This window comes from Pseudomonas sp. TWRC1-2 (assembly GCF_049896685.1).
Lineage (GTDB): Bacteria > Pseudomonadota > Gammaproteobacteria > Pseudomonadales > Pseudomonadaceae > Aquipseudomonas.
In genome coordinates, this window is the sequence record NZ_JAFCUU010000012.1 from 1 (window position 1) to 115,343 (window position 115,343).

At 62.0% G+C, this 115,343-nt stretch carries 74 protein-coding genes and 2 riboswitches (1 of these 76 running past the window's edge); of the genes, 31 read left to right on the forward strand and 43 right to left on the reverse strand.

What is annotated here, in order from left to right:
- The 5 genes from ACP7B3_RS26865 to ACP7B3_RS26885 form a co-directional block, all read left to right on the forward strand.
- Positions 1–2,868 (forward strand): RHS repeat-associated core domain-containing protein (locus tag ACP7B3_RS26865; protein WP_426182127.1); only part of this gene is annotated, 2,868 nt, incomplete at its 5' end.
- Positions 2,868–3,503 carry a hypothetical protein gene (locus tag ACP7B3_RS26870; protein ID WP_426182130.1) on the forward strand — a complete coding sequence of 212 codons (636 nt, stop codon included), beginning with the start codon at positions 2,868–2,870 and terminating at the stop codon, positions 3,501–3,503. The genes ACP7B3_RS26865 and ACP7B3_RS26870, both read left to right, overlap by 1 nt.
- 447 nt (positions 3,504–3,950) lie before the next feature.
- Positions 3,951–4,247 carry a hypothetical protein gene (locus ACP7B3_RS26875; protein WP_426182133.1) on the forward strand — a complete coding sequence of 99 codons (297 nt, stop codon included), beginning with the start codon at positions 3,951–3,953 and terminating at the stop codon, positions 4,245–4,247.
- 426 nt (positions 4,248–4,673) lie between these two features.
- Positions 4,674–4,985, forward strand: coding sequence for a hypothetical protein (locus tag ACP7B3_RS26880; protein WP_426182136.1), 312 nt, complete (start codon positions 4,674–4,676; stop codon positions 4,983–4,985).
- A 35-nt stretch (positions 4,986–5,020) separates the two neighbouring features.
- Positions 5,021–5,404 carry a hypothetical protein gene (locus tag ACP7B3_RS26885; RefSeq protein ID WP_369303266.1) on the forward strand — a complete coding sequence of 128 codons (384 nt, stop codon included), beginning with the start codon at positions 5,021–5,023 and terminating at the stop codon, positions 5,402–5,404.
- An 8-nt stretch (positions 5,405–5,412) separates the two neighbouring features.
- Here the strand turns inward: ACP7B3_RS26885 and ACP7B3_RS26890 are convergent, their stop codons facing one another.
- On the reverse strand, positions 5,413–5,850 hold the full coding sequence (locus tag ACP7B3_RS26890) for a DUF3995 domain-containing protein (protein WP_242197482.1): 438 nt from the start codon (positions 5,848–5,850) through the stop codon (positions 5,413–5,415).
- A 92-nt stretch (positions 5,851–5,942) separates the two neighbouring features.
- Between ACP7B3_RS26890 and ACP7B3_RS26895 the strand changes: the two genes are divergently transcribed.
- Together ACP7B3_RS26895 and ACP7B3_RS26900 are read left to right on the forward strand one after the other, a co-directional pair.
- A complete protein-coding gene (locus ACP7B3_RS26895) occupies positions 5,943–6,332 on the forward strand; it encodes a DUF2946 domain-containing protein (RefSeq protein WP_426182140.1) in 390 nt (129 codons plus the stop codon).
- Between the two features lie 95 nt (positions 6,333–6,427).
- Complete coding sequence (locus ACP7B3_RS26900; protein WP_426182143.1) at positions 6,428–8,554, forward strand: TonB-dependent receptor; 2,127 nt, start codon at positions 6,428–6,430, stop codon at positions 8,552–8,554.
- A 140-nt stretch (positions 8,555–8,694) separates the two neighbouring features.
- Here ACP7B3_RS26900 and ACP7B3_RS26905 read toward each other — a convergent pair whose 3' ends face one another.
- Positions 8,695–9,711: an ABC transporter substrate-binding protein gene (locus tag ACP7B3_RS26905; RefSeq protein ID WP_242197491.1), complete on the reverse strand. Its 1,017-nt coding sequence runs from the start codon at positions 9,709–9,711 to the stop codon at positions 8,695–8,697.
- A 133-nt stretch (positions 9,712–9,844) separates the two neighbouring features.
- On the reverse strand, positions 9,845–10,315 hold the full coding sequence (locus ACP7B3_RS26910; protein WP_426182146.1) for a hypothetical protein: 471 nt from the start codon (positions 10,313–10,315) through the stop codon (positions 9,845–9,847).
- A gap of 387 nt (positions 10,316–10,702) precedes the next feature.
- Here ACP7B3_RS26910 and ACP7B3_RS26915 point away from each other — a divergent pair, with 387 nt between their 5' ends.
- From ACP7B3_RS26915 to ACP7B3_RS26925, 3 genes are all read left to right on the forward strand, one after another.
- Positions 10,703–10,978, forward strand: coding sequence for a hypothetical protein (locus ACP7B3_RS26915; RefSeq protein WP_145164590.1), 276 nt, complete (start codon positions 10,703–10,705; stop codon positions 10,976–10,978).
- A 110-nt stretch (positions 10,979–11,088) separates the two neighbouring features.
- Complete coding sequence (locus tag ACP7B3_RS26920) at positions 11,089–11,319, forward strand: hypothetical protein (protein WP_119741687.1); 231 nt, start codon at positions 11,089–11,091, stop codon at positions 11,317–11,319.
- A 71-nt stretch (positions 11,320–11,390) separates the two neighbouring features.
- The gene (locus tag ACP7B3_RS26925) at positions 11,391–11,627 is read left to right on the forward strand and encodes a DUF2789 domain-containing protein (protein ID WP_106580278.1); all 237 of its coding nucleotides are present in this window, start codon (positions 11,391–11,393) and stop codon (positions 11,625–11,627) included.
- Between the two features lie 7 nt (positions 11,628–11,634).
- Here ACP7B3_RS26925 and ACP7B3_RS26930 read toward each other — a convergent pair whose 3' ends face one another.
- The 3 genes from ACP7B3_RS26930 to ACP7B3_RS26940 all read right to left on the reverse strand — a co-directional run bounded on the left by ACP7B3_RS26930 (position 11,635) and on the right by ACP7B3_RS26940 (position 14,136).
- A complete protein-coding gene (locus tag ACP7B3_RS26930; RefSeq protein WP_242197497.1) occupies positions 11,635–11,838 on the reverse strand; it encodes a hypothetical protein in 204 nt (67 codons plus the stop codon).
- 115 nt (positions 11,839–11,953) lie between these two features.
- A complete protein-coding gene (locus ACP7B3_RS26935) occupies positions 11,954–13,636 on the reverse strand; it encodes a methyl-accepting chemotaxis protein (RefSeq protein WP_426182151.1) in 1,683 nt (560 codons plus the stop codon).
- A gap of 95 nt (positions 13,637–13,731) precedes the next feature.
- Complete coding sequence (locus tag ACP7B3_RS26940) at positions 13,732–14,136, reverse strand: TraR/DksA family transcriptional regulator (RefSeq protein ID WP_010564800.1); 405 nt, start codon at positions 14,134–14,136, stop codon at positions 13,732–13,734.
- 624 nt (positions 14,137–14,760) lie between these two features.
- Here ACP7B3_RS26940 and ACP7B3_RS26945 point away from each other — a divergent pair.
- Positions 14,761–19,251, forward strand: coding sequence for a dermonecrotic toxin domain-containing protein (locus ACP7B3_RS26945; protein ID WP_426182154.1), 4,491 nt, complete (start codon positions 14,761–14,763; stop codon positions 19,249–19,251).
- Between the two features lie 101 nt (positions 19,252–19,352).
- Here ACP7B3_RS26945 and ACP7B3_RS26950 read toward each other — a convergent pair whose 3' ends face one another.
- From ACP7B3_RS26950 to ACP7B3_RS27005, 12 genes are all read right to left on the reverse strand, one after another.
- On the reverse strand, positions 19,353–20,375 hold the full coding sequence (locus ACP7B3_RS26950; RefSeq protein WP_026013640.1) for an ABC transporter permease: 1,023 nt from the start codon (positions 20,373–20,375) through the stop codon (positions 19,353–19,355).
- A gap of 58 nt (positions 20,376–20,433) precedes the next feature.
- Positions 20,434–21,987, reverse strand: a complete 1,554-nt coding sequence (locus ACP7B3_RS26955) for a sugar ABC transporter ATP-binding protein (RefSeq protein WP_426182158.1) — start codon at positions 21,985–21,987, stop codon at positions 20,434–20,436.
- Between the two features lie 63 nt (positions 21,988–22,050).
- On the reverse strand, positions 22,051–22,986 hold the full coding sequence (locus ACP7B3_RS26960; protein ID WP_145164600.1) for a sugar ABC transporter substrate-binding protein: 936 nt from the start codon (positions 22,984–22,986) through the stop codon (positions 22,051–22,053).
- Positions 22,987–23,034: 48 nt separating this feature from the next.
- Complete coding sequence (locus tag ACP7B3_RS26965; protein WP_145164602.1) at positions 23,035–23,217, reverse strand: hypothetical protein; 183 nt, start codon at positions 23,215–23,217, stop codon at positions 23,035–23,037.
- 128 nt (positions 23,218–23,345) lie between these two features.
- The gene (locus ACP7B3_RS26970) at positions 23,346–24,374 is read right to left on the reverse strand and encodes a Gfo/Idh/MocA family protein (protein WP_426182163.1); all 1,029 of its coding nucleotides are present in this window, start codon (positions 24,372–24,374) and stop codon (positions 23,346–23,348) included.
- A gap of 197 nt (positions 24,375–24,571) precedes the next feature.
- The gene (locus ACP7B3_RS26975; protein ID WP_426182166.1) at positions 24,572–25,432 is read right to left on the reverse strand and encodes a sugar phosphate isomerase/epimerase family protein; all 861 of its coding nucleotides are present in this window, start codon (positions 25,430–25,432) and stop codon (positions 24,572–24,574) included.
- Between the two features lie 158 nt (positions 25,433–25,590).
- Entirely contained in the window at positions 25,591–26,601 is a 1,011-nt protein-coding gene (locus tag ACP7B3_RS26980) for a Gfo/Idh/MocA family protein (RefSeq protein WP_242197517.1), read from the reverse strand.
- 19 nt (positions 26,602–26,620) lie between these two features.
- Entirely contained in the window at positions 26,621–28,552 is a 1,932-nt protein-coding gene (gene iolD / locus ACP7B3_RS26985) for a 3D-(3,5/4)-trihydroxycyclohexane-1,2-dione acylhydrolase (decyclizing) (RefSeq protein ID WP_426182169.1), read from the reverse strand.
- A 149-nt stretch (positions 28,553–28,701) separates the two neighbouring features.
- A complete protein-coding gene (locus ACP7B3_RS26990; RefSeq protein ID WP_426182171.1) occupies positions 28,702–29,523 on the reverse strand; it encodes a TIM barrel protein in 822 nt (273 codons plus the stop codon).
- Between the two features lie 25 nt (positions 29,524–29,548).
- Positions 29,549–30,337 (reverse strand): 5-deoxy-glucuronate isomerase, encoded by a 789-nt coding sequence (gene iolB / locus ACP7B3_RS26995; RefSeq protein WP_145164612.1) that lies wholly within the window; start codon positions 30,335–30,337, stop codon positions 29,549–29,551.
- Between the two features lie 3 nt (positions 30,338–30,340).
- Positions 30,341–31,228, reverse strand: coding sequence for a myo-inosose-2 dehydratase (iolE, locus tag ACP7B3_RS27000; RefSeq protein ID WP_369303251.1), 888 nt, complete (start codon positions 31,226–31,228; stop codon positions 30,341–30,343).
- Between the two features lie 148 nt (positions 31,229–31,376).
- Positions 31,377–33,314, reverse strand: a complete 1,938-nt coding sequence (locus ACP7B3_RS27005) for a bifunctional 5-dehydro-2-deoxygluconokinase/5-dehydro-2-deoxyphosphogluconate aldolase (protein ID WP_426182176.1) — start codon at positions 33,312–33,314, stop codon at positions 31,377–31,379.
- Between ACP7B3_RS27005 and ACP7B3_RS27010 the strand changes: the two genes are divergently transcribed.
- Positions 33,313–33,516: a hypothetical protein gene (locus ACP7B3_RS27010; RefSeq protein WP_416363715.1), complete on the forward strand. Its 204-nt coding sequence runs from the start codon at positions 33,313–33,315 to the stop codon at positions 33,514–33,516. The genes ACP7B3_RS27005 and ACP7B3_RS27010 overlap by 2 nt on opposite strands.
- Before the next feature lie 83 nt (positions 33,517–33,599).
- A complete protein-coding gene (locus tag ACP7B3_RS27015) occupies positions 33,600–34,508 on the forward strand; it encodes a MurR/RpiR family transcriptional regulator (protein ID WP_106580294.1) in 909 nt (302 codons plus the stop codon).
- Between the two features lie 124 nt (positions 34,509–34,632).
- Here ACP7B3_RS27015 and ACP7B3_RS27020 read toward each other — a convergent pair whose 3' ends face one another.
- Positions 34,633–34,833 (reverse strand): hypothetical protein, encoded by a 201-nt coding sequence (locus ACP7B3_RS27020; RefSeq protein ID WP_426182180.1) that lies wholly within the window; start codon positions 34,831–34,833, stop codon positions 34,633–34,635.
- Positions 34,834–34,878: 45 nt separating this feature from the next.
- Complete coding sequence (locus ACP7B3_RS27025) at positions 34,879–36,300, reverse strand: PLP-dependent aminotransferase family protein (RefSeq protein WP_426182183.1); 1,422 nt, start codon at positions 36,298–36,300, stop codon at positions 34,879–34,881.
- Between the two features lie 92 nt (positions 36,301–36,392).
- Here ACP7B3_RS27025 and ACP7B3_RS27030 point away from each other — a divergent pair, with 92 nt between their 5' ends.
- The gene (locus tag ACP7B3_RS27030; protein WP_426182186.1) at positions 36,393–37,604 is read left to right on the forward strand and encodes a multidrug effflux MFS transporter; all 1,212 of its coding nucleotides are present in this window, start codon (positions 36,393–36,395) and stop codon (positions 37,602–37,604) included.
- A 102-nt stretch (positions 37,605–37,706) separates the two neighbouring features.
- On the opposite strand, the gene ACP7B3_RS27035 is transcribed toward ACP7B3_RS27030, so the two are convergent.
- A complete protein-coding gene (locus ACP7B3_RS27035) occupies positions 37,707–38,612 on the reverse strand; it encodes a hypothetical protein (protein WP_426182189.1) in 906 nt (301 codons plus the stop codon).
- A 323-nt stretch (positions 38,613–38,935) separates the two neighbouring features.
- Between ACP7B3_RS27035 and ACP7B3_RS27040 the strand changes: the two genes are divergently transcribed.
- Together ACP7B3_RS27040 and ACP7B3_RS27045 are read left to right on the forward strand one after the other, a co-directional pair.
- Positions 38,936–39,619, forward strand: a complete 684-nt coding sequence (locus ACP7B3_RS27040; protein ID WP_003219726.1) for a response regulator transcription factor — start codon at positions 38,936–38,938, stop codon at positions 39,617–39,619.
- Positions 39,597–40,988, forward strand: a complete 1,392-nt coding sequence (locus ACP7B3_RS27045; RefSeq protein ID WP_145164627.1) for a sensor histidine kinase — start codon at positions 39,597–39,599, stop codon at positions 40,986–40,988. Before ACP7B3_RS27040 ends, ACP7B3_RS27045 begins: the two co-directional genes overlap by 23 nt.
- Positions 40,989–41,120: 132 nt before the next feature.
- Here ACP7B3_RS27045 and ACP7B3_RS27050 read toward each other — a convergent pair whose 3' ends face one another.
- The 3 genes from ACP7B3_RS27050 to ACP7B3_RS27060 are packed head-to-tail and all read right to left on the reverse strand — an operon-like array spanning position 41,121 to position 43,385.
- A complete protein-coding gene (locus ACP7B3_RS27050; RefSeq protein ID WP_426182192.1) occupies positions 41,121–41,537 on the reverse strand; it encodes an SRPBCC family protein in 417 nt (138 codons plus the stop codon).
- A 29-nt stretch (positions 41,538–41,566) separates the two neighbouring features.
- Positions 41,567–42,364, reverse strand: a complete 798-nt coding sequence (locus tag ACP7B3_RS27055; protein ID WP_426182195.1) for an SDR family NAD(P)-dependent oxidoreductase — start codon at positions 42,362–42,364, stop codon at positions 41,567–41,569.
- A gap of 16 nt (positions 42,365–42,380) precedes the next feature.
- Positions 42,381–43,385, reverse strand: coding sequence for an aldo/keto reductase (locus tag ACP7B3_RS27060; RefSeq protein ID WP_426182198.1), 1,005 nt, complete (start codon positions 43,383–43,385; stop codon positions 42,381–42,383).
- 113 nt (positions 43,386–43,498) lie between these two features.
- Here ACP7B3_RS27060 and ACP7B3_RS27065 point away from each other — a divergent pair, with 113 nt between their 5' ends.
- Positions 43,499–44,392 (forward strand): LysR substrate-binding domain-containing protein, encoded by an 894-nt coding sequence (locus tag ACP7B3_RS27065; RefSeq protein WP_426182201.1) that lies wholly within the window; start codon positions 43,499–43,501, stop codon positions 44,390–44,392.
- 118 nt (positions 44,393–44,510) lie between these two features.
- Here ACP7B3_RS27065 and ACP7B3_RS27070 read toward each other — a convergent pair whose 3' ends face one another.
- The 3 genes from ACP7B3_RS27070 to ACP7B3_RS27080 are packed head-to-tail and all read right to left on the reverse strand — an operon-like array spanning position 44,511 to position 48,273.
- Positions 44,511–45,806: an NAD(P)/FAD-dependent oxidoreductase gene (locus tag ACP7B3_RS27070; RefSeq protein ID WP_426182204.1), complete on the reverse strand. Its 1,296-nt coding sequence runs from the start codon at positions 45,804–45,806 to the stop codon at positions 44,511–44,513.
- Entirely contained in the window at positions 45,803–46,891 is a 1,089-nt protein-coding gene (locus tag ACP7B3_RS27075) for a polyamine ABC transporter substrate-binding protein (RefSeq protein WP_145164639.1), read from the reverse strand. Before ACP7B3_RS27075 ends, ACP7B3_RS27070 begins: the two co-directional genes overlap by 4 nt.
- Positions 46,892–46,914: 23 nt before the next feature.
- Positions 46,915–48,273 carry a glutamine synthetase family protein gene (locus tag ACP7B3_RS27080; RefSeq protein ID WP_426182208.1) on the reverse strand — a complete coding sequence of 453 codons (1,359 nt, stop codon included), beginning with the start codon at positions 48,271–48,273 and terminating at the stop codon, positions 46,915–46,917.
- 139 nt (positions 48,274–48,412) lie between these two features.
- On the opposite strand from ACP7B3_RS27080, the gene ACP7B3_RS27085 reads away from it, so the two are divergent.
- On the forward strand, positions 48,413–49,309 hold the full coding sequence (locus tag ACP7B3_RS27085; RefSeq protein ID WP_426182211.1) for a helix-turn-helix domain-containing protein: 897 nt from the start codon (positions 48,413–48,415) through the stop codon (positions 49,307–49,309).
- Positions 49,310–49,407: 98 nt separating this feature from the next.
- Positions 49,408–51,567 carry a TonB-dependent siderophore receptor gene (locus tag ACP7B3_RS27090; RefSeq protein WP_426182214.1) on the forward strand — a complete coding sequence of 720 codons (2,160 nt, stop codon included), beginning with the start codon at positions 49,408–49,410 and terminating at the stop codon, positions 51,565–51,567.
- Here the strand turns inward: ACP7B3_RS27090 and ACP7B3_RS27095 are convergent.
- Positions 51,557–52,687 carry an MFS transporter gene (locus tag ACP7B3_RS27095; protein WP_426182217.1) on the reverse strand — a complete coding sequence of 377 codons (1,131 nt, stop codon included), beginning with the start codon at positions 52,685–52,687 and terminating at the stop codon, positions 51,557–51,559. The two genes, ACP7B3_RS27090 and ACP7B3_RS27095, sit on opposite strands and share 11 nt — an antisense overlap.
- Before the next feature lie 97 nt (positions 52,688–52,784).
- Here ACP7B3_RS27095 and ACP7B3_RS27100 point away from each other — a divergent pair, with 97 nt between their 5' ends.
- Positions 52,785–53,555 (forward strand): AraC family transcriptional regulator, encoded by a 771-nt coding sequence (locus ACP7B3_RS27100; protein ID WP_369303240.1) that lies wholly within the window; start codon positions 52,785–52,787, stop codon positions 53,553–53,555.
- 4 nt (positions 53,556–53,559) lie between these two features.
- On the opposite strand, the gene ACP7B3_RS27105 is transcribed toward ACP7B3_RS27100, so the two are convergent.
- Complete coding sequence (locus ACP7B3_RS27105) at positions 53,560–53,997, reverse strand: carboxymuconolactone decarboxylase family protein (RefSeq protein WP_426182220.1); 438 nt, start codon at positions 53,995–53,997, stop codon at positions 53,560–53,562.
- A 122-nt stretch (positions 53,998–54,119) separates the two neighbouring features.
- On the reverse strand, positions 54,120–54,590 hold the full coding sequence (locus ACP7B3_RS27110) for an Lrp/AsnC family transcriptional regulator (protein WP_145164653.1): 471 nt from the start codon (positions 54,588–54,590) through the stop codon (positions 54,120–54,122).
- Between the two features lie 123 nt (positions 54,591–54,713).
- Here ACP7B3_RS27110 and ACP7B3_RS27115 point away from each other — a divergent pair, with 123 nt between their 5' ends.
- Both ACP7B3_RS27115 and ACP7B3_RS27120 read left to right on the forward strand, forming a co-directional pair.
- On the forward strand, positions 54,714–55,961 hold the full coding sequence (locus tag ACP7B3_RS27115) for a methionine gamma-lyase (protein WP_426182224.1): 1,248 nt from the start codon (positions 54,714–54,716) through the stop codon (positions 55,959–55,961).
- Positions 55,962–56,193: 232 nt separating this feature from the next.
- A complete protein-coding gene (locus ACP7B3_RS27120) occupies positions 56,194–56,871 on the forward strand; it encodes a response regulator transcription factor (protein ID WP_426182227.1) in 678 nt (225 codons plus the stop codon).
- Between the two features lie 54 nt (positions 56,872–56,925).
- Here the strand turns inward: ACP7B3_RS27120 and ACP7B3_RS27125 are convergent, their stop codons facing one another.
- The 8 genes from ACP7B3_RS27125 to cobW all read right to left on the reverse strand — a co-directional run bounded on the left by ACP7B3_RS27125 (position 56,926) and on the right by cobW (position 91,808).
- Entirely contained in the window at positions 56,926–58,884 is a 1,959-nt protein-coding gene (locus ACP7B3_RS27125; protein ID WP_426182230.1) for a MacB family efflux pump subunit, read from the reverse strand.
- Positions 58,885–58,887: 3 nt separating this feature from the next.
- Positions 58,888–60,039 carry a macrolide transporter subunit MacA gene (gene macA / locus ACP7B3_RS27130; protein ID WP_242197590.1) on the reverse strand — a complete coding sequence of 384 codons (1,152 nt, stop codon included), beginning with the start codon at positions 60,037–60,039 and terminating at the stop codon, positions 58,888–58,890.
- A 524-nt stretch (positions 60,040–60,563) separates the two neighbouring features.
- On the reverse strand, positions 60,564–71,888 hold the full coding sequence (locus tag ACP7B3_RS27135) for an amino acid adenylation domain-containing protein (protein ID WP_426182233.1): 11,325 nt from the start codon (positions 71,886–71,888) through the stop codon (positions 60,564–60,566).
- The gene (locus tag ACP7B3_RS27140; protein ID WP_426182236.1) at positions 71,885–84,790 is read right to left on the reverse strand and encodes an amino acid adenylation domain-containing protein; all 12,906 of its coding nucleotides are present in this window, start codon (positions 84,788–84,790) and stop codon (positions 71,885–71,887) included. The genes ACP7B3_RS27135 and ACP7B3_RS27140 overlap by 4 nt, the downstream gene beginning before the upstream one ends.
- Before the next feature lie 219 nt (positions 84,791–85,009).
- The gene (locus ACP7B3_RS27145) at positions 85,010–85,612 is read right to left on the reverse strand and encodes a vWA domain-containing protein (RefSeq protein ID WP_426182295.1); all 603 of its coding nucleotides are present in this window, start codon (positions 85,610–85,612) and stop codon (positions 85,010–85,012) included.
- Between the two features lie 53 nt (positions 85,613–85,665).
- The gene (locus ACP7B3_RS27150; protein WP_426182239.1) at positions 85,666–86,664 is read right to left on the reverse strand and encodes an ATP-binding protein; all 999 of its coding nucleotides are present in this window, start codon (positions 86,662–86,664) and stop codon (positions 85,666–85,668) included.
- Positions 86,665–86,975: 311 nt separating this feature from the next.
- Positions 86,976–90,737 carry a cobaltochelatase subunit CobN gene (cobN, locus tag ACP7B3_RS27155; protein ID WP_426182242.1) on the reverse strand — a complete coding sequence of 1,254 codons (3,762 nt, stop codon included), beginning with the start codon at positions 90,735–90,737 and terminating at the stop codon, positions 86,976–86,978.
- Between the two features lie 3 nt (positions 90,738–90,740).
- Complete coding sequence (cobW, locus tag ACP7B3_RS27160) at positions 90,741–91,808, reverse strand: cobalamin biosynthesis protein CobW (protein WP_315975621.1); 1,068 nt, start codon at positions 91,806–91,808, stop codon at positions 90,741–90,743.
- A gap of 90 nt (positions 91,809–91,898) precedes the next feature.
- A riboswitch (cobalamin riboswitch) is annotated at positions 91,899–92,102 on the reverse strand.
- 892 nt (positions 92,103–92,994) lie between these two features.
- Positions 92,995–93,200: riboswitch (cobalamin riboswitch) on the forward strand.
- Positions 93,201–93,298: 98 nt separating this feature from the next.
- On the opposite strand from cobW, the gene ACP7B3_RS27165 reads away from it, so the two are divergent.
- The 4 genes from ACP7B3_RS27165 to cobM all read left to right on the forward strand — a co-directional run bounded on the left by ACP7B3_RS27165 (position 93,299) and on the right by cobM (position 95,411).
- Positions 93,299–93,487: a CbtB domain-containing protein gene (locus ACP7B3_RS27165; RefSeq protein WP_032875937.1), complete on the forward strand. Its 189-nt coding sequence runs from the start codon at positions 93,299–93,301 to the stop codon at positions 93,485–93,487.
- 11 nt (positions 93,488–93,498) lie between these two features.
- Positions 93,499–94,206, forward strand: coding sequence for a CbtA family protein (locus tag ACP7B3_RS27170; RefSeq protein ID WP_426182246.1), 708 nt, complete (start codon positions 93,499–93,501; stop codon positions 94,204–94,206).
- The gene (locus ACP7B3_RS27175; RefSeq protein WP_262206479.1) at positions 94,203–94,595 is read left to right on the forward strand and encodes a cobalamin biosynthesis protein; all 393 of its coding nucleotides are present in this window, start codon (positions 94,203–94,205) and stop codon (positions 94,593–94,595) included. The genes ACP7B3_RS27170 and ACP7B3_RS27175 overlap by 4 nt, the downstream gene beginning before the upstream one ends.
- 69 nt (positions 94,596–94,664) lie before the next feature.
- On the forward strand, positions 94,665–95,411 hold the full coding sequence (gene cobM, locus ACP7B3_RS27180; RefSeq protein WP_426182250.1) for a precorrin-4 C(11)-methyltransferase: 747 nt from the start codon (positions 94,665–94,667) through the stop codon (positions 95,409–95,411).
- Positions 95,412–95,621: 210 nt separating this feature from the next.
- On the opposite strand, the gene nfuA is transcribed toward cobM, so the two are convergent.
- From nfuA to ACP7B3_RS27195, 3 genes are all read right to left on the reverse strand, one after another.
- The gene (gene nfuA / locus ACP7B3_RS27185) at positions 95,622–96,206 is read right to left on the reverse strand and encodes a Fe-S biogenesis protein NfuA (RefSeq protein ID WP_017136914.1); all 585 of its coding nucleotides are present in this window, start codon (positions 96,204–96,206) and stop codon (positions 95,622–95,624) included.
- Positions 96,207–96,265: 59 nt separating this feature from the next.
- On the reverse strand, positions 96,266–97,288 hold the full coding sequence (locus ACP7B3_RS27190; protein WP_426182254.1) for an acyltransferase family protein: 1,023 nt from the start codon (positions 97,286–97,288) through the stop codon (positions 96,266–96,268).
- Positions 97,289–97,352: 64 nt separating this feature from the next.
- Complete coding sequence (locus tag ACP7B3_RS27195; RefSeq protein ID WP_426182257.1) at positions 97,353–99,659, reverse strand: fatty acid cis/trans isomerase; 2,307 nt, start codon at positions 99,657–99,659, stop codon at positions 97,353–97,355.
- A gap of 164 nt (positions 99,660–99,823) precedes the next feature.
- On the opposite strand from ACP7B3_RS27195, the gene metH reads away from it, so the two are divergent.
- Entirely contained in the window at positions 99,824–103,534 is a 3,711-nt protein-coding gene (gene metH / locus ACP7B3_RS27200; RefSeq protein WP_145165981.1) for a methionine synthase, read from the forward strand.
- 4 nt (positions 103,535–103,538) lie between these two features.
- Here metH and ACP7B3_RS27205 read toward each other — a convergent pair whose 3' ends face one another.
- The gene (locus ACP7B3_RS27205) at positions 103,539–110,525 is read right to left on the reverse strand and encodes an NEL-type E3 ubiquitin ligase domain-containing protein (protein WP_426182261.1); all 6,987 of its coding nucleotides are present in this window, start codon (positions 110,523–110,525) and stop codon (positions 103,539–103,541) included.
- 141 nt (positions 110,526–110,666) lie between these two features.
- Here ACP7B3_RS27205 and ACP7B3_RS27210 point away from each other — a divergent pair, with 141 nt between their 5' ends.
- Positions 110,667–110,882, forward strand: coding sequence for a DUF2970 domain-containing protein (locus ACP7B3_RS27210; RefSeq protein WP_145165989.1), 216 nt, complete (start codon positions 110,667–110,669; stop codon positions 110,880–110,882).
- Between the two features lie 6 nt (positions 110,883–110,888).
- On the opposite strand, the gene ACP7B3_RS27215 is transcribed toward ACP7B3_RS27210, so the two are convergent.
- Positions 110,889–111,968 (reverse strand): ABC transporter substrate-binding protein, encoded by a 1,080-nt coding sequence (locus ACP7B3_RS27215; RefSeq protein WP_426182264.1) that lies wholly within the window; start codon positions 111,966–111,968, stop codon positions 110,889–110,891.
- A gap of 423 nt (positions 111,969–112,391) precedes the next feature.
- Here ACP7B3_RS27215 and ACP7B3_RS27220 point away from each other — a divergent pair, with 423 nt between their 5' ends.
- The 3 genes from ACP7B3_RS27220 to poxB form a co-directional block, all read left to right on the forward strand.
- Entirely contained in the window at positions 112,392–114,050 is a 1,659-nt protein-coding gene (locus tag ACP7B3_RS27220; RefSeq protein ID WP_017136919.1) for a nitrite/sulfite reductase, read from the forward strand.
- Positions 114,034–114,528 (forward strand): DUF934 domain-containing protein, encoded by a 495-nt coding sequence (locus tag ACP7B3_RS27225; protein WP_145165977.1) that lies wholly within the window; start codon positions 114,034–114,036, stop codon positions 114,526–114,528. The genes ACP7B3_RS27220 and ACP7B3_RS27225 overlap by 17 nt, the downstream gene beginning before the upstream one ends.
- Before the next feature lie 245 nt (positions 114,529–114,773).
- Positions 114,774–115,343: the 5' portion of a ubiquinone-dependent pyruvate dehydrogenase gene (gene poxB, locus ACP7B3_RS27230; RefSeq protein WP_106578724.1), read on the forward strand. It continues 1,155 nt past the right edge of the window; the window shows 570 of its 1,725 coding nt (coding positions 1–570); it begins with the start codon at positions 114,774–114,776; its stop codon lies off the right edge, out of view.

Genomic DNA, 115,343 nt, shown 5'->3' on the forward strand with positions numbered 1-115,343 from the left:
TACGCCTATGACGACGCTGGGCGACTGGTTTCCGCGACCAATGCTGTAGGTGAAAGTGAGGTTTATCGGTACGACGATCAGCACGTCATTCTTGAGCGGCAACTGGCCGGTGGGGCGAGTTTCTTTTGGGCGTGGGAACGGGCTGGCAAGGCCGCGCGCTGTGTTCGGCATTGGGCCAGTTTTTCGCAGATGGACACGCGCTATGCCTGGGATGATAACGGCAGGGTTACGGTTCACAACGTCGATGGCAGCCAGGAAGTGTATGTCCACGACCAGCGCGCGCGGCTGGTGCAGCGGATTGATCCGGACGGTGCGGAGCATTTCAAATCCTACGACGACAAGGGTCGGCTGACGGTTGAGCAAGACCCGCTGGGGGCGGTGACGGCGTATCAGTATGACGACGCCGGACGTTTGGTGGCGATGTTTCCTGGGGAGGATGAGCCGACTTCCTACGAGCATGACAACAGGTTCGTACGGGTTGTACGGCGGGGCGAGGCGGTTTGGAAGTATGAGCGTAACGAACAAGGCGACGTTACGCGTCAGACAGATCCTGACGGCCACATTACGGACTACACCTACGACAAACATGGGCAACTGATTGGGGTTTGGTATCCGGATAACGGGTGTCATCGGCTGGTTTGGAATGAGCGTGGGCAGCTCGTTGAGGAACAGCTGCCGAATGGCGGGGTTAAGCGTTATCGCTATGACGATCTAGGGCGGCAGGTTGCGCGCGAGGATGAGCATGGCGCGCTGACGCAGTATCAATGGGACGCCGCAGGGCGCTTGTTGAAACTCACCAAGCCCGATGGAGCGACGCGAGAATTCAGCTACAACCCCTACGGAAAAATCACCTCCGAACGTGACGAATTGGGGCATGTCACCCGCTACGAATATGCCGACGGTTTGCACCTGGTCAGCCGCCGCCTCAATGCCGATGGCACCCAGGTTAAATACCGCTACGACAACGCCCGGCTGCTGCTGACCGAGATAGAAAACGAGGTTGGCGAGACCTACCGGCTTGATTACCACCCCAACGGGCTGATCCAGCAGGAAATTGGTTTTGACGGTCAACGCACGGCCTATGCCTACGATCTCAACGGCAACCTGCTGGAAAAGACCGAGCACGGCGACGATGGCAGTCAGTTAGTCACCCGCTACGAGCGAGACTTTTCCGGCCGCCTCGTACGAAAAACCCTTCCAGACGGTAGAGTGGTCGATTACGCCTACGACCGCCAAGGCAACCTCCTCAGCGTCGACGACGGTCACTGGGCGCTAGCCTACGAGTACGACAGCCAAAACCGCCTCATCGCCGACCACCAAGGCTGGGGCACCTTACGCTACGGCTACGACGCCTGCGGCCAGTTGAAAAACCTGCGCCTGCCGGACAACAACCGCGTCACCTTCAACCACGACAAAAGCGGCCACCTCGCCACCGTCGAGCTGAACGGCAAAACCCTCACCTCTCACCTGTTCAACAACGGAAAAGAACGCCAGCGCCAACAAGGCCAACTGCTCAGCCATTACGACTACGACGACCAAAACCGTCTACACGCCCACGCGGTGAGTCAAGAGGAACACAAGCTCTACCGCCGCCACTACGACTACGACAAATCCGGCAACCTGACCCGCCTGCTAGATACGCGCAAAGGCGATCACCACTACCACTACGACCCCCTCGCCCGTCTGACCCGGGCCGATCACTCGCAAGACGTGCAAGAGCGCTTTGGCCACGACCCGGCGGGCAACCTGCTGATGCAGGACCGCCCCGGTCCGGACATCGTGGCGGGGAATCGGTTGGTGATGCAGGGCGATCATCATTACGACTATGACGCGTTCGGCAATCTGATCCGACAAAGGCGCGGTAAGGGTCAGCAACTCGTTACCGAGTACCGCTACGACTGCCAGCATCGGTTGATTGGTATCACTCAACCCAATGGCCAAACCGCGAGCTACTGCTACGACCCGTTTGGTCGGCGCATCAGCAAAACCGTCGACGACCTAACCACGGAGTTTTTCTGGCAAGGCGACAAGCTGGTTGCGGAACATTACGCGGATCGTCATCGCAGTTACCTCTACGAGCCGGACAGCTTTCGGCCGTTAGCATTGCTGGAAGGCTTCGGCCCAAAAGATACCCAGCCTTACCACTACCAACTTGACCACCTCGGCACCCCGCAGGAACTCACCGCCCCCGACGGAGAAATCGTCTGGTCCGCGCACTACCGCGCCTATGGCCAGATCAGCCGCCTAGACATCAACAAAATCGACAACCCGCTACGTTTCCAGGGTCAATACTTCGACCCGGAAAGCGGACTGCACTACAACCGCCATCGCTACTACAATCCAGATATTGGTCGCTACCTGACACCAGACCCGGTGAAGCTGGCGGGTGGGATCAACACATACCAGTACGTGCCCAATCCTATAGGGTGGGTAGATCCGCTAGGCTTAAACACCTGTCCCGGCGCCAATGTATGTAAACCCGAACATAAAGCCGAGAGCCCAACACGGAACGCAAAAGCTTCCGATGGCGAGCCAACGTTACCAGTTAACACATCAAACCAAGAAAAAACCGTAAGAGTACGACACTATACGAGCAGGGCTGGCTCAAAAGGCATTGAAAAAGAGGGAGCAATATTGGCTCAAGACAGCAATAGAGTTTATCTTGAATCCGCAAAAAGCAAAGTACTAAACCCGACAGAAGCGCAGGACAAATATCACATCAAAAAAAATAAAGGTCGAGATTACATTGAAACGGATGTAGAGGAATCACGATTGGAGTTGATAAAAAACCCCAGATATAACTCTACTGAGCTAACCGTAAAAGGAAACTTGACGTTAAAAAACCCAAAATTCACAAGGAGAAAGTAATGTTAGAAAACAATGAAAAAATAGTACTTCCCGGAAAAGAAGCACTTGACGCCCTTAAAGAAATCGAGTTTATATTGATATCCTTACACAAAATGGGCAGTTATTATGCTGAAAAGCCTGGCGCTCTAGAAGAGTATCGAAAAGCAACCACTGACTTCATCGACGATTGCGCCGTTACACAGCGCTTGGCAAAGGTCCGCAGGATCGTATCTATGCCCTTTGACGACTCTCTCGGTGATGACGAGATGGATGACATGGAAAGATATTTCTCCGATTTAAAATTCTGGGAGCACAGTCAACCGATGAATCGAACAAGCCCTAGTACAGAAAAGATTACTATCTCAAAGGGAATCATTGAACAAGTCACTTGCAAAAGAAATGAATTACTAGTTTTTTTTACGGACCAACAAGATCAATCACTGCTGATCACTTTTCATAACCCGGCCGCCTTTAAAAGTATAAATGCGATCACCTCTCAATGTGAGATATACGAGGAAAAGGATTCTAACCTTTCGCAAGAGGTAGCACGCATCGCTCCAGACAAATCAGGTAAAAATTATTGCTTCAAGGACAGCAGCAGCGGCGAAGTTATCTTTTCAGTGATAGCGGGTAGCTACAGCATTGAGAGGATATGAGATTGACTGAACACCTGTTTCGGATATATGGCCGACTTGGTAGCCAGCGACCCGGTAACGGATGGATGAGACGCTGTATCAGCCGGGGAGCACAGACAGTGGATAAATACTCTAAAACTGGAGGAGCCCTTATTTGAGTAAAAGCGTAGATTAATTTGCTGATAGTGATCCAATCGTGGCTACGACAGACGAAGACAAAAAGTCAGGAAACATCTCGAGAATATTAAGGTCGCAGAAGACCTCAACGGAGGCGACGTCAAAATCTACGACCTTTCATTACTGGGTACAAGACGTTATTTAAGCCTAGATGGCGTGGTTCCTAGTAACAAGACCTTCCCGACTGGAAAGCAAATGGGGTAGGAACCAAAGCGAATACAATGAAGTCACCCACTTCAATAAGACACCCAGAAAATGAAAATAATTTGCGTGCCACTCACGACAGAAGCAATGAAATTGCTGGACATAAACGACTGCCCGGTCGCTCTACTTGAGACTGTCTCGCTTACTGAAAAAGAACACCAACATTTTTTAAATTCTGGTGCATTAGAAAGCATAAATTATGCGACAGGGAAGATAATCGATGAGTATGAGGACGAAATCATAACCACTCCTGAAGAACTAGAAACAACCTTGCAAATATTGAAAGCCCACTTAAAACCTGAAAACTCAAAAACATTAACCAAATTAATCCAATTAAACGAATTAGCAATCAATAAAAGCACAGGGTTATTTTTCTTTTTTTAACCGTTCAATCTTAAACCCATCGCTAGTTTCATTCAGGACAATACAATCACAGGAAAACAATGCTAGTGCAAAATAAAAAAATAGCACTTAATGAAAAGGAAGCACTTGACACCCTTAAAGAGATCGAGTCCATACTGATATTTCTACACAAAATGGGCAGCTATTATGCTTATAATCCTGGCGCCGTGGAAGAGTATCTATCCTAGGCAACGAGTGTGATTTTTTGTTCGGCTTAGACACTCAGATTACGTCAACCAGAGCCGATAGACTGGATAGACAATACGATGAAAACCAAGCCATTAGAAAATTTTATAACTGAGTATTTGGCACAGGTAAAAAAAGTAACAAAGCTAATTGAGCGCTGATTCGGAGCCAGACATATTCTGAGCCTTTGGCGCTCCACCACCACACATAGATCCTGCGCGCATGACTGTTGACCGCACGTCCGTCACACTCATGCAAACACCCAAAAATAACTTCGAAAAAGTATGGCGCAGGCTAAGTTATCTTAGAGAGATTTCCACCACGGAAGATTTCAAAGTAATACTTTTCGACAAAATGTCTCTCTCCTTCAGATTTTATGACCCGGAAACGCGTGGAGCCGCGCAACTTATCTGCCTCTCTAAGCACGCAGAACTATTAAACGAAATTATTGCCACGATGAAAATAACAGAAATTCAACAAGGCGATGTATACACCTACATCCATCGCGAACAAAAACGCTATGATTGTCAATAGCACAACCGGCTAGAGTCGAACTAAGTAGAAGCAAAATGAAAATTCGAATTATCGATACATTTTCTGAGCTAGGCGTATTGCACGTGAGCTTCCAATCACCCGTCGGAAGTGGCACTGCCCTATGGAGCGACTCTGTGCCAAAAGCCGGTGAGATCGTTGATATGGAGTTCGATTTGGATGAGGTTTTTTCGTGGGGGAAAAATATGACGCACTCCTCTGAAAAAACACCGAAAATCAGTGCGATAGCCAACGTCACTTATATTACGGCTGAACTATCCCAAGGCGCAGATGAAAAATGCGCCGTATTAAAAATCAGCGACTCAATAATCCTCATCGAACTTGACGGACCGATCCCCCAAGAATCCGGATTTGTTGAGGTAAGAGCAGCCAGGATTCACCTCTACCCAACAAACATTTAACCCCCACCTCACCCCCACGCCACCACCAACAACCCCACCCCCAACACCAAACACAACGGCGAATAAAAATACGTATCCAGCCGCGCAAACCTCGACCCACCTACCTTCTTGAAAAACCCCACCAACTCCGAATCGCCTATCGCCCTGGCAAACATCACCACGGCAATCGCACTGATCCCCCACTGCAGCGCGCCATGGGACACCGGTGAGAAATACAAACCGGCCCGCAGGCACACGAGTAGCGCAATCGCCACCAACCCCAGCGCGACCAGGAATGTGCCCAGCGCAGAGGGTTTGAACGCTGGTCGGGGCCCGTGGGCGAATTCGCCGGGCAGTTGGGGGATGGCGGCAAGGCTGCCGAGTTTGCCGCCGGCGGCCCAGTACAAGTGCACCATGCTGATGCAGGTAAAAACCCCGACGATCCATCGCGCGATGACAAAGCTCATGGCGGGCGCTCCCTGAAATGTGGGAATGAGGATAGTCGCCCTGAGATTTTTTGTAGGCATTTCGTCGGCGGCTGATGGTAAAGTGCCGCCCCATGAAAATCGCCCGTGCCGACCGCTCGCTCATTGCCTGGATGCTCTATTGCTGCGTCCTGTTCAATGTGTTCGCGTGCAGTATTGGGCATGGGCAGATGCTGGGGATGCAGCTCAACGGCATCGGTGGTCAGTTCTGTACGGTGGACCCGCTTACCCAGGCGCCCAAGTCGACCAACTCCACGGATGAGAGCCTGCCGACGCTGTCAAAGGCGTTTAGTTGCCCGCTGTGTTCGACCGGCGGTATGGGCCCGGCACTGAGTTCCAGCCTGAATGTGGCGGTGTTGCCACAACCTCATGCGCCACCACCGGCGGTGGTGCTTGCCGCTGATATCCCTGCCCGCTTCACCTGGCCTGCGGCCAACCCGCGCGCGCCGCCCGCTTTCGCCTGATCCCTTCGCTTTCTGATTTGCACAGGCCACCGTCCCCATCGGGGAATACGCGCGGCTGTGCGTTGTTTTCAAGCCAAGTTTTTCAGGATTCAACCATGAAACATTTACCCCTGTTGGCGGGCCTGTTCGGCTGCCTGCCTGTCTGTGGCTGGGCGCTCGAGTTGGCGCCTACCACCATTGATGGTGAGCAAGCCGCGGAGCCCGGCCTGGCGCTCGACCAATCCAGCGGCATGGCGTCGCGGCTGGGCTTGAGCATGCGGGAAACCCCGGCATCGGTGGCCATTGCCACCCGCAACGACATTGAGCGCCATGGCGCCAAGACCTTCCGCGATGCGGCCAACACCTTGCCCGGCGTCAACGCCAGCGCGCCGCCGGGGTTTGGCGGGTTTGTGTCCTACCGTGGATTCACCAGCAGCCAGATCACCCAGATGTTCAACGGCATCAACGTCGCCACCGGCTTGGCCCGGCCGGTGGATGCGTGGATCTATGACCGCGTCGAACTGGTTGGCGGCCCCTCCTCCTTGATCAATGGTGCCGGCTCCGTGGGCGGTTCGCTGAACTATGTGACCAAGCTGGCGACCCGCGAGGAGCAAGCGGCAGAAGGCCAGCTCACCTACGGCAGCTACGACACCGCCGGCATGGCCTTTGGCGTCAACCATGCGCTGACGGAACCGGGTGCCGAGGTGCAGCATTACGCGCGTCTGGACGTGAGCCGCAACACCAACCACAGCTATATCGACCGCGACCAGAGGGATGCCTGGAGTGTGGCGTTTTCCCTGCTCAGCGACCTGACGCCCAACCTGTCCCATACCTTGGCGCTGGAATATCAGGATGAACATGAGGACAGCCCGTACTGGGGCACGCCGGTGCTCAACCCCAAGGCGGGTGAGTTGAAAATCGACCGGCACAACCGGTTCAACAACTACAACGTTGCCGATGGTCGTTACGAGCAGCGCACGATCTGGGCGCGTTCGATCATTGATTATCGGATCAACGACAGCACCACGCTGAAGAACACGCTCTATCACTTGGACAGCCAGCGCGACTACTGCAACCTGGAGACCTACCAATACAACGCCGACAACAGCGCGGTGAACCGTTCGACGGCCTACCAGGTACGTCATCAGGGCGAACAGAACGGCAACCAGTTCGAACTGCGCCACGACGATACGTTCTTCGGCTTGTCGACCACCTGGTCCGGCGGCTTCGAGTACAAGGTCAACAGCACCACCAACAACCCACTGAACGTGCCAGGTAACAGTAGCGTGGACCCGAACCACTACAACCCAGGGCACTTCTACGACATACCGGGCACCCGGCCGGGCTTCGTCAAGGACAAAACCAATGCGGTCACCACCCAGGCACTGTTCGCCGAAAACCGTCTGGGCCTCACCGACAAACTCTCGCTGCTGACCGGCTTGCGCTACGACGCGATCGACCTGGACGTTACCAACCACAGAACGGTGACAGCCACCAACCCACGTCACTTCAAGCGCAGCTGGGAGCCGGTGACCGGTCGCGTGGGCCTGACTTACCAGTTCATCCCGTCGGCCAATGTGTATGTGCAATACAGCACCGCGGCCGAGCAGCCGTCGACCACCACCCAAGTGTTCGACGTGTCGACCGGCAAACAGTGGGAAGTGGGCAGCAAGTTCGATTACCTGGACGGTCGCGGCTCGGCCAACGTCGCGGCCTACAAGATCGAACGCAAGGATTTCGCCGTTACCGACCCGCTGGACCCGAACAACAGCATTCCAGTGGGCGCGCAGTCCTCCAAGGGTCTTGAGTTGGCCAGCTCATTGCGCATCACGCCAAAGCTGCTGGCCGAGGGCAATTTCGCCTGGGTGGATGCCGAATACGATGATTTCAACGAAAAAATCGCCAGCGGCGCGGTGGTCTCACGCAAGGGCAATACGCCCACCAACGTACCCAAGCGCGTGGGCAACGTATGGCTGACTTATGACTTCACACAGGATTGGCAGGGGGGCGTGGATGCGCGGTATGTCGCGCAGGTGTATGCGGACAATGCCAATACCCTGACGGTACCGGCCTACACGCTGTTCGGGACTTTCCTGCGCTACAAGGTGGACTCACACACCTCGTTAACCGGCCGGGTGCGCAACCTGACGAATGAGGTGTATGCGGAGTTTGCGCACGTGTCGCCGGCTTACTATTTGGGGTCGCCACGGACATTTGAAGTGGCCATTCAAACCAAGTTCTAAGCCTGAAATACAATCAAAAATGTGGGAGCGGGCTTGCTCGCGAAGACGATGGATCAGTCACTCAACACATCGACTGACACACCGCCTTCGCGAGCAAGCCCGCTCCCACATTTGGATGCTCATCCATGTAAGGCCGTCGGCTACTTCAAACTCGCCTCAACTTTCTGCGCCACATCCTCCGTCAACCACGCCTTCCACACCTCAGGATGCTCCTTGAGAAACGCCTGGGCCACTTCGCGGGGCGCCGTATGGTTCTCGCTCATGGTCGCCAAGGCCTTGTTCAGCGGCTCGATGGGAAACTGAACCTTGGTAAAAAATTCGGCAATCTGCGGGTTTGCCTGTTGGAACGGCGTCGATACACCAATGCTCAACTTGGACGCCAACGAGCGGGTCGGCCTCGGGTTGGGGTTATCCGCATCGGTCAGTGTCTTCCACGCATCGGCGTCAAACGGTGGCTCTTCCAGCTGGATCAGCTTGTAACGCCCCATCAACGGCGTCGGCGACCAGTAGTAGAACAACACCGGTTTGCCACGACGGATCGATGACGCAATCTCGGCATCCAGGGCGGCGCCCGAACCACTGCGAAAATTCACGTAGCTATCTTCCAGGCCGTAAGCCTTGAGCTTTTGTTTGTTGACCACTTCCGAGGTCCAGCCGATGGGGCTGTTGAGAAAGCGCCCCTTGCCTGGCGATTCCGGGTCTTTGAACACATCCTTGTAACGCGCCAGGTCTGTGACGCTTTTGAGGTCCGGCGCCAGAGGCTTGAGGCCCTTTGCAGGGTCGCCCTTGACCACATACTCCGGCACCCACCAGCCTTCAGTGGCGCCCTTGACCGTATCGCCCAGGCCTACCACTTTGCCTTCGGCCTCAGCCTTGATCCACACCGGGCTGCGGCCGGCCCATTCCTCGCCAATCACCTGGATGTCGTTTTTCGCCAACGCGGTTTCCAGGGTGATGGTCGTGCCGGGCAAGGTATCGGTGGGCAGGTCGTAGCCCTTCTCAACAATAAAGCGCAGCACCTCGGTGATCAGGCTGCCACTTTCCCAGTTCAGGTCGGCAAAATGCACCGGAGCTTGGGCGGCCGATACCGGCAGTGAAGCCACCGACAGGCTCAAAGCCGTCAGGGACGCTGCCAACAGGGTTCTCAATCCTTTCATGCCTTGTGCACCTCGCGTTTTCGCAGCCATAGCGGACGGCTTTGCTGCCAATGCGCGAAGCCTCTGATTAGTTAAGTCAACTCAACTGTAGTAGAGGTTCCGGGAGAGCAGAAATACACGCGAGGTTTAACGACTATTCACTGGCCTTGAAGGTCACCAGTTCACCCTTGCGCCACTTGGCGGCCTTGCCGGTTACGGCTTTGAGCGTTTTGGTGAGGTTTTCCTGCAGCTGTTCGTGAGCGGCAAACACCAGCATTACGCTGTGGCCTTCCTTGAACACGATGCCCAGGCCTTCGGGCGAAGAAACATAGGCGTAATCGCCCAAGCCATACACCGTCAACTTGATATCGCGGAACTTCAATTCGAATTTGCCGCCTTCACGGCTCGGCAGCACCGCCGCGCGAAAATGGTCGCCGACCTTGAGCTCCAGGCGCGGCTTGTCATCCACCACCATCGCCGCTTCGGTGTCGATTTCGGCAATGTAGATGCCTTCCGGCGTCTGTTCGGTGATGTAAACAAAACGGGATTGAAACTGCTTGACCAACTTTGCGCGCAAATCACCCAGCACGAATAACGCGTGCATATCCAGATTACTGACTGCCAAGGAAACGCCCCCACATCGAAAAAGCACCGACCGCCGCAGCGGACAGCACAAAAAAACGGCCGTAACGGCTCGATCACACATTCATTAAAAAACTGAAGAGAACCCGCTGCTGCGCTGTAAGACTAGTACACAGATGCGCGATGGACCTTGTGCAAGTCATCAGGCGCCACAGGAAATCACAGGTTCAAGGACCTGAGAATACAGGCCGGTCAGCTTCAGAGAATAACCCAATTAAAAACGCAGTTTCCGACAGCATACACATCACAAAATACCTGGCCATGGAACCAGGCCAACGCTGTGGACGACAATACTAAAACAGCAACGCGGGTCAAAACCACCTGAAAACGCTGCGGGCAAGTCAACAAGATCGACCGACAGGAGCCGGCCATGCAAACACGTCAACTCAATGCTACGTCTTCCCGCACTCGTTCATCATGTCCAGACGAGCGTCAATACTACTGCCTGGACAGCCCCGACGGGTACTCCAATTCCGTTCTTTACCAAGTTGTACCGGCGGGCCGCAATTTCTTTCATATCCTGGAAGTGACCAGCGGCAGGATCAGAGGCTTTCGCAGCAACCACATCCGGGCCTGCGAATTGGCTAAAAAGCTTGAAGCCAACCCGCTGACCTTTCACCCAGGCATCGTTTCGTCATCTGGATGAGTTTACTGCGCCGCCGCCCCTCAACAACTGCCATACTGGCCCGTCCATTGAAGTTTGCCCCTATCGGGTCAGGTTTTATCAGTGCAGTTACCTTGAAGGGAAGGCTATACGTGACGGAATTTGATATTGGCGAATTTTTCATCCATGGCGATGCGAGGGAAGTTGACGGTGAGTTTCAAGCGGTGATCATCATGCGGGCCAAACCACCGCTGACCACGGTCACAACACACCAGGTAGAAAAAGATCGTTGGTTCAAAACTGTCGACGCCGCTGCAACAGCGGCAAAAGATGCTGCCAAGGCACTTAAATCCGCCGTGGATTCAGGTGCACTCAATTCCTGACAATCCGATAGAACTCTGCCGCCTCCTGCGCCTCACATGCACAACGACCATCACCTTGCATGGAGAACACTATGGACGCGCCAATCCCTACTCTCGAAACACTGTTTGAACAACTGGGCCTGGATTCAACCCCGGAGGCAATCGACGCATTCATCGATGCGCACCCGCTGGCTGAAGACGTGAAGCTGATCGATGCGCCTTTCTGGACGCCGCAACAAGCGGCGTTCCTGAAAGAAGAACTGCGTGAGGACGCCGAATGGGCTATCCCCGTGGACGAACTGAACCAGCGCCTGCATCAACCTCACTAACCTACCCTCAATGCAGGCTGTCGGATTGCTCCAGGCGCAATAACGCCTCCCAGGCAGCCTTGCACTCCTGCGCTTCGTCGCGACTGGCGAATGCCGTGCCGCGTTGCTCGCCATTGAGCAGCACGACCCAGCAGGCTTTCTGACCCAGCGAGCGCAGGGTTTCGGGAACACCACTGCCGATCATCACGGCGACATCGACTTTGTTTTGCATGGAGCTTCTCCGCCACATTAGTTAGCTACCTAACAATGTCGGCCATGCTACGGCTTTCTTCCCGTTGGAAAAAGCTATCCCCGGAATAGCTCCCTTGCATAAACAGCAACAATCGCTAGCGTGCCGGCTTCGTCGCCTGCGGTTTATAGCCCAGACGCAAGCCGCCCCAATGCCGCCCGTTAACCATGATCGGCACCGACAAGTCGTGCATCAACTCGCCGGTATCGCGGGTATAGGTCTGCAACAACACTGCCTGCTGATGGCTGCCGCAGCGGATGCCGGTACGGTCTTCGAACTTGCGCTTGGTGCGGTTCTGCACCGCATCGACGTGCGCGTCGCCGGTGAGCGCCTGGGAAAAAGCCTTGTTGTGTGTCGGCACATAACCCTGAGGCGTGCAGGCAATGGCGAATACCAATCCCTCATGGCGCGGCAGCAGCGCTTCCTGGATCGCCGGCAAAACCTCATCGGTGTAACGGTCAAAACGCGTGTGGTACTTGCTCGGGCTGGTATTCGGGATCGGCGTGTAACTGCGGTCGAACAAGTCCTGCAGGCTGATGCGGTTTTGCAATACATCGGCCTCGAACTGCTCGGCGATGCGGTGTGCGCCCTCGCGGGCCAAATCGTAGATGCGCTGGTGATAGTCATCCAGGCCGACTTCGGCCAAGCGCTCGCTGATGGTTTCGGCTTGCCCTTCCATTTGCACGGCGGCGTCGGCCAGTTGGCGGGTTTGCTGATCGCTCACGGTCAGATCGCTGCGCATCTGCTCCACCGCATGGAACAGGCTGTCGAGTTGCGCGCGGTTGGTATCGGTGCCCTGCGCAATTTCATTCACCTGCCCTTCCACATCCGCCGCCAGGCTGGCGATGCTCTCCAGTTGTTCGCCGGCGTGCTCCACCTGTTCAACGCCCGTGTGCAGGTCCGCCGACAACTGGCGAATCTGCTCCACCACCTGCGCCGTGCGTTGCTGGATATCAGCGACCATCACCCCAACCTCATCGGTCGCCGTGGCAGTACGCCCGGCCAGGCCGCGCACTTCATCGGCAACCACGGCAAACCCGCGCCCGTGCTCACCGGCCCGCGCCGCTTCAATGGCCGCGTTCAAAGCAAGCAGGTTGGTCTGGCTGGCGATCGATTGGATCACCAGCGTGACGCGCTGGATTTCTTCACTGCGCAGGCTTAAGGCTTCAATCAACTCGCGACTGGCGTCGGCACGCTGGCTGAGCTGGCGCATGCGCGTGATTGACTCGGCCAGCACTTCACGGCCCTGCGTACTGTGCTGATGCGCCTGGCTGGCCGCGCCCAAGGCTTGGCGGCTGAGTTGGGAGGTGACCTGCTCAGTGCCGATCATGACTTCGGCGCTGCTGACGATTTGCCTGGCTGCGCTTAATTGCGATTGCAACCGGGCCGCCAATTGCTTGACCGAATAGGCCACGCCGGCAGCGGACAGCGCGTTATGGCTGGTGGTGTAGGAAAGATCGCGAGTCAGCTCGCCCATCGTATCGGCGACGGGGACAGGCGCCACGCGGTGCGTTCGACTTTTAAGGGTGGGCAGCCATATCACCAGCAAGGCCAGCGGCAGGCACAGGTACAGCGGCAAGCCAGCAAACGCCAAGCCCAGCAGAACCAGCACCAGGGCGGTGCTCTGCAAGAGCGGCGTGAGCCAGCCGGGCAGCGCGCGCACCCGCGCGTGCACGGGCACTGCTGCGCCCATCAGAGATCCGTCTCCAGCCATCGTCGTTACCCCACTGCTTGTCGTTATTGTTTCTGCATTAAACGCCACTATCGGGCCATTATCCATGGGCCGTTAGTGGGAGGCTTGCAGCAGATCAATAGACAGGGGCGTAACCGGTATTTCTCTTGAGCGCCGCATCAGCAGCGCCCAACTTCAGCACATCAGGCTTGACGCTGGTGCTTGTCGATCTGCTCGTGGCGCTCTTGCGCTTCGATGCAGTACTTGGTGGTCGGGCTGATCAGCAGGCGCTTGAGGCCGATAGGCTCGCCGCTGTCGTCGCACCAGCCAAAGGAATCTTCCTTGATGCGTTCCAGTGCACGCTCAAGCTGCGGCAGCATGCGCTGGTCGCGATCGATGGCATTGACCAGCCAGGTGCGCTCTTCTTCAACGGACGCCGCGTCAGCCGGGTCAGCCGGGGTGTCCAGGCTTTCGATGGCGATACGGTTCTGTTCAATGCGCTCGTGGTGTTCCACTTTCATGTCTTGCAGCAGCTGCTCGAAAAAAGCGTGCTGTTCGGCATTCATGTAGTCATCCGCCGGCATGGCCAGCAACTTTTCCTTTGTCATTGATTTCTCTATAAAAAATACGTGCATTAAGGCGAATAAGGGAGCGTTCCGGCAGACCTCTGCAGGCCTCGGAAAGGCGCCGTCCATTTCAAGCGCCACCCGGCACTCAATTTACGAGGGGCGGCAGTCTAAGGCCGACTTGAGGGCTCAGCAACTGAAAAGACAGGCATTTTTTCCCAATTAACCCCCAAAGGCACCAGGACGGGCTTGGCGAATGGTCATCGGAGTGCGTTTATAGCAAGAAATTCAGTGTTGTGGAGCTATATAGAAGACAAACGGTTGAATAAGGCCACCAGGCCTATGCGCAAGGGCGATTCAACAGATCTCAGCACGCGGTGGCGGCAGTTACATACCTCCCGTCGAAAATTCGCCCCGGTATAGATAGAGGCTCCGAAGTTTCCCTACCGAACAGGACCTCTCATGCCCGCAATCCCCTCCGCCCATCGCGCGCTCCCCGCACAAGCCGTCAGCGCACAATTTGCTTCACGCCCGACGCTGGACACTGTTACCCGGCAACTGCTGACAGAGCTGATCCGGCAACACTATCCAACCTTGGTCGTTGATCTGTCCCGTACACAATTGGCCATACCCAGTCCCACCGGAGGCTGGACTCTGCATCCGCTCATGGCCCGCGTGCTCGAGTTTCTCGCCACCGGCACCGAGCTGGACTTAAGTGACCGGCACGGCGAGTCCTGCTACCTGACCGACGCTCCGCCTAGCCGTCTCAAGCTTGCAGCCCCGGCGACCTCCGCCCTCGACATGAACATCATCGAAAACATAATCAAGCAATTGCCCTTGACCCTGCCGACAGCCCTGCAAAACGCCCTGGCCACTTATTGGCGCGAAGAGGCCGACAACGGCCTGTCACGCTGGCGCTGGCTCAGCGATTGGCTGGCCGACAACCTCAGGGTCGCCGCCATCAGCCAGGCGGAGTTGGACGGCACTGAGCGTGAAATGCTTGAACAACTGATCAGCTACCCCGACCGCGACGAACGTATCCGTCGATTCGGGGCCAACGCCGTGCGCGCCTATTACCCGCGGGCGACGCTCAAGGAAGGTCAACAGACACTCCCCCTGCTCAGCCCGCACCTGTTGTTGACCCAGGCAACCCGGGTCCTGCTCTGCCAAACCACCGGTACCTGCGAACGTTTTTCGTCCATGGACGCCAGCCTCCAGGCCTGGACCCGACAGGTTGCGCAGCCCTACGTGGTCGAGCACATCACCACCCAACAATGGGAGCCCGACGGCAACGTTTTCGACATCCAGGCGGCACTGATGCTCAATCAGCAACTGGAAGACCTGAGCGCCCTCACCCTGCCCACCCGCCTGGAACTCGATACACTTCGCGCGCTGTGCCTGGAGATCGGCAACCCCGCCCACTCTTTTCTTGAGGCGCCGACCTCTGCCGCGAAGCTACAGACGACACTGCGCCAACAAACCCCGGCCTGGCTGCAACATGCCAGCGCGGCTGACCAGCTACGCTATGGACGCTATAGCCTGGCCTTGGCCAGCGCCAAAAAACGCAGCAACGGCCACACCTTTCTCAGCGATATTCCAGACATCTACACCTTCGCAACCAATGCCCTGTTGCAACAGCTGAAACACGATGAGATCACCTTCGACAAGGTGACGCCCGAACAGTCGAAGGCCACACAGTTCCACCCCGATGACCTGCAATTGACATTCAGCGTGGCCGTCGGATACCCGGGAGGCTCCGGCTTCGTCGAGCCCGTGCACATGAGCCTCACTGAGCTGGCCATCAGCAACCTGCAGGGCCAGCCCCGTGGGCAACTCACCGTACGACATCGCCGCTCGCTGCCCCTGCCAACCTGGCTGACGCCCGACTACATCAAAGGCCGCGGCGGGCTGATCGAGCAGGTCGATATTGGCAAGGCCTACCCCGAATTGCTCGACACCCAACTGCTCGGCGACAGTGACCAGGCGCGGCAACGCACAGAGCGCTTCGCACAACACACGGTCGCACAGCTGCCAATGCTGGCCCTGGAATGGGCGCTGAACAACCAGCACGGCATGACCCTGCGCGGGGCTCGCTACGTGGCCGCACTGATGGGCGAGCGCAGTGAGCAACGCCAGGTCGAAGGCCAGGCCATCGTCATTCGCCACCTCGCCCTGGTGCGCAAATCCCAAGCGACACCGGATGTTGTCACCAATATGTACATCATCGAATCCGAGAGCGCCCTCGCCGGCCCACACCTGCTGTACCGGCCCTTGTATGCCGATCCCCTTCGGGAGTTCGCCAGCCGCGAGGACTTGCTGCAGGCCATTGCCCACCCTGGTGAATTGCAGACCAGTGTGCTGACCTGGTTGTCCGACGGCGCAAGGCCGGTCTACGCCAACGGTGGATTCCAGGAACCTCATTACCCGCGATTTGGCATGGGCGATGAGTTCAGCGTCCCTGACGTACCGCAACCCGCCACCCTGGCGACTGATGGCAGCAACGACGAGCTGAGGCAGTTTCTGTCCAGCGGCCAACTGATGCAGTTCTTGTATGGCAGTAACGCACGGGCGCTGGTCGATCAGGCTGATCGCGCCTCGGTTTCCAACCACGAGAGCCGCTGGCGCGTGCTGCTTGAAGGCGCCGGCCTGCTGTTCAACACCCTGCTGCTGCCCCTGGCCCGAGGCCCTCTTATGCTCACGGGTTGGCTGCTCAGCCTGATGAGCAGTGCCAGCCATGATATTCCAGCCCTTGGCAGCGATGATCCGGTGACCCGGGAATTGGCGCTGGTCGACCTGTTGCTGAACATCGGCATGCTGATGCACCAATGGCTACCGCCGACGACATCGCCCTCGACACCGCTGACTAACGATGTCAGGCAACAAGCCCTTCGTTCACCGCTTACCAGGCTGGGCGACGAGCACTGGCCACCAGCACCCGCCCCTGCGGTGCACCAAGGTCCTACCGTACTGGAAAACGAAGGGCTAGCGAGGGACGCTACGGTGTTCGATTTCAGCTTTTCCAACGCCCACCACCGACTCACGCCCAGCCAACGCGAACGGCTGGCCGGGTTCAGGGCACCCAAGCCCGAGCCATTGCCCAAGCCCCAATTGGACGGGCCACGCAGAGGACTGTATTCGTACCTGGGAGACTGGTACGCCTTGCTGGATACCCAGTGGTACAAACTGAGCCCTGAACGCGACGCGGGCGTGGTGATTGTCGACCCCATCGACCCCACCCGGCTGGGGCCTTTCCTGCAAACCGACGGCTTGGGCAACTGGTCGCTGGACTTGCGTCTGCGCCTGCGCGGTGGGATGCCAGCCAAACGCATTGCCGCCGAACGAAAGCGCCAGGCCGAGCGCAAAATACAGCTCAACGCGCAATACGAGCAATTTTCCAACGACCAACAAGCTCAGCAAAAAAAAGCTGACGACGCAGAAATGCTCATGACCCTGGCGGCCGCCAACCCCAAATACTCCGACGCAGCAAAGGCCAGCACCCGCAGGGCCTTCGACAGGGCTTTATACGAACAGAGTGAGGGCTACCGCAAAATACTCGACAGTCGCAAAGAGCGTGAAGCGTTGCACATCCCCTTCCCGGCCCAGGTCAGTGCCACACTGCTGGAAAACATCATCAATAACGCACGCAAGTCAGTCGTGATCGCCGACATGGACCGCAAAGCGCTCTATGCCATGCACCAGGAGCTCATGGGTGGTGGGATCGAACGGACACCCGTCATGCTCGCCAACGTTGCCCATCACTTACAATTTCTCAATGAGATGAGTGAAATCAATGAGCGGCAGATAAAGGCCCTGGAACTCAAGGATCACTACCTGCTGGAGTTATTCAATCTGGGCCAGCCCGGCCTGGAAAGCTATAACCGCCTGACCATGAACCGCCCTGCAGAGCTTGGCGCATTGGCGATCAAGTACCAGCAACTCAATACCCTTAAATACCTGAGCGTCAAAACCTGGGACCATAGCGCCAACACCGAGTTGTATTCCGTGCTTGAGCCACTGCACCCCCAAGTGCGCACCCATGCTGAACTCAGCACCCTTAGCCTGACGCCGGATGAGCGCCTGAACGTACTGGACAGTCTCTTCCGGCACTACGGCCAGGCGCTGGACGCGCTGCAAAGCATGGCCATGGTTCATGCCGACAACTTGCACATGACGCCTTTCCAACACATACAAAAACTGCTGACAGAGCTGTACCAGGATGCCATGCAGCAGTTGGCCGCCGAGATCAAGCCTGAACCCCACGCGGTCAAGCACCCTCCCAAGCATCCTCGGCCTGCTGACGGCGGCCCGCAGAAAAAGGTGATCAAAACCCGCAGGCAAGGCGTGTTGATCGGCGACCTGAAGCCTGCCGACGCAGCGTTTCCAATCGATCGGGTCGAAGTGCGCTCCGTAGAGGGTGACCAACTGTTGGGCACTTACTCACAGCGCGAGCACCAATGGGACGAAATCATAGAGATACGCCCCAGCGCCCCGCCGCTGCCGCCAGGCACGCGGGCACTGAGTGTGGTCAAAGGTGAAGCGCGCAAATACCTGCAGGAGCTCACGCCGATCCTCAAGCGTGAGGCCGGCTATGCAAAGGTTTCCAAGTTTCCTGTCGAGATCCAGGAGAGTCTGCAGAAGGAGGCTCGCCGATTCACCGAGTTGGCCGACGAACTCTATCGATCCATCCAGGCCAAGCCGGAGGATTCAAGAGTGCTTACCGACCAGACCCTGCTGGACGAGATGCGAGCGGCGGTCACGACCTTGACCACCAAGGGCCAGGAACTGCGCGTCCAGTACTCACTGGAACTGCCGCCGAACGACGCTAACCTGGTGTACTTGCTGGACCAGGACCTCGTGCAACTGGCCAGGCTCGGCTCACGCATTGAGATGCGAGGCGTCCGGCAGGATTTCATCCAGGAGTACGCGGTCAACGACAAACGCGGCTATCCGCTGTGGTATGCACATTTTCATTACGCCAAAGCCGACACACCGAAGCACGACTACACCGTGGCCCACCTGAAAAAAAAGAATCAACGTAAGGACAGTTACTACTCGCTCCTGGCCAACGCCCGGGGCCCACAAAGCGTGGTGGATGTGCACCATGGCACAATCGGCCGTGAACTGGCAGAGCGCCGGTTCCTGCCTTTGGCCCCGTAAACCCTGGAGCGAGCGTGCTCGCCAGCATCGTCAACGCTGACATGGGGGTCTGGCACCGCGCAGCGCTCTCGGGTTCTTCGCGAGCCAACTCCCCCATCGACTCAGCGCTTGAGCTTGCGCTTATTGCGATACTGGTCGATCACCACCGCGATCACGATGATCAGCCCCTTGATGATGTCCTGGATGTACGCATCCACGCCGACAAAGGTAAACCCGCTGGCCATCACGCCCAGGATCAACGCGCCGATCACGGTGCCGGTGATGCGCCCCACCCCGCCCGCCAGGCTGGTGCCGCCGATCACCGCTGCGGCAATCGCATCCAGTTCATAGGACATGCCCATGCCGGCCTGGCCGGTCGCGGCACGTGCCGAGGCGACGACGCCCGCCAGGCCCGCGAGCAACCCGGCGATGCTGTAGACGATGATCAGATGGCGCTTGACGTTGATCCCCGACGTGCGCGCCGCCTGCATATTGCCGCCGATGGCGTAGGTGTACTTGCCGTACTTGGTGTAGCGCAGCGCGATATGGAAGATCACCGCCACCACCAGAAAGATGATCACCGGCATCGCGCCATGGCCGATCGCCGTGTACGAATCCGACAGCATGCTCACCGGCTGGCCTTCGGTGTAGTAACGCGCCAGGCCGCGGGCCGAGACCATCATGCCCAGTGTCGCGATAAATGGCGGGATCCCCGTGACGGCAATGATGCTGCCGTTGATCGCCCCTGCAAGCAGCCCGACCCCCAAGCCCATCGCCACCGGTATCCACACCGGCAAATCCGTCAGGCTGGGAAACACCGCGCGGGAAAAATCCGAAGTCTGCGCCAGGCTGGCGGCAATCATCGCCGACAGCGCCAGCACCGAGCCTGAGGACAAGTCGATGCCCGTGGTGATGATCACCTGCGTCACGCCAATCGCCAGCAGGCCGATGATCGACACTTGCAGGATCATCAGCACCAGACGTTGGGAATTCATCAGAAAGCTCTGGTCGCGCACGATCCAACCGAACAGTTCAAACACCAACCCGATGCCGATCAGCACCAGGAAGATGCTCAGCTCGGTGGGCAAGCGCCTGCGGTGCTTGACCGGTGCCGTGGCAGGCTTGTTGTCTGTTATTGCGTTCATAGCCAATCACCTTCTTGTTCTGTGGCACAGGCCAACCGCAGGCCTGCGCTGCTGTTCGTCAGTGGACTACGGTCATACCGGAAGCCAGCTGCATGACTTTTTCCTGGGTCGCCTCCGCACGGTCCAGGGTGCCCATCAGGTCGCCCTCGTGCATCACCATCACCCGGTCGCTCATGCCCAGCACTTCAGGCAGCTCGGACGAAATCATGATCACCGCCATGCCTTCGCTGGCGAGAAAAGCGATCAAGCGATAAATCTCAGCCTTGGCGCCGACGTCGATGCCACGGGTGGGCTCATCGAGAATCAGCAGGCGCGGGTTGGTCATCAGCCAGCGCGCCAGCAAGGCCTTTTGCTGGTTACCGCCGGACAAGGTGTCGATGCACTGCTCCAGAGACGGAGTCTTCACCCGCAGCTTCTTGCACATGTCTTCACACAACGCGCGCAGGGCCTTTTGCTGGATAAAACCGTTGCCCGAGTAATGCGGCAGCACCGCCATTTCCATGTTTTCCAGCACCGACAGGCACGGGAACAGGCCGCTGAGCTTGCGGTCCTCGGTCAACAGCGCAAAGCCTTTCTCGATGGCCATGTGCGGGTCACTGATGCGCACCGGCTTGCCGTCAAGGGTGATCTGCCCGCCAGAGCTTGGGGTAATGCCGAAAATGGTCTCCGCCACATTGGTGCGGCCCGAGCCCATCAACCCGGCGATGCCGAGGATCTCCCCGGCGTGCAGGTCGAACGACACCCCCTTGAACACGCCGTCCAGGCGCAAGTCGCGCACCGACAGCAGCAATTCGCCGATGGGCGCCTCACGCACCGGGAATAACTGGCTCAGTTCACGGCCGACCATCATCGAGATCAGGCTGTCGCTGTTCATGCTGTCGGCGCGCTGCAGGCCGATGTAGTGGCCGTCGCGAAACACCGCGACTTCATCGGCAATGGCGAACACTTCGTTCATTTTATGCGTGATATAGACGATGCCTTTGCCCTGGGACCTGAGGTCGGCAATGATCGAAAACAGGTGGGCCACTTCCTTTTCGGTAATGGCCGACGTCGGTTCATCCATGATCAGAATGTCGGAGTCGTAGGACACCGCCTTGGCAATCTCGACCATCTGCCGTTCGGCGATGCTCAGGTTGCCGACGTGTTCTTCAGGGTCCAGGTTGATGCGCAAACGCGCCAGCAACTCGGCGGTGCAGCGGTGCATTTCGCGGTGGTTGACCATGTGCAGGCTGTTGAGCTGCTCGCGGCCGATCCAGATGTTTTCGGCGATGCTCATGTGCGGCATCAGGTTGAGTTCCTGGTGGATCATCGCGATCCCGGCCTTCTGCGCCGCCAGCGGCGTTTCAAACACGATCGGCTTGCCGCGCAGACGTATTTCACCGGCGTCGGGCTGGTAGATGCCGGCGATAATCTTCATCAGCGTCGACTTGCCTGCACCGTTCTCGCCCATCAGCGCCAGCACCGAGCCAGGGCGAACGCGCAGTTGCACATCGGCCAGGGCCACGACGCCGGGAAAGCCTTTGCTGATGTTGAGGATTTCCAGCAGGTAGGGTTCTTCCGGCGCCAGGGGCTGGATGCCGGGAGGCTGCGAGGCAACCGCTTGAACAAGCATATCGGGTACTCCATCAGCAGGACGACCGTGGCCGCCCTGCTCGCTTATTGTTGTTATGAAGGGCTACTTGAAGTCTTTGACGTTGTCCGGCGTGATCAGCTTGAACGGAATGATCACGTTCTGCTCGACCGGCTCATGCTTGGCCATCTTGCGCGCCGCTTCCACCGAGCCGACGGCCTGCCCTTTCGCGTCCTGGAACGCCGACGCGGCCATGTCGCCCTTGGTAATCGCGTTCAAGCCATCCGGCGTACCGTCGACCCCGGCGATCAACACGCTGCCCGGTTTGGTGCCCGCCGATTTCAGCGCCATGGAGGCGCCGATGGCCATCTCATCGTTGTTGGCCAGCACCGCATTGAACTCACGCCCCTGGGTCAGCCAGTCGTTGACCAGCGTCATGCCGCGGTCACGCAGCCAGGTACCGGTCTGCTCCTGTTCGATGGTGATGCCGGGGTACTTGGCCAGAACCTCTTTCACGCCTTTGGTGCGGTTGGTGGTGGAGTTGTTGGCCAGGTCGCCCAACAGGATCACGATCTTGCCTTTGCCACCGAGTTTGTCGGCGATGTACTGCATTTGCAGGCGACCGGCCTCGACGTCATCGGAGGTCACGGCCACCACATCTTTAGGCAAGTCTTTCTGATCAGGCCGGCGGTTGACGAACACCAGCGGAATGCCCGCCTTGGTCGCCGCACTGATGATGTTCTTGGTCGACGCGGTATCCACCGGGTTGACGATAATCGCGTCGACTTTCTGGCTGATGAAGTTCTCGACCTGGCTCAGTTGCTTGACCACGTCGGCGCGGGCGTCTTCAAACTGCAGCTGCACGCCATCGCCCTTGGGGTAGGACTTGGCTTGCTTGTCCATGTCCTCGCGCAGGTAAGTCAGAAAGGTGTCGTCGAAGGCGGACATGCTCACGCCTACTTTGATATCGGCAGCCGAGGCAAAACCGCTGGCAAGCAGCATGGACAGGGCCAGCGCGGTGAAACGGATCGGGGTCTTCATGAACGGTCTGTCTCCAATTTCTTGTTGGTTTTGTGGACGTTGCGTTTTTCAGAGCGAGGAGGCCGGCAGCCGCACGATCGGTGCCCCCGGAATGCAGCACACCAGGGCGCCTTTGTTTTCGACGCACAGCACATTGAGGAAGGAGAAATAAAACGGCCGGGCGCGGGGCAGACCGCGTGGCGCTTGCTGTGCAGGGCGTAAAACTCGCAGTACAGCGTTGAAGATTTTCATCTGACGGTACCTGGTTGTTTTTGATCTTGTTTTTGTTGAGTCGCCCGGATCAAGCCCGAAGCGTACTTTTTGCAACCTGGAAAAGACTTTATTGGAAAATAATTTCCATATCAACCTGTTTTAGAATTTTATTCTATTTTTGTTGAAACCACCTGCTGGCGCTCGTTGCTAAGGCGCGCGGCGTCCAATATACGGGTGGTTTCCAGTGCGTCATAGGCGTTCACCGGCAGCGCTCCCTGCCCTTGCACGGCACTGTGCAACTGGCGATAGAACTGCGTCCAGCAGCCTTTCTCCGAGGGCACACGCTCGCGTTCCGCGCCTTGCTCAAACCAGCCCCAGCGTCGGTGCTCTTCAGCGCCCCAGTGCTCGCCTTCGGTTTTCGGCGTCTTGCCGGCCATCAGCGCTTCTTCCTGGCCATCAAGCCCGTCCACGGTGTAACAACCCAGGGTGCCGCTGACGCGAAAACGCGGGGCCTGACTGTTTTGCAGCGCACTGCCCCACAGGTGGGAAATCACGCCGTTGGCGTGGGTCAGCGAAACAAAAAAGCCGTGATCGAGAGTGGGGTGTTCCGGGCTGAACTGCAGTTGCGCGAACACCCGGTCCACCGGGCCGAACAGCTGCATCGCCTGGTCCACCAGGTGACTGCCGAGGTCGCGCAACCATCCGCCGCCGCTGGCATTGCCCACGGCTTGCGGATTGAAGCGCTCGACACGGGACTCAAAACGGGTGATCTGGCCCAGCGCACCGGCGTCGATCAGTTTGCGCAACGTGAGGAAGTCCGAGTCCCAACGCCGGTTCTGGTAAACGCTGAGCAACACGCCCTGGCGTTCGGCGGCGGTGATCAGTGCCTGGGCCTGTTCGGCGTTGCTGGCGAACGGTTTGTCGCTGACCACCGCAACCCCGTGTTCGATGGCTTCCAGTACCAGCGCCGGACGGCCCTTGAGCGTGGTGGAAATCACCAGGACGTCGACACCGGCCTCGACGATCTGGCCGATGGTGTCGTAGGCCTTGAGGCCGGGGTGGTCAGCCGCCAATTGCTGGCGCCGCTCGGGTGAGCGTGTCACCACGCCGACAAACGTTGCGCCGGGCAACGTTGCAATCAACGGTGCGTGAAAAAAACGGCCGCCGTGGCCGTAGCCAACTAGTCCGATTCGCATAGATGCGCTCCTTCATGAAGTGGAAACCCAGTTCAAATGTGGGAGCTGGCTTGCCTGCCAAAGCAGCGTGTCAGTCAATGAACCCGCCACTGAAAGACCGCTATCGCAGGCAAGCCAGCTCCCACACTGACTGCATTCCACCTGCCCGAAAATGATCGTTGATCGTTCCTGCGCAGAGCGTTGGAACGATCGGTTGCTTATTGGCACAGCTCGCGGGTCACCCGCTCCAGCATCATCCGGTTGGATTCATCCGGCCGGTCTTCCCAGGCAAACACCGAAACCGTGGCGATGCCGTCGAACTTGATCTCGCGCAAGGTGCCGAAAAACGCCTCCCAGTTGACCTCGCCCTGGCCGATGTCCAGGTGCTGATGCACCGTGGCGGTAACGCCCGGCGGGTTGACGATGTAGCGCAGGTTCGACGACGCGCGGTGGTTATAGGTGTCGGCAATGATCAAGTGGCTGAGCTTGGAACCGGCGTACTTGAGCATCGAGGCGATATCACCTTTGCCGTCGTCATAAAAGAAGGTGTGCGGCGCGGCGTAGAGGTAGTTGATCCAGTCGCGGTCGAGGCCGCGAATGATGTCCACCGACTCGTTGTTGCGCTCACAGAAGTCATACGGATGCGCCTGGATATCCAGCTTGATGCTTTCACGCTCGAACTCCGGGATCAGCTCGTCCATGGAGCGCATGAACTGGTTTTCGCACACCAGCGGGTTGTCGGACTGGCCGGTGAATTCGGTGTTGACCAGCTCGCAGTCCATTTCCACGGCGATCTGGATCGCACGCTTCCAGTTGCGTACGGCGGCGACGCGCAGGCCTTCGTCGGCCGCGGCCCAGTGGTACATCGGCAGCAGGGAAGACAGTTGCACACCGGCGTCGCTCAAGGCCTTGCGAAATTCCTTGATGCGCGCACGGTCAACGCGAGCGGCTTTGTAGAACGGCAGGAAGTCTTCGCGGGGTGAGAGTTCGATGTGCTGGTAGCCGAGTTCGGCGGCCTTGTCGACCATCTGGCCAAGGGGCAGATGGCGGTACATGTAGGGGTCTAAGGCGATACGCATAGGTGAAACTCCCGTATCTGAAATTGGAATCCGCTCGAATGTGGGAGCTGGCTTGCCTGCGATAGCGGTGCATCAGGCGGCATTTATATTGAATGTGCCGCCGTCTTCGCAGGCAAGCCAGCTCCCACACTGATCCGGTTCCTCCAGTGCAATAGGTGTCAGCCGTAAAAATGTGGGCGCTCTGGCAGGCCGACTTTCACAATCTGCTCACTGCGCTGCGCCTCAATGCACGCATCCGCCGCCACCGCCGCCGCAAACCCATCCCACGCCGACGGCCCGCCGACATGCCCGGCGCGTACGCCGTCGATGAACGCCTGCAATTCGACGTCGTAGGCGCCGATAAAGCGGTCCTTCCAGTCCATCAAAATCGCATTCGACAGCTTGGCCTCGCTGCGCAGTTGCACCTGCGAAGGCTCCGGCAGTTTGGCAATACCGGTCTCCCCCACCACTTCGCACTGAATGTCGTAGCCGTACTGGCAGTTCACGAACACTTCCACGTCGATGCGCGTGCCCTTGGCGGTTTCCAGCAGCACGATCTGCGGGTCACGCAAGTGGGCCAACGCCTTGCTCGATTTGCGCGGGAACACCACTTGCACCGACACGTAGTCGTCGTTGAGCAACCAGCGCAACACGTCCAGTTCATGGATCAAGGTGTCGGTGATCGCCATGTCGGTCTTGTAGTTTTCGCCCACCGTCGGGTTGCGGTGCGCGCAGTGCAGCATCAAAGGCTCGCCGATCTGGCCGCTGTCGATGACCGCCTTGAGGGCGCGATAACCTTCGTCGTACGGGCGCATGAAGCCCACCTGCACCAGGCGCTTGCCGAAGGCGATTTCGGCATCGACGATCTTGCGGCAGCCTTCTGCGGTGACGGCCAAGGGCTTTTCGCAGAACACCGGCTTGCCGGCGGCGATGGCAGCGAGCACGAATTCTTCGTGGCTCGGGCCCCAGGAAGTCACGAGAATTGCCTCGACCTGCGGCGAGTTGATCAACGCATGGCCGTCCGCGTACACCTCGGCGGTCAGCTGCAAATCAGCGACGACCCTGGCGGCTTGCTCAAGGTTGATGTCGGTCACCGCCACCACCTGGCTATTGAGCAGGGTCTGGCTGCACCGACGGATATGGTCCCGGCCAATGGCGCCCGTACCGATAACACCCAACTTCAAAGACATACAAACACTCCTCTTGTTATTAGTACTGCCGGGCCTTGGCCAGGCGTTCATTGAGTTGTTTGGCCACCGCGTCAGTGCGCGCGCTGGTCGAGACCTGCGCCACCCCGACCCGCCACCACGACAGGTATTTGTGGATCATGGTCTTGGGCAGAACCTTGATATCAATCAGCGTCGACACCGTTTGCGTACGTGCATCGGCCAACGCCGCCTGCAACTGTTCCACCGTGCTGACCTTGTAGGTCTTGCAGCCATAGGCCGCCGCACTCATGGCGAAATCCACCGGCACAAAACCGCCGTCGAGCTTGCCGGTCTCCGGGTTGCGAAAGCGAAACTCGGTGCCGAAGCTGTCCATGCCGTGTTCCATCTGCAGGTTGTTGATGCAGCCGAAGGTCATGTTGTCGAGCAGCACCACGTTGATCTTGCGCCGCTCCTGGATCGAGGTGGCCAGCTCCGAGTGCAGCATCATGTAGGAGCCGTCACCCACCAGCGCATAGACCTCGCGCGCCGGCTCGGCCAGCTTCACGCCCAGGGCCGCGTTGACCTCGTAGCCCATGCACGAATAGCCATACTCGACGTGGTAGGTGTTGACGCCCTTGCTGCGCCAGCTGCGCTGCAAGTCGCCCGGCAAGCTGCCGGCGGCGGCAACGATGATGGCGTCGTCGGCCAGGGTGTCGTTGAGCACGCCGAGCACGCGGCTTTGGGTCAGGCAGGAACCGGTCAGCTCGATAAACTCGCGCAGCACGGCCGGGTCCATGTGGTCGTTGATTTCCGGGACGAAATTGTCCGTCTGGTAGTCAGCCTGGTAGATGCGGTCCACCTCGGCATCCAACTGCGCCTTGGCGTCGCGTGGCTGGTCCGCCCAGTCGGAACGGTAGTCGCCCAAGGCATCCGCCAACGCCTCCAGGCCCACCCTGGCATCCGCCAGCAGTTGCACGCCGTCCAGTTTCAGAGCATCGCACGGACTGATATTGAGGTTGAGAAACTTCACGTCGGGGTGCTTGAACAGCGACTTCGACGCGGTGGTGAAGTCGGTGTAGCGCGTGCCGATACCGATGATCAGGTCCGCTTCCGGGGCCAGCAGGTTTGCCGCCAGGCAGCCGGTTTCACCGAGACCGCCCAGGTTCAGCGGATGGCTGGAGACCACTGCGCTTTTGCCTGCCTGGGTTTCGGCGAAGGGGATGTCAAAGCGTTCGGCAAACGCTTGCAGCGCGGCATTCGCGCCGGCGTATTTGACCCCGCCGCCGCAGATGATCAGCGGTTTGCGCTTGCCTCGAAAGGCGGCCAACGCATCGCCGATCATCGCTTCAGTCGGCGGACGGCGTTCGATACGGTGCACACGTTTTTGCAGGAAGTAGTCGGGATAGTCCCAGGCTTCAGCCTGTACATCCTGCGGCAGGGCCAACGTGACGGCGCCGGTTTCCGCGGGGTCAGTGAGCACGCGCATCGCATGGATCGCAGCGGTCATCAGTTGCTCGGGGCGGTTGATGCGGTCCCAGTACTTGCTCACAGAGCGGAAGGCATCGTTGGTGCTGATGCTCAAGTCATGAAACTGCTCGATCTGCTGCAGCACCGGGTCGGGCTGGCGGCTGGCATAGACATCGCCGGGCAACAGCAGCAACGGAATACGGTTGGCCGTGGCGGTGGCGGCGGCGGTAATCATATTTGCCGCGCCCGGCCCCACCGATGAGGTGCACGCGTAGATCTTGCGGCGCAGGTGTTGCTTGGCGAACCCGATGGCGGCGTGGGCCATGCCTTGCTCATTGCGGCCCTGATGCACCACCAGATCGCCGCTGTCCTGCTCCAGCGCCTGACCCAGCCCCAGCACGTTGCCGTGGCCGAAAATGGTAAAAACCCCGGCGACAAACTTGCTCTGCACGCCATCGACTTCGATGTACTGGTTATCCAGAAACTTCACCAGGGCCTGGGCCATGGTCAATCTTGTTGTGGTCATGTTCGCACCTTGTATGAACGCAAATCTGTCGATCAACTGTGAACCAATGTGGGAGCGGGCTTGCTCGCGAATGCGGTGTGTCAGTCACCCGATTTATTTACTGACCCACCGCATTCGCGAGCAAGCCCGCTCCCACAGTTTGGCCGGCGTCAGGTCCGGGAATTTTGTAGATGGGCGATGCTCGCCCCCAATGCCTGCTGGATATCCGCCAGCGCATGCACGCTTTCAGCAAACGGCTCGAACGACAGATAACCGCTGTAGCCGGTGCTGAGCAAAGTGTCGATCTGCGCGGCATTGCCGAGGATATCGCCCTCGCCCACCAGCACGCGGTGGCCGTCGCGAATGGCATTGAGCGGTGCGTCGCGATCCTCGACGCCGGAGATATGCACCAGGCCGGTCAGCTGCGGGAAGAATTCCTGTTCGCCAGCCAGGTGATGGTGAAAGGTGTCGTGCACCAGCCGGAACACATCCAGGCCGCCAATCGCCTGGATCGCATCCACGGCCACACGCTTGCGGCGCAGCGCGCATTCTTCAAAACCCAGCGGCTCGATGAAACCGAGAATCGCGTACTCGCGCAGGATCGGCGCCAACTCGCTCAACGCCGTGCGTAAACCGGCCGCGCGTTGGGCTTCGTTACGCGTATCGCCGCGCTCGTTCAGCGGGCACATCACCAGGCCTTGCGCACCGCACTCACGCGCATAGGTGGCGAGTTTGATCGCCTGGGCACGGCGCTCGTCATTCCACACATCAAACGGGTACAGCGCGTTAATCGACAGCACCGTGATGCCTTGCACCGCGCACAACTCACGCACGCGGCTGGCCGGGGTGCCGTATTCGATTTCATGACCTTCGAGGTCGTTGCGAATCTCGATGGCATCGCACTTGAGGGCCGCCGCCAACTGGATGAAATCCGGCAGGGACAGGTCGGGCGCGACCATGCGGTTAAGGGCAAAACGTAGCGGCGACTTCATTATTGTTGTTCTCCGTTCAAACCGGTCAGAGGTCCAGCAGCCAGCTGTGCTGCGGGTCGTTATGGAAATGCCAGGCGCGCTTGGGGCCGGCCATCACGTTCAAGTAATACGACTCGTAGCCATACGGCACGCTGACCGGGTGATACCCCTTGGGCACCACCACCAGGTCGCTGTTTTCCACGGCCATGGCCTGGTCGATGCTGCGATCGTCGGTGTACACGCGCTGGAACACGAAGCCCTGGGGCGGGTTGATCTGGTGGTAGTAGGTCTCTTCGAGAAAGCTCTGGTGCGGCAGGTCGTCGGTGTCGTGCTTGTGCGGCGGGTAACTGGACGAGTGCCCGGACGGCGTGCGCACTTCCACCACCAGCAGCGAATGGGCCGGCTCGCTGTCGGGCAGGATGTCGCACACATACCGGGTGTTGGCGCCCTTGCCGCGCACGCTGCGCTTGCACTGCTCGGGGCGAATCAGGCGCGGCTCAAAACCTGGGGCACCGGGTGCGGCGCACACGGCGATTTGCACATCGCTCAACGCGGTCACCTGCGCATCGGTGCCGGGCGGCAGGTAGGCGGCGAAGGGCGATTTGTCTTCGAACACGGACTGACGATCCCCCAGGTTCTGCCAGTTGAAGCCCTCGCCTTGGATATTCACCCGGCCGCTGAGCAGCACCAGGCACAGCTCCTGATCACCGGCGGTGACCGGCAACGTCTCACCCAGGCTCAGGCGGTAGGCGGCAAAGCCTACGTATTCCAGGCGCCCTTCTTCCAGGGCAACCATGGTTTGCCCGCGTTTGCTGCTCTTGACCAACAAGCTCATCACTTAAGTCCTCTCGCTGAGAAGCGTGCGCAACGTGTCGTAGCCCTTTTTCGCGTAGATATAGCTGGGCGCTACGGCCGGGTCCTGCTCGGCTTCTACCACCAGCCAGCCCTCGTACTTGGCCGCCAACAGCACGTCGAGCAACTCGGCAAAGTCGATATCGCCGTCACCGGGCACGGTGAAGGTGCCGTTGACGATGCAGTCAGGAAAGCTCCACATCTGGTTGCGCGCCAGTTGCACCACCGGTTTGCGCACGTCCTTGAAATGCACGTGACAGACGCGCTCGATGTGTTTGCGCAGCACCTCGACAGGCTCGCCGCCGCCCATGTAGCAGTGGCCCGAATCGAACAGCAGGCCGACTTCCGGGCCGGTGCGACGCATCAACTGGTCAATGTCGTCGGGGGATTCGACGTAGGCGCCCATGTGGTGGTGGTAGGCCAGGCGCACGCCTTGGGACAGGGTGAAACGCGCCAGTTCGGTAAGTTTGTCGGCGTATTCCTGCCAGGCGTGTTCACTGTGAAAACGCGGACGTTCGATCAGGCGCACCCTGGCGCCCTGGATCGAATCGGCGACTTCGCCGTAGACCAGCACCTTGGCGCCGTTGAGTTTGAGCAGCTCGACGTGACCGGCGATGGCCTCGATTTCTTGCGCCACCGAACGCCGTGCCAGGCGGCTGGAATACCAGCCGGAGACCAGCGCCAGGTCATAAGGGCGCAGCACGTCGCCGACGCCTTGGGCGTCCTTGGGGAATTTGCCGTTGAGTTCAAAACCCTCGTAGCCGATCTCTTTGCCTTCGCCCAGGGCAGTGCTCAAGGGCGTTTCACCGCCCAGGGCAGGCAGGTCGTCGTTGCTCCAGGAGATCGGGTTGATGCCAATTCGGATTGCGGGCATGGCTGCACCTTTTGTTTTTATCTGACTTAAGCCTGGTGAGGTTTGCTTTGTGTGGGAGCTGGCTTGCCTGCGATGGCATCAGCCCGGCGTATCTGATGGACCGAGTTGTCTGCATCGCAGGCAAGCCAGCTCCCACATTTGTGCGTGTTTAACTTCTAGCACTGCGCCAGGCGTTGATGAGCTGTTCGAAGGTGCCCTGCACCTGCTCGATCAGGGTTTGATCATCAATCTCCCCCGCCATCCATGCGCGGCTCGGTTCCTGGAAGATCGTACGGCCCACCGCAAATCCACGGCAGGTGCTGCTTTGGCTGGCTTGCCGGAAACCATCGGCGAGGCATTCGGCCGAAGCGTTCAGGCCCAGCAGCACCACGCCACGACAGTATGGGTCGCGCTCCTGGATCAGTTCGTCGAGTTTTTTCCAGTCCTGCGCCGACTGCGCCTCGATCTTCCACCACGCCGGGTAGATGCCCAGGTTGTACAGGCGCTTGAGGCTGCGATAGAGCACGTCGGGATAGGTGGACGGGTGATCCTTGGGCGGGATGACTTCCAGCAGCAGCTCATGGCCGCTGACCAGCGAAGCCTCGTACACCGCCTTCAGTTGCGCTTCCTGTTCCAGGCGCAGCATCGGCTCATCGTCGGGGTGGTATTGCACCAGGCACTTGATGATTTGCTCCTGGGGCCAGGCAATCAGGTTGCTGCCCACCGAGCGCCCGTGTTCAAACGCCAGCGGCCGCGAGTTCTGCACCTCCACCGGGCGCGCGATCCACCAGCCGCGACCGCTGGCGGCGTTGAGCGCGTCCTGGCCGAAACGCTGGTCGGCCAACAGGCCCACGTCGGCTTCGACGCCCTGCTCGCGCAGCTTGGCTTCGACGCGTTCGATCGCCTGGATAAACAGCTGCTTGATGGCGCTGATACGCGTCGGGTCCTGGCCGCCTTTTTGCGCCAGGTCCACCAGTTGCCAGCGATGGTCGAAGGCAAACACGAACAGCTGCTTCCAGGCTTTGCGCGGCACGGTGACGCGGTGCAGGCGCTGCAAGGTGACGTCTTGATCGGGCCGGGTGATGGGCACCGGGCTGTTGAACAGGTAATCCAGTTCGGCAGGCGTGGGCATGGCCGGCGCGCAGGCGTGGCGGGACACCACCAGGCCGCCACAGGCGTTGGCCAACTGGCTGCAACGCTCGTCGCTGGCGTCGTTGATCCAGCCGCTGAGAAAGCCCGACATGAACGCATCGCCGGCGCCCAGCACATTGAGCACCTCGACGCGCACGCCGGGGTAGATGGCGCCGTCTTCCAGCCGCGCGGGGATCGCGCCGTGGATCACCGTGCAGCCCTGCGGGCCGAGCTTGACCACCAGGGTGGCCGGGGTCAGGTCACGCACGGTGCGCAGCGCGGTGAGCAAATCTTCACTGCCGCCAGCGATCAGAAACTCTTCTTCGGTGCCGACGATCAGGTCAAAGCGCGGCAGGATTTTCTGCACATGCTGGCTGACGTTCTGGTCGGCGACAAACCGGGTTTCGCCGTCCGCCTTGCCCGCCAGGCCCCACAGCACCGGGCGGTAGTCGATATCGAGCACGCGCTTGACGTTGTGTTTGGCTGCGTAGTCCAGGGCCTGGATGCTGGCCTTGTACACGCCATCGGTGGAGAAATGCGTGCCGGTGATCAGCAAGGCTTTGCTGGAGGCAATAAAGGCCTCGCTGATGTCTTCGGCGCGCAGGGCCATGTCGGCGCAGTTTTCGCGGTAGAACACCAGCGGGAAGGTTTCGCGGTCCTTGAGGCCCAGCAGCACCAGCGCGGTGAGGCGTTCCGGGTCGACCTTGATGCCGCTGACATCGCAGCCTTCGCGGGCCAGGGATTCCACCAGGAAGCGGCCCATGTGGTCGTCGCCCACCCGGCTCAACATCGCCGATTTAAGCCCCAACCGTGCGGTGCCGAAGGCGATATTGGCGGAGGACCCGCCGAGGTACTTGGCGAAGCTGGACACGTCCTCAAGTCGCGCACCCACTTGCTGTGCGTAGAGGTCGACGCCCAGGCGTCCGAGGCAAATCAGATCCAATTGACGCCCACTGGCAAAACGAGTCTGGCCCATGCTGGCTCCTGTTATTTTTATCAGCCTGCGTGGTACCGCCGTCGTGGCGGCACACGCTCTTGGTGAAAGCAGACTAGAACGTCCGGCGGCCGCAATCAATATTTATTCCATAATTATTTTTAGTGGAATATTTTTTCCAATAAGCCAGCATAATGGCCTGCCAGCCCTCCTGCATCGTTTCAGCAGGCCACGGCCACCGTGATGCCGGGGTATTTTTTTGCGCCTACCCTGTAGACTTGCGCCCACCCATCAGCGCATCAGAAGAACACGCCAGAAGGATTGCCCATGTCCCGCACCGATCCCGAGACCACCCTGGAAGAGACTATTGCCAGCCCTCCGATCAATGCCGAGCGCCTGTTGCAGCTGATCACCGACGAATACGAAAGCCTGCCACGCCAGCTCAAACGCATCGCCAGCTACATGAGCCAGCAAAGCGACCGGATCATGGTCGACCGCATCAGCGACATCGCCCGCGAGTGCGAAGTGCACCCTTCGGCCATCGTGCGGTTCTCCCAGCGGTTCGGTTTCAGCGGTTTCAGTGAGATGCAGGCGCTGTTTCGCGAGGCCTACACCCACAAGACCACGCCGGTGCAGAACTACCAGCAACGCATCCGCAGCATGATCGCCAACAAGTCGCAGAAGGCCAGCGGCGGCGACCTGGCGCGCGAATGCGTGAACGCCACCCTCTCCGGCATCGAGCGCCTGGGGCTGGAACTCGATGATGTGGCCTTCGAGAAAGCCGTGGACCTGGTGGTCAATGCCGACAATATCTACGTGGTCGGCGTGCGCCGCTCCTTCGCGGTGGCCGATTACCTGGTCTACAACCTGCAGCACACCAACAAGCGCATTCACTTGATTTCCGGTTTGGGCGGCAGTTACCGCGAGCAGATGCGCAGCGTGCGTGCCAATGACCTGGTGATCGCCATCAGCTTTACGCCGTATGGCAAAGAGACTCAGCATTGCCTGCGCATTGCCCAGCATCATCAGGCCAAGACCTTGATCATCACCGACAGCAACCTGTCGCCCCTGGCCAAACGGGCGAACGCGGTGCTGTTGGTGAATGAAGGGTCGTCGTTTGCGTTTCGCTCGCTTAGCGCCACCTTGTGCCTGTGCCAGGCATTGTTTATTGCGGTGGCGTATCGGTTGGAGCTGAAGGTGGATGAGATTCATGAACAGGTGGGGTTCGACGACTGATCTTCTGGTACTGAAGATCCGCTGTGGGCGCGGGTCTGTTGTGGCGAGCGGGCTTGCCCCGCGTTGGGACGCGAAGCGGCCCTGAAACCTGACGCCGCGGTCTATCAATGAGCGCGCGGCGGCCTTATTGGGGTTGCTTCGCAGCCCAACGCGGGGCAAGCCCGCTCGCCACGACAGACCGGCTCACCACAACAAGCTTGCTTGCCACAGCAAGCCCGCTGGCCACGACAATCATTGGCGCGGCGATGCGGCTCATGCCTTCGGTGATGGCCACCAGCAGGTCACCGTCCTTGCGCTCAGCCCTGGCGTTTTTCAGGTAGAGCACAGCATGACCAGGATTAAACGCAGAAGACGGCTTATGAGGCGCGGGTTAAGCCGCTGTTAACAATTGCGTGAGCACTCGGCCGTGATAGCGAATCTGCGCCAGGGTCAGCGCGGTGTAGCCGATGATCACCGCCGGCGGCAAGCTCGCCGCGACGCAGAACTTGCCCAGTGGCTGCAAGGTCAGCCCGGCGGCGGCGGCGCGGGTGCAGAATTCGCTTTCCTCGACACCGCTTGGCAGCCACAGCACAAAGTGCAATCCGGCTTGCTGGCCGCTCACCGTGCATTCACCCGGCAGACAAGCGAGCAGCGCATCGCGACGCGCCTGATAAGCCTGGCGCGAAGCCCGCAGGTGCCGCACAAACGCGCCGCTGGCGAGAAACTCCACCAGCCCCGACTGATCCGTCGCGCCCACCGAATGCCCGGTGAGTTGCAGGGTGCGCAGCAACGCGGGGCGCACCGCCTTGGGCACCACCATGAACCCCACGCGCAGGCCCGGGAACAGGTTCTTGTTGAAGCTGCCGCAGTAGATTACCCGGTCGCCGGAATCCAGGGATTTGAGCGCCGCCAGTGGCGCGCTGTTGTAGTTGTATTCGCTGTCGTAGTCGTCTTCGACCACCCAGGCGTCGGCGCGGGCGGCCCAATCCAACAGCGCCAGGCGGCGTGAAACCGACAGGGTCATGCCCAGCGGCGCCTGGTGCGCCGGTGTCACATAGGCCAGGCGCGCCGTGTCGGGGAGTTGCGCGGTATCAAGACCTTCGGCTGTCACCGGGACCGGCAAGACCTGCGCACCGGCCAGGCTGAACAGGCGGCGTGCCGGTGTATAACCGGGGTCTTCCACGCACGCGGTGTCGCCGGGTTTGAGCAGCGTGCGCGCGATCAGGTCCAGGCCATGGCGAATGCCGGTGGTGACAATGATTTCGTCCGCCTCGCAGTGCATGCCGCGATAACTGCGCACGTAGTCGGCGATCTGTTCACGCAACGCGGGCAAGCCGGCCGGGTGGGCGGCCTCCAATACGCCTGGCCCCGCAGACAGCAAGCCTCGGGAGATGCACCGCGCCCAGATTTTCAGGTCGAACAGGCTCGCGTCCGGGCGCCGCGCGACAAAAGGGACGTGGCTTTGCACACCCGCGTCAGGCTGATCCGGTATGGCCGCGCGGCGTGAACTTGCGCTGGGCGCCGGCGCCGCAATGAATTGCTCGGGGATCACCGCGCTGACGCGCGTGCCGGAACCCGCCACGCGCTGCACGTAACCTTCGCTGTGCAAGCGCTCGAACGCCGCTTCAAGCGTGCCGCGCGACACCAGCCAGCGTTCGGCCAGGCTGCGGGTAGACGGCAAGCGGCTGCCGGCGGGCAATTGCCGATTCAGGATGGCGGCGCGCAATGCGTCGTAGGCGCCCTGCTGCTTGCCGGCGTCCAGGCTATCGGGGCGCGGCAGGTCCAGGTGGGAGGCGGCTTTTCCTCGGCTCATAGTGGTCCATTCATAAGAGGCATAAGTGGCCCTGAGGATTAAACCACATACCCGCTAGAGTTCGAACTCTACTCCTTGCGAAGAAGCTTCCCATGACGCAACGCGCCCTCTCCTCCGGGTTCTGGCTGGTGCTGCTGACCGTACTCATCGGCCTGCCACGTATCACCCTGGACATGCACCTGCCAGCCCTGCCGGCCATGGCCGACGACTTCCACGCCAGCGACAGCCAGTTGCAGCTGACCCTCACGCTGTACGCCCTGGGCTCGGCCATTTCCTTGCTGGTCAGCGGCCCGTTGACCGATCGCTTCGGGCGCCGCCCGGTGCTGCTGAGCGGGCTGTTGGTGTACGCGGTCGCCACCGTGGCCTGCGCGCTGGCCGACAGCATTGGTGTGCTGATCGTCGCCCGCCTGTTCCAGGCCTTGGGCGGTTGCTGCACCACGGTCATCGGTCGGGTGATCGTGCGCGATTACTTTGACCGTCATGAACAGGCGCGCCTGCTTGGCCTGATCTCCATGGCCATGGCGATTTCGCCAATGGCCGCACCGGTGCTGGGCAGCCTGATGCTGCCGTTCATCCATTGGCGCGGCCTGTTTATCGTATTGGCCGTGATCGGCGTGACGCTGTGCCTGGTGGTGTTTCGCCGGCTGCCGGAAACCCGTCCACCGGAAGTCGCCGCCGCGCCGCCGAGCAACCTGTTGCGCCTGTACGGCCAGCTGTTGCGCGACCGTTATTTCCTGCGGTACTCCCTGGCAATCGGCTGCGTGTACAGCACGTATTTCCCTTTTATCAGCGAGTCGTCGGCTCTGCTGCAACGCGGCTTTCACTTGTCGGCCGCGGCCTATGCGCTGGTGTTTGCCGCGACGATCAGTGGCTACATGCTCGGCGCCAACCTGTTCCGCCGACTGGTGCTGCGCGTTGAAGCCGATCAGTTGATCAGTGCCGCCATCGCCTTGAATGTGCTGGGTTGCGTGATGCTCGCCGGGGCCACGGTCGCCCTGCCCCAGGCCTGGCTGGCGATTGTGCTGCCGATGGTGGTGATCATGGTGTCGGTGGGGATGGTGATTCCGGCCTGCCAGCTGTCGGTGTTGCAGCCTTACGGCGCGATTGCCGGGACCGCGTCGGGGTTGTTCTTCTTTATCCAGATGTTCCTGACGGCCGTGAGCAGTTGGGCCACCGGGATGCTGTCGGACGGCACCTCGCAACCCCTGGTGATCATGACGTCAGTGGCCAGCGCATTGCTGGTCGCAGGTTGGCGGGCCTTGCAACAAAAAGCCGCGCCTGTGGGTCAGGCGCGGCTTGGGTGAAGCGCGATCAGGATCAGTGCATGAAGATCGCGATCAGAATGATGAGCGGGATAGGCACACCGAGGAACCAAAGCAGTAATGAGCGCATGTTGTTCTCCTTGATTAACGAACGTAGTTTTCAGTTTCGACGTACACCACGGCGTCACGGCGACGACCGCCGAAGGTGGCAGCGAAACTGGCAAAGAAGGCACCGATCAACAGCGCAATGAAGGTCCACAGCGAGGTGTAGGCAGCCACTTTGGCGGCAGTGTCAGCAGCTTGCTTGGCTTTGACCTTGGCGTCTTCGATGGCTTTGCGGGCATCGCCGTACACCTTGTCGATACGCGCTTCGGCGTCAGCCTGGCTGAGGTTGGTGCGCTGGCTGATCAACTGAGCCAGGTAGCTACGGTCTTCCGGGGCCAGTTGGCCGTCGTTGCTCAGGGTGCGAGTGAAGATGCGCGCTACAACGCCATGCACGGCGTCATCGCTGACGGCGGCTGGGCGATCATCGCGAAACAGGCTGTCGACGTAGTAGTCAAAGTCGCCGCTGTTGGCGCCTTTGGCTGCACTGCCGGCTGCCTGAGTCAGGCCACTGGCGGCGCTCGAAGCGACACCGGCGCCGGCTTTAACGCCGCCGCTGACCACACTGCTCACCGAGCCGACGACCAGCACTGCGGTCACCAGCGTAGCGACTGCCCAAGCGAGGAAACCGTGGGCGGTGTCGCGAAAGTACACTTCGTCACCGTGCATGTTGGCCCACTTCACACGCAAGCGGCCGGCAATGTAGCCGCCCAGGCCCGATGCGACGATCTGGGTGAACGCCAGCCAGACAATCGTGGAAATGCCAAGCCCCTTGGCGCTGATACCGCTGTCGGCCCACGGCGACACCGCCGAAAAGCCCAGGCCGAAGCCCAGCAGCACGAGGATCAGCGACAGTGCGGCCGCCGCAGCGGCCCCGGCGAAAATCGCCCCCCAGGAAACCCCAGAGTGCGAGCTCGATTCTTGCAGCGTGGATGACGATGTGATCATTGTTGTTTTGCTCCCGGCAGGAAAAATAGTGTTACAACTCTCAAAAGGGACAGTGCAGGCACCATGCCAGCCGGACGAAAAAATAAATCTCTTATATTTCAATTAGATACAAAAATTGAACTAACTTAAACCATGCAAGTTGCAAGAAATGATCGAAAACAGCGTGCTTTATGCAATCCCCCAACGCCCACGGCCCGTGTGGACGCTGGCCGGCATGAAAGTTGTGTCAGTTTTGCCAAGATGAAGTTTAATTTAGGAAGCGTTCAGGCATTTCTTGGCAAAATGCCCCCACTTCTAGTGTGAATCGCTCACCAGGTAATCCTATGACCCGTATTTTGACCATCGAGGATGACGCCGTTACAGCCCGCGAGATCGTCGCCGAGCTGAGTAGCCATGGACTGGATGTAGATTGGGTGGACAACGGCCGTGAAGGCCTGGTCCGCGCTGTGAGTGGTGACTACGATCTGATCACCCTCGACCGTATGCTGCCGGAACTCGATGGCCTGGCCATCGTCACGACCCTGCGCACCATTGGCGTGTCGACGCCGATCCTGATGATCAGCGCCCTCTCCGATGTCGACGAGCGGGTACGCGGCCTGCGGGCCGGTGGCGATGACTACCTGACCAAGCCGTTTGCGTCCGACGAAATGGCCGCCCGCGTTGAAGTGCTGCTGCGGCGCAAAAGCACGGTCAAGGAGTTCGAAACCGCCCTGCGCGTGGCCGACCTCGAACTGAACCTGATCAGCCGCGAAGCCAGCCGCGCCGAACAGCCGCTGAGCCTGCTGCCCACCGAATACAAACTGCTCGAATTCCTGATGCGCAACACCGGGCAGATCCTGTCGCGCATGATGATCTTCGAAGAAGTCTGGGGTTATCACTTCGACCCGGGCACCAACCTGATCGACGTGCACATCGGTCGCCTGCGCAAAAAAATCGACCCGCCGGGCCTCACGCCGCTGATCCGCACGGTACGAGGTTCCGGTTATGTCATTGCTGAACCCCTCTAAAGGCTGGCGCTCCTCCAGCAGCCGCCTGCTGGCGCTTTACAGTTCGCTGTTCGTCGCCTGGAGCTGCATCCTCATGGGGGTGCTGTATTACGAGGTGTCGGGTTACCTGGGTGATCTGTCGCGTCACTCGCTGATGCAGCGTCAGCACCTGTTTCAACGCTTCGACGGTGAAGAACTGGTGGAAGCCCTGACCACCAGCATGACCTTCGACATGAAAGGCGTGGACGCCTACGGCCTGTTCGATGAGCAATTTCGCCCCTTGAGCGGGCCGATCCGCGCAGTGCCACCGGACCTGCCGCTGGACGGCAAGATCCACGCCCTGGCCAACTGTGTCGACTCTGACGACCCGAAACTGCCCAAGGACAGCTGCGATGCGGTGGCCACCCACACCGAAGACGGCCGCTGGCTGGTACTCGTGCGCGCCAACGGTTCGCTGTTTGGCGTAACCCGGATCATCTGGCATGCGCTGCTGTGGGCACTCTCCCTGACGATTATTCCCGGTGCTGCCGGTTGGCATTTGTTACGCCGTCGCCCGCTGCGGCGCATTCGCGGGATTCAGGCCAGTGCCGAGGCCATCGTCGCCGGTGACCTGACGCACCGCCTGCCGTTGTCTGACCGACGCGACGAACTGGACATGCTCGCCGCCATCGTCAACGCCATGCTCGACCGCATCGAGAAGTTGATGAACGAGGTCAAGGGCGTGTGCGACAACATCGCCCACGACCTGCGCACGCCGCTGACGCGCTTGCGCGCGCAGCTCTACCGCATCAAACAAGAGGCAGAGGAAAACTCCGTCTACGCGGTGAAACTGGACGATGCGATTGCTGAAACCGATACGCTGATGGCGCGCTTTCGCGGGCTGTTGCGCATCTCGGAGCTGGAAGACCACCAGCGCCGTTCGGGTTTCCTGGTGATGGACCCGCTGCCGCTGTTGCGCGAACTGCATGACTTTTACCTGCCGCTGGCGGAAGAAGGCGAATTGCAGCTGCGCCTCGAAGTGCCCGACTCGTTGCCGTGGATTACCGGCGACCGCGCACTGTTGTTCGAAGCCTTGGCCAACCTGTTGAGCAACTCGATCAAGTTCTCGCCACCCAACGGTGAAGTGATCCTGCGTGGCGTCAATGATGCCGGCAGCACGCGTATCGAGGTGCACGACTCAGGCCCGGGCATCCCGGCTGCGGAGCGCGACGCGGTGTTCCAGCGCTTCTATCGCGTGGATGAAAGCGACCAGCAAGGCGGGTTCGGGTTGGGCTTGTCGATTGTCGCGGCGATCATCAACCTGCATGGGTTCAAGTTGGAAGTCGGCAACAGCCGATGCGGGGGCGCATGCCTGCTGCTGGAGTGTCGGCAGCAATTGATGCCTGAATAGTCAAAACACCCCAAAACAGTGTGGGAGCTGGCTTGCCGGCGATGGCGATGTATCAAGCAATTTGTTCATTGCCTGACACTCCGCCATCGCAGGCAAGCCAGCTCCCACATTGGACTTTCGGTGCCTGGAAGATCAGGCCGGGAAGTTGGCGCGCAGTGCCTCAAGCCCGCCGCTGTACACGCCGGCAAACAACTCCTCCACCGCCGCATCCGTGGTCCCCGCCGCCGGGGTGAACACGCCGGACCACGTCACTTTCGCCGACGCATCGGTCAACGCCTCAACCTGCAACGTCGCCAGGTAAGCACTCACCGGAAACGGCGACTGCTCGATGGTGTAGCTGTAAGTGCGTGCCACGTTATCAAAGCTCTGCAAGCGCTCGACCACCACACCGCCGTCCGCGGTTTGCAAGTGACGCACACGCCCGCCGTCGCTCGCCTCGCTTTTGACGATAAACGGTAGCCAATCGGGCAGCGCGTTAAAGCCGCCAATCAATTGCCAGACCTGATCGGCCGAAACCGGAACCTCAATCACCGAAGAAGCTGTCGCCACAATAAATACTCCAAAAAAATTACAAGAATTCAGATCGCCATGCTGTCGACAACGCCACCGTCGACGCGCAATGCGGCGCCCGTGGTTGCAGCAGACAAGGGTGAAGCAATGTACGCCACCAGGTTGGCCACTTCATCCACATTTGCCGCGCGCTGGATGATCGACGTGGGCCGCGCATTGCGCACAAACACGTCCGCCTCTTCCCGCGCACTGCGCCCGGACTTGGCGGTGGCGTCTTTGAGCATCTGCTCCAGGCCGTCGGTAAAGGTCGGCCCCGGCAGCACCGCATTGACCGTCACACCGGTGCCGGCCAGACGCTTCGCCAAACCATGGGAGACCGCCAGGTTGGCACTTTTGGTCACGCCGTAGTTGATCATGTCCGCCGGCGTTGCCACCCCGGACTCCGAAGACAGGAAGATCACCCGCCCCCAGCCCTGCTCAACCATGCCCGGCACATAATGCCGCGCCAGGCGCACGCCGGAGATCACATTGACCTCGTAGAAGCGCGTCCATTCGCTGTCTGGTGCGTCGAAGAAATCCATATCGTTGAAGATGCCCAGGTTGTTGACCAGGATGTCGGCGCGCGGTTCGGCCGCAAAGAGTTTCTCTGCGCCTTGCGCTGTGCCGAGGTCCGCCACCAGCCCGCGCAGATCCGCGCCCGGCACTGCCTGACGAATGCTCGCCAGGGCGTCGTCAACCTTGCCCGCTTCCCGCCCGATCACCACCACAGTAGCGCCGGATTGCGCCAGGGCCTGGCTGATGCCCAGGCCGATCCCGGCAGTGCTGCCGCTGACGATGGCTACTTTGCCGCTTACATCGATTTTCATCTGAGAACTCCTGAAGTTAGCGCGGCAGCGGTGCGCTGGCCGAAATCAACTGTGCGTCGCGCAAGGCCTGCCAGAAGGCTGCCGGAATCTTCTCTGACAGCGCCGCGACGTCTTCGGCAATCCGCCCCGGACGACTGGCACCCGGAATCACGGCGGTCACCGCCGGGTGGGCCAGGGAGAACTGCAGCGCTGCGGCTTTCACGCTCACGCCAAACGCTTGGGCAATCGCCTTGATCTGCTCGACCCTGCTGATAATTGCCGGGCTGGCCTTCTGGTATTCGAAGTGCGCACCGCCCGCCAGGATGCCCGAGCTGTAAGGCCCACCGACGACGATTTCGACGTTCTGCGCCAGCGCGGCATCCATCAGGCGTTGCAGGGCACGCTCGTGGTCCAGCAGGGTGTAGCGGCCGGCGAGCAGGAAACCGTCGGGCTGCGCTTCGGTCAGGTCCAGCGTCAGTTCGCACGGCTCGACGCGGTTCACGCCCAGGCCCCAGGCCTTGATCACGCCTTCTTCACGCAGACGGGTCAGCACTTTGAAGGCGCCGGTGCGGGCCTGGTTGAAGTAGTCCAGCCACTGGTCGCCGTAGAAATCCTGGGCGATGTCGTGAATCCACACGATGTCCAGACGGTCGGTCTGCAGGCGCTTCAGGCTGTCTTCGATTGAGCGCAGCGTGGCGTCGGCGCTGTAGTCGTTGAGCATCTTGTTCGGGCGGCCATGTTCGAACACACCGCTTTTTTCGCCGAGATCGCGGGCGCTTTCTTCGACTTCGTCGAGAATCACGCGGCCGACTTTGGTGCTGAGCACGAAGTCATCGCGGTTGTACTGCGACAAGGCTTGGCCCAGGCGGATTTCCGACAACCCCGAGCCGTAGAACGGCGCGGTGTCGAAGTAACGCACGCCGCTGCTCCAGGCGGCCTCGACGGTGGCCTGGGCTTCGTCTTCGGGAATGGCGCGGAACATGTTGCCCAGCGGTGCAGTGCCAAAGCCCAGTTGGCCGGGCAGTGTGTCTTTCAAGCTCATGGTGGTTCCTCAATCGGGTTCAGGGTCGCTGTGACCGTTGAGCCGATCCTAGATTGCGTAGATCGGACCGTCCAAGACATACTGCGACCAACTTGAGTCCTGCGAGGTCTTACATGATTGATCTGCGCCAACTGCGCTACTTCGAAGTCGTTGCCGAAGAAGAACACGTCGGCCGCGCCGCCGAGCGTTTGCACATCTCCCAGTCGCCTTTGAGCCGGCAGATCGCCCAGCTCGAAGAGCGTTTGGGCCTGACCCTGTTCGAACGCAGCCAGCAGCGCATCCGTCTGACGCGCGACGGCCAGACGTTTCTGGCCGAAACCAAGGCGCTGCTGACCCACGCCAATCGCCTGGAGTCCCTGGGCAAACGCTTGGGTCGCGGTGAAGAAGGCGGCCTGTGCATCGGCTATATCGAAAACGCCATGCATGCCGGCGTGCTGCCCAACGCCTTGCGCGTGTTGAGAGACGACCGCCCCACCGTGCACATCAAGCTGTACAACTTGCCGTCGCTCGAACAGCTCGAAGGCCTGCGCCAGCGCAGCCTGGATATCGCCCTGGTCAGCGAACCACCGGCCGCCGATGACCCGGACCTGACCGCGTTGCAAGTGCTGGACGACCCCATGCTGCTGGCCCTGCCTGAGCATCATCCGTTGGCCAAACACAACGAACTGCTGCCCGAACACCTGGCCGATCAGGAATGGATTGGCGTGCAACGCAAAGCCGGCGCCCACCCGGCTGATGACTTTGTCGCGGCCTGCATCCGGGCCGGATTTACCCCGCAAATCCCGATGGAAGCCAGCGAGCCGTTCACCGCGTTGGGCCTGGTGGCCTCGGGCTTGGGCGTGGCGATGGTGCAAAAAGGCTTGAGCCGCAATGCCCCGCCCGGCGTGGTGCTGCGTGAGCTGCCATGGATGACCTACACCACACCGTTGTGGGCGGCGTGGCATCGGATCAATCTGCGCCCGCTGGTGGAAACCTTCCGCAAAGTGCTCACCGCCCCCCAAGGCTGATGGAGATCAAACAGGTGGGAGCGGGCTTGCTCGCGAATGCGGTGAGTCAGTACCGAACAAGCCAACTGACACTGCGCTTTCGCGAGCAAGCCCGCTCTCACATTTGAATCGCGGCGCATCAGCTCACCCTCTCCCGCAGCCGGAACCACAACATCCCCAGCGCCAGCAGCGGTGAGCGCAAGGCCTTGCCGCCCGGAAACGTCATGTGCGGCACCTGGCTGAAAATGTCCAGGCCCTGGCTATGGCCGGCATGAATGGCTTCGGCCAAAAGCTTTGCGCACCAGTGGGTCACGTTCAGCCCATGCCCGGAATAGCCCTGGGCATAGAACACATTCGGGTGCTGCTTGAGCCTCCCGACTTGCGGAAAGCGGTTGGCGGTGATGCCAATCTTGCCGCCCCACTGGAACTCGATGGCGGTGTTCGCCAGCTGCGGGAATACCTTGAGCAGCTTGGGTTGCATGTACGCGGCGATGTCCACCGGATCACGCCCGGAGTAGTGACAGGCACCGCCGAACAACAGACGCCGGTCGGCGGAAAGCCGGTAGTAATCCAGCCCGACTTTCTGGTCACACAGCGCCAGGTTTTGCGGGATCAATTGCTTGGCGACAGCCTCGGACAACGGCTCGGTGGCGATGATGTAGCTGCCCGCCGGCAGCACCTTGCCGCTCAAGCGCGGTTCCAGTTCATCCAGGTGTGCATTGCACGCCAGCACTAGATGGGCGGCGCGTACCGTGCCAGCGGCGCAGCGCACTTGCACGGTGTCGCCGTGGATCAGTTCGAGCACCTGGGTGCGCTCGAAAATCCGCACCCCGAGCGACTCGGCCACCTGCGCCTCGCCGAGTACCAAGTTCAGCGGGTGCAGGTGCCCAGAGCCCATGTCCACCAAGCCACCGGCATAGACCGTCGAACCGACCACCTGCTGCATGTCCTGCGGTTCGACCAGCCGAGTTTCATGGGCATACCCAAGCGCCGCCAGGCTCTGCTGCTCGCCCTTGAACGCAGCGAATTGCGCGGTGGTATTGGCCAGCTCGCAAAAGCCCCAGCGCAGATCGCAGTCAATGCTGTGCTGACGAATGCGCTCGCCCACCAGCGCCACCGAATCAATCCCGGCCCGCTCCAGGTAACGCACGCCCTCCTCGCCCACGTACTTGGCGAACCCCGACACGTCGTGGCCGATGCCGCGAATCAACTGCCCGCCATTGCGCCCGCTGGCGCCCCAGCCGATGCGCCGGGCCTCCAGCAGAATCACCGAGAGCCCGCGCTGGGCCAGTTCGATGGCCGTATTGACCCCGGTAAAACCGCCGCCGATCACGCACACATCGGCGCTCAGGTCGGTGCCCAGCGATGGACGCTCAGGCATGGCATTGGCCGAGGCACGGTAATAGGACCGGGCGTGGTCACTGGATGAAATCATTTGTTGGTCTTCACTTTGCTCCAGGCGCGGGTCATCAGGCGCATGGTCGCCGGAGTCGGCGTGGTGGAAATGTAGAGTTTGTCGAGCACTTCCTGGGGCGGGTACACCTCAGGGTTATTCACCAGTTCCGGCGCCATAAACGGCTTGGCGGCGGGGTTGGCATTGGCGTAGCCGACCGAGGCACTGACCTTGGCGATCACTTCGGGGTCGAGCAAATAGTTGATAAAGGCATGGGCCTCTTTCGGGTTGCTCGCGTCGGCCGGGATGGCCAGCAGGTCAAACCACAGGTTGGAGCCTTCCTTGGGAATCGAATAGGCGATATTCACGCCGTTCTTGGCTTCCTTGGCGCGGTTGGCGGCCTGGAACACGTCGCCGGAATACCCGAAGGCCACGCAGATATCGCCGTTGGCCAGATCCGAGATGTACTTGGAGGAATGGAAATACGTGATGTACGGGCGCAGGGTCAGCAGCTTGGCTTCGGCCTGTTTGTAGTCCTCGGGGTTCTCGCTGCGCGGGTCCTTGCCCATGTAATTGAGGATCGCCGGGAACAGCTCGTCCGCCGAATCGAGGAAAGCCACGCCGCACTCGTGCAGCTTTTTGATGTTCTCGGGTTCGAACAGCACCGCCCACGAATCGATGTGGTCGATACCCAGCACCTGCTTGACCTTGTCGACGTTGTAGCCGATGCCATTGGTGCCCCACAGGTACGGCACTGAGTGCGCGTTGCCCGGGTCGTTTTTCTCCAGCAGCTTGAGCAGTTTGGGGTCGAGGTTCTTGAAGTTGGGCAGCTGCGAGCGGTCGAGCTTGAGGAACGCGCCGGCCTTCACCTGGCGCGCCAGGAAGTGGTTGGACGGCACCACCACGTCATAGCCGGTGCGCCCCGCCAGCAACTTGCCCTCCAGGGTTTCGTTGGAATCGAACACGTCGTAGACCACCTTGATCCCGGTCTTGGCCTGGAAATCAGCCAAGGTGGTCTCACCGATATAGTCCGTCCAGTTATAGACGCTGACCGTCGGCGCGGCTTGGCTGGCACTGCTGAACGCGGCCACCAGGGCCAGCGGGAGAAGCTTTTTCACAAGACGCATATCGACACCCCTTTTGAGTTTTTTTAGACGCTCAACAGCAGGAACTCACGTTCCCAGGAACTGATCACCCGCTTGAAATTCTCATGTTCGGCGCGTTTGACCGCCACGTAGCCGCGCACGAACTTCTCGCCCAGGTACTGCTTGACCGTGTCGCAATCCTCCATCCGCGCCAGCGCGTCTTCGAGGGTGAACGGCAGGCGCAGGTTGCGGCGCTCGTAGGCGCGGCCTTCCACCGGGGCGCTGGGCTCGATCTTTTCGATCATGCCCAGGTAGCCGCACAACAAGCTGGCGGCAATCGCCAGGTACGGGTTGGCATCGGCGCCCGGCAAACGGTTCTCCACGCGCATCGCGTCGGGACTGGAAGTGGGCACGCGCAGGCCGACGGTGCGGTTTTCTTCGCCCCACTCGACGTTGACCGGTGCCGAGGTGTCCGGCAGGAAGCGGCGGAACGAATTCACATTGGGCGCGAACATCGGCAGCAGCTTTGGGATGTACTTCTGCAACCCGCCGATGTGGTGCAAGAACAGCTGGCTCATCTTGCCGTCGGCATCGACAAACACCGGCTTGCCGGTGGCGATGTCCACCACGCTCTGGTGCAGGTGCATGGCGCTGCCCGGCTCGTCGGCCACCGGCTTGGCCATGAAGGTGGCGGCCACGTTGTGCTTGAGCGCCGCTTCGCGCAGCGTGCGTTTGAACACGGTGATCTGGTCGGCCAGGTGCAGGACATCGCCGTGGCGGAAGTTGATTTCCATCTGCGCCGGGCCGTCTTCGTGGATCAGCGTGTCGAGGTCCAGGCCCTGCAGCTCGCACCAGTCGTAGACGTCTTCGAACAGCGGATCGAATTCGTTGGCGGCGTCGATGGAAAATGACTGGCGGCCGGTTTCGGCGCGACCGGAGCGACCCACCGGGGTTTTCAACGGCAGGTCCGGGTCTTCGCAGCGCTGGGTCAGGTAGAACTCCATTTCCGGCGCCACAATCGGCTGCCAGCCTTGCTCGGTGTACAGCTGCAGCACCTTTTTCAGCACGTTGCGCGGCGACAGCTCAATCGGGTTGCCCTGCTTGTCATAGGTGTCGTGGATCACAATCGCGGTGGGCTCGATAGCCCACGGCACCACGTACGTGGCGTTGGACACCGGGCGGCAGATCATGTCGATGTCGGCCGGGTCGAGCAGGTCGTAATAGATATCGTCGTCGACAAAGTCCCCGGTCACCGTTTGCAGCAACACACTTTCCGGCAGGCGCATGCCTCGCTCATGCAGGAACTTGTTGGTGGGCGCAATCTTGCCGCGTGCGATGCCAGTCAAATCACTGATCACGCATTCGACTTCGGTAATCTTGTGTTCTTTCAGCCAGGCGGACAGCTGATCGAAGGGGGCGTTCATAAGGACCTCGTCATGGGTTGGATGCATGCGCCTGCTTGTACTCGCGGCGCATTGAGGTCTATCTTGATGCCGCCGCACGCCGGCATCTATCCACTTTGCACCCACCATAACGCACCAATAGAGTGCGCCCAGGTTACCCATGACACAGGCAACAGCTTTGCGCGTACAGGCTTTCACCACCGGTGATGTGGCCGCTCAATGCAGTGCGACACCCGGTTGGGTGCAGCAGTACCAGCAGATGTCCCCAGGGCATTTTGCCGGGCGGATCCGTTACCTCGACCTGCAAGGCGTGCAGGTGTACGAAGAGTGCATGAACACGCGCGTGGAGCAGAACTTCAACGCGCCGCCCGGTGCATTGGCGTTCTGTTTCGATGGCAGCGACAACGCGCTGTACCTGCTCAATGGCGAAAGCCGCAACACCTGGATCACCCCGGAAAACTACCGCGAAGTGGCCGTGGTGTTCGGCCCGCAGTTCGTGCAGCGCCAGGGCCTGGATGTGGCCCGACTTGAAGGCCTGTTCATGGCGCCGCTGACCTGTCAGCAGAACGCGCTGTTCACTCGTTGGCTCAGCGGCACCCTGACGCGGTTGTCCGCCACACTCGACCCGATCAGCCGCGACGCCCTCACCCAGCAGTTGCTCGACGATTGCCTGTTCATCCTCGACAACGCCTGCGTGTGCCTGGACCGCAGCTCATTGCAGCGACGCAGCGACGAACGCCTGCTGATGGCGCGCATCGGCGAGTGGGCAGCGGATGCGCCGGATGAAACCGTCAACTTGCTGGAATTGGCGCAAATCGCCGGCGTGCCGCTGCGCCAGTTACAGCAAGGCTTCAAGACCTACACCGGAATGAGCCCGGCGCAGTGGTTGCGTCTGCGCCGCTTGAACGGGGCGCGGCGCGAGTTATTGACCTCAGCCGACACCACCGTGGCCGAGGTCGCGATGAACTGGTCGTTCTGGCATTTGGGGCGGTTTTCGAATAGCTACCGCGCATTGTTCAAGGAACTGCCCAGTGAAACCCTGAAGCGCTCCAGCTGAAAGGCGGGACGGCAGAACCATTCGCGATAACTTGTAAAACCCCGCACTTCCCCCTAGCTTATGCGCCCCCCCGTCCTGCGCTTTAAGGCCCTGCCCCCATGGTTTTGCGTTTTCGTCCTGCCGTTCACTCACGTTTCGCCCTCGGCCTGCTGCTCAGCGGCGGCATCGGTAGCAGCCTGGCGGCTGAAATAGAGCTGCCGGCGGTGAACGTCCAGGGCCAGGACGAGGCCGGCTACCGCAGTGAAACCGCATCGGTCGGCGGCTTCGATGAAGCGCCATTGCTGGACACCCCGGCCTCGATCACAGTGATCAACGCCGCGCTGATCAAGGACCAGCAAGCGCGCCTGCTCAGCGAAGTGCTGCGCAACGATGCCTCGGTCGGCGACAGCTACGCACCGATTGGCTATTACGAAAACTTCGTGGTGCGCGGCTTCTCGCTCAATGCGGCAAGCAGCTACAAGATCAATGGGCGTACCATCACCGGCGAGCAGAACGTCGCCCTCGAAAACAAGCAACAAGTGGAAGTGCTCAAGGGCCTGGCCGGTGTGCAGAGCGGTATTGCCGAGCCCAGCGGTGTGATCAACTACGTGACCAAACGCCCGCAGGACGTGCGCTCGGTCACGGTGTCCACCGACGATCGCGGCAGCGGTTATATCGCCACTGATGTCGGCGGCTGGTTCGGCAGCGAGCAGCAGTTTGGCCTGCGCGCCAACGTGGCCCATGAAGACCTCAACAGCTATGTGGAGCACGCCAATGGCCAGCGCGATTTCGTGTCCCTGGCGTTCGACTGGACGATCAGCCCCGACGCCGTGCTGCAACTGGATGCGGAATACCAGAACAAGCAACAGCGTTCGGTGCCCGGTTATCAGTTGCTGGGCGGCACCGAGGTGCCCCACGATGCCTCGCCGAAAAAACTGCTGGGGCACCAGAGCGGTTCCAAACAGGTGGGCATCGACTCGCTGAACCTCAACGGCAAGTTCGAATACCGTTTCAGCGATCAGTGGAAAGGCAGTGTGAGTGCCGCGCGCAGCAAGGTGGTGATTGATGACTACAGCGCGTTTGCCTGGGGCTGTTATGGCTCGACCAGCTGTAGTTCATCGAGCGTGCCCAACCATTTCAGCCCCGAAGGCAACTACGACGTCTACGACTATCGCAGCCCCGACGATACCCGCCGTGACGATGAAGTGCAGGCTGCAATGACCGGGCTGTTCGACACCGGCGGCCTGGGCCACGAGCTGACTGTGGGCAGCAGCGCGTTTCGCCGAGTGATCGACAAGCGCGAAGCGGTCAACGCGTACATTGGCAGCGGCAATATCAACGAAGACGCACCGACCTTCGCGCCCACCGACGAACCGCTGAAAGACAGCCACCGCAACCTCGACAGCCGCCAGTACGGGCTGTTCGTCACCGACCGCATTCGCTTCAACGAGCAATGGCAAACCATTCTTGGCGGCCGCGAAGTGCGCCTGGATGAAAAAGCCTATGACGATAATGGCAACCAGGCTCGCCACACCCAGCAATACGTGTTCCTTCCTCAAGCTTCGTTGATTTACAAACCAGTGGAAAACATCTCGCTGTACACCAGCTACAGCAAAGGCCTGTCGCTGGGCGGCACGGCGCCTTGGTTCGCTGAAAACGCCGACGAAACTCTGGCTCCAACCGTGTCACGGCAAATCGAAGCCGGCGTGAAATACGACTGGCGCCGAATTAGCTTCGCCGCCGCCGTATTCCAGACACATCAGGCCTATCAGTACGCCAAACCGGAAGATGGCAAGTTCACCTACGTGCAACAAGGCCAACAGAAAAATACCGGCCTGGAACTCTCCGCCAACGGCTGGGCCACCGACCGCCTGCAAATCGCAACCAGCGTGGCGGCGATTCGCGCGCGCGTGAGCAACAGCGGCACGCCGGAATACGAAGGCCATCAGGCGATCAACGTGCCCACGCTGCGCGCCAGCGTGTACGCCGACTATGCGTTGCCGTGGGTGAACGGTCTGGCGCTGCTCGGCGGTGTGCAATACAGCGCCAAGAAATACGCCAACCGCACCGGCAATGTTGAAGTGGGGGATTATGCAGTGGTCAATGTCGGCAGCCGCTACACCACCAAAGTCGACGGCTATGAAACCGTGTTTCGCCTGAGCGTCGACAACCTGTTCGACAAGCGTTACTGGCGCGACGCCGGCGAATACATGGGCGATGACTACCTGTTTCAGGGCGCGCCGCTGACGGCGCGCCTGAGTGCTTCGGTCAACTTCTGAACACCCGCGGCGCTGCCAGACACAGCGCCGCCACGCCACAGATCAACAGGCACCAGCCCAGGTTCTGGGCCCAGGCCACCAGCCCAAGCCCGGCGCCGATCATCAAGTAATACAGCAAGCCGAACACTGCGGCGGCCGTGCCAAGCCGGTCGGGATAGCGCACCAGCGCGGCACCCAGCACATTCGGGATTGCCATGCCGAATGCCAGCACCACCAACAGCATCGGCCATACAAAAAGCCAGCTGTCTTGCAGCAGCACGACGAGCAAGCCCCCCAGTGCCGCTACGCCAGCGGCGCTCAGCACCAACTGCTCACCGTTCATGCCACGCCTTAGCAACCGCTTGTTCAGCCACGCCCCAAGCCCCGAACCCAGCGCCAGCAGCACGCCGCTGTAGCCGAACTCGGCAGCGGACAAACCCAGCCGCGCGAAGATAAACGGCCCCACGCTGTAATAGCCGAACAGCGCAATATTGAACGCCGCCACCAGGCCGACCGAGCGCCAAATGCCTGCGTCCCTGAGCATCAGGCCCAGCGTTTCGGGCAGCGACGCCGTCGACACTGAGGCAGGACGCGTCTCGGGCAAGGCCCACAGGCACCAGCCCCACAACGTCAGCGCCGCCAGCAGCAACCCGGCCAGCATGCCGCGATAACCGAAGTACGCCACCAGCGTCGCGCCACTGAACAAACCCAGCGCAGGACTCGCAGCCAGGGCGACGCCCATTATCGAAAACACCTGGGCCAACTGCGCACCGTGGAAGCGATCGCGCAGCACGGTTTGCGTCACCACCGAGGCGACCGCCGCACCAAACGCCGCCAGCGCCTGGGCCACTAACAAGGCATTGAACGTGGTCACACTCAAGGCCAGCACCGAGGCCGCCACATACAGGGCCAATCCGGCCAACATCACCGGCCGCCGCCCCCAGCGATCACACAGCCGGCCCCACACCACGACCCCGAATGCGAACGCCAGGAAATACACCGACAGGGTCTGCCCTGCCCGTTCGGGCCCAACCGCAAACGCTTCGCCGATATCACCCAGGGCCGGGCTGTAAAGGGTCTGGGCCAATTGCGGAAACATCAGCAACGCCACAGTCAGCACCAACAAATTTTGAACGTTCATCGACGACTCCTTCGTATAAACAACGCCAGGAGTTTAAGGACCGGCAACTGGGGTATTATCCAAACTTCGCCATTTTATCGATCAAATCGGACAACCTATGGCCTGGCTTGCCGCCGACGCGTCTTTCGACCCCGACCGCCTGCCGGCGCCGGTCATCGGCATCGCCGCACTGCTCGGCGACCATGACTCCGGCCTGCATCGGCACCAGCGTGGGCAACTGTTGTTTACCCAACAGGGCTGCACCCGCATCACTTTGGACAACCAACTGTGCCTGCTGCCGCCCTCCCGCGCGGCATGGATCCCCTGCGGTGTGCCCCACCGCGCGGTGATGCACAAAACCGTGGATTACCGTTCGGTCTACCTGAGCGCGGCATTGGCTGATCAGTTGCCCAAACAGGTGCGAGTCATCGAAGTCAGCGCCTTGCTGCGGGCGGTGCTGGAACCCATGGCGATGGCGCCGTTCGAGACCGATTGGCACGCCGGCCGGCATGCCCATCTATTGGGGTTGTGCCTGGATGAAATCCGGCAGGCCGCTGAACAACCGATGCTCCTGCCCTTGCCGCACGACAAGCGCCTGGCCCCGTTGCTGGCCGATCTCGACAGGTTGCCGCCAACGCTGCAAGCGCTGGAAAAACAGATTGGCGCCAGCACCAAGACCATCGGCCGGATTTTCCTGCGGGAAACCGGCCTGGGGTATCAGCAATGGCGCCAGCAGTGGCGCTTGATGCGGGTCATCGAACTGCTCGCCACCGGGCGCAGCCTGGGCTACTGCGCTTTCGCGCTGGGCTTTGCCAGTGACAGTGCGTTGATCGCCTTTTTCAAGGGCATGACTGGCACCACGCCACGCGGGTATTTCAAATCAAGCTGAAGGCTTACTTGGGTATCTTGCGAAAGCCCACGGCCAGGCGGTTCCAGCTGTTGATAGTGGCGATGGCCACGCTCAAATCGACCTGCTCCTGGGCGCTGAACTCGGCGGCCAGCGCGTTGTAGTCTTCGTCTGCGGCGTGGGTCTGGCTGAGCAGGGTGAGGCTTTCGGCCCAGGCCAGGGCGGCACGCTCACGCGGGGTGAAAAACGGCGTTTCACGCCAGGCCGACAGGGTGTACAGGCGGCGCTCGGTTTCACCGCCCTTGCGGGCGTCGGCGGTGTGCATGTCGAGGCAGAAGGCGCAGCCGTTGATTTGCGAGACGCGCAGGCGCACCAGTTCCAGCAGCGGGAGTTCGAGGGACAGTTTGCCGACAGCGCCTTCCAGGGCGAGCATGGCTTTCATGGCGTCCGGGGAAGCGGTGTAGAAATCGGTACGGGTTTGCATGGTGATACTCCAGAACGGTGGGGATTGGTGGCCAGAGTAGTCACCGTGAGTGCCTGGAGAAATATCCAATTGCGGGGAAGATTGGGTGGCCAATGTGGCGCCCGTGCGGGAAGGTAAAACGATCAACCCGGCAACGGAATCACCCGCAGCCGCCTGACCGACTTGTACGAAAAACTCGAATAGATCTCCTTGACGCAGGGCAGTGTTTGCAACACTTCGCGCGCAAATTCCCCGAACGACTCGAGGTCCTTGGCCACCACCTCAAGCAAGAAGTCATAGCGCCCGGACACGTTATGGCACGCCACGATCTCGGGAATTTCCAACAACCGCTGCTCAAAGGCGCGCGCAATGTCCTGGGTATGACTTTCCATCATGATGCTCACAAATGCGGTCACCCCATACCCCAGCGCCTTGGGCGACAGGATCGCCTGGTAGCCGCTGATCACCCCGCTCTCTTCCAGGCTGCGCACCCTGCGCCAACACGGTGAGGTGGTCAGGGCCACGCGATCAGCCAGCTCGGCCACCGTCAGCCGGGCATTGCCTTGCAGCGCGTTTAACAGTGCTTTATCGGTGCGATCCAGACTCACGGGCATGATGTGCCTCTATTCATTGTTTTTATCGACGTTTCGACCCTTAACCCGGGCATTTCCAGCAAATTTTGCAACGTTCATCTTTGGTTATGAGCATAGCATCGTAGGAAATAAGGAGCGTCCGGCATGAACAATAAACACAATGCATTCGGCTTTTCCACTCGCGCCATCCACCACGGCTATGACCCCAAGGACCACCACGGCGCCCTGGTGCCGCCGATCTATCTGTCTGCCACGTTCGCGTTCCCCACGGCTGAATACGGCGCTGCCTGTTTTGCCGGAGAAGCCAGCGGCCACTTCTATACGCGTATCTCCAACCCGACCCTCGCGCTGCTGGAATCGCGCATGGCCACCCTGGAAAACGGCGAGTCCGCCGTGGCGTTCAGCTCCGGCATGGGCGCGATTGCCGCGACGTTCTGGACCCTGTTGCGTCCGGGCGATGAGGTAATAGTCAGCCAGACCCTCTACGGCTGCACCTTCGCCCTGCTGCACCACGGCATCGGCGAATTCGGCATCAAGGTGCGCCACGTCGACCTGACCGATCTGGCCGCCTTGCGTGCGGCGCTTTCCCCCGCGACCCGCATGATCTACTGCGAGACGCCGGCCAACCCCAACCTGCGCCTGGTGGACATTGCGGCGGTCGCCGCGCTTGCCCACCAGCAGCCCAACGTTACCGTGGTGGTCGATAACACCTACTGCACGCCCTACCTGCAACGGCCTCTGGAACTGGGCGCCGACGTGGTGGTGCACTCGGCGACCAAATACCTCAGTGGCCATGGCGATATCACCGCCGGCATCGCCGTGAGCAACCAGGCCCTGGCGCAACGCATTCGCCTGCAAGGGCTCAAGGACCTGACCGGCGCGGTGATGTCACCGCAGGATGCGTCGTTGCTGATGCGCGGTCTCAAGACATTGGCCCTGCGCATGGACCGCCATTGCAGCAATGCCCTGGCGGTGGCCGAAGCGCTGCAGGCACACCCGGCCGTGCAGTGGGTGACCTATCCCGGGTTGCGCTCTTTCCCACAATACGAATTGGCAGCGCGGCAGATGAAGCAGTCCGGCGGCATGATCGCCTTTGAACTCAAGGGCGGCATTGCAAGCGGGCGCCGCTTCATGAACGCCCTCAACGTGTTCACCCGTGCGGTCAGCCTGGGCGATGCCGAATCACTGGCCCAGCACCCGGCCAGCATGACCCATTCCACCTACACGCCCGAAGAACGTGCGCAACACGGCATCAGCGAAGGCCTGGTGCGTTTATCGGTCGGGTTGGAGGACATCGCCGACCTGCTGGAGGATATCCATCAAGCCCTGGCCAAGTGCACCCGCACCGTCGCGTCCCGCCGGGTCCTGGTAGAAGAGCACAGCGTGAAATAAGCCTTAGGCACCCAGTAACGCTTTCCTACAAACGGTGGTCGGACTGGTCTGACCACCGTTATGCGTTTTTAATCTGATTTTTTCCAGATTGGATCCCCATGCTTTCGTCAGGCTGTACTAGCATAGGTGCTCGACGGGTGCATTATCACTGCAGATTATTCACCCTGGTTACCTTCTTAAATCCCGTCGCGATAAGGCTGAATACCTGCACTGGAAACTCATGGACGAATTGATGAACTCACACCTGTTCCCACATATAGGCAAGGTCATCGCCAGCACCGGCAGTCGCCATTTCCCACGCATGCTGCATGACCTCATCCTGACCCAACTGGCAGTGGACGCCACCCATATCACGCAATTGCGGGTCAGTGCCGAAGGCCACACCCGCCGCAGGATCAGCCCGGTCTACACCGATTCGGTAGCCGCCTTGGGTGAAGAACAGCCCGTCGCCCAGCTGCACCTCACGCGCCGCAGGGACGACGTGCGCTACGTACTGTCGGTGTACCGCTCGCACCAGTCAGAAAGTTTTTCGCCGCAGGAACGCAGCATGCTGCAGGACTTCTCCACGCTGCTGCTGCCCATGGTCGAAAAACACATCACCGCGATCCAGCCTTGCCGCCCGACCAGCGAACCGGTGATGCCGGAAAACCAGGGTATCGAAACCCTGCGCCGGCGCATTGAAGAACGCCTGGTGCAATCGGGCCTGACGCTCTCCAACCGCGAACTCGAAGTGTGTGTCGGCCTGCTGGCCGGGCGCACTGCACCGCAATTGGCAGAGCAACTGGCACTCAAGGTCAACACCATCGAGAGCTACCTCAAGCGCGCGGCGATCAAGCTGGGCATCAGCGGGCGGCATTCGTTGTTGCGGTGGATGTACGCGACCGAGGAAGGCACGCTTACAGCCCTCTGAATCACCAAAACCTGTGGGCGCTGGCTTGCCAGCGCCCACATTTGATAGTTGCCGTCAGTCCCTGGCCAACGCCTCAATCGGGTCCAGCCGCGCCGCATTCCTGGCCGGTACAAAGCCAAACACAATGCCGATCAGGGTCGAGCACGCAAACGCGGTAATGATCGAGCCGAGTGAAAACACCATTTCCCATTCCTTCACAAACAACGAAAACAGATAGCCGATCGCAAAGGACAACGAGATCCCGATCATCCCGCCGATCAAACACACCATCACCGCTTCCACCAGAAACTGCTGGCGGATGTCCGACTGCCGCGCGCCCACGGCCATGCGAATACCAATCTCACGCGTGCGCTCGGTCACCGACACCAGCATGATGTTCATCACCCCGATACCGCCCACCAGCAACGAAATTACCGCGATCAGCGACAACAGCAGCGCCAGCGAGCGGCTGGTTTTCTGCACCGTTTGCATGATGCTGTCGAGGTTATTGGTGAAGAAATCCTTGGTGCCGTGACGTTGCAGCATGAGTTTATTGACGTTTTCTTCCACCACTTTGCTCGGCTGGCCGTCCTTGATACGCACGGTGATGCTGTCCAGATGGCGCTGCCCCAACAGACGCCCCGCCGCCGTCTCATAAGGCACCCACACGTTCAGCGCCTTGCTGGCGGCGAACATGTTTTTGTTGTCGGCCGTTACACCAATCACCGTGCACGGCAGATTGCCGACCAGGATCACCTGGCCCAACGGGTCCACATTCGGTCCGAACAAGCGATGTCGGGTGTTGTGGTCGATCACCACCACCTGGGCCTGGCGCCGCGCGTCACTTTCGCTGAAGGCAATCCCGGCTTCCAGCTTCAACCCCTTCACTTTGAAGTAGCGGTCGCTGACGCCATTGACCTGCGCATCCAGGTCGATATTGCCAAAGCGCAGCAGCAGGTTACGGCCCACCACCGGCGTGGCGCTGTCGACGTAATACAGCTGATTCAACGCCTCCACGTCCGAGGGCATCAATGTTTCGATGGCGGATGCGCGGCTGTCACCAAAACTGGTGCCGGAAAAGATGTCGATGGTGTTGCTGCCGATCGCCTGGATGTCTTTAAGCACATAACGCTTGGCGCCCTCACCGATGGCCGAGATCGACACCACCGAGGTGATGCCGATGACAATCCCGAGCATCGTCAGCAGGGTGCGCATGCGATGGGAAATCAACGCCACCCAGGCCATGTTGAATGCTTCCTTGAACAACCCCAGGCTCGCCACCAGGCGCCGTGCGCCGCTGCGCCGGGTCTCGATGGGCGCCTCGGCGGGCACCTCCAGGCCGACGCTGTCGTTGGCCTTGTCGGCGACAATCTCGCCGTCACACACCTCGACAATGCGCTGGGCATTGGCGGCCACCTTGGGGTCGTGGGTGACGATAATCACTGTGTGCCCGGCGGCGTGCAGCTCGGCAAGGATGCGCATCACCTCCTTGCCGCTGTGGGTGTCGAGGGCGCCGGTGGGTTCGTCGGCGAGAATCACTTCACCGCCGTTCATCAGCGCGCGGGCGATACTCACCCGTTGTTGCTGGCCGCCGGAAAGCTGGCTCGGCCGGTGGCTGGTGTGCCCCGCCAGGCCAAGGCGGGTGAGCAAATCCCGGGCGCGGCTGTGGCGTTGCGTCTCTGGCGTGCCGGCGTAGATCGCCGGCATTTCCACGTTGTGCAAGGCGCTCAGGTGCGCGAGCAAATGGTAGCGCTGGAAGATAAAACCGAAGTAATCGCGGCGCAGTTCCGCCAGTTGCTCATCGCCGAGCGAGCGGGTTTCGATGCCATTGATTTTGTAGCTGCCGGCGGTGGCGTAGTCCAGACCGCCGAGGATGTTCATCAGGGTGGATTTACCCGAGCCCGAGGCGCCGATGATCGCGACCATTTCTCCGGCATGGATGGTCAAGTCGATGCCCTTGAGCGCGATGAATTCGCGCTCGCCGGCCATGAAACTGCGGGTGATGCCCTTGAGTTCCAACAGTGGCTGGGTCATGCGTCAGTTCCCCGCCACAACAGGCGTTGCGTCACCGATCACGACCTTATCGCCCTCGACCAGGCCGTCCAGAATCTGCACTTTGACGTTGTTATTGATCCCGGTCTTCACATCCCGCGACACGGCTTTGCCCTTGGCATCCAGCACGCGCAGCGGGTAGCTGCCATCGGCGTTGCGTGAGCCGAGTGCCGCCACCGGCACCATCAGCGCGGCCTGGGCGGTGTCGAGCACGATACGCACCTGAGCGGTCATGGCGATGCGCAAGCGATGGTCAGGGTTGGGCACGTCGAACAGCGCGTTGTAGAACACCGCGGTGTTTTGCTTGGGCGTGCCGGCGGTCTGGGTTTCGAGGAAGTTCTGCGGCGCCGGCTCGGTCCCGCGCAGCTTGGCGTAGTAGCGCTTGTCGGCCTCGCCGAGGATGGTGAAATACACCTGCTGGCCGGGGCTGATGTGAATCACATCCGCCTCGGACACCTGGGCCTTGACGGTCATGGTGTCCAGGTCCGCCAGCTTGAGCAGCACCGGCGCCAGCTGGTTGGCGATCACGGTCTGGCCTTCCTGGGTGACGATGCCGACCACATCCCCGTCAATGGGCGCGACGATGCGGGTATAGGCCAGGTTGACCTTGGCGGTGTCGATCTGGATGTGCGCACTCTTGATCTGCGCATCCAGGGACAGCAGGTTGGCTTGCTGCACCTGGAAGGTGGATTGCGCGTCTTCAAAATCCTGACGCGACACCGACTCGTCGATCTGCAAGCCTTTGTAGCGCTCGTAGACAGACTTGGCCTGCTTGAGCTGCGCCGCCGTGGCGCGGCGCTGGGCCTGCAGGTTCTCTTCATCGACCTGGGCTTTGCGCAAGGTGTTTTGCAGGATCAGCGGGTCGATTTCGGCGAGCCATTGGCCTTTTTTGACCTTGTCACCGACCTTGACCTTGAGTGACTTCAACTGCCCCGAAACCTGGGCACCGACGTCAACCTGTTTGATGCCTTCGAGCACGCCCGTGGCCAACACGGCATTTTCAATATCACCCCGTTCAGCCGTGGCGGTGAGGTATTGCGGTGTGTCGGCGGGCGCTTGCACCGTATACACGACAAGGCCGATGGCAACCGCCAATACCGCGAGCATTCCGAGTTTGCGAAACGTTGACTTATCCATAAATGACCATAAAAAGATGAAGAGGGTCTGAAGCGAAAACGGCCTGGTGTGGGCGCTGGATTGCCTGTGCTTGCTGAGTGTCAGTCACCCTATGCCGGGCTGATACACCGCTATCGCAGGCAAGCCAGCTCCCACCTTAGGAGCTCCACGCGTCAGGAACAGATCAAGCGGCTTTTGATTTGCTTTTGACCTTGATCTTGCTCTGAGGCGCCCCGTTAAACCACGCTGGCCGAACGCAGGCTTTGGAGCGTGGGTAACCCGGCAGGACGCCGGGTTAGCCGCGTTGGGCCAAGGATGGCCCATCACGGCGGCCCACGCTCCAAAGCCTGCATGAGGGCACACCGAGCCTAAGCGAGGTGCCGAGTGGTGGGGCGAAGACCTTTTGGTTACTTTTGTGTCTTTACAAAAGTGACCCGCTGTAAGAGCGGAACCATAAGTGGCCGTGACCGCAGCAATGGATAGGTACACTGCCGCACCGCTATCGCAGGCAAGCCAGCTCCCACCTTCAGTTCGGTGTATGCCACTCACGACACCACCTCCCCAATCGCCACACCCTCACGCCACCACCGTGCCAACCCTTGAACATTCGGCGCCTTGAGCAACGTAAAGTGGTTCCCCGGCCCATACCAAACTTCCAACCCGCTGCCCTGCCGTCGCCATCCCTCAATCATCAGGCTCTGTTCGCGCTGATTGCCCGCCGCATCCAGCGAAGGGTCCTCGGCCAACACCAACCTCACCACGCCGTTGTAACGCTGATGCGGCTGATACACCGTGCGCAACGCCGCTGCATAGGTACGCGCCGGCCCGTCCATGGCATCCACCGCAGAGCGCACCGGCAACAGACCCACGCCCACCATGCCCGCATGCAGCCATTGGCGCTGCGCCACTTCATCACGCTCGGCAAAGTCCACACGGTCGATACCCAGCAACTTGCCGGCGGCCAATTGCATCGCCTCGATCAACCGCAACAACGCCGCCGTGGTGGTGTAAGGCCGCCCGGTGCCGCCCGGCGCTTCGCTGTCAATCACCGTCAACGACGCCACCTCACGGCCCATCGCCTGCAACCGCAGCGCCATCTCCAGCGCGACCCAGCCGCCAAACGAGTGCCCCACCAGGTGCACCGGCCCTTGCGGACACTCCTGTGCAAGCGCCGCCAGATAACACTGCGCCGCCGCTTCGACCTGGCTATGCGGCACCGCCTGGCCATCCAGCCCGCGCGGCTGCAAGCCGAACAGCGGCCAGTCACGCCCCAGCGCCTCGCTCAACCCCACATAGCCGGTGACGCTATCGCCCGCGCCCGGTACGCAGAACACCGGCGCATACCCTGCCCGCCCGCTCTGAATGCGCAGCAGCGGTTGGTGCGCCACTTGCGCCACCGGCGAACACACGGCCAACGCCTCGCTCATCGCCCGACCCAGCGCTTGAATATGCGGCGCCTGCATCATGCTCTGGTGATCACCCGGCACCTGCACCCGGCGCAACTGCCCGGGCGCCAACGCGTCCTCCCAACCCAACGAAACACTGCGCCGCGACAACTCGGTGGGCCGCTCTTGCGCGCTGAACAAATGCACCGCGACCGGCAACGGGAACAGGCTGTAATGCGCCAGCGCATGCCCATGCCCGACCTCCCGCTCGATAAAACTCAAGAGGTCCGCGTCCGCAGCCGCTGCCATTTGCGCGTATAGCAAACCTTGATCGCGACAGCGTTGCAGCAGACCCGCAAAGTCCAGCTGTCCAATGCCCTCCTCCAAGTATTCAAGGCTCGCCAGCTCATCCACACCTCCCTGTGCTTTCCAATATGCCGTGCACTGCAACAGCAAATGCCGTTTGAGCGCATCCGGCCCGCTCCAGCGCGCCTTGCCCTGATCGGTCATGCGCGGCACGTAGCTGTCGATCAAACCGAGAAAGGCCACCGCCTCATCCAGCCCGAGTAATTGCATCGCCACTTCGTAGGCCAGCACGCCGCCAAACGACCAGCCCGCGAGCCGGTATGGCCCGTGAGGCTGGATGCGCCGAATCAACCCGACCAGGCGCACGGCCAGGCCTTCCATGGTGTTCAGATGCACTTCGCCAAGCGCCGCGCCCGGCAGGCCATAAATGGGATAGTCGCCAGGCAGGTGCTGGCCCAGCGCCGGGAAGTACACGTCCATGCCACTGAACTCATGCAGCAGAAACAGCGGCGGCTGCGAACCGCTGCTGCGCACGGTAATCACCGACGTCTCGCGCGCCGGCGCCCGCGTGCGCTGCTGCAGCATCGCCGCAACGCCAGCCACGCTGGCATGCTGGAACAGCTCGGCCAGGGACACCTGCAACCCAGCCTCTTCCATCAGGTTGACAAGCCGGATTGCCAGCAACGAATGCCCGCCCAGCTCGAAGAAGCTGTCATGGCGCCCAACCTGCTCCAGCTTCAAGACTTCGGCCCACAGGTTGGCCAGTTGCTGTTCCAGTGCATCGCCAGGCGCTTCGAAATCACGGCGATTCAACGCGTCCAGCGCCGGAACCGGCAAGGCTTTGCGGTCGATCTTGCCATTGGCCGTCAGCGGCAAATGCGCCAGCGGTACATAGGCCGATGGCAGCATGTAGTCCGGCAGCTGGCCTTGCAGGTGCGCCCGCACGCTGTCGAGGTCGACAGGTTCGGCAGCCCAGGTGAAGTAAGCCGCCAGGCGCTTGTCACCCGGCACGTCCTCACGCGCCAGCACCACCACGTCCTGAATACCCGCAAAGCTCGCCAGGCGCGCTTCGATCTCGCCCAGCTCAATGCGAAAACCACGGATTTTCACCTGGTCGTCATTGCGTCCGATGCACTCCAGCAAACCCTCCTGGGTCCAGCGACCTAGGTCACCGGTGCGGTACATCAGGGCACCGGCGTTGAAGGGATCGTCGACAAACTTTTCAGCGGTCAGCTCAGGGCGGTTCAAATATCCCCTGGCCACGCCGTCGCCGCCGATGCAGATCTCACCGGTCACCCCCACCGGCACCGGCTGCAACCAGGCATCCAGCACGTGAATGTGCGTGTTGGAAATCGGCCGGCCGACGGGCACGCTGTCGGCGTCATCGTCAATCGCCTGCACTTCATAGGTGGTGGCATAGGTGGTGGTTTCCGTCGGCCCGTAGCAATGCACCAAACGCAGCCCTGGCGCCTGCGCCAACAGGCTGCGGAACGCCGCCGGGTCGGCGCGCTCGCCGCCGCAGAGCAACATGCGCAAGCCGGCCAGCGCGCGCGGAATCAGCTGCACGTACTGGTTGAACAGCGCCGTGGTGACGAACAGCACAGTCGCGCCGTGCAGCGCACTGCCGAACGCGGCCGGGTCGAGCAAGGTCGCGTGGTCGATCACCTGTACCTGCCCGCCGTTGAGCAACGCGCCCCACACGTCCATGGTGCTGGCGTCGAACGCCGGGTTGGAGGCGAAGGCAACGCGGTCGGCCGCATTGAAGTCGGCGTAGCCGTTGTTGAGCACCAGCCGCGTGATACCGCGATGCGGTACCAATACACCCTTGGGCGTACCGGTGGAACCGGAGGTGTACATGATGTACGCCACACTGTCCGAGGCTTGTGACAGGTCCGGGTTGTGGCTCGGTTGCGGGTCAAGGGTCAGGGTGTCCAGGTCCAGACGCCGGGCGGCGTAATCGATGGACGCGTCGCTGCGGGTCAGCAGCCAGCTCGCGCCGCTGTCCTGCAGCATAAAGCCCTGACGCTCGGCGGGCGCGTGGATATCCAGCGGCACATAGGCCGCCGCGCATTTGAGAACCGCCAGTTGGCTGACCAGCAGATCGAGCGAGCGCGGCAGCAGGATCGCCACGTTATCGCCGGGACGCACGCCCAGGCTCAACAGGTGATGGGCCAGGCGATTGGCGCGGGTGTTCAATTGGCCGTAGCTCACTGCCTGCTCGCCATGCAACGCCGCCACCGCGTCAGGCCGCGCCTGCGCCTGGGCTTCGAACAGGCGCTGCACCGTGTGCTCGCGGGGGAATGCACGCGCGGTGGCGTTGAAGCCCGCCAGCTGTTGGACTTCGGCGCTGGGCAGTATGGGCAGGCGGCTGATGGCGATTTCACGGTTGTGCTCCAGCGCATGCGCCACGTGTTCAAGTGCATGGTGCAGGTAGCCACACAAACGTCGGGCACCCGGCCCCATGGCGTGCACGCTGAACCCGTCGCCGAGGTCATCGACACTCACCGACAGCCCGTAATTGGTGTGCTCCTCGGCCTTGAGCAACTCGATGCCCTGCCAGGCCTGCGCCACACCGCCGGTTTGCGCCGCGCTGTGGCGGTAGTTGAACAGCACGCTGAACAGCGGCGTCGCCACCGGCACGGCGCTGCAACGCTGGGCCAGCGCCAGCGGCGCGTGCTCATGGCCGAGCAGTTGGGTCAGGCGTGCATGAGTCGCACGTAACGCCGTACGCACCGACTGCTCACCCAGATCGACCCGCAACGGCAAGGTATTGATAAACACGCCCATGGCGCGCTCGGCGCCTTCGCCGCCCTGCAGACGGCCGAGCATCACGGTACCGAACACCACGCGCTCGCGGCCGCTGACCTTGCCCAGCACATGGGCCCAGGCCAGGTGCATCAGGCTGGCGGCGCTCACGCCCGCTTGACGGGCCTGGGTGCGCAGGCGCTGGCTCAACTGAGGGTCGATGGTCAGCTGCGCTTGTTCATCGACACCCAGGTTTTCGACCTCGGTGGGCTCGTCGATCTCACCAAGCATGTCGCGGAAAAACGCCTCGTGATCGTTAACCGCCAAACGGGTCTGGGCCACGTAATTACGGTACGGCACTGCAGCGCCCAACGCCGCGTCGCAGCCCAGCAGAAACGCCTGCATTTCGTGCTGCAGGATGTCCAGCGCAATGTGGTCCATCACCAGGTGATGAAACAGCAAGGTCGCCACTACGCGTTGCGGTTCCTGCACGTAAACCAGGCGCATCAGCGGCGCTTGAGCCAGGTCCAGACGCGACGGCAACGGCCCTGTTTCGACGCTTAACGAGGCTTCACGCCAAACCACCTGCACCGGCTCATGAAGGCCGTCCCAATGGAAAGAGGAACGCAGCACATCATGCCGCTGGATCACCGCCTGCAACGCCTGGGCAAAGGCTTGCAGGCGCGCCCTGCTGTCGAACGCAAACTGCGCCTGCAGCAGGTACGCATCGCCCTCGAGTACGGCGCGGTGATGATAGAGAATGCCGGCCTGCAACGGCGCCAGCGGGTAGATGTCCTGCACATTGGCCGCCCCGCCGGGGATGCGGGCGACAATGCGCTCGATAGCCGGCTGATCCAGCTGGATCAGGGGCAGCATGTCCGGGGTGATGTGCGTGCAACCGGGTGCGATGCCATTGGCCGGCACCGCCACTTCACGCCCGCTGCCCAGCGCCGCCGCCAACGCCGACAGGGTCGGCTGGGCAAACAGCACCTTCACATCCGCCGACAACCCAAGGCGGCGCATGCGCCCCATCAGGCTCACGGCCAGCAACGAGTGCCCGCCCAACTCGAAGAAGTTGTCGTGACGGCCCACACGCTCCACGTTGAGCAGCTCGGCCCACAGGCTGGCCAGGGCAATTTCGGTATCACCCTGGGGCGCCTCGTACTCGCGCACCACCACCGAATCCAGGCCTGGCGCCGGCAGGGCCTTGCGGTCGAGCTTGCCGTTGGGGCTCAGTGGCAAGGCGTCGAGGTGGACGAAAATCGCCGGCACCATAAACTCCGGCAAGTGCTGCAGCAGATGGCTGCGCAGCACGTCGATTTCGCAGTGCGCGCCGGTGTAGTAAGCCACCAGGCGTTGCTCGCGGGCGATAACGGCCGCTTCATTGATCGACGCATACTCGGTCAGGCGGGCCTGGATCTCGCCCAGTTCGATGCGTAAACCGCGGATCTTCACCTGGTCATCATTGCGGCCCAAATATTCGATATTACCGTCCGGCAAGTAGCGCCCAACGTCACCGGTGCGGTACATGCGCCCGCGGGTGAACGGATCATTCAGGAAACGCTCGGCCGTCAGCTCAGGCCGATTCAGATAACCGCGCGCCACTTGCACGCCGCCGATAAACAACTCGCCGACCACCCCCAACGGCACCGGCTGCAACTGGCTGTCGAGCAGGTACATGCGCGTGTTGGCAATGGGCTTGCCGATTGGCGTGTTGTCCGGCGTCACCGCGCCCGCGCAATTCCATGCCGTGACGTCCACCGCCGCTTCAGTCGGGCCATAGAGGTTGTGCAATTCACTGTTCGGCAACTGCTGCTTGAAGCGCCGCACCAGACTGCCCGGCAGGGCTTCGCCGCTGCACATCACACGCACCAGCCCGGCCGCCTGGCGCACATCGCCATGGGCCAGGAATACGTCCAGCATCGACGGCACAAAGTGCAGCGTGGTGATCCGCTCAGCCTCGATCACATCGCACAGGTACTCGGGCTCTTTATGCCCGCCAGGGCGCGCCATCACCAACCGCGCGCCCGTCAACAGCGGCCAGAAGAACTCCCACACCGAAACGTCGAAGCTGAACGGGGTTTTCTGCAGCACCGAGTCCTGCGCCTCGAGGCCATATTCGTCCTGCATCCACAGCAGGCGGTTGACCACCCCGGCGTGTTCGTTGATCACGCCCTTGGGCTGGCCGGTGGAACCGGAGGTGTAGATCACATACGCCGTCACGCCCACTGCAGTCGGGTTATCCAGCGGCTGGTGCTGCCAGCAAGGGTGGTCCAGATCGACCACCGGCACCGCGCCCAGCAACTCGCGCGTAGAGCCTTGAGCCAACACCACTGCCGGCGCACTGTCCTGCAGCATGTAGGCAATACGCTCCAGCGGGTAGGCCGGGTCCAGCGGCACATACGCGGCGCCCGCCTTGAGGATGGCGTACAGGCCCACGACCATGTCCAGGCTGCGCTCTACGCAAATAGCCACCCGCGAATCCGGCTGCACACCCAGCGCCAGCAAGTGATGGGCCAACTGATTGGCCTGCCCATTCAACTGGGCATAGGTCAGTTGCCGTTCGCCGGCCTTGACCGCAATCGCGTCCGGGGTGCGCTTGACCTGCGCCTCGAACATCCCGTGCAGGGTCTGGTCGAGGTTGTAATTGACCTCGGTGGCGTTGAACTCAAACAGCAGCTGCTGACGCTCACGGTCATCGACCAGCGATGCATGCTCAAGCACCGCCTGGTCGTTCTCGACCATCGCCTGCAACACGCGCGTGAAGTAACCGACATAACGCTGCACGGTCGACTCATCAAACAGCGCCACGGCATATTCCAGCGCGCCAAGAATGCTGCCCTGCACTTCGCCAAGGTTCAGCGACAGGTCGAATTTGGCAAAGTGGCTGTTTTCGACGATGCCTTCCAGGGCCAGGTCGCCCAATGCCAGGGTCGGTGCGCTGCTGTCCTGCCACGTCAACAGGGTTTGGAACAACGGGCTGTGGGCCAGGCTGCGCGGCGGCCGGGTGATTTCCACCACCTGTTCGAACGGCAGGTCCTGATGGGCCTGGGCTTCCAGCGTCAGCGCCTTGACCCGCGCCAGCAGCGCCTCGGTGCTCAACTCGCCGGAGGTGTCGATGCGCACTGCCAGCGTGTTGACGAACAGGCCGATTAGCCCTTCTACCTCGCTGCGCGTGCGGTTGGCCACCGGCGAGCCGATCACCAGGTCGTGTTGCCCGGACAGCCGCGCCAGCAACGAGGCCCAGGCACTCATCAAGGTCATGTACAGCGTGGTGCCATGGCGTTGGCTCAAGGCCTTGAGCCCGGCGGTGAGGCGTTCATCCAGGCGCACTTCGACGCTGCTGCCGGCGTAATCCTGCTGCGCCGGGCGCGGGCGGTCGGTGGGCAACGTGAGCAAGGCCGGCGCGCCCGCCAGCGCCTGCTGCCAATAGCTGCTCTGGCGCTGCAGCACCTCGCCGCTCAGCCACAGCCGTTGCCACACGGCGAAGTCACCGTACTGGATCGCCAGCGGCGGCAACGGGTCGGGCAGGCCGTGGCTGAAGGCTTGATACAGCGCCATCAGCTCGCGGGTCAGCACGCCCATCGACCAACCGTCGGAGACGATATGGTGCAAGGTCAGCAACAGCACATGGTGATCGTCGGCCATCACCACCAGCCGCCCGCGCAGCAGCGGGCCGCGCTCCAGGTCGAAAGGCGCCGAGGCTTCGCCGTGGATCAACGCATCCAGCGCCTGCTGGGGTTGCGGGTGGCGGCGCAGGTCCTGCACTTGCAGCGGCAGCACGTCTTCGGCCGGCACAATCAGCACCTGGGCGTCGTCGCCGTGCTGGGCAAAGCGGCTGCGCAGGGTTTCGTGGCGCGCCACAATCCGCGCCAGCGCCCGTTGCAGCGCCTCCACATGCAATTGCCCACGCAGGCGCAGGCCAATGGGGATGTTATAGGCGGTGTTGGCGCCTTCCATCAGTGCCAGGAACCACAGGCGCTGCTGGGCGAAGGACAGTGGCACGGGTTCATCGCGGCTGGCCGGGAGAATATCCGGCAAGGTGCTGCGCCCCGATTGGGCCAGGACTTCAGCGACCGCCGCCAGCTCGGCATTGGCAAACAGGTCGCCGAGGATCAGCTCGACACCCAGACGCTGCCGCACCTGGGACACCATGCGCATTGCCAGCAGCGAGTGCCCGCCCAATTCAAAGAAATGGTCGCGACGCCCGACACGCGCCACGTGCAGTACATCGGCCCAGATCTGCGCCAGCACGCTTTCGATCTCGCCCTGGGGCGCCTCGTATTCGCGGGTAAACACCGCAGCCATGTCCGGCGCGGGCAAGGCCTTGCGGTCGAGTTTGCCGTTGGCGGTGAGCGGCAATGCCTCAAGCTTCACGTAGGCAACCGGGACCATGTAGTCCGGCAGATGCGCCACCAGGTGGGCGCGGATATCGCCAACGGCCAGCGGAGCGAACGGCGGGTTTTCGGTGAAGTACGCCACCAGCCGATCCTCACGGACCAGCACCACCGCTTCCTGAATGCCCGGCAATTGGTTGAGTTGGGTTTCGATCTCGCCCAGCTCGATGCGCACGCCACGGATCTTCACCTGGTCGTCGTTCCGCCCCAGGTACTCGATATTGCCGTCCGGCAGCCAGCGCGCCAGGTCGCCGGTGCGGTACATGCGCCCGGCGTTGAACGGGTCTTGCACGAAGCGCTCGGCCGTCAGCTCCGGACGGTTCAAGTAACCACGCGCCACGCCTTTGCCGCCCACATACAGCTCACCGGCAACCCCCAGCGGCACCGGCCGTTGCTGCTCATCGAGCAAGTACACCGTGGCATTCGCAACAGGCTTGCCGATATGCAGTGGCTGGCCCGCCTCTACTTTTCCGGACGTGGCGACCACCGTGGCCTCGGTGGGCCCGTAGTTATTGATCAACTCAAAACGCTGGGCCCGCGCGAACTGGCGCAGGCGATCACCGCCGATCAGCAAGGTGCGCAAGGTCGGGTGTTCGATCTGTTGGCTGAAGGCGTACTCGGCCACCGGCGTGGGCAAAAAGCACACGTCCAACGGCTGCGCGCACCACCACGCGAGCAAGGCGTCGATGTCTTCGGTGCCGTCATTGGCCGGCGGCAGGTGCAGGGTCGCGCCGACACACAGCGCCGGCCACACTTCCCAGGCCATCGCATCAAAGCCGAAACCGGCGACACTGGCGGTGTGGCGCCCGGCACACAGGTCAAAGGCGCGGCAATGCCAGTCCACCAGGTTGGCCACGGTGTGGTGTTCGACCATCACGCCTTTGGGCAAGCCAGTGGAACCGGAGGTGTAAATCACATAGGCGAGGTTAGCGGGCGTGACATCGACCGTGGGGTTGCTCGCCGAATGATGCTGCCAGGTGAAGCGGTCCAGGTTGATCACCGGCACTTGCAGCACGGGCAGTCGCTCCAGCAGCGCCTGTTGCGTCAGCACCGCCACCGGCGCGCTGTCGGTGAGCAAATAGTTGAGGCGCTCGGCCGGGTGGGACGGGTCCACCGGTACATAGCAGGCGCCGGCCTTGAGGATCGCCAGCAACCCGGCCAGGGTATCCAGGCCACGGCGGGCGACGATGGCCACGCGGTCGTCGGGCTTGACCCCCAGCGCCAGCAGGTGATGGGCCAACAGGTTGGCTTGCTGGTTCAGTTCGGCGTAGGTCAATTGGCGGCCTTGCTGCACGGCGGCGATGGCCTCGGGCGTGCAGGCCGCCTGAGCTTCGATACGCCCGTGCAGCGTGGTGCCTTGAGGGAAGTCGGCGTGGGTCGCGTTGAACTGCTCGAGCAGTTGTTGTCGCTCGGCGGCGGGCACGACCGAGACCTGATTGAGCGGAGTCTGTGGCGCCTGCTCCAGCGCAGTCACGAGGTTTTCCAGCGCGGTTTGCAGGTAGGCGCAGACGCGCTGCGGGTCCACCTGGGTGCTGGCGAGCAAGCTCAGGGCAAAGCCTTCGCCGAGGTCATCCACGCTCAAGGTCAGCGGGTAGTTGGTGCGTTCTTCGGCGCTAAGCGCCGCGATACCTTGCCAGGCCGATACGGCAGCGGCGCTGGCGGCCGGGGCACTGTGGCGGTAGTTGAGCAACGCGCTGAACAGCGGCGTCGGCGCGACCACGCCGCTGCAGCGCTGGGCCAGGGCCAATGCGGCGTGTTCGTGGCGCAGCAAGGTGGTCAGCCGCGCGTGGGTGGCTTTGACCCCGGCGCGCACGTCTTCGGCGCCCACGTCCACGCGAAACGGCAGCGTGTTGATGAAAATGCCCAGTGCCCGATCGGTGTCATGGCTGCCCTGCATGCGGCCCATCAATACGGTGCCAAACACCACGTGCTCTTTACCGGCCAGTACACCCAACACCTGCGCCCAGCCCATGTGGAACAGGCTGGCGGCGCTCACGCCCAGTTGCCGGGCCTGCGCACGCAAGCGCTGGCCCAGCTCCGGCGCCAATGGCAGGCTGACTTCGGCAATCCCGCGGGCATCGCCTTGCACGTCTTGCAGGCCAAATGGCAAGGTCGGCTCGCTGATGTCGCCGAGCATCTGGCGGAAGAAACTTTCGTGCTCCTGCTCGCTGATCCCCAGCCGCGCCTGCGCCACATAGTTGCGAAACGGCACCGCCTGGCCCAGCGCTGCGCCCTGTCCCAGCAGGCACGCCTGCATTTCATGGCACACCACTTCCAGAGCGCTGTGGTCGAGGGCCATGTGGTGAAACAGCAAGGTGGCGACGATGCGCTGATTGGCCGGATCTTCGGCACGCACCAGGCGCAGCAACGGCGCCTGGGTCACGTCGAGGCGATAGTGGCGGGCATCGAACAACGCGTGCAGCTGCGCGGCGATATCGCCGTCAGCCGGGTCCAGTTCCAACACCTGCACCGGCAATTGCGCCTGGCGCCAGACCACCTGCGACGGTTCCTGCAACCCGTCCCAGACCACGCCGGTGCGCAGGATGTCGTGGCGGTTCATCACGCTTTGCAGGGCGTGGGCGAAGGCTTCAAAGCGGGCCAAGCTGTCGAACGCAAACTGCGACTGCATCACGTACGGGTCGCCCTGCTCGGCGCTGACGTGATGGAACAGAATGCCTTCCTGCAACGGCGCCAGCGGGTAGATATCTTGGATATTCACCACGCCGCCCTCGACGGTGGCGACGATGCGGTCGATCTCGTCCTGGCTCAGGCTCGACAGGGTCAGCATGGCCGGCGTAATGCGCTCGGCGTCCGCCGGGATGCCATTGGCCGGCACCGTCACTTCACCGGCCTTGGTCGGCGAATACTCGCCGGCCTTGATCAACTCGATCAACGCCGGCTTGTGCTCGCGCAACGCGGCAAGAATCGCCGGGTCGCTCAGCGCCTGTTTATTGCCCTGCACCGACAACTGCTCGCCCTTGAGCGCCAGTTGCACATCCTTGGTTTTCAGCGTCGCCAACAGCTCAGAAATGCTCACAGGACGATCTCCATTCGTTCGGTTATGGCGGCGTAGCCGGCCAGCGTCGGCTGTTCGAACAGCGCCCGCACATCGGCTTCCAGGCCTTCCTGGCGCAGGCGTCCGATCAAGCTCACGGCGAGCAGCGAGTGCCCGCCCAGTTCAAAGAAATTGTCATGGCGCCCGACCCGCTCGACGTTGAGCAGCTCGGCCCACAGCCTGGCCAGGAGGATCTCGGTATCACCCTGCGGCGCCGCGTACTCGCGCACGATCAGCGCGTCCATGCCTGGCGCAGGCAAGGCCTTGCGGTCGAGCTTGCCGTTGGGGCTCAGCGGCAGCGCGTCAAGGTGCATGAACAGCGCCGGCACCATGAAGTCCGGCAGGTGCTGCAGCAGGTGCGCGCGCAGCTGCTCGATGTCGGTAGGTACGCCGGTGTAGTAAGCGACCAACCGGTCCTCGCGGGCCACCACCGCAGCCTCGTTGACCTGCGCATGTTCGAGCAGTCGCGCCTGGATTTCCCCCAGCTCGATGCGCAGGCCGCGGATTTTCACCTGGTCATCGTTGCGGCCCAGGTACTCGATATTGCCGTCGGGCAAGTAGCGGCCAACGTCGCCGGTGCGGTACAGGCGCCCATGGGTGAAGGGGTCCTTGAGGAAGCGTTCGGCAGTCAGCTCCGGGCGATTCAAGTAGCCACGCGCCACTTGCACGCCGCCGATAAACAGCTCGCCGACCACGCCCAACGGCACCGGCTGCAATTGCGTATCCAGCAGGTACATGCGCGTGTTGGCAATCGGTTTGCCGATCGGCGTGTTGTCCGGCACCTCGGGACGCGCGCAGTTCCAGGCGGTCACGTCCACGGCCGCTTCGGTGGGGCCATACAGGTTGTACAGGCCGATGCCCGGCAGCTGCTGCTTGAAGCGCCGCACCAGGCTGCCCGGCAAGGCTTCGCCGCTGCACATTACGCGCACCAGCCCGGCCGCCTGGCTGACATCACCGTGGGCCAGGAACACGTCCAGCATCGAGGGCACAAAGTGCAGTGTGGTGATCTGTTCGGCCTCGATTACTTCGCACAGGTACTCAGGCTCTTTATGGCCACCCGGGCGCGCCATGACCAGGCGTGCGCCGGTAAACAGCGGCCAGAAGAACTCCCACACCGACACGTCGAAGCTGAACGGGGTTTTCTGCAACACGCTATCACTGGCCGTGAGACCGTACGCGTCCTGCATCCACAGCAGGCGGTTGACCACCGCGGCGTGCTCGTTGATCACGCCTTTGGGCTGGCCGGTGGAGCCGGACGTGTAGATCACATAGGCCTGGTGCCGGGCGGTAAGGCCTGGCACGTGGGGGTTGCCAGCGGACTGGTGCTGCCAGGTGGCGTGGTCCAGGTTGACCACCGGCACCTCACCCAGCAACGCGCGGGTGGCGCCTTGCGCAAGCACCACCACCGGCGCGCTGTCTTGCAGCATGTAGGCCAGGCGCTCGCGAGGATAGGCCGGGTCCAGCGGCACATAACCGCCGCCGGCCTTGAGGATCGCAAACAGGCCGATGACCATGTCCAGGCCACGCTCCACGCAGATGCCTACACGCGAATCCGGCTGCACGCCGAGTTCACGCAGGTGATGGGCCAGGCGGTTGGCGCGTTCGTTCAGCGCGCTGTAGGTCAGGTACTGATCGCCGGACTTGACCGCCACGGCCTGCGGCGTGCGCTCGACCTGGGCTTCGAACAGGCCGTGCAGGGTTTGGTCGAGGTCGTAGTTGACGTCGGTGGCGTTGAATTCCACCAGCAGCTTTTGCCGTTCCTCACTGCCCATAATCGGCAGGCGATTGAGCGGCTGATGCGGCGCCTGCTCGAGGGCTTCAACCAGCCCTGACAAAGCGGTCTGCATGTAACCGCACACGCGTTGCGCGTCGATTTGCGCCAGGGCAGTGACATCATAACCATCGCCCAGGTCATCCACGTTCAAGGTCAGCGGGTAGTTGGTGCGCCCGTCGTTGACCAGCGTCTGCATGCCTTCCCAGGCCTGCTGCGCCTCGGCCGAGCGCGTGGCGGCGCCGCGATGGCGGTAGTTGAGCATCGAGCTGAACAACGGCGCCGGGGCCGCCACGCCGCTGCAGCGCTGGGCCAGCGCCAGCGACGCGTGTTCGTGCCCCAGCAGCGCGGTAAGCCGTGCATGGGTGGCTCGCACCGCAGCGCGCGCACCTTGCGCGTCGATGTCCAGGCGCAGCGGCAAGGTATTGATGAACACCCCCAGCGCGCGGTCGGCGCCCTCGCCGCCTTGCATGCGACCCACCAGCACCGTGCCGAACACCACGCTGTGGCGACCCGAGGTGGCCGCCAGCACTTGGCCCCACGCCAGGTGGAACAGGCTCGCCGTGCTCACGCCCAGCAAGCGCGCCTGGGCGCGCAGCCGGCGGTTGAGGTCACTGTCCAGGCGCAAGCGGTGTTCTTCGATCGCGTTGCCGTCGCCGCGCACATCCTGCAAACCGAACGGCAAGGTCGGTTCATCGACGTCCCCGAGCATCTGGCGAAAGAACGCTTCATGTTCCTGCTCGCTTACGCCCAGACGCGCCTGGGCCACGTAGTTGCGGTACGGCATCGGCGCCGCTGTTGGCGCTGCGTGGCCGAGCAAGTGGCCCTGCATTTCGCGCAGCACCACGTCGAATGCGGTGTGGTCGAGGGCGATATGGTGGTAGAGCAACACCACCACTACCCGCTGGTTGGCCGGGTCCCGGGCGTACTTGAGGCTGATCAACGGCGCGTGGCTGAGCGTCAGGCGATAGCGTCGCGCATCGAAACGCTCATGCAGGCCAGCCAGTACATCGCCTTGCAGGTGCAGCTCTTCACGCGGCAGTTCAGCCTTGCGCCACACCACTTGCAGCGGTTGCGCCAGGCCTTCCCAGACCACGCCGGTGCGCAGGATGTCATGGCGATCGATGACCTGTTGCAGCGCCTGGGAGAAGGCGTTCAGGCGCTCAATGCTGTCGAACGCCAGGTGCGACTGCAGCAGGTACGGGTCGCCCTGCTCGGCGGTGATGTGGTGGTAAAGAATGCCTTCCTGCAAAGGCGCCAGCGGGTAAATATCCTGCACATTGGCAGCGCCGCCGGGTACGCGGCTGACGACGTCGTCGAGAGTTGACGGGTCGAGCTCCACCAACGGCAACATGTCCGGGGTGATGCGCTGGCAGTCGGCGGCGATGCGGTTGGCCGGCACCTGCACTTCGCGGCCACTGCCCACGGCAGTGGCCAACGCCGCGAGGGTGGGCTGGCTGAACAGCACACGCACGTCAGCACTGAGGCCGACCTGGCGCATGCGTTCAATCAGGCTGACCGCCAACAACGAATGACCGCCCAGTTCGAAGAAGTGGTCATGCCGGCCGACTTGCTCCACCTGCAACACCTCGGCCCAGATCCGCGCCAGGGTGGTTTCCACCGCGCCTTCCGGCGCTGCGTAGTCGCGGCTCAGCAACGCGGCTTGATCAGGTTGCGGCAAGGCCTTGCGGTCCAGCTTGCCGTTGGCGGTCAGCGGCAGCGTGTCGAGCCTGACGTAGGCCGCTGGCACCAGCGCGTCGGGCAGCTGTTGCTGCAGTTGCGCACGCAAGGTTTCAATCGCCAGCGGCCAGTGTTCGGTGAACCAGGCCACCAGACGCCCCTCGCGCACCAGCACCACGGCTTCAGCGATACCGTCCAGCGCGGCCAGGCGGCTTTCGATTTCACCGAGTTCGACGCGCACACCGCGCACTTTGACCTGGTCGTCGTTACGGCCCAGGTACTCAATATTGCCGTCGGGCAGCCAACGCGCCAGGTCACCGGTGCGGTACATCCGCCCAGGGTTGAACGGGTCCTGCAGGAAGCGTTCGGCGCTCATCTGCGGGCGGTTCAAATACCCCCGCGCCACGCCGCGGCCGCCCACATACAGCTCACCGGCGACCCCCACCGGCACCGGGCGCAACTGTGCGTCGAGCACGTACACGCTGGCATTGGCGATGGGCCGGCCGATGTGCAGCGCCTGCCCGGCGCGCACACGGCCGGAGGTGGCGACCACCGTGGCCTCGGTAGGCCCGTAATTGTTGATTACCGCAAAGCGCCGCTCCTGGGTGAACTGACGCAGGCGATCACCGCCGATCAACAGGATGCGCAAGGTTGGGTGGTGCAGGTTCTGGCTGAAGGCGTACTCGGCCACTGGCGTGGGCAGGAAGCTGACGTCCAGTGGCTGCGCCAGCCACCAGGCGAGCAATTCGTCGATGTTTTCATTGCCGACCTTCGCGGGCGGCACGTGCAAGGTGGCGCCTGCGCAGAGTGCCGGCCAGACCTCCCAGGCCATCGCGTCGAAGCCAAACCCGGCGACGCTGCTGGTGTGGCTGCGCGCGTCCAGGCCAAAGGCCTCGCAATGCCAGTGCACCAGGTTTTCCACGGTGCGGTGTTCCACCATCACGCCTTTGGGCTGGCCGGTGGAGCCGGAGGTGTAGATCACGTAAGCCAGGTGCGCCGGCGTCAGGCCGACCAGCTGCGGGTTGCTGACGGCGTGGTGCCGCAAGCACTCGTCGAACAGGTCGACAGTGGCGTGCGTGCCCAGCAGGTCACGTGTGCTGGCCTCGGCCAAGACCGCTACCGGCGTGCTGTCCTGCAGCAGGTAAGCGATACGTTCGGCGGGGTAAGCCGGGTCGACAGGCACGTAGCCGGCGCCGGCTTTGAGAATGCCCAGCAGCCCGACCAGCATGTGCGGGCCACGGCGACAGCAGATCGCGACGCGGTCGTCCGGCTGCACGCCGAGTGTCAACAGGTGATGGGCCACCTGGTTGGCGCGTTGATTGAGCTGCTGATAGGTCAGGACTTCGCCGTCCTGCTGCACGGCAATCGCGTGGGGCTGACGTTCGACCTGGGCTTCGAAGGCGCCGTGCACGGTGTGCCCGGTCGGGAAGTCCGCGGCTGTTGCGTTGAATTCGCGCAGCAGGGTTTCGCACTCTGCCGGCGGCAGCACTGGCAATTGATTAAGCGGGGTGCTCACCGCGCTTTCCAACGCCACGACCAACTGCTCCACGGCGCGGTGCATGTAGCCACACAGGCGCTGGGCGCCGATCTGCGGCAGTGCCAGCACGCTCAGGCCAAAGCCTGTGCCGAAGTCATCGACGCTGAGGGTCAGCGGGTAATTGCTGCGCTCCTCACCGCCCAGCAGTTGCACGCCCTCCCAGATGCCATGGCCATCGCGGGCCATTTCGCCGGGGCTGCTGTGACGGTAATTGAGCAAGGCGCTGAACAACGGCACGGCCGTCGGTACGCCGCTGCAACGCTGGGCGAGGGCCAGCGACGCATGCTCGTGCCCCAGCAGCGCGCTCAAGCGGGTATGCGTGGCCTTGACGGCCACAGTAGCGCCGGACGCCACATCCACGCGCAGCGGCAAGGTGTTGATGAACATGCCCAACGCGCGGTCAGCGCCCTCACCCGCCTGCATGCGCCCCATCAGCACCGTGCCGAACACCACCTCATCACGCCCGGACACCAGCCCCAGCACTTGCGCCCACGCCAGGTGCATCAGGCTGGCCGCACTGACCCCCAGCACCCGCGCCTGTTCACGCACCCGCATTGCCAACGCGGCGTCCAGCGGCTGTTCGGCCTCTTCGATCGCGCGGCCGTCGCCCTGCACGTCCTGCACGCCAAAGGGCAAGGTCGGCTCATCAACATCGGCGAGCATGTCGCGGAAAAAGTGCTCGTGCTCCGCCACGCTGACACCAAGGCGCGCCTGGGCCACGTAGTTGCGAAACGGTGCAGCGTCGGGCAGTGCCTCGGCCTGGTTGAACAGGAACGCACGCATCTCCTGGCCGACCACTTCCATGGCGGTATGGTCGAGCGCCAGGTGATGGAACAACAGGATCGCCGCGACCCGATTATTCACCGGGTCCTGGGCATAGACCATGCGCAGCAACGGCGCCTGGGTGATGTCCAGGCGATAGTGGCGGGCATCGAAACGTTCGTGCAGTTGCTCGATGACGCCGCCGTCAGCCGGGTCCAGAACAACCTCTTGCACCACCAGCCGGGCCTCGCGCCAGACCACTTGCACGGGGCTGTCCAGACCTTCCCAGACCACGCCGGTGCGCAGGATGTCGTGACGGGCCGCGACCTGTTGCAGCGCGCCCATGAAGGCGTGCAAACGCTCAAGGCGGTCAAACGCCATGCGCGACTGCAGCAGGTACGGGTCGCCCTGCTCGGCGCTGATATGGTGATAAAGAATGCCTTCCTGCAGCGGCGCGAGCGGGTAGATATCCTGCACATTGGCCGCGCCACCCGGCACCGTGGCGACGATGCGCTCGATCGCTGCCTGGTCGAGTTGCACCAGAGTCAACATCGACGGCGTTATCCGGGTGCAGCCGGCTGGAATGCCATTGGCCGGCACCTCGACCTCACGCCCGCTGCCGACTGCCGCTGCCAGCGCCGCCAGGCTTGGCTGGCTGAACAGCACACGCACATCCGCGCTCAGGCCCACCTGGCGCATGCGCTCAATCAGGCTCACGGCCAGCAAGGAATGCCCGCCCAACTCGAAGAAATGGTCATGCCGGCCGACACGCTCGAGCTTGAGCACGTCCTGCCAGATCTGCGCCAGCAAGGTTTCCACCTCGCCCTCCGGCGCCTCGTAACCGCGACTGAGCAGCGCGCTCTGATCCGGTACGGGCAAGCCCTTGCGGTCGAGCTTGCCGTTGGCGGTCAGTGGCAACAGTGCCAGCCACACGTAGGCCGACGGCACCATGTAGTCCGGCAACCGGCCTTGCAGATGAGCGCGCAGTGCCTGGATGTCCAAGGGTGCCTGGGCGGTGTAATACGCCACCAGGCGCTTGTCGCCCGGCTCGTCTTCGCGGGCCAGCACCACCGCGTCTTTTACGCCGGGGAACGCGGCCAGACAGGTTTCGATTTCACCCGGCTCGATACGAAAACCGCGGATCTTGACTTGCAGGTCGTTACGCCCCTGATACAGCAAGGTAGCGTCGGCCTGCCAGCTGGCCAGGTCGCCGGTGCGGTACAGCAGGCCTTCGCCGAAGGGGTTGGGGATGAATTTTTCTGCCGTCAATTGCGGCTGGTTCAAATAGCCGTTGGCCACCCCGGCGCCGCCGATATACAGCTCGCCAACCACGCCCAGCGGCAGCGGTTGCTGGCGCGCGTCGAGCACGTAGGCCTGGGCATTTGCGATGGGGCGGCCAATCGGGACACTGCCCGCAGCCGGCGCGGTGATTTCAAAGGTGGTGGAGAACGTAGTGGCCTCGGTCGGGCCATAGCCATTGAGCAGATGCTGGGGTTTGCCGTGCTGGAGCACACGGCTGATCACCTGCGGGTCGAGCACATCGCCGCCGACGATCAGGTAGCGCAGTTGGCGGAACACCGGCAGCAACGCGTCGGCGTATTGATGGAACAGGCCGGCGGTCATCCACAACACGCTGACGGCTTGCTCCTGCAACAGCGAGGCAAACGCCGCCTGGGACAGCAGCACCGCATGCTCGACCACCACCACACAACCGCCGTTGAGCAACGGCGCCCACACGTCGAGGGTGCTGGCATCGAAGGCCGGGTTGGAGGCGAACGCCACGCGGTCGCGCTCATTGAAATCGGCATAGCCGTTGTTCAGCACCAGGCGCGAGATCGCGCGGTGCGGCACTTGCACGCCTTTGGGCGCACCTGTGGAGCCGGAGGTGTACATGATGTACGCCACGCTTTGCGCCGACTGGGCCAGGTCGGGGTTGCGCGGCGACTGCGCGTCCAGGTTCAGGTCGGCCAGGGTATTGAGCACACGATGCGCGCCGCTGTCCTGCACCATGAAGGCCTGGCGCTCGACCGGCGCATTGACATCCAGCGGCACATACACCGCTGCGCACTTGAGGATCGCCAGTTGGCACACGAGTAAATCCAGCGAGCGCGGCAGTGCGATCGCCACGCTTTCGCCCGGCTGCACGCCCTGGCTGATCAGGTGGTGGGCCAAGCGGTTGGCACGGCGATTGAGGTCGCGATAACTCAACGACAGCGCGCCCTGCACCGCCGCCACTGCGTCGGGACGGGCCAGCGCCTGAGCTTCGAACAGTTGGTGCACCGTGAGCTGCGACGGGTAGTCACGCGCGGTGGCGTTGAAAGCCACCAACAGTTGGTGGCGTTCGGCAGCCGGCAGGATCGACACGGCCTGCAAGGGCGTGGTCGGCGCTTGTTGCAACGCGGTCACCAGATGGCTCAACGCGGTGAGCATGTAGGCGCCCACGCGCCGTACATCCAGGCTGTTCACGCCCTGCACGGTCAGGGAAAACCCGCTGCCCAGGTCATCGACGTTCAACACCAGCGGATAGTTGCTGCGTTCTTGCGAACTGAGAATCTCGATCCCGGACGCGGCAAACGGGCTGTCTCCCGGGGCTTCACCCGGCGCGCTGTGGCGGTAATTGAGCAGCGTGCTGAACAGCGGCAATGAACCCGGTACGCCGCTGCAACGCTGTGCCAGCGACAGCGAGGCATGCTCATGCCCAAGCAACTGCGCCAGGCGTGCGTGGGTGGCGCGCACGCCGGCTTGCACGCTGACGGCGCCGAGGCTGACGCGCAGCGGCAAGGTATTGATGAACATCCCCAACGCACGGTCGGCGCCCTCGCCGCCCTGCATACGGCCCAGCAACACGGTACCGAACACCACGTCCTGCTGGCCGGAGACCTGGGCCAACACCTGGGCCCAGGCCAGGTGCACCAGGCTGGCGGTGCTCACGCCCAGTTGCCGCGCCTGTTCGCGCAGGCCGTGACTGAGCGCCGGCTCCAGTGGCACGTGCGCGTCGACGATGCCGCTGCCGTCGCCATTCACATCCTGCAAACCGAACGCGAGCGTCGGCTCGTCGATATCGCCCAGCATGTCGCTGAAGAAGGCTTCGTGTTGCGCCTGCGTCACGCCCAAGCGCGCCTGGGCCACGTAGTTGCGGTACTGCACCGCGTCCGGCAGCTGCGCGCTGGTGCCGGCGAGGCTGGCGCTCATTTCTTCGACCAGCACTTGCAAGGCGGTGTGGTCGAGCAGGATGTGGTGCAACAGCAGAATGCCGACGTAACCGCCCTGCTGTTCGGCGTAGCCAAAGTGCATCAGTGAAGCACGCGACAGGTCGAGGCGATAATGGCGTGGATCGAAGCGTTGCTGCAGGTGCGCGAGTGCATCAAGGCCGTGCACGTCAATGCGCTCAACCGCCAAGGGCGCCTGGCGCAGCACCACCTGCACCGGTTCATCCAGGCCTTCCCAGACAATCCCGGTGCGCAGGATGTCATTGCGCTCAATTACGCTGTGCAGCGCCTGGATAAACGCATCCACCGCCGCCTGGTCGGCAAAGCGCAACTGCACCTGCAACACGTAGGGGTCGCCCTCGGTGGTTGCCAGGTGGTGGTAAAGAATGCCGGCCTGCAACGGCGCCAGACCGTAGATGTCCTGCACGTTGGCAATGCCGCCGGGCACGCTTTCGAGGATGTGGTCGATAGCGGCCTGGTCCAGGGCCACCAGAGGCAGCATGTCCGGTGTGATGCGCTCGCAGGGGTCGACGATCAGGTTGGCCGGCACCTGCACCTCCCGCTGCCCGCCCACTGCCGCGGCCAGTGCGGCCAACGTGGGTTGGCCGAACAGCACGCGCACATCACAGCTCAAGTCCACCTGGCGCATGCGTTCGATCAGCTTGACCGCCAGCAGCGAGTGGCCGCCGAGCTCGAAGAAATTATCGTCGCGGCCGACCTTGTCGAGCTTCAACAACTGCTGCCAGATACTGGCGATGGCGACTTCAACCGCGCCTTGCGGGGCGGCATAGTCACGCCGCGCCAGCGCGTCGGCGTCCGGTGCGGGCAAGGCCTTGCGGTCAAGTTTGCCGTTGGTGGTCAGCGGGAAGTGATCCAGCAGCACGAAGGCGCTGGGCACCATGTACTCGGCCAGGCTGAGCAGCAGGTGATCACGCAGCTGGGCAGCACCCAGTTCACGCTCAGCGATCACGTAGGCCACCAGGCGTTTGTCGCCCGGTGCGTCTTCACGGGCGATTACCACCGCATCACGTACGCCGTCAGCGGTGGCCAGACGCGCCTGGATTTCGCCCAGCTCGATACGGAAACCACGGATCTTCACCTGGTCGTCGTTGCGGCCCAGGTACTCGACACTGCCGTCGGCCAGCAGGCGGCCGAGGTCACCGGTCTTGTACATGCGCAGGCCGGTGGCCGGGTCGGCCAGGAAACGCTCGGCATTGAGCGCGTCACGGTTGAGGTAACCCCGCGCCACCCCGGCGCCGCCGATGTACAGCTCGCCGACCACACCAAACGGCAACGGCTCGCGACGCTCATCCAGCACGTACAGCTGCAGGTCGGGAATGCGCACGCCAATCGGGCTGACGCCGACCAGCTGCGCATCCGCGGCCTCCAGGGCGCGATAGGTCACGTGCACGGTGGTTTCGGTGATGCCGTACATGTTGACCAGTTGGGTACCGGCGTTGATGGCGCGGGCGTACCACGGCTTGAGCATGCCGGGCTCAAGGGCTTCGCCGCCGAAAATGACCTGACGCAAGGAGTGCGACTGGGCGCTTTGGGCCGCAATCAACTGGCGGAACGCGCTGGGCGTCTGGTTGAGAATGCTCACGCCCGCGTCGCAGATCAGCGCGTAGCACTCATCCGGCGAACGGCTGACCAGTTGCGGCACGATCAGCAATTGGCCGCCGTGCATCAGCGCGCCCCAGATTTCCCACACCGAGAAGTCAAACGCGAAGGAATGGAACAGCGCCCATACATCATTGCGGTTGAAACCGAACCAGTGGTCAGTGGCGGTGAACAGCCGTGCGACCTGGCGATGTTCGATCATCACGCCTTTGGGCAGGCCGGTGGAGCCTGAGGTGTAGATCACGTAGGCCAGGCTCGCCGGGCTGAGAGCGATGCGCGGGTTGACGATGGATTCGCCGCGCAGGCTGTTGAGGTCGATCTGCGCCAGCTCGCCCACCAGGTGGCGGGTGTTGGCTTGCACCAGCACGGCCAGCGGTTCGCTGTCAGCCAGGGTGTAGGCGATGCGTTCCAGCGGGTAAGCCGGGTCAATCGGCACATAACCGGCGCCGGCCTTGAGGATGCCCAGCAGACCGATGATCATCTCGGGGCCACGTTCAACGCAGATCGCCACGCGGTCATCCGGGCGCACACCCTGCGCAAGCAGACGGTGCGCGACCTGGTTGGCGCGTTCATTGAGTTGGCGGTAGGTCAGGCGCTGCGTGTCGAAGCGCACGGCGATGGCTTCGGGCCGGGCGGCGGCATGGGTTTCGACTTGCTGATGGATCAGGGCGGTGTCGGCGTAGTGCGCGGGGCTTTGATTGAGGCGGTGCAGCAGGTGGTGGCGCTCGGTGTCAGGCAGGATGTTCAGGCCGCTCAGCGGCTGATCCGGTCGCTGTTCCAACGCATCGGCCAGGCTGTGCAGCGCGGTATGCAGGTAAGCCGCGACACGTTGTGCGCCGATGGCGGCATCGACCATCACCGTCAGTGCAAAGTCTTCGCCCAGGTCATCCACGTTGACGGTCAGCGGGTAGTTGGTGCGCTCCTCGGCGCCGAGCACCTGGATGCCTTCGGCCACGTCGATGACGGCGGCCATATCGGTAGCGGCGCTGTGACGGTAATTGAGCATGGCGCTGAACAGCGGCGTCGGCGCCGCCACACCACTGCAACGCTGAGCCAGGGCCAGGGACGCATGTTCGTGGTTGAGCAACGCCGTCAGACGCGCATGGGTGGCCTTGACCCCGGCGCGCACGCCCTGCTCGCCCACATCCACGCGTAACGGCAAGGTATTGATGAACATGCCCAGGGCCCGTTCACCGCCCTCGCCTGCGCCCATACGGCCAAGCATTACCGTGCCGAACACCACCGCGTCACGACCGGACACCACGCCCAATACACGCGCCAATGCCAGATGCATCATGCTCGCCACGCTCACGCCCAATGGTCGCGCCAGGCTGCGCAGGCGCCGGCTGAGGGCGCTGTCCACGGCGATGCGTGCTTCGTCAATGCCCTGCCCGTCGCCTTGCACATCCTGCAAGCCGAAGGGCAAGGTCGGCTCATCGATATCGGCCAGCATGTCGCGGAAGAACGCCTCGTGCGCCTGCTCGCTGACGCCGTGGCGCACCTGGGCGATGTAGCCGCGAAACGCGACCGGCGCACCCGCCTGGGCTTGCTGGCCGGCCAGGTACAACTGGATTTCATGGCGCACCACATCAAGGGCAGTGTGGTCGAGGATGGTGTGGTGGAACAGCAGCATCGCCACCACCCGACTGTTGGCCGGGTCGTCGGCAAACACCAGGCGCAGCAGCGGCGCCTGGCCAAGGTCCATGCGGTAGGTGCGTGCGTCATAACGCGCGAGCAACTGGGCCAGGGCATCGCCGCCATTGAAGTGCGCTTGTTCGCAGACCAGGTTTGCCTTGCGCCATACCACTTGCAGCGGCTCGTCGAGGCGCTCCCACACCATGGAGGTGCGCAGGATATCGTGACGGTCAATGACCCATTGCAACGCTTGCGCAAAGGCGTCCAGGCGTGCGCGGCTGTCGAACACAAACTGCGCGTGCAGCACGTAAGGGTCGCCCTGCTGCGCCGAAAGGTGATGGTAAAGCATGCCTTCCTGCAGCGGCGCCAGCGGGTAGATGTCCTGCACATTCGCCGCGCCGCCGGGGATGGCCGCGACGATACGGTCGATGGCCGGCTGGTCGAGGCTGACCAGCGGCAGCATGTCCGGGGTAATGCGGTAGGCGGGGCTCAGCCAGTCGCCGCCCTGCTCGGCCACCCACTCCAGCAAGCGCGGCTTGTGCGCGATCAGTTGATCCCACAGCGCATCATCCAGCGCTTCGTCGTCGCCCAGGATGATCAGGTCGCCTTCTTCCAGTTGCAGACGGATCGCGTGGGTGGAAATCGCTGCCAATAATTCGCTGAACTGCATGGGGGTAACCTGCCTGATAAGTCACGGTGAAGGAGAAAGTCCGTTTTCAGCTGCCGTTAGGATCGGGTGTGCTGTGTGCTGGGCGCCTGTAAAAAGCAGGCGCAGCCGCAAGCCTGAAGAGGCTTCCGGCAGGCTTGGAAAATTAAGGGATTTGGCAGGCGGGGGGTGACATGGGAAGCGGGGACAAGCGCAAATCGCGCAGAGTTCAGTTTATTAACGCTACAGACTGTCGATGTGCCGATAGTCCAGATCCAGCGCCAGCGCCAGCTGTGCTGCTCGCCCGAGTGTGATCGGACCGCGCTCGATATCCACCAGCAGCCCCGGGCAATCGAGCGCTGGCAAACCGGCAATATCCTTGAGCCGGCCATCGGTAATCACCAGCAGACGCTGTCGCTCGGCGGGGTAACGCTGGCGTCGCGCCTGCAGCCACTGCCCCGCTTCAGACAACGCCGCCAGCAACGGCGTGCCGCCGCCGGCGCCGAGTTGCGCCAGCCATCCGGTCAAGCCTTTGGCGGCCTTCAAGCCCTGCACTTGCCAGGTGGGCGACTGCCCGCTGGCCGTGAGCAATGCGATGCGCGCGCGTTGGCGGTAGGCATCGTCGAACAGCTGCGCGAGCAGGCCTTTGGCGTCGGTCAGCGCACCATGGCGCCGCGTGGAGGCCGAGGCATCGACGATCACCAGCCACAACTCGTGGGCCGCGCGGGTGCGCAGGTGGTAGCGCAGATCCTCACGGCCGTGCGGCCGCCCGCCGAGCAAGGTGCCCGGCCAGTTGATCGTGCCGTGTTTTGCACTGCGCGCCTTGCCGTGCCTGCCTTTTTCCAGTCGCCCCGCCTTGGGCCGGGCATCCGCCCCCGCGTCAGGACGAGGGCGAATGCCTAAGGCTTTTTTGGCCAGGCAGGTACTTCCCGGCGTGCGCCCGTGGGCAAGGCTGGCGCGGGCATATCGCCCCACTGGCCCTGGCCGGGTGAAGAATCGGAAGGTTTGGGCGCCTGGCCTTGATTGGGCGGGCTCGCCGGTGGGGATTGCTCTTGCCGCCGATGGCGCAAGGCAAATTCGGCCACGGCTTCGATGTCTTGCTCGGCGATGGCGGTCGCGCCACGCCAGGCGGCATGGGCGCGTGCGCCGCGCAACCACACCAGGTCCGCGCGCAAGCCATCGACACCGGCGGCGAAACAGCGCTCGGTGATCTGCGCCAGGGCCTGGTCATCCAGCTCAATGCTGTCGAGCCGCGCCCGCGCCTGGGTGCAGCGCTCACGCAAGGCGCCTTGCTGCCCGGCCCATTGGGCGCAGAATGCGGCGGGGTCGCTGTCGAAATCCAGGCGCCGACGAATAATTTGCCCTCGCTCGGCGGGCAGGGTTTGCCCGCTCAAGGCCACGTTGAAGCCGAAACGGTCGAGCAGTTGCGGGCGCAACTCGCCCTCCTCCGGGTTCATGGTGCCGATCAGCACGAAGCGCGCTGAATGGCGATGCGAGATACCATCGCGCTCAATCAGGTTGGTGCCGCTGGCGGCGACGTCCAGCAGCAGGTCTACCAGGTGATCGGCGAGCAAATTGACTTCATCGACGTACAGCACGCCGCCATCGGCCTTGGCCAGTACGCCTGGGGAAAACTGCGCGCGGCCTTCGCCCAATGCGGCGTCCAGGTCCAGCGTGCCGACCAGGCGTTCTTCGGTGGCGCCCAACGGCAGGGTGACGAACTGGCCGCTGGCGAGCAGGTCAGCCAGACCACGCGCCAGGGTCGACTTGGCCATGCCACGCGGACCTTCGATCAGCACGCCGCCGATTTTCGGGTCGATGGCGGTCAGGCACAGCGCCAGTTTCAGTTCATCGGCGCCGACCACGGCGGACAGCGGGAAATGTGGAATGTCGGTCATGCATGTTCTCGTTAAATTCTGCGGCACAGGCAATCCCCTGAGGTGGCCGGGCTGGTCGTGTCTACCGCTCGTTGTGGCGAACGGGCTTACTGTAGCGAGCGGGCTTGTTGTGGCGAGCGGGCTTGCCCCGCGTTGGGCTGCGAAGCAGCCCTAATACAGCCAACGCGGTTTTCCTGGAAGAACCGGGTGTGCGGTTTTGGGGCCGCTTCGCGACCCAACGCGGGGCAAGCCCGCTCGCCACAACCAGCCCGCTTGCCGCAAGCCCGCTCGCCACAACAATTCTGCTCGCCACGACAGTCGGGGCTCGTACGCTAGCTGTCTTCTTCTATATCCAGCAACAGGTTTTCCAACGCCTCGCGGTATGCGCCGGGCTCTTGCCACAGGCCGCGTTGCTGGGCTTCGAGCATGCGTTCGGTCATGTCGCGCAACGCGTCAGGGTTGTGCTGCTGCACGAAGGCTCGGGTGTCAGCGTCAAGCAGGTAAGCGTCGGCAAGCAACGCGTATTGGTGATCATCGATCAGCGCCGTGGTGGCATCGAAGGCGAACAGGTTGTCCACCGTCGCGGCCATTTCGAACGCACCTTTATAGCCATGGCGCTTCACGCCTTCGATCCACTTGGGGTTGGCGGCGCGGGAACGGATCACCCGGTTCAGCTCTTCCTTCAAGGTGCGGATCTTCGGCAAGTCCGGCTGGCTGTGGTCGCCATGGTAACTGGCGGCCTTGTCGCCGCTCAGGGTTTCCACGGCGGCGAGCATGCCGCCCTGAAATTGGTAGTAGTCATTGGAATCGAGCAGGTCGTGCTCGCGGTTGTCCTGGTTTTGCAGGACCGCCTGCACCTGGCTCAGGCGCTGGGCGAACTGTTCGCGGGCGGCGGTGCCTTCATCGGCACCACCGTAGGCGTAGCCGCCCCAGTTCAAGTAGACCTCGGCCAAGTCCTCGCGGCTCTGCCACAGCCGCGCGTCAATCGCACCTTGGACGCCAGCGCCATAAGCCCCCGGCTTGGCGCCGAAGATGCGCCAGCCGGCTTGTTTTGCAGCGGCGCTCTCATCCAGGCCGGCGCTGAGCAGTGCCTCACGTTCGCTGCGCACCTTGGCCGCCAGCGGGTTCATGTCATCCGGCTCATCCAGCGCCGCCACCGCCTGCACCGCGGCGTCGAACAGGCGGATCAGGTTGGCGAAGGCATCACGGAAGAACCCGGACACGCGCAGCGTTACGTCAACGCGCGGACGGTCCAGCAGGCTGATCGGCAGGATTTCAAAGTCATCCACGCGCTGGCTGCCCGTGGCCCAGACCGGGCGCACGCCCATCAGCGCCATGGCCTGGGCGATATCGTCGCCGCCGGTGCGCATGGTCGCGGTGCCCCATACCGACAGGCCGAGTTGGCGCAGATGATCGCCGTGGTCCTGCAGGTGTCGTTCAAGGATCAGGTTGGCGGACTGGAAGCCGATGCGCCAGGCCGTGGTGGTGGGCAGGTTGCGCACATCCACGCTGAAGAAGTTGCGCCCGGTGGGCAGCACGTCCAGGCGTCCACGGCTCGGCGCACCGCTGGGGCCGGCCGGTACGAAGCGACCGCTCAAGGCATCCAGCAAGCCGCGCATTTCCGCCGGCCCGCAGGCATCCAGGCGTGGCGCGACGACAATGCGCAGGCTCTCGATGACCGACTTCACGTCTTCCCAGCCGGGCTCTTCAAGCTGCTCAAGCGGCCCTTCCAGTGCTTGCTCGATCAAACGCGCGGCGTACAACTCCAGGCGCTCGCGGGTATCACCGGCGGTGCGCCACAGCTGCTGATCGATCTTTTGCAAGACCTCGGGTCGGCGCCCGGTCCAGGGCTCGGCCAGGGCGCAATCGAGCGGATCAAAACCCAGCTCGAAGGCCTTGGCCAACACACGCAACAAACTCGATTGCGGGCCACGGCCATCGCCGCGCGGGATGCGCAGCAAGGCCAACAAGGTGTCGATGCGCAAGCGGCCGTCGGGCGACTCACCAAAAATATGCAGGCCGTCGCGGATCTGCGACTCCTTCAAGTCACACAGGTAGGTGTCCAGGCGCGGCAGCCAGACCGCCGCGTCGGCGTCGTTATCCAGCTCAAGTTCCTGGTCGATACGGGTTTCGCGCACCAGCTTGAGGATGTCTTTTTGCAGCTCGAGGGCGCGGCGCGGGTCGAGTAACTGCGCCTCGTAGTACTCGTCCGCCAACAGCTCAAGGTTACGCAACGGGCCGTAGGTTTCGGCGCGGGTCAGCGGCGGCATCAGGTGGTCGATGATCACCGCCTGAGTGCGGCGCTTGGCCTGGGCGCCCTCGCCCGGGTCGTTGACGATAAACGGGTAGACGTTCGGCAGCGGCCCCAGCAGCGCATCGGGCCAGCAATTTTCCGACAGCCCCACACCTTTGCCCGGCAGCCATTCGAGGTTGCCGTGCTTGCCGACGTGGATCACGCCGTGGGCGCCGTAGGTGTGGCGCAACCAGAAGTAAAACGCCAGGTAGCCGTGCGGCGGCACCAGGTCCGGGTCGTGGTACACCGCGCTGTGGTCGACCTGATAACCACGCGCGGGCTGGATGCCGACGAAGGTCTGGCCCAGGCGCAGGCCGGCGATCATCATGCGCCCGTCGCGGCACATCGGGTCGTTGTGCGGCGTGCCCCAGCGCTCCATGACCGCTTGGCGATTGGCCTCGGGCAAGCGCTTGAACATTGCCTCGTAGTCGTCCAGGCCCAGGCTTTGATGGCACGGGCGCAGGTCGAGGCTGTCGAGGTCATTGGTGACGCCGCCGAGCAGTTCATGGATCAGCGCGGTGCCGCTGGCGGGCAACTCACTCGGCACCGGGTAACCTTCGGCGTGCAGCGCGCGCAGGATGTTCAGCGCTGCTGCCGGCGTGTCCAGCCCCACGCCATTGCCGATGCGGCCGTCGCGGGTCGGGTAGTTGGCGAGGATCAGCGCAATGCGCTTTTGTGCGTTCGGCACCCGCGCCAGTTCAACCCAACGCCGCGCCAGTTCGGCGACAAAATCCATGCGCTCGGGCGCGGCGCGGTAGCACACCACGTCGGACTGGCTGCGCTCGCTGCGCCAGGCCAGGTCCTTGAAGCTGATCGGGCGGCTGATGATGCGCCCGTCCAGCTCCGGCAAAGCGATGTGCATGGCCAGGTCGCGCGGGCCGAGGCCTTGTTCGCTGGCTTCCCAGCCGGGCTGGTTGTCCTGCGCGCAAATCGCCTGGATCACCGGAACATTGCGACGAAACGGGCGCAGGTGCGGCGCTTCGGGGCTGGATTGGGCAAAGCCGGTGGTATTCAGAATCACCGCCGCCTGCACGTCATCCAACAGGTCCTCAACCACCGCGAGGCAGCCAGGCTCTTTCAAACTGGCCACCGCCATCGGCAACGGGTTAAGGCCCGCCGCCTGCAAACGCTGGCAGAACACGTCGATAAAACCGGTATTGGCCGCCTGCAAATGCGAGCGGTAGAACAGCACCGCCGCCACCGGAAAATCGGCCTGCCAGTCCGCCAGCCAATCATTGAGGCGAGCGTTGGCTTTGTGCGGGTGATAAATCGCGGTGCGCGGCAGGGTTTGCGGCTCGGCCCAGGTGTAGTCGCGGCCCAGGTAGCTGCTCGCCAGACAGCGATAGAAATCCAGCGCATTGCCCAGGCCGCCCTGGCGCAGGAAGTGCCAGAGGCGATCGCGCGCTTCAGCGCCTACGGTGCTCAAGCCGCTGAGTTCCGGGTCTGGGCGATCATCACCCGGCACCAGGATCAGCTGCACGCCGCGCTCGGCCAGCTCCACCAGGCGTTCAATGCCGTAGCGCCAATAACCGATGCCGCCGTGCAGCGAAATCAGGATGACCTTGGCGTGGCGCAGCACCTCATCGACGTACAGGTCGACCGAGGCATGGTTTTGCACCTGCATCGGGTTGGCCAGGCGAACGCTGGGGTAGTCGTCGGGCAACTGCTGAGCCGCTTCGGCCAGCAGCGCCAGGCTGGAATCGCCGCTGCACAGGATCACCAGTTCAGCGGGGGTTTGGCCTAAGTCGGCAATATTGTCGTCCGAGACGAAACCACCGGGCTGGGTCCTGAGCAGGTGCATGGGTTAAACGCTGAGGGCGGCGCGCAGTTGCGCTTCGAGGCCCGCCGCATCCAGTTCCTGGCCGATCAGCACCAGGCGCGTGATGCGCGCTTCGTCGGCGCCCCAGGCGCGGTCGAAGTGTTTGTCAAAACGCGTGCCCACGCCCTGAATCAACAGACGCATCGGCTTGTTCGGGATTGCCGCAAAACCTTTGACGCGCAGGATGCCGTGTTGCACCACCAGCTGGGTCAGGGCGTCGAGCAGCAGCGCTTCGTCGGCTTGCGGCAGGTCGATGGAGATGGAGTCGAAGGCGTCGTGATCGTGGTCATGGTCGTCTTCACCGTCGTGGTGATGATCGTGGTGACTGTGGCGGCCGTCGATGTGTTCTTCGGAGCCGGCGCCCAGGCCAATCAGCACGTCCAGTGGCAGGCGACCGCTGCTGGCTTCGACGATTTTCACCGCGGGCGGCAGCTCTTCGGCGACTTCCAGGCGCACGCGGGCCAGGTCGTCAGGGCTGATCAGGTCGGATTTGTTGAGGATCACCAGGTCGGCGCTGGCCAGTTGGTCGGCGAACAGCTCGTGCAGTGGCGACTCGTGGTCCAGGTTCGGGTCGAGTTTGCGCTGGGCGTCGACCTGGTCCGGGAACGCGGCGAAGGTGCCGGCGGCCACGGCCGGGCTGTCGACCACGGTGATCACGGCGTCAACCGTGCAGGCGCTGCGGATTTCCGGCCACTGGAAGGCCTGCACCAGCGGTTTTGGCAGGGCCAGGCCGGAGGTTTCGATGAGGATGTGGTCGAGGTCGCCGCGACGGGCGACCAGTTCGCGCATGACCGGGAAGAATTCTTCCTGCACGGTGCAGCACAGGCAGCCGTTGGCCAGTTCGTAGACGCGGCCGTTGGCTTCTTCTTCGGTGCAACCGATGGAGCACTGTTTGAGGATTTCACCGTCGATGCCCAACTCGCCGAACTCGTTGACGATCACGGCGATGCGACGACCCTGGGCGTTGTCGAGCATGTGGCGCAGCAAGGTGGTTTTGCCCGAGCCGAGAAAGCCGGTAACGATGGTGACGGGGAGTTTGGCCAGTGTTTTCATCGGATGCCCTTTGGGGCGGGCATACGGGACGATAGGCCCTGCGGCGCGCAGGAGCGGATTTCGTCACCGGATCACCCCGCCCGGTTGAAGTAGAAAATCGGTTACGAGGCAGGTCTCCTGGCTTGGGGCTTGCGGGTCTTGTGACCGGCGCTGGCTGCGCCTTCCCGCCTTGGTTAAGGGCAGTGGCGTGGCAGTCAGTTGAACCCTTTACAGTTGCGGGGGCAGCCGCGGCTTGGACCGCGTTCCCTTCTTAGCTTCGGCGTGGGCCGAAGAACCTCGAGGGTGCCAAGGCTACGCAGTGCGTGGGGGATGGTCAATGATGGGTTGGGTGGTGTGCATATCCGTTGCTGCGGTGAGGGCGGCTATGGGTTCCGCCCTTACGGCGGGTCACTTTTGAAAAGAGCCCAAAAGTAACCAAAAGGCTCTTGCCCCACCACTCGGCACCTCGCTTAGGCTCGGTGTGCCCTCACGCAGGCTTTGGAGCGTGGGCCGCCGCGATGGGCCATCCATGGCCCAACACGGCTAAACCGGCGTCCTGCCGGTTTACCCACGCTCCAAAACCTGCGTGAGGCCAGCGTGGTTTAACGGGGCGCCTAAGATCAAGATCAAGATCTACAGCACGGCGGCCTAGTAGCCGACCTGAGTGGTAGAAGCAAAACCGAGGCGGCCTGACAGCCGACCTGATTCTGGAACCTGAACTCAATCAAATGTGGGAGCTGGCTTGCCTGCGATGGCATCAACTGGTTATGCCTGACACACCGAGGTGCCTGCATCGCAGGCAAGCCAGCTCCCACAGAAAAGCAAAGCAGTGCGGTGGTGGAGGCTGAACTCGGTCAAATTGTGGGAGCGGGCTTGCTCGCGAAGGCGGTGGGTCAGTCAGCTTATGTGTCACTGAACCACCGCATTCGCGGGCAAGCCCGCTCCCACATTTGGATCTCAGTTGATCAGATGGATCATGTGTTGCTCTGCTTTTGATCTGACAAGCCCCGTCAACCACGCTGGCCGAACGCAGGCGAGGCACCGAGTGGTGGGGCACAGACCTTTTGGTTACTTTTGGCTGGGCCGGCATTCCGGGCGTTTGCCAAAAGTGACCCGCTGTAAGAGTAGAACCGCCAGCCGCCGTTACCGCAGCAACGGATATGTACACCAGACATCCCATTTGACTCCCCTCCCACCCCCATGCTCTCCTACACACCTTGTTTCGGGTGCCCTTCACAGGGTGAAACGGGAAACCGGTGACTTATGCCTGCACATAAGAAGTCCGGTGCTGCCCCCGCAACGGTAAGCGAGCGAAGCGTCATAACCACTGTGCCTATACGGCATGGGAAGGCGATGCTTTTAGACCCAGCGTCCCTCGCAAGCCCGGAGACCGGCCCGAAAAAATTCAGATAACAAACCCGCGGTGGGCGGGCGCTGTTCAGAACCCTGCGTGCCCGGCTCGCAGGGTTTTCATGCGCTCGTTTCACCCCGAAACCCGAAGGGACGCGCCCATGTCGATCATCAGCAGCACCTCGCACTCCGCCAGCAGCACCGCCACCCTGAGCCAACGCCTGACCGCCGCCATCGGTGCGTCGATCCTCGGCGCGTGCCTGGTGTATTTCGCCGGTTTCTCGCATATCGAGGCGGTGCACAACGCTGCCCACGATACCCGCCACAGCGCCGCGTTCCCGTGCCACTGAGACCTGCCGACATGATCAAGCGTATCGCCCAAACCGCAGGCTTCACCGGCTTGCTCGCCGCCCTGCTGCTGACCCTGCTGCAAAGCTTCTGGGTCGCCCCGCTGATTCTGCAGGCGGAAACCTTTGAAAACGCCCCGGCCGCTGCCGAAGTCGTGCCCCATGTACACGCTGAAGGCGCCGCCGCTCACACCCACGACGCCGAAGCCTGGGAGCCGGAAAACGGCTGGCAGCGCGTGCTGTCCACCACTGGCGGTAACTTGGTGGTTGCGGTTGGTTTCGCATTGATGCTGGCCGGCCTTTACACCTTGCGCGCGCCAACCCGCACCGCTCAAGGGCTGCTGTGGGGCTTGGCCGGTTACGCGACGTTTGTACTGGCACCGACCCTGGGCCTGCCACCGGAGTTGCCGGGCACCGCTGCCGCCGACCTGGCGCAGCGGCAGATCTGGTGGGTCGGTACTGCGGCGTCCACGGCTGCGGGTATCGCGCTGTTGGTGTTTGGTCGCAACTGGCTGCTCAAAGTGTTGGGCGTGGCGATCCTGGCCGTGCCGCATGTGATCGGCGCGCCGCAACCTGAAGTGCATTCGATGCTGGCTCCAGAAGCGTTGGAAGCCCAGTTCAAGATTGCCTCGCAACTGACCAACATCGCCTTCTGGCTGGCACTGGGCCTGATCAGCGCCTGGCTGTTTCGCCGCAATCGCGACGATCAATACTCGGCATGACGCTGGTGGTCGGGCTGGGTTGCCAGCGCGGGTGTGATGTTCACACCCTGCTCGGCCTGTTTGACGCCGCCCTTGCCGAGGGCGGTATCGAGCGCCAGCGCATCACCGCGCTGGCCAGTATCGACCGCAAGCGCGATGAACCGGGGCTGCTTGCCCTGGCGCAAGTATTGAACCTGCCGTTGCAGTGTTTCAGCGCAACGCAATTGGCGGTGTTTGAACCGCGCCTCAGTCACAGATCTGCGGTCGCGTTTGCCCATACCGGCTGTTACGGCATCGCCGAAAGTGCCGCCCTGGCCTTGGCTGAACAGCTCTCCCACCGCCCCGCCCGCCTGCTGATCACGCGCAAAAAAGTCGCCCAGGCCACCTTTGCATTGGCCTGCGCCGACTAAAAACCCGATAATCGCCCTTCTCGATCATGAGCAATCTTCATGCTCGCCCGTTTTTCAACAGGAATTTCCATGACCGTCTACTTCATCGGCGCAGGCCCCGGCGACCCGGAATTGATTACCGTCAAAGGCCAACGGTTGATCCGCAGTTGCCCGGTGATCATCTATGCCGGCTCATTGGTGCCAGCGGCGGTGTTGGACGGTCATCAGGCGGAACAGGTGGTCAACAGCGCCGAACTGCACCTGGAACAGATCATCGACTTGATCAAGGCTGCCCATGCCAAGGGCCAGGATGTGGCGCGCGTGCACTCCGGCGACCCCAGCCTGTACGGGGCGATTGGCGAGCAGATCCGCCATTTACGTGAGGCGGGCATTCCCTTCCAGATTATTCCAGGGGTCACGGCGGTCGCGGCCTGTGCGGCGTTGCTGGAGACCGAGCTGACCCTCCCGGATATCGCCCAGAGTGTGATCCTGACCCGTTACGCCGACAAAACCCGCATGCCGCCCGGTGAGGATTTCGACAGCCTGGCGCGCCACGGCACGACCATGGCGATTCACCTGGGCGTTAATCACCTGGAGAAGATCGTCGCCGAGCTGTTGCCGCACTATGGCGCAGATTGCCCGATTGCCGTGGTGCACCGGGCGACGTGGCCGGATCAGGATTGGGTGGTGGGTACGCTGAGTGATATTGCCGAGAAAGTCGCCGCCAAGGGTTTCCGGCGCACGGCATTGATTGTGGTCGGGCGGGTGCTGGCGAATGACGGTTTCAGTGAATCCTCGCTGTACCGTGCAGGCCACGCGCACCTCTATCGCCCCTGAAAAAATGCGGTCAACAAATGTGGGAGCGGGCTTGCTCGCGAAGACGGTGGGTCAGTTGCAGATGTACTGACTGATACACCGCATTCGCGAGCAAGCCCGCTCCCACAGTTGATCTACTTTGTTAAGTAGGTTGCGCAAGACGCTGAATTTTAAGAATAAAAAAACGGCGCTCACGGGGCGCCGTTTTTTTGTTCGCAGCGAACACCTTACTCAGTAGTAGGCGTTTTCTTTCTGCGTGTGGTCGGTCACATCACGTACGCCCTTGAGCTCGGGAATGCGCTCGAGCAAGGTGCGCTCGATGCCTTCACGCAGGGTCACGTCCGCCTGGCCGCAGCCCTGGCAACCGCCGCCGAACTTGAGGACGGCGATGCCGTCTTCGACCACATCAATCAGGCTGACCTGACCGCCGTGGCTGGCCAGCCCCGGGTTGATCTCGGTTTGCAGGTAGTAGTTGATGCGCTCGTTGACCGGGCTGTCAGCGTTGACATTCGGCACCTTGGCGTTGGGCGCCTTGATGGTCAACTGACCGCCCATGCGGTCGGTGGCGTAGTCGACCACGGCGTCGTCGAGGAAGGCTTCGCTGAAGTTATCGATGTAGGCGGTGAAGCTTTTCAGCCCCAGGGCGGTGTCTTCAGGTTTCTCTTCTCCGGGCTTGCAGTAGGCGATGCAAGTCTCGGCGTATTGGGTGCCGGGCTGGGTGATAAAGACGCGGATGCCGATACCTGGGGTGTTCTGCTTGGACAGCAGGTCGGCCAGGTAATCGTGGGCGGCGTCGGTAATGGTTATGGCAGTCATGGAAACTCCTCACAGGCTTGCGGGCAGTTTACGCCAAATCATTACAGAGGTACAAAGTCCTAGTGTTTTTGTCGGGATAAACTCGACCGTTCGTCGCCATCAAACCAGCCTTTGAGCACGCGATAACTGCCCTGCTCCAGCCATCGGTAGCTGCCCATGGCGCTCAGGCCGATGATCACCACGCACGCGGCCAGCACGGCATAAGGGTTCAGGCCGTAACGCTGGGCCAGATAGCCACCGGCCGAAAGCACCAACACGTGCAGCAAATACACCGAATAGGAGCAGTCCCCGAGCACTTTAAACACAGGATAGTTGACGAAAAATCGCTCAAGCGCCACGCACGCCACCACCAGTACCGCGCTCGGCAGGCCCCAGGTCAAGGCGCGGGGCGAGGCCGGCCAATGATAGATCGCCAGCAGCGCTGCGACGATTCCCAGCAGCGGCAGCCATAACCCCGGGCGAATCCAGCCCTTGCGGTAGAGCATGCCGATGCCGATGCCCATCAGAAACTCGACGACAATGTCCGAGCGATAGAACTCACTGATCCAGCCAAACGATGTCCAGGCCTCGCAGACCGCAAACAGCAACGCCGCCACCACCAGCAGTCGCCATTGCCGACGAAACAGCAAGGCCCAGGCAAACAGCAGGTAAAAAAGCATCTCGTAGTTCAGCGTCCAACCGACGTTAAGGGTTGGGTAAACGCCATAACCACCGGGGTTTTGCGAAGGAATAAACAACAGCGACATCAACACATGGGCGGCATCGACGCTTTGGTCCGGCAACATTGGCCGGGCGACCACCACCAGTAATGCCATCAGCAGCGTGTAGAACCAGTAAGCCGGCACGATGCGCAGCAGACGGTACAACAGGAAGCGCCACGGCGGCAGGTCCTTGTCCTGGGTAGACAGGAAAATCACCAGGCCGCTGATGACAAAAAACACGTCCACGCCCGCGGCGCCCTTTTCGACAAATAACCTTCCCAAGGCCGTGTCCGCCTTGAAACCGAAGAAAATCTGCATGAAGTGGTGCCCTACCACCGTCCAGGCCGCCAGCGCGCGCAACGCCTGTACCGAGATCAACATTGTTTGCCGCCCTTCCCAACTCATCTAGATGAAGTTGGGACCATGGCGGACGGTCAAAGGTCGATCAAAGATTCTCGTAGCGGTTCATGTCCAGCACGCCTTCTTCCACCGGCGTGGTTTCGCGGATGTACTGCGACAAGTCGTGGAAATACTGCCAGAACAGCGGATGGCTGCGGCGCACGCCCCAGCGATCGACGATCTTCTCGAAGCGCTTGGCGTCCTTGGCATTCTCCATCGCCGCCACAAACTCGGGCACTTCCTGCGCCGGAATATTGAACATGAAGTTCGGGTAGCTGCTGATTACGCCGGGGTAGATGGTCAGGGTATCCAGCCCCGGCTGATAGCGGTAAGCCTCGCCCAATAAAAACGCCACATTACTGTGCGCCCGGTTGCGCAGCATGCTGTAAACCACGCGTTTGCCGCTGGCCGTTTCAACGCGCAGCATGGTCGCTTCCGGCAACTGGTCGATCACCTTGAGCCCCGCCGCCGGCCTCGACGTCAGGCGACTAAGCGCCTGCTCCGCATCCTGCAGCGCCGGCTCAATCCCGTCGCGCGAGCAATAGGCACTGGTGCAGCGGTTGATCGGATCCGGGCTGGCATTCAAATAGCCATAACGCGTCAGCAACTGCTTGGCAAAATCGCGCTTCGGGTCCTTTTCATCCAGGTGCAAGCCGCTCGGCTTGTCATCATCAATCGCTTCATAGTCCAGCCACAGCTTGAGCTTGCCGCTGTTCTGGTACCAATCATCCATAAAATCATCGCGGGTATCGGCCGGCATCAGACGCAGGAAGTTCTGCTCGGCGCCATTGCGGATCAGGTCGAAATACAGCCGGGTCTGGGCCTGGTGCGACACGTTGCCGAACACATCGAAGTTCACCGCCAACTGGTAATAAGTGCGTTCCAGCAACGGGTAATCGAACAACCACATCGTTTGCGGCACCTCGCCGATCAGGCCCTTGGTCACCGAGGCACTGTCGAAATGGCGGAAAATGCTCAACAAGGCATTGTCATTACCCGCCCACAGGGTCGACCAACTCGGCGGCGGCAAGTCTGCGTAGCTGTCACGGCGCAAGGCCTCGTACTGATTGCGCTTGTCGCGATAGGCCAGCCACAGACCGAGCACGCTGCCCACGTCGTCGTTCTGCCCCGGCATCGCCAGCAATGGCGTGGCCTGGCCGCGATAACGCGCATCGGTGATGTACAGGTCGTGGTCCGGGTCCTGGAACAGGGTCCAGAAATTATCGCGGATCACGTCCGTGGCGATCTGCCCACGGCACACCGGCCCGCGAATAAAGGTGCGCACGAAGTATTCGGCGTTATCGAGCATGAACTGGTAACGCGCCTTGGCCGGAATCGCCTCAAAGGTCTCGAACGGGTTGGCCCGCCGCCCCGGACCATAGCCCGGCAAGGCATTGACCTGCCAGTCACCGGCGTAGAACAGCGCCTTGATGCGGGCCATTTTCGCCGCGCTGAACGGGTACGTGATGTGCGTTTTGTGCACGATCACGCCCTGCACCGGCCAGAGGCGGTAATAAACCTGGGTGCCTGGATCATCGTTGGGCCGACGGGTGGCGATCAGATCAATCGGCTGGCCGCTCGGCGTGCGTGAGCGCACCCATTGGAAGAAATGCCCCGGCTCGCCGTTCTCGAAGTAGATGTGCGCCAGGAACAAATGCTCATACAACCAGCGCGCAACCAGGCTTTCGCGGGCGCCGGGCTGGTTGAACAGGTTTTCCCACTGCTGCACCTGCAAGGCTTCCCTGGCGCTGGGCGCCAGGCCTTGCTCATCAATCGGTGCGCCGGATGCCAGCCAGCGCTGCAGCGTCTGGTATTGCTGGTCGGTCAGGCCGGTAACGGCCAGCGGCATGCCTTCCTTGGGATGCGCGCCGGCGTAGGCATTGAACTCGCCGGGCATCGCGCACAGGTTCTGGCGGTTCAGGCCCAGCATGATCTCGTCGGGCAGCTTGGCATTGGGTTCAAGTGGCGCGTTATGGCCCAACTCCAGCATGCGCGCCATCAATGCGGCCTGGCTGCCCTGGGCGTCTAGCACCGAGTAGAAGCCCTTCTGCTGCCAGGCCTGCTTGCCGAAGGCATCAGCGAACAAACGGGTGGTCGGTGCGGCCTGGCTGCGTTCGCCGTCGTAGACCGGCACTTTGGTCGCGCCGCGCGCCGCGCCCTCGGCACTGCCCAGGTTGAGCTGGCAGGCTGAGTCGTAACAGGCGTGGCAGGCCACGCACTTTTCGGTGAAGATCGGCTGAACGTCGCGGGTATAAGAGATCGCCGGGGCGGGACTGTTTAGCGGTAAAGCCTGTGCATGAGCGCTGCTGGCTATCAAGGCCAGGACGGCGCTGATGATGAGGCGAAGTGACATGTATCCGGTCCCGATTCAATGCGTGCGATATAAAGTGCCAGCAGTCTACCGGGCCAGGCCCTGCCCCAACATGAACGATATTCATGCAAAACCTGGGCATGCTCCAAATCGGCACAGGTTTGCTATGATTCACGCCCTCCGAAATGCCTGACCAGAGTAGTCCCATGTCCGATCGTAGTGCTCGTCTGCAAGCCCTTCACCAAGCCCTCAAGGAACGCATCCTGATCCTCGACGGTGGCATGGGCACGATGATCCAGAGCTACAAGCTTGAGGAAAACGACTACCGGGGCAAACGCTTCGCCGACTGGCCGAGCGACGTCAAGGGCAACAACGACCTGCTGGTGATCACCCGTCCGGACGTGATCGGCGGCATCGAAAAGGCCTACCTGGACGCCGGTGCCGACATTCTGGAAACCAACACCTTCAACGCCACGCGCATCTCCATGGCCGATTACGGCATGGAAGAACTGGCCTACGAATTAAACGTAGAAGGCGCGCGACTGGCGCGCAAGATCGCCGACGCCAAGACCCTGGAAAACCCCGCCAAGCCGCGCTTTGTCGCCGGCGTGCTGGGCCCGACCAGCCGTACCTGCTCGCTGTCGCCGGACGTGAACAACCCCGGCTACCGCAACGTGACCTTTGACGAGCTGGTGGAAAACTACACCGAAGCCACCAAAGGTCTGATCGAAGGCGGCGCCGACCTGATCCTGATCGAAACCATTTTCGACACCCTCAACGCCAAGGCCGCGATCTTCGCCGTGCAAGGCGTGTTCGAAGAACTGAACGTCGAACTGCCGATCATGATCTCCGGCACCATCACCGACGCCTCCGGCCGTACCCTGTCGGGCCAGACCACCGAAGCGTTCTGGAACTCCGTCAGCCACGCCAAGCCACTGTCCGTGGGCCTCAACTGCGCGTTGGGCGCCAGCGAACTGCGTCCGTACCTGGAAGAGCTGTCGAACAAGGCCAATACCCACGTTTCGGCGCACCCGAACGCCGGCCTGCCCAACGAATTCGGCGAATACGACGAGCTGCCGTCGCAAACCGCCAAGGTCATCGAAGAGTTCGCCCAGAGCGGCTTCCTCAACATCGTCGGCGGGTGCTGCGGTACCACGCCGGGCCACATTGAAGCCATCGCCAAGGCCGTGGCCGGCTACGCACCGCGCCCGATTCCGGACATTCCCAAGGCGTGCCGCCTGTCGGGCCTGGAGCCGTTCACCATTGATCGCAGCTCGTTGTTCGTCAACGTCGGCGAGCGCACCAACATCACCGGCTCTGCACGTTTTGCCCGCCTGATCCGTGAAGACAACTACACCGAAGCCCTGGAAGTCGCCCTGCAGCAGGTGGAAGCCGGCGCGCAGGTGATCGACATCAACATGGACGAGGGCATGCTCGATTCGAAGAAGGCCATGGTGACCTTCCTCAACCTGATTGCCGGCGAGCCGGACATCTCTCGCGTACCGATCATGATCGACTCCTCCAAGTGGGAAGTGATCGAAGCCGGCCTCAAGTGCATTCAGGGCAAGGGCATCGTCAACTCCATCAGCATGAAGGAAGGCGTCGAGCAGTTCATTCACCACGCCAAGCTGTGCAAGCGTTATGGCGCCGCCGTGGTGGTAATGGCCTTCGACGAAGCCGGCCAGGCCGATACCGAAGCGCGCAAGAAAGAAATCTGCAAACGCTCCTACGACATCCTCGTCAATGAAGTGGGCTTCCCGCCGGAAGACATCATTTTCGACCCGAACATCTTCGCGGTAGCCACCGGTATCGAGGAGCACAACAACTACGCCGTCGACTTCATCAACGCCTGCGCCTACATCCGCGACGAGCTGCCGTACGCGCTGACCTCGGGCGGCGTGTCCAACGTGTCGTTCTCGTTCCGCGGCAACAACCCGGTGCGTGAGGCGATTCACTCGGTGTTTTTGCTGTATGCGATCCGCAATGGTTTGAGTATGGGTATCGTCAACGCCGGCCAGCTGGAGATCTACGACCAGATCCCCGCCGAGCTGCGCGATGCGGTGGAAGACGTGGTGCTCAACCGCACGCCGGAAGGCACTGACGCCCTGCTGGCCATCGCCGACAAGTACAAGGGCGACGGCAGCGTCAAAGAAGCCGAGACCGAAGAATGGCGTGGCTGGGACGTCAACAAGCGCCTGGAACACGCGCTGGTCAAAGGCATCACCACGCACATCGTTGAAGACACCGAAGAATCGCGCCAATCGTTCGCGCGCCCGATCGAAGTGATCGAAGGCCCGCTGATGTCCGGCATGAACATCGTCGGTGACCTGTTCGGCGCCGGCAAAATGTTCCTGCCCCAGGTGGTGAAGTCCGCCCGGGTGATGAAGCAGGCCGTGGCCCACTTGATTCCGTTTATCGAGCTGGAAAAAGGCGACAAGCCGGAAGCCAAGGGCAAGATCCTGATGGCCACGGTAAAAGGCGACGTACACGACATCGGCAAGAACATCGTCGGCGTGGTGCTCGGTTGCAACGGCTATGACATTGTCGACCTGGGCGTGATGGTGCCGGCAGAGAAGATCCTGCAGGTGGCCAAGGAACAGAAGTGCGACATCATTGGCTTGTCCGGCCTGATCACGCCGTCGCTGGATGAGATGGTGCACGTGGCCCGCGAGATGCAGCGCCAGGACTTCCACCTGCCGCTGATGATTGGTGGCGCCACCACCTCCAAGGCGCACACGGCGGTGAAGATCGAGCCCAAGTACAGCAATGATGCAGTGATCTACGTCACCGACGCCTCGCGCGCAGTGGGCGTGGCCACGCAGTTGCTGTCCAAGGAGCTGAAGGCCGGCTTCGTCGAGAAAACCCGCCTGGAATACATCGACGTGCGCGAGCGTACGTCCAACCGCAGCGCCCGCACCGAGCGCCTGAGCTACCCGGCGGCCATCGCCAAGAAGCCGCAGTTCGACTGGAGCACCTACACCCCGGTCAAACCGACCTTTACCGGCGCCAAGGTGCTGGACAATATCGACCTCAAGGTGCTGGCCGAGTACATCGACTGGACGCCGTTCTTTATCTCCTGGGACCTGGCCGGCAAGTTCCCGCGCATCCTCGAAGACGAAGTGGTCGGTGAAGCGGCCACCGCGCTCTACGCCGATGCCCAGGAAATGCTCAAGAAGCTGATCGACGAAAAACTCATCAGCGCTCGCGCGGTGTTCGGTTTCTGGCCGACCAACCAGGTGCAGGACGATGACCTGGAAGTCTACGGCGACGATGGCCAGCCGATTGCCAAGCTGCATCACCTGCGCCAGCAGATCATCAAGACGGACGGCAAGCCGAACTTCTCCCTGGCCGACTTCGTGGCGCCAAAAGACAGCGGCGTGACCGACTACATCGGTGGCTTTATCACCACCGCCGGTATCGGCGCCGAAGAAGTCGCCAAGGCTTATCAGGACGCCGGCGACGACTACAACTCGATTATGGTCAAGGCCCTGGCCGACCGCCTCGCCGAAGCCTGCGCCGAATGGCTGCACCAGCAAGTGCGTAAAGAGCACTGGGGTTACGCCAAGGACGAGCAACTGGACAACGAGGCGCTGATCAAGGAGCAATACAGCGGCATCCGCCCTGCTCCCGGCTACCCGGCGTGCCCTGATCACACCGAGAAGGCCCAGCTGTTCCAATTGCTGGACCCCCAGGCGCGCGAAATGCACGCCGGGCGCAGCGGCGTGTTCCTCACCGAGCACTACGCGATGTTCCCGGCGGCGGCGGTCAGTGGCTGGTACTTCGCCCATCCGCAGGCGCAGTACTTTGCCGTGGGCAAGGTCGACAAGGATCAGGTCACGAGCTACACCGCGCGCAAAGGCCAGGACCTGGCTGTGACCGAGCGCTGGCTGGCGCCGAACCTGGGTTACGACAACTGATCGGCTAATGGCCCAGCGCGGCGATCTCCCGCGCTGACAGCACGTTTATCAAGGCCTGGCGCTGCACCTTGTTGGCCTTCTGCAACGCCTCCATCTGCTGCAGGTACGCCGAATTCATGTCGGGGTAGCGATCCTCCAGCGCAGAGGCGCTGTCTGCCAGCGTCTGCTGCAGCCGGGCGAACGCGTCCGGGTACTGCTGCTGCAGATAATCGACCCAGTACGCGCGCGCCGTCAGTTGCTCGATGAACAGCGGTGTCTGTTCGCGGGCCATGATCGTCGTATAGGCCGCCTCCAGGTCGACTGGCCGTACTCCGGAAAGACCTTCGTAAAGCATGCTTGCAGGTTGCCTGGGCAAGGCTAGGCGCCGGGCCAGGCCGATGCGGTAGGCCAGGCGTATTTCGGCCGGGTCGGTGCCCGGGTTTTCGCGGATCCGCACGCTCGCCACCGCCTCCAGCTGGTCAAGGCGGAATAACCCTCTGGACAGTTTCAGCAGGGCGCGCCCCTTGTCGGTGGGGTCGATGGCACGCAGGGCATTGAACTCATAAACTTCGACTTCCAGCGCGTTGAACAACAGCATGCGGCCATCCCCGCAGGTCACCGCAAGCCTGGAGGCACGCGCGATGCCCATCAGCCGCTCGCACAAGGCCGCATCGCCGTAGGCCGCCTCCAGCACCTGCCAAACCCGCCCGGCCAGGTCGGCGCGGTCGAGTTCGAAGTCGCGGGTATTACGCAGTTGCGCCAGTATGTTGGAGAAATCACCGCTGTCGTCACGGGCGATCATCGTGTCCCATATCGCGTGTTTTTCCGAGTCGACGGGCACGCCGTCAAACCAGCGTGCCTTTTGCACCGCTGCCGGCTCCAGCTCAGGGTGAACATCAGGTTGTTCGTCATCGGACTCGGCCCCGTACCCCGCCAGCTGATCGTCAATTTCCTCGGCACTGAAACCCAGCCCACGCTCGGTTTCGCGTTGATACTCGCGCAGGCGGATCAACGCTTCCTCAAGCAGCAGGTTGCCGGACAAATCGGTACCGGCCATCAAGGCAGCATGTTGCGGCTCAAATGCGTCGGCAGGGATCACGGCTATCGGGTAGTTGTTCCTGAGATCGAGGCGGGTCAGCGCGGGGGCTTGCAGCGCGCCGGTGGGCCATTCGGACAACCGGTTGCGACTCAGATCCAGGCTTTGCAGGCGGTCAAGCCCGGTGAGGTCAAAGGTACTCAGGGCGTTGCGCCCCAGGTCCAACACTTGCAGGCGCGGCAAGCCACGCAGTTGGCCCTGCAACGGCACGTTGGCCGCCAGCGCGTTGTCGTGGATACCCAGTTCGGTCAGGTCTGCCATCTGCGTTAGGGCCTCGGGCAGCGTGCCCATACGGTTGCCGTTGAGCATCAGGCGGTTCAAGCGCGGGAAGGCGCGTAGAAAATCATTCGAGGCCGTCGTGAGCCGCACACCGCTCAGGTCCAGCGCCCGCACATGGTTGAAGGTGACCGGCAGCGCTGGCAGGTCACCGAGGATCAGGCCGCTCAAGTCAAGCGCAGCGTCATTGGCGGGCGCCTGGATGCCTCGCACGTCGCTCAGCGTCTCCCGCCAGCAGGCCAGCAGCCGATCAGCGGCGCGCCGGCGATCGGTCGCGTTGACCCACTCGTTACGGTTGCGCACGGCGGGCCTGTCAATCCAGCCATTCAGCCGCTCGATCATCTGGGTGTGCTGCGCCTGCCACTGGCGCAACGCCGTTTCGATCTGCGTGGCACTCACGTCCTGCGCCAGCCATGTGTCGATTCGCTTGCCGGCCTGGGTGGCATCGAGCTGTGGATCAAGGCGTTGCAGGCGCTCGGCCGAGGTCAGTGACGCCTCGGTGTCTTTGGGCGCCAATGCCAACGGCATTATCAGGTCCGGGTGCTGCGACACTTCTACCGGGAAAAACATGGGATCGCCGCCGGTCATGCCGGCCGCGAGTACGTTTCGATCAATCCCGAACGGCCTGTCAAACATGCTCGCCATGGGTCTTCCGGCGCTGGTGCGGCGGGCAAAAGCCTGCGCCACGGCCAGCGCCGTAGGGCTCAAGCGGCAACCGCGCAAGCTGGTGCCGGCCAGCAGCACATCGTGCCCGGCCAGCACCGCTTCGGGAATGCCGGTGACGGCGCTGTGGCTGAGGTCGAGGAAACCCAGGCGCGGCAGGTTCAGCACGCCCTCGGGCCAGTCGACGATCGCGGTCTGCCCCAGGTTCAGCGACACCAGTTCTGTCAGCGACGTGACGCTCAGCCGGCCAACACGGTTCATCGACAAGTCCAGCCGTCGCAGTGCTTTGAGGCGGTTCAGCCGCGTCTGGGTGGGCGTGGTGATCGTCAGTTCGTTGCCACACAGACTCAGGTCGCTCAGGTGTTCCAGCGTCTCAAGGGCCTGAGGCAGCTCGGTCAGGCGGTTGTGACTCAGATCCAGTTCGCGCAGCTGCACAAACCGGCCCACGAACGCATTCACCTGCGCTGCCGTGAGCTTTGCACCGGCCAGGATCAAACGCCGGATGTGCGGGAACAGCGTATTGCCCAGCGCCGGCAAATCGCCCGGCGCACCATATTCGCGCAAGTCCAATGTCTCTCTCATCGGCTCGCCACGGCCTCGCGACGGGCCCGCCACCGGTTCGCGGGTCGCGTACCGGGCAGCCAGCGCGTCGCGCCAGCACACGCGCAGCCGGTCCGCCAGCGTCTGGCGATGATGGGAGGGCATTTGCTCGCCCTCGACGCGCGCCCCATCGCGGCTTTGCCATTCAACCAGCGGCGCATCCCAGGCGCGATACGCCTCGTGCAGCGCCTCGACCTTATTCAGCAACGCACGGCCCGCCAGGCCGTCCTGATGGAACGCGGCGAGTGCACTGGCGGCGAAGGTCGGGACGTGCGGCACCAGCGCTTCCAGGCGCTGTTCACAGTACTGCGCGACGATGTACGGTTCGTCCACCAGATGCGCCGGATTGCCCTGCACGTAGTCAAAGGCCTGTCGGAACGCCTGCGGTTCCAGGGCCTTCCAGTTCAACCTCAAGCGGCGCCACAAACGCTCATGCCCCGTGAACAGTTCGTCGGGCAGTGCGGCGATCTGCACGCCGGTCAGGTCGGCCGACTCAAGCCCCTCAAGCGCCAGCAGCCCTGCCGGCCATTCGCGCAGGTTGCCGGCCAGCCGCAACGTACGCAAACGCGGCAGCGCACGGTAATCCAGGGCCGGAAGGCTGCCGGTCAAGTGCAACTGCTCCAGCTGGTTCATGCCTTGAAGCGCCTGGGTCAATGCCGGCGAATACTCGCCGAAAAACGTCGGCAGCTCGAGCTTGAGCTCGGTAATGCCGGTGAGCCCCGCCAGCACGTCGGCGAATGCAGCCATGTTGGCTGAATCAATGGCAATATCGAGGGCTTCGAGCGCGCCAAACTGTTCGGAAAGTGCACCTGCGGCGAGCTGTGAACTGCTGATTCGCACCTTGCGCACATGGGAAAAATCGGCAGCCCAGGTCGGCAACGGCTCGGTGCCCAACAGATCGAGTTCGAACAACGGCGCCTGCCCGCGGTACACACCGTTTCTCCAGCCGGCAATGAGCCGCTCGGCAATATCGCGCCGGGTTGGCCAGTTGGCCCCCCGCGGATAGGCAGGCACGGCGCCTTCGACCCAGGTGTCCAATGCTGCGCGCAAGCCCTCGAACTCCCTGCGTCGGTTCTCCAACAGGTGGAACACCTGCTGATCGGAATCGCCGGCAAGCAGTCGACTCCTGACGAACTGCAACGCCTGCTGATCATCCAGATTGGGATAAATATCGCGCACCCTGGCAACCAACGGCTCGTCGGCAAACCCCACCGCATCACCGCTGGCCGCATAACCCGGTTGACCGGTCGGGCGTCGTACCCGGCGACCGGCGCCGGCCTTGAGCGGCTCGCGCTTGAGGATGCGCGACATGGCCTCGCGGTGGCTGCACGCGTAGTCCGCCACTTGCTTGCGCAACGCCTCAGCCGGCTCGCCCTGCAAAGACTCGCGCAGCGCATCAGGCAGCGCGTGCAGCAGCGACTCAAACAGATTGCGACCGTACCGGGGAAGGCTATTGAGTGCCCTGCCCTCGGCATCCAGCAGCCGAAAACTCTCATCCGCCTTGATCAGGTAATAACGCGTTGCGGCCTGTTCTGCGCCGATGCTGTCCACCAGCGGCCCTTTGATGCCCAGGGACCGTTCTTCGATGCGAATAGCCGTCGACCAACCGGGCAGTTGCTCGAGGCTGTGCAGCGCCAAGCGATCACTGGCCGCAGAGGCCAGGTTTTCGCGGTACACGCCTGCCAGGGCGCGGCTCAGACTGCCCTGATGCAGGTGCACGCGAATGGCTTTGGCCAGGCGCAGAGACACCCGGCCACTGCTGCGCAGTTGGCTCAACTCAGCAGCGCTGGCACTGGCCAGTACCCGCTGCGCGGCTTCTGGCGAGAGTGACGTAAAACTGCGCTGCAGTGCGCGAGTGTCGGTGTCTGGCGGCGCCCGTCGGCTCTGGAGGCTGTCGAACAGCGCCTTCTTGCGGGCCTGCGCCTGATCGGCCAGACGCTCTCTGAACACCTGCACCTGGTCGGCGCCGGCCTGGATGCTTTCGCGGCCCAGCAAACGGCTGATTTGCTCGTCATTGAGGGCTGCCAGCACGTGCGCCGGCAATTGACCGGTATCGACCTGCGCCTGGGTGATCTTGATCGTGGGCCTTGTGCTGCCCGGCGACGCTGCGCCAAACCGCTGGGAAGTGCCCCAGGGCTCGGGCCCGCTGAACACCTCCACCACCTCCTCGACCGGCCAACCCGGCATGTCCACGGCCAGCGGCACCATGAACTGGCAGAGGCCCTCCACGCAGGCGCCTTCGCGGATTTGCCTGATCACCTCGTCCGCCTGGCGGTCTGCCTCGAACAGCCGGGCCATCTCCAACACCTCCGGCGGCGGCGCCTGTTGATCCATGTGCAGTTTGCGCAATTGATCATCACTGATCCCGCAGACGTCGGCGATCTGTTCCAGTTGCGCATCGGAAAATGGCTCCATGTGCAGCCCGCACCGGCGCAGCAATGTGCTGCGACGCCATGTCAACGGCCGCTCCAGCGTGTGCCGCCAGGCACCGTGCCCGTTGTGTTGCACAATCGGCTGATAGGCGTCGATCTCAGTCGGGTGCTTGATCCGCCATTGCTTGCGCACCGGGTCGAAGGTCTTTTCGTAAACATTGCCCTCCAGCGCAATGTAGGTTTTGCCTGCTACCGGGTATTGCCCCAACGCATTGGGTTCAAGCCCCTTGAGCGAGACGCTGCTTTTGTAGGCCGCAAGGTCGGGATGCCACAAGCGCAGTTTGCCGAACGGCGTGACCACCCGGCTCATGCCGTTGACGAAGCGCGACGGCACAACCGGCGGCGCCCTGCCCGCCACGGCACCCAGCGCGGCCATGAACGCGACGTTCTGCATCACCGAGGCAAGATGCGCCCAGGCCTCGTCACTGTCGCCAGCGTTCCAGGCTTCCACGCCTTGATAAACCTCATAGCCCAGCTGTATGGCGGTGACGGCCATCATCACTTCGCCCAGGCCCGGCACCAAAAACGCCGCCACATTGAGGAGGTTCAAGCCCCATTCGGCCCAGTGCTTGAGGCGATTGACCCAGGCATCGTGATCGACTTGCGCGGTGGGCACCGCCAGCAACTTTGCGTTGGACCTGAGGCATGCAAGGTGCCGTTCGTACAGATGGCCGAACACCTCGACGTTGATGAAGGTCTCTTCGGGCCGCAGGTTGACGTTGTCGTTCCAGACTTCTTCGTACATCCCGTGGGCGTAGGCCGCAGGGTTGTAATTGGGCCCTGGGGGCAGCGGGTTCGGGTTCCAACGCGTGGTCTTCAATTGGCTTCTAAGCCGCCGAAGGAACATCTGCGCTTCATCCTGGGCCAAGAAGCCGGTAAAAAAACGCTGGTAATCCACCGAGCGCAGGTTGAGCGCCAACTGCGCGGTGAACGCCTTGAGCGATGCGTACTCCCTGACGGGGTTACGCGGATCGCCGGGGATCCACACGATGATTCGACTGTCGCCCACCTGGGGTTTGAGCAGCTCGGCCGCCGGCAGGAAAACGTCGATGAGCGTCACCACGCCCGGCAACGGCTTGCGCGCACTGGCGCCGATGATCAGCACCTCGCTCACCTGCGCCCCCAACAGGTTCAACTGGCTGTAAGCCACCGGCTTGCCATCCAGGCTCGGTGCGGGATGGGCATCGAGTATCGCCAGCAACGTAGCGTAGGCCGTGGGGCTGAGGGTCGAGCGCAGGCGAGCGATGTGAGCTTGTACCCGCAGCGTGTCCTTGTTTGCCTCGATCATCTGCCGGCGCACCTGCGCCGCAGTGGCTGGCGTCTCAAACACGCCGCTCAGGTGTTGCTGGTACTGCTGACCCAGGTCCAGCTCACGGCACAGGCTGGCGAAATCTTCAGGCTTGATCGACAGCTTGTCGCGCAGGCGGTAACGCCATTTCGCAAAGGGATAACGCTCGCTTTCATCGTACGCCAGGGTGTCCAGCGACCCCGCCGGGGCCAGCGCACTGGTTTCCTGCAACGCGGTTTCATCAAACCGTTCGCCGTCTTCGAAGTTGCGCAGCGCGGCTTGCAACAGGGACTGCTGTTCGACCCGGTTGGGCGCGTGCAGGTGGAACAGCGCGGTGGTGTTGACGTCGGGTATTTGGCCGAATGTCTTGTGCAATGCCTCGGCCAGCAACGGCTCGGCAAACTCGGTGACGCCTTTGAAGTCTTTCAGCGTTGCTGCCAGCGCCTGGCTGGAGGCCTGGCGCCGGCGGCCGCTGTCATCCAGGGCCTGGCGCAATGCTGGGCTGGCGGCGGCAAAGGCCTCGGGGTAGGCGCTCTTGAAGCGCTGCACCGGGTCGCGGGCGCGGTTGAGGGCCTCGATGTCCGGCGCCGCCAGGTGTTTGATCCATCCGGGCAAACGGGTCTTGATGAAGGGAACATGAAGTGAAGGGGCAGGCATGTGTGCAGATTCCTGATGCGTCTTGAGGAAGCATCAGAAAATCACGCTGGCGGCCCCGCGAAGCGGTGCACTTTTATCGCCCGCTGCGGGGAATTGACTATGCTTGCTCAGGATCGACCGAATCCGCATGACGAGGGTTTTATGAACGACTCACCCAATAAGCCCCCTACGTTCTGGCAAATGCTGCACAGCGTGATGGCCGCAGCCTTCGGGGTGCAAAGCGGGAAGAACCGCGCGCGCGATTTTACTCACGGCAAGCCCAGCCACTTCGTGATCATGGGAATTGTGTTCACGGCGGTGTTTGCGCTGACCTTGTTCGCCATCGTCAAGCTGGTGCTGCACCTGGCAGGCGTTTGAGTGCGCTCAAGGCGTTAACAGCTGCAAACCGAACGGGTAAACGTAACCGGCGGGCTTGCCCTGGGCCGACAATGCCTGGAAATTTACGCCGTAGACCTGCGCCGCGTTGATGTCCAGCAGACGCTGGGCAAGGTCCGGACCGATCAACTCAAACAGATCGAGCTTGCGTTCATTCACGCCGTTCTGGCGGATATCCAGCCCCAGCGCATCGTCATGCAGCAGCACCATCGCCCAGCCGCCAAGGGTGAAGTGCCCCGCCACCAATGCGCTCAAGCGCCCATCGAGGCGGGCCCGCAATACTTCGGGCGAACTGTTGACGGCGCTGAACAGCACCTCCTTGCCCGGCGTACGCCCAGTGGCTTGCAGCGCCTCCATCGCGCCCAGCGCCATTTCATCATTGGCCGACCACACCAGCGCGGTTTGCGGATAACGTTTGAACAGTTGCGTGGCCTGGTCGAACGCGCGCTGGCGGCTCCACTCGCCGTACACCAGCTGGCGCAAACGCACGTAGGGAAAATCGACCAGAGCCCGCTGTAAACCCTGCTCGCGCAGCTGCGCCGCCGGCGTGGTCTTGGCCCCGGAAAACGCCAGCAGATCGAGGGTTTGGCCGGGTGCGACGGGGCCATGCTGACGCAGCAGCTCTTTGAGCATCAGGTAACCGGCATCCTCATCATTGGCGATAAGACTGCCGAGCCAGTTGGGATAGCTGTGTGCATTGAGCAATTGCACCTGGTCGCTGGTCAGGGCGTTATTCACGATCAGCAGCTTGACTGGGCTGCCCTGGGCCATGCGCAGAATCTGCGGGGCGACGTATCGCTCATTCACCAGCACCAGGTAATCAGGCCCCTCGCTGCCTTGCAGCGCTTCGCGGGCCTGTGCCAGGGTGTTACGCGGGTCGCGCTCGGAATAAAGCACGCGCAAATCCAGGCCGAGGTCCTTGGCAGCGGCCTGCATGAATTGCGCGTAGTTGACCCAGAAGGTTTCCGTGGACGTGCCAGGGTTGAGAAACACCACCGACGCGGCGTGGGCCGTGGCCCCGAACGTCGATCCCAGCAACCACACACACGCAATAAAAACCTTCAACATAGTTGTCAGAACCTTGAACGTTGACGGCCATGATAGTGGCAATACGACAGTCAATCGAGGTCCAATCAACGCTGGTTTATTGGTGGCTAACCCAGAACACGGCGGTTCCAACCACCAAGATTATCAGAAACAAAATCGCCCAGGCATCAACGGTACTGTCGGGTTTACGGGCTTTGGTCGAATTGCTCATTGCATCGCCTCTTATCGGTTTTATAGGTGATTGCACTCAAACACGCTCAGAGTAAAGTTGATGATTGCCCGCATGACAAATGTGGGTATCGCGATAACCCTTCTCATTAGGCATTTTGGTTATTTGCATATACTCAAACATCACTTTTGCGCATAAACGCAAACTGGTATCGTGCGCCGGCTCCGTTGGGAGTGCGCGGCCGTGCGCGCAGATTTGCCGAGAACAGGACCTATATGTACGTATACGACGAATACGATCAGCGCATCATCGAGGACCGCGTCAAGCAGTTCCGTGATCAGACCCGACGCTACCTAGCAGGTGAACTGAGCGAAGAAGAGTTCCGCCCTCTGCGCCTGCAAAATGGCCTTTATGTTCAGCGCTTTGCGCCGATGCTGCGGGTTGCCGTGCCTTATGGCCAACTGACTTCCCGTCAGACACGCATGATGGCCAAGATTGCCCGCGACTTCGACAAAGGCTACGCCCACATCAGTACCCGCCAGAACGTACAGTTCAACTGGCCGGCGCTGGAGGACGTGCCGGACATCCTCGCCGAGCTGGCCACCGTGCAGATGCACGCCATTCAGACCAGCGGTAACTGCCTGCGCAACGTGACCACCGACCAATTCGCCGGTGTGGCGGCCGATGAGCTGATCGACCCGCGTCCGTGGTGCGAAATCGTGCGTCAGTGGACCACCTTCCACCCTGAATTCGCCTACCTGCCGCGCAAGTTCAAGATCGCCATCAATGGTTCGACCTCGGACCGCGCCGCCATCGAAGTGCACGATATTGGCCTTGAGCCGGTGCACAACGCGGCCGGCGAGTTGGGTTTCCGCGTGCTGGTCGGTGGTGGCCTGGGCCGTACGCCGGTCGTTGGCGCGTTCATCAATGAATTCCTGCCCTGGCAAGACCTGTTGAGCTACCTCGACGCCATCCTGCGGGTCTACAACCGCTACGGCCGTCGTGACAACAAATACAAGGCCCGGATCAAGATCCTGGTCAAGGCGCTGACCCCTGAGGTATTCGCGCAGAAAGTCGACGCCGAAATGGAACACCTGCGCGGTGGCCAAACCACGCTGACCGAAGCCGAAGTACACCGCGTGGCCAAGCACTTCGTCGATCCTGAGTACAAGGCCCTGAGCAATCAGGACGCCGAGTTGGCTGCACTCGATCAGCAGCACCCAGGTTTCGCCCGCTGGCGCACCCGCAACACCCTGGCGCATAAAAAGCCGGGCTATGTCGCCGTGACCCTGTCGCTCAAACCCACCGGCGTTGCGCCGGGTGACATCACCGACAAGCAGCTGGACGCCGTCGCCGACCTGGCCGAGCGCTACAGCTTTGGCCAACTGCGCACCTCCCACGAGCAGAACATCATTCTCGCGGACGTGGAGCAAAGCCAGCTGTTCACCCTGTGGGGCGAGCTGCGCGAAGGCGGTTTCGCCACGCCGAACATCGGCTTGCTGACCGACATCATCTGCTGCCCGGGCGGCGATTTCTGCTCCCTGGCCAACGCCAAATCGATCCCGATTGCCGAATCGATCCAGCGCCGTTTCGACGACCTGGACTACCTGTTCGACATCGGCGAGCTGGACCTGAACATCTCCGGTTGCATGAACGCCTGTGGTCACCACCACGTCGGCCACATCGGCATCCTGGGCGTGGACAAGAAAGGCGAAGAATTCTACCAAGTGTCCCTGGGCGGCAGCGCCAGCCGCGATGCGAGCCTGGGCAAGATCCTCGGCCCATCCTTCGCCCAGGAAGCCATGCCCGAGGTGATCGGCAAACTGATCGATGTGTACATCGAACAGCGCACCGAAGATGAGCGTTTCATCGACACCTACCAGCGCATCGGCATCGACCTGTTCAAGGAGCGCGTCTATGCAGCGAATCATTAAGAACAACGAAGTCCTCGACGAAACCTGGCACCTGCTGCCCAAGGACGCGAGCTTCGACGGCATTTCCAACTGCGACGACCTGATCGTGCCGTTGGCCCTGTGGCGCGAGCACGGCCATGCCCTCAAGGCCCGCGACGGCGGCCTGGGTGTGTGGCTGGACGCCGATGAAGAAGCCGAAGAGATCGGCGCCGACGTGGAGCACTTCCAGGTCATCGCCCTGAACTTCCCGGCCTTCACCGACGGGCGCAACTACTCCAACGCGCGCCTGCTGCGTGACCGCTACGGCTTCAAGGGCGAGCTGCGCGCGATTGGCGACGTGCTGCGCGACCAGCTGTTTTATCTGCACCGTTGCGGGTTCGACGCCTTCGCCTTGCGTGCCGACAAAGACCCGTACGAAGCGCTGGAAAGCCTCAAGGATTTCTCGGTGACGTACCAGGCTGCCACGGATGAGCCGTTGCCGCTGTTTCGTCGTCGCTAAGCGTTAGCCCATGAAAAAGCCCTGGCATGCCAGGGCTTTTTTATGTCCGCTCGGTACAGCAATGAGCGAGCCACGAGGACTGTGGAGGTTGCGGTCGTGACTGCACATGCAATGTCAGCAACACTAAAGCACCACTGTGGGCGCACGATGACGCAATCTTCACACTAAAGGATGAACATCCGCCGTGATCGAACTGTCCCCTATTGATCAGCAGTTTTTAACCTCACTGACGATTGGAGTTTTTCATGGCGAAAATCAACCTGGCCCAGCAATTGGCGACCACCCTTGAACAGGCGGGCATCAAGCGCATCTGGGGCCTGACCGGCGACAGCCTCAATGGCTTGACCGACGCCTTGCGCACCATGGATAGCATCGAGTGGATGCACGTGCGCCACGAAGAGGTGGCCGCGTTCGCCGCCGGTGCCGAGGCCGCCGCCACCGGCGAATTGACGGTGTGCGCCGGCAGCTGCGGGCCGGGCAACCTGCACTTGATCAATGGCCTGTTCGACTGCCATCGCAACCACGTGCCGGTGCTGGCCATTGCCGCGCAAATCCCCTCCTCCGAAATCGGCTTGAACTACTTTCAGGAAACCCATCCCCAGGAGCTGTTCAAGGAGTGCAGCCACTTTATCGAGTTGGTGACCAACCCTGCGCAAATGCCCCAAGTGCTGCACCGCGCGATGCGCTCGGCGATTCTTAACCGTGGCGTGGCGGTGGTCGTCATTCCAGGCGACGTGTCGTTGCTTGAGGTGGAAAACACCCTCAAACCTTGGCCGGCCCTGCATGCGCCGCGCACCTTGCCGGCGGAACAGGAC

Excerpts from the sequence above, each read along its gene's own strand:
- ACP7B3_RS26870 (WP_426182130.1), top strand. The coding sequence starts at position 2,868 with ATGTTAGAAAACAATGAAAAAATAGTACTTCCCGGAAAAGAAGCACTT.
- ACP7B3_RS26875 (WP_426182133.1), top strand. The coding sequence starts at position 3,951 with ATGAAATTGCTGGACATAAACGACTGCCCGGTCGCTCTACTTGAGACT.
- ACP7B3_RS26880 (WP_426182136.1), top strand. The coding sequence starts at position 4,674 with ATGACTGTTGACCGCACGTCCGTCACACTCATGCAAACACCCAAAAAT.
- ACP7B3_RS26885 (WP_369303266.1), top strand. The coding sequence starts at position 5,021 with ATGAAAATTCGAATTATCGATACATTTTCTGAGCTAGGCGTATTGCAC.
- ACP7B3_RS26890 (WP_242197482.1), bottom strand. The coding sequence starts at position 5,850 with ATGAGCTTTGTCATCGCGCGATGGATCGTCGGGGTTTTTACCTGCATC.
- ACP7B3_RS26895 (WP_426182140.1), top strand. The coding sequence starts at position 5,943 with ATGAAAATCGCCCGTGCCGACCGCTCGCTCATTGCCTGGATGCTCTAT.
- ACP7B3_RS26900 (WP_426182143.1), top strand. The coding sequence starts at position 6,428 with ATGAAACATTTACCCCTGTTGGCGGGCCTGTTCGGCTGCCTGCCTGTC.
- ACP7B3_RS26905 (WP_242197491.1), bottom strand. The coding sequence starts at position 9,711 with ATGAAAGGATTGAGAACCCTGTTGGCAGCGTCCCTGACGGCTTTGAGC.
- ACP7B3_RS26915 (WP_145164590.1), top strand. The coding sequence starts at position 10,703 with ATGCAAACACGTCAACTCAATGCTACGTCTTCCCGCACTCGTTCATCA.
- ACP7B3_RS26925 (WP_106580278.1), top strand. The coding sequence starts at position 11,391 with ATGGACGCGCCAATCCCTACTCTCGAAACACTGTTTGAACAACTGGGC.
- ACP7B3_RS26930 (WP_242197497.1), bottom strand. The coding sequence starts at position 11,838 with ATGCAAAACAAAGTCGATGTCGCCGTGATGATCGGCAGTGGTGTTCCC.
- ACP7B3_RS26935 (WP_426182151.1), bottom strand. The coding sequence starts at position 13,636 with ATGGATAATGGCCCGATAGTGGCGTTTAATGCAGAAACAATAACGACA.
- ACP7B3_RS26940 (WP_010564800.1), bottom strand. The coding sequence starts at position 14,136 with ATGACAAAGGAAAAGTTGCTGGCCATGCCGGCGGATGACTACATGAAT.
- ACP7B3_RS26945 (WP_426182154.1), top strand. The coding sequence starts at position 14,761 with ATGGCCCGCGTGCTCGAGTTTCTCGCCACCGGCACCGAGCTGGACTTA.
- ACP7B3_RS26950 (WP_026013640.1), bottom strand. The coding sequence starts at position 20,375 with ATGAACGCAATAACAGACAACAAGCCTGCCACGGCACCGGTCAAGCAC.
- ACP7B3_RS26955 (WP_426182158.1), bottom strand. The coding sequence starts at position 21,987 with ATGCTTGTTCAAGCGGTTGCCTCGCAGCCTCCCGGCATCCAGCCCCTG.
- ACP7B3_RS26960 (WP_145164600.1), bottom strand. The coding sequence starts at position 22,986 with ATGAAGACCCCGATCCGTTTCACCGCGCTGGCCCTGTCCATGCTGCTT.
- ACP7B3_RS26965 (WP_145164602.1), bottom strand. The coding sequence starts at position 23,217 with ATGAAAATCTTCAACGCTGTACTGCGAGTTTTACGCCCTGCACAGCAA.
- ACP7B3_RS26970 (WP_426182163.1), bottom strand. The coding sequence starts at position 24,374 with ATGCGAATCGGACTAGTTGGCTACGGCCACGGCGGCCGTTTTTTTCAC.
- ACP7B3_RS26975 (WP_426182166.1), bottom strand. The coding sequence starts at position 25,432 with ATGCGTATCGCCTTAGACCCCTACATGTACCGCCATCTGCCCCTTGGC.
- ACP7B3_RS26980 (WP_242197517.1), bottom strand. The coding sequence starts at position 26,601 with ATGTCTTTGAAGTTGGGTGTTATCGGTACGGGCGCCATTGGCCGGGAC.
- iolD (WP_426182169.1), bottom strand. The coding sequence starts at position 28,552 with ATGACCACAACAAGATTGACCATGGCCCAGGCCCTGGTGAAGTTTCTG.
- ACP7B3_RS26990 (WP_426182171.1), bottom strand. The coding sequence starts at position 29,523 with ATGAAGTCGCCGCTACGTTTTGCCCTTAACCGCATGGTCGCGCCCGAC.
- iolB (WP_145164612.1), bottom strand. The coding sequence starts at position 30,337 with ATGAGCTTGTTGGTCAAGAGCAGCAAACGCGGGCAAACCATGGTTGCC.
- iolE (WP_369303251.1), bottom strand. The coding sequence starts at position 31,228 with ATGCCCGCAATCCGAATTGGCATCAACCCGATCTCCTGGAGCAACGAC.
- ACP7B3_RS27010 (WP_416363715.1), top strand. The coding sequence starts at position 33,313 with ATGCTGGCTCCTGTTATTTTTATCAGCCTGCGTGGTACCGCCGTCGTG.
- ACP7B3_RS27005 (WP_426182176.1), bottom strand. The coding sequence starts at position 33,314 with ATGGGCCAGACTCGTTTTGCCAGTGGGCGTCAATTGGATCTGATTTGC.
- ACP7B3_RS27015 (WP_106580294.1), top strand. The coding sequence starts at position 33,600 with ATGTCCCGCACCGATCCCGAGACCACCCTGGAAGAGACTATTGCCAGC.
- ACP7B3_RS27025 (WP_426182183.1), bottom strand. The coding sequence starts at position 36,300 with ATGAGCCGAGGAAAAGCCGCCTCCCACCTGGACCTGCCGCGCCCCGAT.
- ACP7B3_RS27030 (WP_426182186.1), top strand. The coding sequence starts at position 36,393 with ATGACGCAACGCGCCCTCTCCTCCGGGTTCTGGCTGGTGCTGCTGACC.
- ACP7B3_RS27035 (WP_426182189.1), bottom strand. The coding sequence starts at position 38,612 with ATGATCACATCGTCATCCACGCTGCAAGAATCGAGCTCGCACTCTGGG.
- ACP7B3_RS27040 (WP_003219726.1), top strand. The coding sequence starts at position 38,936 with ATGACCCGTATTTTGACCATCGAGGATGACGCCGTTACAGCCCGCGAG.
- ACP7B3_RS27045 (WP_145164627.1), top strand. The coding sequence starts at position 39,597 with ATGTCATTGCTGAACCCCTCTAAAGGCTGGCGCTCCTCCAGCAGCCGC.
- ACP7B3_RS27055 (WP_426182195.1), bottom strand. The coding sequence starts at position 42,364 with ATGAAAATCGATGTAAGCGGCAAAGTAGCCATCGTCAGCGGCAGCACT.
- ACP7B3_RS27060 (WP_426182198.1), bottom strand. The coding sequence starts at position 43,385 with ATGAGCTTGAAAGACACACTGCCCGGCCAACTGGGCTTTGGCACTGCA.
- ACP7B3_RS27065 (WP_426182201.1), top strand. The coding sequence starts at position 43,499 with ATGATTGATCTGCGCCAACTGCGCTACTTCGAAGTCGTTGCCGAAGAA.
- ACP7B3_RS27070 (WP_426182204.1), bottom strand. The coding sequence starts at position 45,806 with ATGATTTCATCCAGTGACCACGCCCGGTCCTATTACCGTGCCTCGGCC.
- ACP7B3_RS27075 (WP_145164639.1), bottom strand. The coding sequence starts at position 46,891 with ATGCGTCTTGTGAAAAAGCTTCTCCCGCTGGCCCTGGTGGCCGCGTTC.
- ACP7B3_RS27080 (WP_426182208.1), bottom strand. The coding sequence starts at position 48,273 with ATGAACGCCCCCTTCGATCAGCTGTCCGCCTGGCTGAAAGAACACAAG.
- ACP7B3_RS27085 (WP_426182211.1), top strand. The coding sequence starts at position 48,413 with ATGACACAGGCAACAGCTTTGCGCGTACAGGCTTTCACCACCGGTGAT.
- ACP7B3_RS27090 (WP_426182214.1), top strand. The coding sequence starts at position 49,408 with ATGGTTTTGCGTTTTCGTCCTGCCGTTCACTCACGTTTCGCCCTCGGC.
- ACP7B3_RS27095 (WP_426182217.1), bottom strand. The coding sequence starts at position 52,687 with ATGAACGTTCAAAATTTGTTGGTGCTGACTGTGGCGTTGCTGATGTTT.
- ACP7B3_RS27100 (WP_369303240.1), top strand. The coding sequence starts at position 52,785 with ATGGCCTGGCTTGCCGCCGACGCGTCTTTCGACCCCGACCGCCTGCCG.
- ACP7B3_RS27105 (WP_426182220.1), bottom strand. The coding sequence starts at position 53,997 with ATGCAAACCCGTACCGATTTCTACACCGCTTCCCCGGACGCCATGAAA.
- ACP7B3_RS27110 (WP_145164653.1), bottom strand. The coding sequence starts at position 54,590 with ATGCCCGTGAGTCTGGATCGCACCGATAAAGCACTGTTAAACGCGCTG.
- ACP7B3_RS27115 (WP_426182224.1), top strand. The coding sequence starts at position 54,714 with ATGAACAATAAACACAATGCATTCGGCTTTTCCACTCGCGCCATCCAC.
- ACP7B3_RS27120 (WP_426182227.1), top strand. The coding sequence starts at position 56,194 with ATGAACTCACACCTGTTCCCACATATAGGCAAGGTCATCGCCAGCACC.
- ACP7B3_RS27125 (WP_426182230.1), bottom strand. The coding sequence starts at position 58,884 with ATGACCCAGCCACTGTTGGAACTCAAGGGCATCACCCGCAGTTTCATG.
- macA (WP_242197590.1), bottom strand. The coding sequence starts at position 60,039 with ATGGATAAGTCAACGTTTCGCAAACTCGGAATGCTCGCGGTATTGGCG.
- ACP7B3_RS27140 (WP_426182236.1), bottom strand. The coding sequence starts at position 84,790 with ATGCAGTTCAGCGAATTATTGGCAGCGATTTCCACCCACGCGATCCGT.
- ACP7B3_RS27150 (WP_426182239.1), bottom strand. The coding sequence starts at position 86,664 with ATGACCGACATTCCACATTTCCCGCTGTCCGCCGTGGTCGGCGCCGAT.
- cobN (WP_426182242.1), bottom strand. The coding sequence starts at position 90,737 with ATGCACCTGCTCAGGACCCAGCCCGGTGGTTTCGTCTCGGACGACAAT.
- cobW (WP_315975621.1), bottom strand. The coding sequence starts at position 91,808 with ATGAAAACACTGGCCAAACTCCCCGTCACCATCGTTACCGGCTTTCTC.
- ACP7B3_RS27165 (WP_032875937.1), top strand. The coding sequence starts at position 93,299 with ATGTCGATCATCAGCAGCACCTCGCACTCCGCCAGCAGCACCGCCACC.
- ACP7B3_RS27170 (WP_426182246.1), top strand. The coding sequence starts at position 93,499 with ATGATCAAGCGTATCGCCCAAACCGCAGGCTTCACCGGCTTGCTCGCC.
- ACP7B3_RS27175 (WP_262206479.1), top strand. The coding sequence starts at position 94,203 with ATGACGCTGGTGGTCGGGCTGGGTTGCCAGCGCGGGTGTGATGTTCAC.
- cobM (WP_426182250.1), top strand. The coding sequence starts at position 94,665 with ATGACCGTCTACTTCATCGGCGCAGGCCCCGGCGACCCGGAATTGATT.
- nfuA (WP_017136914.1), bottom strand. The coding sequence starts at position 96,206 with ATGACTGCCATAACCATTACCGACGCCGCCCACGATTACCTGGCCGAC.
- ACP7B3_RS27190 (WP_426182254.1), bottom strand. The coding sequence starts at position 97,288 with ATGTTGATCTCGGTACAGGCGTTGCGCGCGCTGGCGGCCTGGACGGTG.
- ACP7B3_RS27195 (WP_426182257.1), bottom strand. The coding sequence starts at position 99,659 with ATGTCACTTCGCCTCATCATCAGCGCCGTCCTGGCCTTGATAGCCAGC.
- metH (WP_145165981.1), top strand. The coding sequence starts at position 99,824 with ATGTCCGATCGTAGTGCTCGTCTGCAAGCCCTTCACCAAGCCCTCAAG.
- ACP7B3_RS27205 (WP_426182261.1), bottom strand. The coding sequence starts at position 110,525 with ATGCCTGCCCCTTCACTTCATGTTCCCTTCATCAAGACCCGTTTGCCC.
- ACP7B3_RS27210 (WP_145165989.1), top strand. The coding sequence starts at position 110,667 with ATGAACGACTCACCCAATAAGCCCCCTACGTTCTGGCAAATGCTGCAC.
- ACP7B3_RS27215 (WP_426182264.1), bottom strand. The coding sequence starts at position 111,968 with ATGTTGAAGGTTTTTATTGCGTGTGTGTGGTTGCTGGGATCGACGTTC.
- ACP7B3_RS27220 (WP_017136919.1), top strand. The coding sequence starts at position 112,392 with ATGTACGTATACGACGAATACGATCAGCGCATCATCGAGGACCGCGTC.
- ACP7B3_RS27225 (WP_145165977.1), top strand. The coding sequence starts at position 114,034 with ATGCAGCGAATCATTAAGAACAACGAAGTCCTCGACGAAACCTGGCAC.